The sequence below is a fragment of the Nonomuraea sp. B1E8 genome (genome assembly GCF_039871515.1).
Classification (GTDB): Bacteria; Actinomycetota; Actinomycetes; order Streptosporangiales; family Streptosporangiaceae; genus Nonomuraea.
Window position 1 is genome coordinate 1 of sequence record NZ_JBDPLS010000013.1, and the last position, 109,320, is coordinate 109,320.

Consider the following 109,320-nt stretch of genomic DNA (forward strand, 5'->3'; position numbering starts at 1 on the left):
CGGAGCCGTCCCATCGCGCACGTTCTGCGCTGGTCGGACTGGCGCCGCCGTCACCAGGCGACAGCCCGGCGCTGCCACTACCGGCGCAGATCGAAACCATGATCGCGAAGTGTCACTGGAGTACTAGTCCGGCAAACGTCTAACGAGCGGTACGTGGGGGTTGCGGGATGGACCTGAAACATCCAGACTCTGTCCCCCGGCCTCCCGGCCCCTTCACTGCACGCCTGAGATTCAGATGGCCAGATCGACGGCCTGAAGTTCGACAGGGGGTCGAAGGGGTCGGGCAGGCGGCGTAGGCCGCCGGAGACGTAGGCGCTGCCCGGACGCACTTCCCGGAGCAGCGGCCAGGAGCCGGACACGCGGCTCAGCGTAGGACCGGCCGCTCGTGAACCGCCCTGGGCGAAGGAGGCGGTCGATTTCATCCGGGCGTGCTGCCGAGGGTTTCCGGCGTGGGCTCGGTGTCCCGGTTCGTGGGCCGGGGGCGCAGGAGGAGGCCGGCGGTGAGGATGGCGGCCAGGTAGAAGGCGCCCGCGCCGAGCATGCCGGCGGTGTAGCCGCTGGTGAGCGCGTCGTGCAGAGGAGTGCCTGCCGGTTGGCTCGTGGTGGCGGTGACGGCGATGCCGGCCAGGACGGCCAGGCCGAGGGCGCCGCCGATCTGCTGGCTGGTGTTGACCAGCCCGGAGGCGATGCCTGAGTCGCGCGGTGCGACGCCCTGTACGCCGCCGATGGTGGCCGCGACGAAGCCGATGCCCAGGCCGATGCCGCCGGCGAGCTGGGCGGGCAGCAGCACGAGCAGGGGGTTCTGGTCCGGGGTCAGCAGGCTGAACCAGCCCATCGCCGCGGCGGCCACCGTCATCCCGGTCGCCAGGACGGTCCGGGTGGAGGTGCGCGCCTGCAGCCTGGGGCCGATGACGCCGGAACCGAACCCGATGCCGATGGCGAACGGCAGATAGGCCAGACCGGTGATCATGGGCGAGTACTGGTTGATCGTCTGCATGTACAGGGTGAGGAAGTAGAAGGTGGCCAACTGCCCGGCGCCCATGAGCAGCATGACCAGATTGGCGCCGAGCCTGCCGCGGTCGGCCAGCACGCCTGAGGGCAGCATCGGGCTGCGCGCGCTGCGCTGGATGAACAGGAACGCGGCGAGTAGCGCGACGGCTGCCGCGCCGAAGGCCAGAGTGAGCCCGTCGCCGACACCGTGGGAGCCGGCCCGGTTGATGGCGTAGACCAGCGAGCCGAGCGCGAGGGTCACGGTGCCCGCGCCGGGCAGGTCGAGGCCGCCGTGCTCCCGGGTGCCGGGCGCCAGGGCAAACGTGCCGGCCAGGACCACGAGCGCGATGGGGATGTTGACGAGCATGATCCATCGCCAGCCCAGGTACTCCGTCAGCGCGCCGCCCAGCAGCAGGCCGGCGACCGAGCCCAGGCCGCCCATGGCGCCGTAGACGCCGAGCGCCTTGTTGCGCCGGGGCCCGGCGGGGAAGGTATCGGCGAGCAGGGACAGCGCCGCCGGGGCGACGATCGCGGCGCCGACGCCCTGCAGGACGCGGGCGGCGATCAGCACGCTCCCGTTGCCGGCCAGGCCGCCCAGCAGGGACGCGGCGAGGAAGACCGTCAGGCCGACGCGGAACAGTCTTCGGCGGCCGAACAGGTCTCCGGCGCGGCCTCCGGCCAGCAACAGGCCGCCGAAGGCCAGGGCGTAGGCGGTGAGCACCCAGTCCAGGTCGGCCTCGGCGATGCCGAGCCCGGTTCCGATGACGGGCAGGCCCACGGTCACGATGGTGCCGTCCATCACCATCAGCAGTTGTGCGGCCGCGATCACCAGCAGCGCCAGGCGGGTGTTGCGGGTTTCGGAGAGAGAGGTCATGCCGGCTCCTCAGGAAGCGGTGGCGGCGCCGTGAACGGCGGCGGCGAGCCGGTCGTGCTCGGGGTAGGACCAGCCGAAGCCGAACCGGCGCCGCGTGTAGCCGAAGGCGATACCGGTGCGGGGATCGGCGAAGGACTCCGAGCCGGCCGACCCGTCGTGGCCGAACGCGTTGGCGCTGAGGAACGCATACCGCAGGCCCTTGGCCTGGAAGCCGAGCGCGTAGTTGCCCTGGTCGCCGCGGACCAGGTCGGCGCCGGTCGAGTGCAGCTGGGCGAACTCTCCGACGGTGTCCGGCTTGAGCAGCGGAGGCTGCCCGTCGATCCCCCAGACGGCCGCCGCGTACAGGCCGGCCAGGCCGCGCGCGCTGCCCACGCCGCCGGCTGATGCCTGGCCGTTGGCGCGGACGGCGCGGGTGTTGGCGAAGGCCGCCTGGTCCAGGGGCGGCGTGCTGTTGAGCCCGTACCCGATGCCGAGGATGCTGTGCGGACCGGGCACGTTCGACCAGAACGCGGCCTCCTGCTCCGGAGTGGCCGTCCACCACTGGATCGGCCGGAACCGCTCCTCTTCGGCCTCGGGCAGGCCCAGGTAGAGGTCCAGCCTGTACGGGGTCCGGATGCGCTCGTCGTAGACCTGCCGCAGCGACCGGCCGGTCACTCGCCGAATCAGCTCGTTCACCATGGCGAACGAGACGAACCCGCCGTAGCCGTAGGCCGAACCCGGCCGCCAGTACGGCCGCTGCCCGGCCAGGCGGCGCGCGATCACCTCGTCGTCGGCGAGCTCGGCCGCCGTCAGCCCGCCGTCGACGCCGATGACGCCCGAGCGGTGCGTCAGCACGTCCCGCAGCGTGATCCCGTCCTTGCCGGCCGCGGCGAACTCCGGCCAGTGCCGGGCCACCGGCTCGTCGAGATCGAGGACGCCCTCCTGCACCAGCAGCGCCGCCACCAGCGTCGAGGCACCCTTGGTGGCGGAGTACACCCCGGTCAGCGTGTCACCGCTCACCTCGTCCCCGGCCCACAGGTCCACCACCCGCCGGCCGTGCGCGTACACGGCCAGCTGCGACCCCGCCTGGCCGTCCTGCTCGGCCACCACCGCGGCGAACTCCTCGCGCACCTGCTCGAAGCCGTCCGCCACCGTTCCGTGGACATCCATCCTGCTCATCGTCGGCAACCCTTCGTGAGTGAGTGTTGGTCGCCGGCATGACGGATGGCCCGCAGGAAAGGTGACCGGGTGCGTTCGCGGTCACCTTTCACTGCTTGATGCGTCAGCTGTCTCGCGGGCCCGCATCGATGCAGGTCAGGCTAATCCGACCATGATTTCCCCGAGACTGCGGAGAGGCCGTCGCGTTGCGCGGAACTCAGGCGGTCGGGCCTCGGGGTGACGGCGTACGCGCCGCGCCCGCACCGCTCCACGGCGAGCGGGTCGGAGAGGGCCGGACGGCGGCTGATGGTGTCCAGGGCGTCGGCCGCCCGCTGGACGGGCCAGTCCAGTGCCGTGGCGAGGTCGTCCACGGTGAGCGGCCGGGCGGCGTGCACCAGTGCGGCCAGCACCGTCAACGCGTCGCGAACGACGGCGCCGGCGGGGCCGCTGTCGTTCATCCGCTCGCTGATCCAGGCGAAGAACTGCGCCATCTCCTTCAGCCGGGCCGCGACGGGCGAACCGGTGCCGAAGATCTCGATTCCGTGCCGTGCGGCCGCCGCGACCTCGGCGTGGGCTCCGGTGTCGGCTCTGAACGCGTGGCGCCAGACGTCGTCGTCGATGAAGTACCGCTCACGGCGGCCGGAATCCTGCGCGCGCTTGACCAGCTCCATCGCCTCGAGATAGCCGATGGCCTTCGACACCGACGCCGGGCTGACCTGTAGCCGGCGTACGAGCTCGGCGGACGTCAGGCTGCCGGGCCCGGAGGTGAGCAGGCAGACGAACACGCGAGCGGGCATCCGGGGAAGGCCGGTGCCGGCCAGCAGCGTCGCCAACCGCTCCACGAAACCGTGCACGGGCTCGGCCGGCGGCTGCGCGGCGTGAACCGTTCCGCGGCGGCGGGCGCGCTGCCCGGCGGCCTGCTGGGCGCGGTCGGCCAAGTAGCCGCCGGGCACGCTGTTACGCGCCACTTCGCGGCTGATCGTGGACGTCGGCCTGCCCAGCCGCCTGGCGATCTCGGCGTATCCCAGCCCTTCGGCCATCCAGATCCCGATCTGCCTGCGATCGTCGTGGGTCAGCCTGCCTCCGGGCATCGGCTCTCCCTCTCTTCAGGTCCGCGAGTGCGTTCACCAACAGTACATTGCAACGACGGTCGGTAAGGATTGCATTTACCGACACTTCTATTGCAACGATTCACGTGAAAGCCCATAAATTTGTTGACGAGTTTGGAAAGGCAACGTAGCTTTTCTCTGCTTCGAAAGACTCAGAGGTGACGAGGAACCCCTTATGGAGAAAACGTTGGACGTGACCCGCATTCGAGCTCGCGTCGCCGAGTTCCTGGCCGAATACCGGATCCCGAGCGCCGCGATCGGCATCCTCCACGGCGGGCAGACCACCGGCTTCGCAGTCGGCGTCAGGAGCGTCCTCACCCAGGACCCCGCGACGTCCGGCACCATCTACCAGTGCGGCTCCGTGTCCAAGACCTGGACCGCCCTCGCCTTCATGCAACTCGTCGACGAGGGGAAAGTCGCTCTGGACGAGCCGGTGCGGACCTACCTCCCCGATTTCCGGGTGGCCGACCCCGACGTCAGCGCCAGGGTCACACCCCGCCACCTCCTCAACCACACCCACGGCATCGAGGAGGACTACGGAGATCCTGGCGAGGGCGACGACGTGTACGAGCGCATGGTGCGCAACATCGCCGGCGCGCGCCAGGTCCACCCCTTGGGCCACACACACGGCTACAGCGCGGCCCTGGGCTACGCGATCCTCGCCCGCATCATGGAGGTGATCGACGGCGAGCGGTGGGACGACATCATGAAAAATCGCCTGTTCGACCCCTTGGGACTGATCTCGACGAGCAGCCGGCGCGAGCACGTGGACCAGGACCGGGCCGCGACCGGGCACCTGATCCGATCCCTCGAAGAGGGCGCCGTCCTTTCACCGCTCAGCCACCTGCCGCGCTCCTTCGGCCCCGGAGGCAACGTCAACACGACAGCCTCGGAACTGCTCACGATGGCGTACGTCCTCCTCCACGAAGGAAAGGCGCCGAACGGGACCACCATCGTCTCCCCCGGCATCATCCGCGAGATGACGCAGTCGCGGGTCCCCATACCTGATCCGTACACGTTCGGGCCGGAATGGGCACTCGGCCTCATCGTGTGCGACTGGCACGGGCAGACCGTCTACGCCCACGACGGCAGCGCGGTCGGCCAGAGTGCCCGGCTGCGGATCCTGCCGGAGTCGGACATCGCCGTCTCGATGCTGGCGAACGCCGGACCACGCGACAGCTTCTACCGGAAGGTGTTCAACGAGATCCTGGCCGACCTCGGCGCGGTCACGATCCCCGGCCTGCCGGAGCCCGACCCCACCCTGGCCCTCGATCTGTCCAGGTATGAAGGCTCCTACGAGCGCCCCGGCACCCGCTACAAGGTTGCGGCCGAGAATGGGAAGCTGCATCTCACATTCTCCCTGAACCCCACGGAGGCACGGCTCCTCGACCGGCCCGAACAGCTCGACTACGAGCTGCTGCAGATCAGCGAGACCCACTTCCTGATGCCTTCGGACGATCCGTTGGAGGACCCTCAGACCGTCGCGATCTACGACTTCGAGAATGGCGCCGCACGCTATCTGCACCTCAATTGCCGCGTGCATCCGCGGGTGCGTGAGGAGGTCGGCACGGTGCCCGTCATGGCTGTTTCCACGATCTCTGACAACAACGGTTTCTGGGATTCCTTGAAGCAGGCGTACGGCCGGCTCCCCCAGGGCGCCAGGTGGACGCTGGCGGTGGCGAGCACCGACGGGGCCAAGGCGGTCAACGTCATCATGCACAACTCGATCGACGACGTCAGGAACTTCCTCGATGGCCACGTCGGCGCCTTCGCCACGACCGACTACTTCGAGGCCGACGCGGCCAACGCGGTCGGCCTCCCGACGAAGTGACCGCTGGACCGCGCAGGCGCTAACCGAAAGGCGGGCCGGAAGCGGCAATCACGTGCTTGACCACCTGGACGTCCTTGAGCTCGAAGGACCCGGTGGGCCTGGGGGCGACCGCCCGCCAGGCATCCAGCGCCTCCTCGGACTCGAAATGCTCAAAGAGGTTCACCCGGCCTGGGTCGGCGACGTCGGCCGACATGGCCATGTCGATGCACCCGGGATAGGCGCGCGCCGCCTCGACGATCCCGCGATGCGCCTCGACGCAACGATCCCTGGCCTCCGGATCGACGAACACCTTTCCCGCCACGATCACCGTCATGATGACGCTCCTCCTGCCTTGCGTACCGTTCCGCCGTACCGACCGGCCGAGGGGGGAGAACTCATCGGTACTCGCCGCGTGTGGTGGCGCACATCACAGGGCCGCCCTGTCACAAGGATCGGGCGGCCGGTGCCTCATGTTCGTCAGGACGCCGCGCGGACGATCCGCGTGGCGTGACCACCGCATGAAGATCGGAAAGACATCATGAGCAAGGTCTGGTTCGTGACCGGTTCGTCCCGAGGCCTCGGCCGTAAGTTCGTCGAGGCCGCGCTGTCGCGCGGCGACAAGGTGGCCGCGGCTGCCCGCAACACCGCAAGCCTGGACGAGCTGGTCGCCGCCCACGGCGAGGCGGTGCTCCCGCTGGAGCTGGACGTGACCGACAAGGCCGCCGTCTTCGAGTCCGTGAAGCGGGCCGCCGAGCACTTCGGCCGCCTGGACGTCATCGTGAACAACGCCGGCTACGCCCAGATCGGCGCGGTCGAGGAGCTGACCGAGCAGGAGCTGCGCGACCAGCTGGAGACCAACCTGTTCGGCGCGGTGTGGGTGATCCAGGCCGCGCTGCCCTACCTGCGCGAGCAGGGCTCGGGGCACATCGTCCAGCTGTCCTCGGCCGCCGGGCTCCTCGCGATGCCGCTCGGCGCCGCCTACTGCGCCTCCAAGTGGGCTCTGGAAGCGCTGAACGAATCCCTCGCCCAGGAGGTCGCCGAGTTCGGCATCAAGGTGACCGTGGTCGAGCCCGGCGGCTTCGCCACCAGGTCGGGCAAGAACCCGGACCCGCTCGACAACGGCCACATGGCCGAGATCAACCCGATCTACGACGACCTTCGCCAGCGGCTCGCGGGCCTCACCGGCAAGCAGCCCTCCGGCGACCCTGCCGCCGCGGCACAGGCACTCCTCACGATCGTCGACTCCGACCAGCCGCCGCTGCGGGTGCTGTTCGGGCAGGGCTTCTACCCGATGGTCCAGCAGGCCTACGCCGACCGGCTCAAGACCTGGGCCGACTGGCAGGACCTCTCGGCGCAGGCTCACGGCACGCTGGATCGGTGACCCTCCGGCTGACGCCGTCAGCCCACCCGCTCACCGGCCCTGAGGCTCGGTCTCGCAGGCGGACTCACGGGCGGGACCTCAGTCCGTCCAGGGTGAGGTCGAGCAGGCGTTCGGCCCGGTCGCGTTGGTCGGGCTCGGCCGAGGTCAGGGCGATGCCCGCGAGGGCGGCTCCCAGGTCCGCCGGGCTGATGTCGGTGCGGATCGTCCCGGCGGCGGCGCAGGCGTCCATCAGTGTGGTGATGGCGGCCTGGATCATGTCGCGGCTGTGACCGTAGGGGTTTCCTCCCGTGGCGACGATGGCGCGCAGGGCGTCGGCCATGCCGAGTTTGGCGGTCACGTAGTCCAGGAAGAGGCGTGTCCAGGCACGCAGGGCCTCATCGGGTGGGTGTGCCGCGAGCAGGCCGGGCACGGCATCGCACAGGTTGGCCACCTCGTTGCGGTAGACCGCCTCGATCAGGGCGTCCCGGGTGGGGAAGTTGCGATAGAGCGTCGCGGTGCCCACGCCCGCCTGCTTGGCGATGCGCTCCAGGTGCGCGTCCAGTCCCTCCTCGGCGAAGACGCTCGCCGCAACCGTGATGATCTTCTCCCGGTTGCGGCGGGCGTCGGCTCGCAACGGGCGTGGTGCATCTGTGCTCATCGGCGAGGCTGCGCACCTCGCCGGGAAAGGGGCCCGGCTCGTGCTCGGCGCACGAAGGGCGGACCGGCTGCACGCGGTGGTGGACCAGATCGTCGCGCAGGGCGGCTCGGCCGTCGGAGCCGTCATCGACGTGACGCGCCGTGCGGACCTGAAGCTCCTCACGGACACGGCGGTCCATCAGTACGGCCGGCTCGACGTCCTGGTCTCCAACGCCGGCACGATGGCGGTGTCACCGTTTGACGAGTTGCGCCAGGACGACTGGGACACGATGGTCGCCACGCACGTCAACGGCCTGCTGAACGGCATCGGAGCGGCCCTGCCCGTCTTCCGGTGGCAACGCTGCGGCCAGTTCGTCAACGTCGCCTCCACCGCGGCCTACGTCGTGAAGTCCCCGCAGGGCGTCTACGCCGCCACCAAGACGGCGGTCAAGGTGCTGACCGAGGCGCTGCGGCAGGAGTCAGGGCCCGACCTGCGCGTCACCCTGGTCTCACCCGGGTTCACCGACACCGAGGGGGTGGGCAAGGGGGCAAGCCCGTCCGTGGCGGAGGCGATGACCCGGCAGCGCGACGAGATCGCCATCCCGCCCTCCGCCATCGCGTCCGCGATCGGGTTCGCGATCGAGCAGCCCGCCGGCGTCGACATCAGCGAGGTCGTCGTCAGGCCCACCGCACAAGCCTGACCACCGCAGCCAGAGGTCAGGCGCGGTCACGGCGCCCCGCCGACCCTCAGGATCAGCCCGCGTAGCGGGTGGCGATCGCGGCGGCGCGGTCGCGCAGGGAGGTGCGCAACCACTGCGGGGCCAGGGCTTCCGCGCCTGTGCTGAGCTGCCACAGCGCCCATTCGGCGTGTCGCCCGTCCTGGAAGGACACCTCCAGCCGCAGCCGGCCGTCCGCGTCGGCTTCCTCGCTGTGGACGGCCACCGCAGTGCCCACCAGCTCCTCCCGCCGCCCCGGGTCCACGCGGACCAGCACGGTGACCTGGTCGCCGCCGGTCCGGAACCGCGTGCTGCGTTCCTGCCAGGCCCGGTCGAGATCGACCCGGTCTGGTCGCTGTGCAGGTTCGGGGAGTGCCTCGGCGGCCAGGACCCGCGACAGCCGGTAGGTGCGGTCCGCGCCGGACCTCGTGGCCAGCAGGTAGCCCCGGTCGCGTACGGTGACCAGGCCGATCGGGTCCACCGTACGCCACTTCGGGGTCTGGTCCACCGCCGCGTAGCGGATGCGCAGCTTGTGTCCGGCGAGCACCGCGCGCCGGACCTCGGCCACTATGGCGTCAGGCACCTCCTCAGCGACCATCCGGCGCGAGAGGAGGTCGGTCTCCGGATCGATGAGCAATCGCTCCGCCGCGCCGGCCGCGGTGTTCCTGTAGCTCTCGGGCAGCGCGTCGACCACTTTGAGCATCGCCGAAGCGAGCGCCGAACCGAGGCCGAATGCCTGCGCGCCGCGCCGCGATCCGGCGATCAGCAGGGCAAGGGCCTCGTCGTGGTTCAGCCCGGCGAGCTCGGTACGGAAACCGGGCAACAACGCGAAACCACCGTGCCGGCCACGTTCGGCGTAGACCGGGACGCCGGCCGCGGACAGCGCATCGATGTCGCGCAGCACGGTGCGGGTGGACACCTCCAGCTCGCGGGCCAGCGCGGCCGCGGACAGCCGGCCGTGCCGCCGCAGCAGCAACACCAGCGAGACCAACCGGTCGGCGCGCATACGAAGAAGGTATCGAAATACACGACAAAGGATGTCGTGATTTGCCGGGAGGCTTGTCACCGCGGCCACCGAGGCCGGTGTACGTCCCTGCTTTCGATGAATCGAATGGAGCTGATGCGGCAATGGAGCGAACGGCGGTCAACCCGTGGGCATGGTCGGTGGAGCTGGGGTACAACCAGGGCGAGGTCGTCTCCGGGCACACCCGGACGCTCTACTGTGCCGGGCAGACCGCGATAAGCGGCGACGGCAAGCCCCAGCATGACGGTGACATGGCGGCGCAGTTGGCGCTGAGCCTCGACAACCTGGAGGCCGTTCTCGGCGAGGCCGGCATGTCCCTCGCGGACCTCGTCCGGCTCAACGTCTACACCACCGATGTCGATCTGCTCTTCCAGCACTACGGCGTGCTGGCGTCGCGGTTGGGCGCCGCCGGGGTGGCGCCGGCCACCACGATGCTGGGGGTGACACGGCTGGCGATCCCCACCCTGATGGTGGAGCTTGAGGGGACCGCCGTCGGGTGATGCGGCCTCGCCGTACGTCGAGCAGCAGGCGGGTGGCCTCCTACTCGACCCCGAATACGGCCAGGCCGCTTCGGAAGCCGACGACGATGTGCCCGGCTTCGTCCACGGCAACGGCTGTCACAGCGTCGGGGAGGCGAAGGCGGGGACCGATCTGCCGGCGGGTGGTGAGGTCCCAAACCTCGACCATAGGACCGCTGGCGGTGACGGCAACGGGATGGCCGTACACGGATGCCGCGGTGAGTACCTGCACGTTGACGGCAGGCAGTTCGCCGAGGTGGCGGCCGGTGGTCACCTCCCACAGTCTCACCGGCACGTCCTCCTCCCAGTTCCGGTTCTCGCTCATGGTGAGGGCAACCGGCTGGCCGCCGACCACGGTGGTGGCCAGCTGCCGCACGGGAGGGCCGTGGCGCCCAGGGGAAGGGGTGCTGGTCTGCCGGTTGGTGGCCAGTTCCCGGACGCGGATGGCGCCGTGGAAGGAACCGGCTACGGAGACGGGTGTGCCGTCGATCGCCGCGGTGTCGACGGCGCGGACCCAGCGGCGGTGGCTGACGCCGGGCGCGCCGATCTGCTCGCCGGTGGCGACGTTCCACACCCGCACGGTCTTGTCGGCGCCAGCGGTCACAACCAGGGGCTGCCCGGCTGCCGAAGCGGTGGCGACTGAGCAGACGGGGGCGGTGTGGCCGGTCAGCGGAGCGCCGAGTTGCTTGCCCGTGGCCAGGTCCCAGATCCGGACGGTGCGGTCGTCGCTGCCGGTGACGGCGACGGTGCGGTCGTCGGCGATGGTGGTGGCCAGCGCCCGCACCGGTCCGTTGTGCCCCATGAGCGGCTGCCCGAACGGCCGGCCCGAGGCCAGGTCCCACAGGCGGACGTTGTAGTCGTCGCTGCCGGCGACCACAACGGACTGTCCGTCGACCACGGCGGTGGTCATCGCCCGCACCGTCCGACGGTGGCCGACGGCGGACTCCGCGGCCTCCAGCCCGAACCGCAGGTCCCATATCCGCAGTGTGCCGTCGCTGCTGCCCGTGACGGCGACCGGCCGGCCGTCGAGCATGGTCATGTCGACCGACCACACGAAGTCGGTGTGCCCGGTGAAGACGTGAAGCTGCTTTCCGGTGGGGAAGTCCCAGAGCCGGACGGTACGGTCGGCGCCTGCGGTGAGCGCCACTGGCCGGCCGTCGAGCGTGGTGAAAGCGACACCGTCCACTCCCCGCTCGTGGCCTGTCCACGGTTCTCCAATCGGCTGGCGAGTGGCCAGGTCCCACACCCGCACCGTGCCGTCGTAGTGGCCTCCGGTGACGGCCACCGGGCGACCTTGCAGCGTGGTCGTGGCCAGTGTGGACACGGTGTCCTTGTGAGCGGTGATCGGTTCACCCAGCTGTTCACCGGTGGCCGGATCCGATACCCGGATCTCCCCGAGTGAGCCGCTCGACACCACCACCGCCCTGCCGTCGAGCTCGGCCGTGGCCACATCCTTCGCCATGTACTCGTGACCGGTGAACGGTTCAGCGAGTTGTTCGCCGGTGGCCAGGTCCCACACTCGCACCGCCCCGTCGAAGCCGCTGGTGACCGCCGCCGGCCGACCGTGGAGCGTGGTCGTCGTGACTCCCCGTACGATCGCCGCGTGCGCCGTGAACGGGCTGCCGATCTGCCGGCCGGTGGTGAGGTCCCACACCCGTGCCGACTTGTCGTTGCCGGCGGAGACGGCGACGGGCCGACCGTCGAGCATCGCGGTGGCAAGTCCGTACACGGCGTCCGTGTGCCCGGTGAGCGGGATGCCGATCTGCTGCTCGGTGGCGAGATCCCACAACCGTAACAAGCCGTCGCTGGAGGCGGAGACGGCAAGGGGCCGACCGTCGAGGACTGCGGTGGCAACCGCGAGTACGGAACTTTTCTTAGGTGGCAGTTGTCCAAGGGGCGGCATGGACGCTAACTCCCCGGTCGACCGCCAAGTCCATCGCAGGCCCCATCCCTTCGCGTCGCCGAACGGCGCTGACACCACGGACGTCTCACGCTCTGACATGGCGCACACGGTACAGCCCGGGTACGACACCGGCAGCAGACGGGACGCCGCAGGCTTTCAGCGGGTGCCACCGGCTTGATCACCGGTCGTTGAGATCGTGGTGGTGCACTTCGGTCGCGTTCCTCGGCGCCTACCGCGACCCGGGCGCGTTGACGCCGTGGGTGACGTTCGTGCCATGCTTCCTGTTCATCTTCCTCGGTGCCCCCTATCTTTCGTGCCGAAGTGGCCGATGCCGCGCATCCTCGGGATCTGCGCGCTGCTCGGCGTCGGCACGATGTTCCTGCCCCGGTAGCGGCCACCAGCGCCGCGCCGTCCACCCGCCGCCGGGTCTGGGACTTCTCCCGCGACGTCCGCGTCCCCGGGCGGTTGTGGTGCCACCTGCGCGACGAGGGCCTGGTGGACCGGTGGACGTGGCGCCGTAAGGCGGGCGGCGCGCCGGACAGGGCCGTTCACGCGCCCTACCTGGTGTCGGTCAGGTGCTTGAGGAGGGTCTCGCTGATGTCGCCGAGCTGGCGGATCTGTTCGGGCGACAGGAGGTCGATGAGGTGGGTGCGCACGCTCTCCACGTGGAGGGGGGCGGCGGTCTCGAGCGCGGCCTTTCCCTCGTCGGTGAGAATGGCGAGCCAGCCACGCCGGTCGCCCGCGCAGTGCTCCCGGCGTACCCACCCGGCCTGTTCCAGCTTGTTGATCGCGTGCGAGATGCGGCTGGGCTTGGAGTGGGTCCAGTGGGCCAGTTCGCTCATGCGCATGGTCCGGTCCGGGGCCTCCGACAGCAGGACCAGGAGCTCGTAGTAGGTGGGCGGCATGCCGGCCCCAGCCTGAAGGTCGCGTTCCAGCCGGTCGGTCAGCAGACGGCTGGCCCGGCCGAAGGCCCGCCAGGTGCGCTGTTCGTCGTCGGTGAGCCATCTCGTCATGACCACATCGTACGCAATAGTTGCGCACTGAAGTACTCAGATGTAGTGTCGCACTGAATTGTCCAGCACTGAATTATCTTAGATGGAGTGCGACGTGTACCCCAGCGAGCTCAGCGGCACCTACACCATCGACCCGGCGCACAGCCGTTTCGGCTTCGTGGCCCGCCACGCGATGGTCACCAAGGTGCGCGGCAGTTTCCCCGTCGTCGAGGCCACCGCCCACCTGGACGCCGCCGACCCTTCCGCCTCCACCGTCCGCGTGAAACTGGACGCGACCGGCGTGAACACCGGCAACCCGCAGCGTGACGGCCACCTGCGCACCGGCGACTTCCTCGACGCCGAGACCCACCCGCACATCACCTTCACCAGCACCGGCGTCAAGCACATCGACGACGCCCGCTTCGAGGTGACCGGCCAGTTGACCATCCGCGGCATCACCCGCGAGGTCACCATCCCGCTCGAGTTCGCCGGCACCGCCGTCGACGCCCAGGGCTTCACCCGGGCCGGCTTCGAGGGCAGCACCGTGATCAATCGCAAGGACTACGGCGTCAGCTTCAACGCCGTCCTGGAAAGCGGCGGCGTGATGATCTCCGAGAAGATCACGCTCGAGTTCGACCTGTCCGCCGTCAAGAACGCCTGAAAGCCCTCATCGTGCCTTTGCGAACGGCGTGCGCGTCGGACTCGCGCAAGTGCGGTTCCTGGTCGGCGAACTTCACGCCGAGTGGCACCAGTGCTACGGCGGCGCCGGGATCATGGTGTATTGGCACGTCGAGCGCAAGAACGTGTGCATCTACAGCCAGGTGCGATCCACCACGGACTCCGAGGTCGCCTCGATGATCGAGGGCTTGCTGCGCCATCTGGCCAGCGCGGAGATCGATCGCCAGTACACCGATACGCACGGAGCTTCGATCGTCGGCTTTGCGTTCTCGCACTTGCTGGACTTCAAGCCGTTGCCTCGGCTGAAGAAGGGGTCCCGGTAGCTATGGAGCAGAATCCAACGAAACCGCCTCTGGCCTGCAGCGACGTGGTGTTCCGCGCCGAGACAGAAGGACTTCGTCGTGGTTGTTGGTGCTGACGGCTGATCCGCGGGTCAGCGAGGTTAGAACCCCTTGCGGATGGTCGCATACTCGGCGCGGGCCTGTTCAACAGCGTCGGGGTAGCGCTGGGCCTTCTCGTGTTCTGCGAGGGCGCGGTAGATGCTGGCGAGGGAGGGGTTGTGACCCTTGCGTTTGCCGGTGGGGATGATCAGGTCCTTGCGGATCTTGTCGATGGGTTCGCCGGCCGCGCGGCGCCGTAGGACGGTGTGGATCATGTCGTCGGTGATGACGGTGGGACGGCCGCCGTGGTTGCCCTTGCGGGCTGCGGCGTCCAGTCCTTCCAGCGTCGCCTCGCGGATCGCTTCTCGCTCGGTCTCGGCCATGGCGGCGAAGAACGCGAATAGCATGCGGCCGGGTCCGGCAGGGTCGTAGATTCCGGCGAGGGGGCCGGCGAGCATTTCCAGGACCAGGCCGTGCGCGGTGAGGTGGTCGGCCAGGGCGGTGAGCTCGCTGGCGTCGCGGCCGAGCCGCTTCATCTCGTACACGGTGAGGATGACGCGGCAGTGCGGGGCATGGGCCTTGATCTGCCGGGCGGTGGCCAGGGCCTTCTCGAACGCGGGCCGGACCTTGAGGCGGGTGGAGATCTTCTCGCTGAAGATCTTGTCGCGGCCGATGCCGTGCGCGGTCAGGGCGTCCAGTTGGGACTGGAGTTCCTGGGTGAGGGAGGAGCAGCGGGCGTAGCCGATGCGGATGTCGGCTGCGGGCCGGTCGGGGTCGACGGGGGCGGGCGGCGGGGTGCCGGGCCGCCAGGGCTGGCCGGGCCTGCGGTCGGCGGGGGTTTGGATGCGCAGTCGCTTGGCCAGCCGGGGCACCTTGGTGAAGCGGCCGGTGTGGTAGGTGCCGGCGACGGCGCCGGACCGTGACCGGCAGGGCGATCCGGGTTCGACGTCGCATCGCGGACAGGGGTGACGCTCGACCTCATCGCCGTCACGGGAGACGTCGTCGGCGGTGTCGGAATCAGTGACGGATCCGGCTCTTTCGCAGGGGCTGGAGGACGTCGAACATGCCCCGAATCCTCTCACAAACATTCCTCAAAACAACCTTGGTTAAGGACTTGAGTAAGAACGAGTTATGAGAGGGATTCGAGGCTGTCTGCCGTCCCGCGAGGCGTGTTGGTGATCCTCTCTCGGAATCGCTCATTTGTGAGAGCTTTTTGCGTCAGCCGATCAACGTGCGCGCCTCCTCATGGTCTCGCAGTGGGCTACGAAGGCGCAGGCACCGGCGTCCATGTCCCGATCAAGCAACCCGCCGACGGCCGCGAACTGGACGTTGACACACGTACCAGAAATGCGCTTCTGCGTTGTCTTCGCTGTCTGGATGAACGCGGCTTCGCGCTTCTTGAACAACGCTGGCGCACCCTTCAGCACGTCCGACTCAGCCCCAGCCGTGTCGGCGACCTCGCCAAAGCAGCGCTCGTTCTCACCCACTTCGAGCACGGAATGATCACGTAAAGTCGCTGGGATTACCTCAGTGGGCCACTTCGGAACGTGCGGCTACAGCTGGGACGGGATTTCTTGTGGCGCAGGTCACAAGACCGGAGTGTCACGTTCTCCGGAGGCGCCCTGTCCCATAGCCGTCCCGAACGAACGAGCCCCACGGGGAGCGAGCGATGAACACCAGCACCGCCCATCAGATCGTCGTCCTCGGCGCCGGCTACACCGGCCTGATCGCCACAGCTCGGCTGGCCCGCTACACCCGCAGACTGAACACCCGCATCACCTTGGTGAACCCCTCGCCCCGCTTCACCGAGCGTCTGCGCATGCACCAGGTCGCCGCGGGCCAGGAACTGACCGACTTCCAGATCCCCGACCTGCTGAAGGGCACCGACGTGCGATTCCACCAGGCAGCCGCCACCGCCATCGATACCGCTGACCGGACCGTCGCCCTCAACGATGGTGTCCTCCTTCACTACGACACGCTGGTCTACGCCCTCGGCAGCGCCACCGACGCGAGCATCGTCCCCGGTGCGGCCGATCACGCATGGACCCTCGACGACCCCCGTCTGGCGCACCGCCTGTCGCAGCGGCTGCCCGGGATCGCCGCTGCGGGCGGCACGGTCACCGTCTGCGGTGGCGGACTCACCGGCATCGAGGCGGCCGCAGAGATCGCCGAGGCGCACCCGGCGCTGACCGTCAACCTGGTCTGTGCCACCGAACCCGGTTCCATGATGGGCGAGAAGGCCCGAGCCCACCTCAACCGCGTCCTGGACCGGCTGGGCGTGGTGCGCATGGTCGGGGTGAGGGTCACCAAAGTGCTGCCCGATGCGGTGCGGCTGGACACCGGTGAGCTCGTCTGCTCGGATCTGACCCTGTGGACCACCGGTGTGCGGGTGCCGCAGCTCGCTGCCCAGGCCGGAATCGCCACCGACGGGAAGGGGCTCATCATCACCGACCCCACCCTGCGCTCGGTTTCGCACCCTGAGATCCACGCCATCGGAGACGCCGCCCTGGTGCGGCAGGCCTGGGGGCAGCTCCACGGCACATGCCAGAGCGGGGTGGTCACCGCCGACTACACCGCCGGCGTCATCGCCCGGCTGCTGCGCGGGAAGCCAGTGAAGCCCCTGCGGTTCGGCTACTTCCACCAGCCGGTGAGCCTGGGCCGCAAGGACGCGGTCGTCCAGTTCACCAAAGCCGATGACACCCCGAGGCGGTGGTACCTCAAGGGCAAGACCGCGGTCATCTACAAGGAGCAGGTCAGCAGCACCCCGCCGGTGGCCGCCAAGATGTCCCGCCATGTGAAGATACCGGTGCAGCTGTCGAAGGGGGGCCGCGCCACCCGAAAGGCCGCATGATGTTCCAGGACTCGGGTCAGGAACCCACCAGATCCCCCGGCCCGCTGAAATCCCGAGCTTCCGACCACTAGGCATGGTTCCAACGAAGGATCGCGAAACCGGCCGGCCGGCCCCGGCGCCCGAGCCGCGCCAAACGGCGATCGACCCGTTCGTCGAACACCGCCGGTTGCTGTTCGGCACCGCCTATCACATGCTGGGCAGCGTCGCCGACGCCGAGGACATCCTCCAGGACGCCTGGTTGAAATGGCATGCGGTGGACCAGGATCTGGTCGAGCATCCCAAGGCCTACCTGGTGCGCACCGTCACCAACCTGGCCTTGAACCACCTCACCTCCGCCCGAGCCGTCCGCGAGACCTATGAGGGCCCATGGCTTCCCGAACCGCTGATCACCCCATCGAACGCCGTTGAGGAGACCGAAATGGCCGAGACAGTGTCGACGGCCATGCTGGTCGTCCTGGAGACCCTCAACCCCACCGAGCGGGTCGTCTTCGTGCTGCGCGAGGTCTTCGGCTATTCCTACGCCGAGATCGGCGGCTTCCTCGATCGCCCCGCGGCCACCGTGCGCCAGATCTCGCGCCGCGCCCGCTCCCACGTGCAGGCCCGCCGCCCCCGCTTCGACGCGGACGACGGGGCGCGCCAAGAGGTCACCGAGAAATTCATGGCCGCCTGCCACGGCGGTGACCTCAACGCACTCATGGAACTTCTCGCCCCGGAAGTGACGCTGTGGAACGACGGCGGCGGCATCGTCACCGCCGCCCGCCGTCCACTGCACGGCCCTGACCATGTGGCGCGCTGGATCCTGGGCGTCATGGCCAAACCGGTCTCCGCCGACATACGCCTCGAACCGGCCGTCGTCAACGGCGAGCTGAGCGTCGTCGGCATGATCGGCGACTACCTCGTCGGCGCACTCACCTACGACATTCACGATGGCCGCATCGAGAACATCCGCTTCCAGACCAAGCCCAACAAGCTGAACGGCATTCAAACGGTGGGCGGCACCGACGGCCCTACCCTCCACACCGAAGGGACACGGTGACGACCACAACGGCGAAGACCACCGCCCCCGCCGCCGGGGAGCTTGTAACCTCAGGAGGAATGCGAAGGACGAGGACGGGCGGCCGCCGGCAAGCTGACGGACGGCGGCGCCAGCGGCGTGGTCCGTACGCCGACGTCGAACAGGGCGGGCCTGCGGCCGACGTGTCGCCTCTATCGCGTTTGCGGTCTGGGGCTCATCCCGGCGAAGACCGCTTGGAGTACGCGGTCGATGTAGGCGTGGGTCAACGGCTGCTGTGTGATCAGCAGCCGGTAGTACAAGGGGCCGGAAAGGATCTCGAACGCCAGGTCCAGGTCGAAGTCGGGAGCGAGTTGACCCTGGTCCTTGGCGGCTTCGAGGCGAGCCAGGGTGTCGGTGGTCTGCGGCTCGATGAACCGCCGGTTGAGTGCGGCGGCGACCTCGGGATCGTGCTGTGCTTCGCCGATGAGGTCCTGGTACAGCGGGCCCCAGGGCGGCTGGCCCAGCAGGTCGGCGGCCCTGGTCATCACCTCGCGTAGATCGGCCATGATGTCGCCGGTGTCGGGGTGGTCCTGGCCTGCGGTGTTCAGGCTGAGGACCGCGTCGAGGAACAGCAGGCCCCGGGAGGGCCAGCGGCGGTAGACGGTGTGTTTGCCGACGCCGGCTCGGGACGCGACCGCCTCGATGCTGAGCTTGGCGTAGCCGGCCTCTCGGGCCAGGTCCAGCGTGGCTCCCCCGAACCTCTCGGAGGCATGATGACCTAAGAACAGACCTCGGTGTTGATCACCGGAGGAAACAAAGGACTCGGTCTTGAGACCGCCCGGCGGCTCGGGGAACAGGGCTGGACGACCTTTCTCGGCACGCGCGACGAAGGCCGAGGACGGGCGGCCGCCGGCAAGCTGACGGACGGCGGCGCGAACGTGATCCTGGTCCCGCTGGACGTGACCTCGGACGAGTCGGTGACCGACGCCGTACGGCTCGTCCGGGAGCACACCGACCGGCTGGACGTGCTGATCAACAATGTCGGCGTGCCTGGAAATCAATGAACCCTGAGGCGAGACATCGGCGTTCGGTGTCACAGACCGGCCGGCTGTTTTCGTCTCTCCAAGGACAGGGACCTACATCGATATGGGAAATGGTCATGCGGATAGTTCGTGACGGACGAGGCGGTCGGCGAGGCGGTGGCTCGAAGGCGAGAAGCAGCCCCCTGATCGTGATCGGTGTACTGCTGGGCGCGGCCAGCATGCTGGTCTTCGGTTTCTGGGCACTGCTCTCGCCCGTCAGCTTCCTCGACTACGTCAACTACCACCCCGTGAACGAGCACTTGGCGCACGACGCGGGCGCCTTCCAGATCGGGATCGGCGCCACTTTGATCTTCGCTCTGATCTGGTCGGACGCTCTCGTCGTGGCGCTGGCCGGATTCGCCGTCGCCAGCGGCCTGCACACCATGACGCACTTCATGGACCGGCATCTGGGCGGCCACGGCACCGACGTCCCGATCCTCGGTCTGTTCACCTTGATCGCTCTTGCCACCCTCTACCTGCGACTGCGAAAGATGGAATCAACATGAAAGTCCTGCTCGCCGGAGCCACTGGCGCGATCGGCCGCCCGCTGGCGAAAGCACTGCGTACGGCGGGGCACGAGGTCCTCGCCCTCACCCGGGACAGCGGCGCCCAAGTGCCCGGAGCCCGCCTGGTAGTCGCCGATGTACTCAACCGGGACGACCTGCTCCGCGCGGTGGAGGGCATCACCGCGGACGTGGTGATCCACCAGCTCACCGCGCTGAGCAAGGCCCCCGCCAAGTACGCGGACATGCGACTGACCAACACGCTGCGCACGACCGGTACGGCCCACCTGATCGACGCCGCGCGCGCTATAGGAGCCCGTCGGTTCCTCACCCAGTCCATGGTGCCCGGCTACGGATACGTCGATCACGGCACGCGCCCGCTCACCGAACAGGACCCGTTCGGCCAGCCGCGCGGCAGCAAGGCGGATCCGGTGGTAGCGGGCATGCGCTCGACCGAACAGCAGGTGTTCGATGCCGACGGCATCGAGGGCATCGCCCTGCGCTACGGCGCCTTCTACGGCCTGACAGGCTCGGAGGACTTCATCACCACGCTTCGCGCCGGCAAGCTCCCCGTGCCCACGGATGGCGGCACCACGATGTCATGGATCCACCTGGCCGACGCCGCCGCTGCCACGGTGGCGGCCATGGACAAGGGGGTGGCGGGCCAGGCCTACAACATCGTCGACGACGAGCCCGTCACCTGGGGACGCATGTTCGCCGAACATGCCAAGGCGGCCGGGACCAGGCCACCCCGGCGCCTGCCCGGGTGGGTGATACGGCTGGCCGCGCCGTACTTCGCGACCCTCGTGATCGACACGTCCATGCGCGTGTCGAATGCCAAGGCGAAGGTCGAGCTGGGGTGGGCGCCGACGATGCCCAGCTACCGCGAAGGCGTACACACCCCCCGCGGGTAGACGTGCCGACCCCGCCGGACGATCGGGGCAGGTCGTCGGCGAGACCGGCTTCCTGCCCGTTCGCCCTGCTTTCCCCCACTGGCGATATTCATACCACTCACCACTGACATCCAGATCCATGCCGTGAACGTCCTGGTCATCGGCTCAGGCGCAGCGGGACTGCGGGCGGCGATCGCCGCCCGCAGCCGGTTGCGAGGTGCTCATCGTGGGGAAACGTCCGAGGACGGACGCCCACACCGTGCTCGCCGCCGGAGGCATCAACTGCGGTTCCTGGTCGGCGAACTTCACGCCGAGTGGCACCAGTGCTACGGCGGCGCCGGGATCATGGTGTATTGGCACGTCGAGCGCAAGAACGTGTGCATCTACAGCCAGGTGCGATCCACCACGGACTCCGAGGTCGCCTCGATGATCGAGGGCTTGCTGCGCCATCTGGCCAGCGCGGAGATCGATCGCCAGTACACCGATACGCACGGAGCTTCGATCGTCGGCTTTGCGTTCTCGCACTTGCTGGACTTCAAGCCGTTGCCTCGGCTGAAGAACATCGGCTCGGCCCGCCTGTACCGGCCGGGCCTGACCGACGGAGAAGCCTGGCCGCAGTTGGAGAGCGTGTTGTCGGGCAAGACGATCGACTGGGAATTGATCGCCAACCAGTACGACCAGATGATCAAGTACGCGACGGCGCTGCGGCTGGGCACCGCCGAGGCCCATCAGATACTGCGCCGCTTCACCCGCGGCGGCCCCAAGCACCCCACCTATCGCGCCATCGAAGAACTCGGCCTGGTGATCCGCACCGTCTTCATCTGCGACTACCTCGCCGAGGAAGAGCTCCGGCGCGAAATCCACGAGGGCCTGAACGTGGTGGAGCACTGGAACTCGGCCAACAAGGACATCTTCTACGGCAAGATCGGCGATCTGACCGGCGACGACCGTGAGCATGTCGAGGTCTCCGCGCTCGCGTTGCACCTGGTCCAGGCGGCGATCGTCTATCTGAACACCAGGATGGTGCAGATCGTCCTCGCCGAGCCGAAGTGGCGAAAGAAGCTTACCGACGCCGACCGGCGCGCCCTGTCAGCACTCTTCTGGTCCCATCTGAACCTGTACGGCAAGTTCGAGCTCGACATGAGCAAACAGCTCGACCTCGGGCCGGCGCCGAGCGCTGAGGGTCAACAGTTAACTGGTCCGCTCTGAGCGACGAACGATCTCGGGGGTGGCTTGCGCCGGGCGCGGGCCACCCCCTTCCGCTTACGGCCCGTTCTGGCTGAACGCGACGATGACGTGGAGTACGCCGAGGCGACCGTCATGGTCCCGACCGAACGCCGCGGGTGCGTGACAGGTCGTGCCGGGGCATGACGAGCATCCGAACGAAAATTCCCGTTTGCAGCGCGGAGTTGAGCGGCTTGCCGTGACTTTCCGTTCGGATGTGTCTCGCCGAAGGGTTTTCGCAGGTCACGGCCTATGCGGCCAGGTGGCCTCGGCGGGCTGCGACGCGAGCGGCGTACACCCGGTGCGCCTTGCGCTCAGCCGGGCCGGCGCTGTCGGCGGCGGTAGCACTTTGCTCCAGCATGGCGCGGTGAAGTGCAACCGGGGCCACCATGCGGACCGAATAGCCGGGGCCGCGGCGGATGTTCCATCCTGAGACGAGGGCCAGGCGGACGACCTCGTCCCCGGCGATGCGCAGGAAATCACGTCAGGGAGTTGCGAAGCGCGCGGCGATCGTCCGGGCTGCTTCGTCGACCGCTCGCGACTGCTCTTCCTTGGTGATCGACCACGTACCATGCGTGAGGCGCGGCCAGAAGATCGCGGACGCGATCATGCCGAGGAACTGTGCGGATGCCAGATCCGGATCATCGATGTCGGCGCTTCCTGCGGAGTGTGCCTCCCGCAGATAGCGCCCCAGCGCCTGCAGCACAGGCAGCGTGCCGAAGTCGAAGGTCCGCTCGCGCAGTTCGGGGAAGTGGTGCGATTCGGCGATCACGGTTCGCATCAGGGCGACCATGCGAGGACGAGTCAACAGTTCCGAATACGCGCGACCTAGCACCACCAAGCCCGCGTAGAGGTCACCGGTCGGGATCTCGACCGGTTCCGGAGCCGGCGATCCGCCTGCCGCGAGCACCGTTGCCTCGAAGAGCTCGGCCTTGGTCGGGAACTGCTTGAAGAGCGTCGCCTTGGACACCCCCGCGCGCTCGGCGACACGTGCCAGTGGCGTGCGGTCGTACCCGAACTCCAGGAAGAGTTGCGCGGCGGCGCCGAGGATCGCCTCGCGATTGGTCGCGGCCACCGCACGGTGATACGAGGAGCGTCCACGTGTCATCCGTTCAGTATCTCATCGAGGCGAGTTCCTTGACTCACCATTACGAACACGATTAGGTTGATAGAGGCGAGTCGATCGACTCACCTCTCCGAGGTAGGAGCGGCTTATGGCTACCGTGATCGTCCACGCGACCATCACTCTTGACGGGTTCATGGCAAAGGAGGACGGCGGGGTCGACTGGATGTTCGGCCGACCCTCCGCTCCCGAGGATGACGCCGTCGTCGAAACAGTGATGAGCCGGATCGGCGCGGTGGTCGGCGGCGCGAACAAGACCCAGACCATCGAGGACGGCGAGATCCCGTATGGCGGCATGCTGAAGGTCCCGGTCTACCTGATGACCCACAGCGCACATGAGCCGATCGAGCGCGACGGCACCACGTACAACTTCGTCGTCGACGACATCAACGAGGCCGTCAGGCTGGCCACGCAAGCGGCCGGGGACGGCTGGGTCAGCCTGCTCGGAGGAACCATCTCACGACAGTGCCTGCGGCTCGGTCTCGTCGACGAGCTCCACCTGGACGTTGCGCCGGTCCTGCTCGGCGACGGCATCTCGCTGTTCGCAGGCCTTGGGCGGCACATCGAGCTTGAGCGGCTCGATACATCAGCCTTCGCGAGTGAGACTCATCTTCGCTACCGAGTCCTCCGTTAGCCAGAGTTGCAGGTCCTCCGAGCTATCGGGTCCGCCACGAGCCCTCGTCACTTGTCCAAGCCCCGCCCGCCCCGACCCTAAGCGGTTCCGGAACCCGCGTCCCGCGCTTGCCCAGACAGCCGGTGCACCCCGATGCGCGCCCGCGACCGGCTGGAGTGGCGCTTCCGCGCCCGCGACAACGACGACCAGCCCTCGGTCGCGTTGCGCACCGCCAGCGACCGGATGCGCGCGGCCGGCATCGTGCAGCGCGGCGCTGCGATCCTGGCCGCCCCCGCCCGGCCGTTCATCCTGCCCGCCGACGCCGGCCAGGCGGGTGACGTGGCGACGCCAAACGGTGTCAGTTCGTCTTCGACCGGCATTGTGTCGATGACGACACAACTGGAGGTTGGGCATACTGACGCCGTGAAGTATGTGTTGCTGTTCTGTGACGACGAGAGAATGTCGCCGTCCATGGAGGAGATTGCTGTGGACCCCGCGCATCGGGCGTATGCGGCGGAGTTGGATCGGCGGGGAGCCAGCGTCGGTGGTGCGCGGCTGCGTCCTGTGGCGCAGGCGACGACGGTTCGCGTCCGTGATGGCGAGACTCTCGTATCCGATGGCCCGTTTGCGGAGACGAAGGACTTCATCGGCGGTATCGACATCATCGAGTGCGCTGATCTGGATGACGCGATGGCGATCGCGGCGCGGCATCCCTACGCGAGCTGGGGGTGTGTCGAGGTGCGCCCGGTGTGGGAATGAGCGCGCCGGAGGAGATCCGTGTCGCGGTCGAGGCGGCGTACCGGGACGAGTGGGGTCAGGTCGTCGCCACGCTGATCGGGCTGACCGGGCACTGGGACCTGGCCGAGGACTGTGCGCAGGACGCGTTCGCCGCCGCTCTGGCGACGTGGGCTCGCGATGGAGTTCCGGCTCGTCCGGGTGCGTGGCTCACGACGGCGGCTCGTCGCCGGGCAATCGATCGGCTGCGGCGGGACAAGACCCGGGTGGCGAAGGTGCGTCAGATCGCCGCGCTGGAGCGGGATCCGGTCGAGCCGTCGGCGGAGGAGATTCCGGACGAGCGGTTGCGGTTGATCTTCACGTGCTGTCATCCCGCACTGCCGTTTCCCGCCCGCGTCGCCCTCACGCTGCGCACGTTGGCGGGGCTGAGCACGGGTGAGATCGCCAAGGCGTTCCTGACCACCGAGCCGACGATGGCGCAACGCCTGGTACGGGCCAAGCGCAAGATCGTCGAGGCCGGGATCCCGTACCGGGTTCCTCCGGCCGAGCTCCTGCCGCAGCGGTTGAGCGCTGTACTCGCGGTGCTGTACCTGATCTTCAACGAGGGCTACGACGAGGTGGGCGGGCGCAGGGCACTGGCAGCTGAGGGGATCCGCCTCGCCCGGGTGCTCGTTCACCTGATGCCTCAGGAGCCCGAGGCGCGCGGCCTGCTGGCGTTGATGTTGCTGCTGGAGGCCCGCCGCGGGAGTCGCACCGCCGATGGCGTGCTGGTCACGTTGGAGAACCAGGACCGATCCCAGTGGGATCGCGCGCTGATCGCCGAAGGTGTCGCGGCGCTCGACGAAGCGGTGGCCATGCGGCATTCCGGGCCGTATCAGGTGCAGGCCGCGATTGCCGCCTGTCACGCTATGGCGCGCGACGCCGCGGCTACCGATTGGCCGCAGATTGCCGCCCTCTACGCCGAGCTCATGCGGCTGGCGCCATCCCCCGTGGTCGAACTCAACCGCGCCGTGGCGATTGCGATGGCCGACGGCATCTCCGCCGGACTCGCCCTCGTCGAGGAGCTGGCCGGGTCCGGCAAGCTCGATGACTACTACCTGCTGCCGGCGACACGGGCCGACCTTCTCCGCCGGGACGGCCGCCTCGCCGAGGCCGCCGCGTCCTACGAAGAAGCTCTGAAACTGGCACCGACCGACGCCGAACGGCGCTATCTGACGGGTCGTCTTTCCGAGCTCTGACCAGCACGAAGGTCATCACCGCCGAATCTTTCTGAAGTTTTCCCGGTCGATGTCGATCCCGGGCCGCCTCCTTCGCCGGTGGGGCATACCCACCCGACAAAGAGAGGCCAGAACGATGTTGAACAGCGCACACCTGACCGCCACCATGACCGTCGACCGGACGCCGGATGAGGTCTTCGCCGCCATCACCAACGTACGCGGATGGTGGAACGAGAATCTGATCGGCGACACGGCCGTACTGCTCGACGAGTTCGTCTTCACCGACGACAGCGAACACGCCGGCGAGTTCGCGCACGGGAAAGAGGGGATCCGTTTCGCCCGGTTCCAGCTCACCGAGGTCGTGCCCGGCCAACGGATGGTCTGGCACGTCGTGGACTCCTACCTCACCTTCGTCGACGACCACGCCGAGTGGACCGGCACCAACGTCATCTTCGACATCACCACCGACGCGCAGGGCACGACCCTGCACTTCACTCACGAAGGGCTTACCGCGGGCGAATCGGAGTGCTTCGAAGCATGCTCGCGCGGATGGACCTTCTACATCACCACGAGCCTGCCGCAGCTGATCACCACCGGTGCCGGCCAGCCCATCCCGAGTTACCGCCACTGACCCCGGCCGCGCACGCCCGCGCCAACGACTCGTGCTGGGGCTGGCGTGCGCCGCCCAGGCGATGGTGGGTCTCGACATCGCCATCGTGAACGTTGCCGTGCCCTCGATCCAGCGAGACCTCGGCATCAGCCAGAGCAGCGTGCAGTGGATCGTCGTGGCCTACGGCCTCCTGCTCGGCGGCTTCCTCCTCGTCGGTGGCCGGATGACCGACCTGCTGGGACGACGCCGCATCCTGCTCGCCGGCCTCGGCTTGTTCACCGCCGCATCGCTGCTGGCCGGCATGGCCAGCACGGCGGTGTGCTGATCACTGCCCGCGGGCTCCAAGGGCTGGGCGGCGCGCTCATCGCACCGGCAGCCTTGTCGCTGCTGGCCGTCACCTTCCGCGAAGGGCACGAACGCAATCGGGCCCTGGGCCTCTTCGGAGCCGTTGGCGCAGCGGCCGGAACGGTCGGCGTTGTCGCCGGCGGTCTCATCGCTGCCGGCCCGGGCTGGCGGTGGGCGTTCTTCATCAACGTTCCCGCAGGCCTGCTCCTCATCGCACTCGCCATCACCTGCCTTGCGGCCGACGGGGCTCGTGGCCGGCCTGATGCTCATAGCGGCCGGAATGGTGTGGCTCACGCAGGTCCCCGCTGACGCCGACTACCTCACGGACCTGCTTCCGGCGTTCCTGCTCGCCGGACTCGGCCTGGGGCTCTGCGGCCCGTCGCTGCAGATCGGCGCGTTGTCCGGTGTCACCGCATCGGAATCAGGAATCGCATCGGGCTTGATCGAGACGATGCGCGAGATCGGCCCCGCGGCAGGCGTCGCCGCGGTGTCAACAGTCCTCGTGGCCGGATCCGGCCTGGCCGGCTTCCACGCCGCATTCGCCGCCATCGGCGTCCTTGCCGGTCTTGGGGCCATCATTGCGGCGATCGGATTCCGACGCGCTGGGTGACCCGCGTCATGCCGCCAAGAGATCACATCCGGCCAAATAGCGCCGGAGATCCCGGCCATTCACCGCCGGAACTTACAGGTCAGGTGCGGCGCGACGTTCATGGTGCCGGAGTGCACCCGGGAGCGGATGCCGGAGGCGGGTAGGTCTCGTCGTTGTAGAGGAGGTCGATGTGGTGGCCACGATCATCAATGTGCCGCCGGCGATCACCGTCCAGGCGTCGCGCATGGCTCGGCTGCTGGACGGGCCGGCGTGGCAGCAGGCGCGGCCGCGCGGGCATGGGCTGGGTGCCGGTCAGGCGGTGATTGACCGCCAAGGGGCATGGCGCTCGGTACGGTGGGCGTCGGCGCGGACGCCGATGGCGTACGTGGGGCGGTCACGGCCCGATAGAGGGCCGAGGTAGTGGTGGCCGGTCAGGTGGCACCAGGCGGGCAGATCGATGGGTGCGGCCGGGTCGGTGGCGATGAGGTGGACCACGCCCCCGGAGGGCAGGCCGGCAACCAGGCGGCTCAGCTCGATCAGCAGGTGGATGCAGCGGCGGTCACCGCCGTCCAGCACCACCGGCACGGCCGGATCGCCGGCACCGCCATCCTCAGGGCCGCCATCCTCAGGGGCGGCGTGCGCCCGCTCGTCATTCATGCGTTGCCTGTTTCTGTGATGCCGGGGAGGCCGGGCAGCGGGTGGGAGACGGTCAGGGCCGCGTTGATGAGTGCGGCAGCTGCGGTCTCGATGTCGGCGCTGGTGCTCCAGCGGCCCAGTGAGAGCCGGACCGCGCTCAAGGCTCTGCCGGTGTCCAGGCCCATGGCCGACAGCACGGGGGACGGGGCGTGGGTGCCGCTGTGGCAGGCCGAGCCGGTGGAGGCCGCCACGGCGGGCGCGGCGGCCAGGAGGTCGTGTCCGCGGGTGCCGTCGATGCTGATGTTCAGCGTGTTCGGCAGGCGCCGGCCGGCGGGGCCGTTGAGGTGGACGCGGCCCGGCAGCGCCGCGTCCAGGCGCAGGTGCAGGTCATCGCGCAGGTGCGCGATGCGGGCGGGCGCGCCGGTGGCGAGGTCGTGTGCGGCCAGGTCGGCGGCGGCGCCGAGGGCCACGGCCAGGGCGACGTTCTCGGTGCCGGCGCGCAGGCCGCGTTCTTGCCCGCCGCCGTAGACAACCGGCTCCAGCGACACGCCCTCGCGCACGTACAGCGCGCCGATGCCCTTGGGCGCGTACATCTTGTGCCCGACAAGGGTGAGCAGGTCCGCGCCCAGCTCGGTGACGTCCAGCGGGATCTTGCCCGCGGCCTGGGCGGCGTCGCAGTGCAGCAGCGCGCCCCGGGCGTGGGTGAGGGCGGCCAGCTCGGCGACCGGCTGCAGGGCGCCGGTCTCGTTGTTGGCGGCCATCACCGACACCAGCACGGTGTCGTCATCCAGCGCGGCGGCCAGCGCGGCCGGGCTCACCAGCCCGTCGCCGTCGACCGGCAGCACCGTGACGCGGGCGTCGTGCAGGCGCGCCAGCGCGTGGCAGGTGTCCAGCACGGCCGGGTGCTCGGTGGCCTGGGTGATCACGTGCGGGTGCGGGCGGCCGGCGGCGAGCAGCGCGCCGCGCACGGCGAGCAGGTTCGCCTCGGAGCCGGAGGCGGTGAACAACATCTGCGGCGCGTGTGCGCCGATCAGGGCGGCGACCTGGGCGCGGGCGTCGGCGAGCGCGCGGCGCGGTCGCTCGGCGTACGGGTGGCTGCTGGAGGGGTTGCCGAACCAGGTGGTCAGGTAGGGCAGCATCGCCTCGGTCACCCGGGGATCGACGGGTGTGGTGGCGTTGTGGTCGAGATAGACCGGCCCGCCGGCCAGCCCCGGATGCCGCACCGGGTATGGGGCGGGGTGGGCGGTCATGCGGATGCTCCGGTCTCGACGGGCAGGTCGGACAGCCGCCACTCCAGCATGCCGTCGCTGAGCCGGATCGCCCGCCGGCCGCGGTCGATCAGCAGCCGGACCGCGTCGTAGGCCAGCACGCAGTACTCGCCGCGGCAGTACACGACGGTCTCGACGTCGGCGGGCAGTTCGTCGATGCGGTCGGCCAGTTCGGCGACGGGGATGGACACGGCGCCGGGGATGTGGCCGGCCAGGTACTCCTCCACCGGCCGCACGTCCAGTGCCACCACCTCGCCCGCCCGTACCCGGGCGCACAACTCCTCCCGCGAGACCTCCACCGCGCCGTCGTTGCCGAGGTAAGCCTCGCGTGCTTGAGGAACGGCGGCCTGGTGAGCCTCGGCGACCTTGCGCAGCAGCGCGAACAGCTGGGCGACGTCGTCGCCGGCCAGCCGGTAGTAGATGCGCACGCCGTCGCGGCGGGTGGCGACGAACCCGGCCTGCTTGAGCGTCTGCAGGTGGGCCGAGGCGGTGGTCAGGTTCAGCCCGGCGGCCTTGGCCAGGGCTTCGACGGTGCGCTCTCCCTGGGCGAGCAGGTCGAGCAGTTCCAGGCGTTTTCCGCTGGCCAGGGCCTTGCCGCTGGCTGCGAACGCTTCATACAGAGAAGCCTTGGCCTGGGCTGGGGTTGCGTCACTCATCCAGTCCTCCATTAATCTATGGAATATCGTACCTATTGTGAGCGGTGCGCGCGACTCTCTCCGGCGCCGCCGGGCCCAGATCTTGGAGGACATCGTGGGATTCGCCGAGGATCACCTGATACCGCTGGTCGATGAAGGGCTGGGCAACAGCGCCTACCTGCTCGACCTGGGCGACGGCCGGGCGCTGGCCGTGGACGCCGCCCGTGACCTGCGCGCCCTGCATGCCGCCGCCCGCAGCCGCGGCCTGAGCGTCGCGTATGCGGCCGACACGCACCTGCACGCCGACTTCCTGTCCGGCGCCGTGCAACTCGCCCACGAAACGGGGGCGAGCGTGCTGGCCTCCGCAGCCGGGAAACGCGCCTTCGCGCACTGGGGCCTGGCCGACGGGGATGAGGTGGATCTGGGCGGGCTGCGGCTGCGCGCGCTGGCCACCCCCGGGCACACCGACGAGCACCTGTCGTTCCTGCTCCTGGACGACGGCCAGGAGATCGGCGTGTTCACCGGCGGATCGCTGATCGTCGGCTCGGCCGCCCGTACGGATCTGCTCGGCGCAGAGCGCACCGAGGAACTGGCCCGCGCCCAGTACCGCTCGCTGCATCGCCTGGCCGCGCTGCCGGACCACACGCCGGTGTGGCCCACGCACGGGGCGGGCTCGTTCTGCTCGGCACCACCCGGCGCCGAGCGCATCACCACCATCGGCGCGCAGAAGCGCACCAATGCGCTGCTGGCCGCGCCGGACGAGGACGCCTTCGTCCGGCGGCTGCTCACGAGCCTGGGTACCTATCCTGCCTACTTCGACCGGCTGAGCGAGCACAACCGGCGCGGCCCCGCCGTCCTGACCGGCACTCCCCCGCTGCCCGCCCTGGAGGCCCGGCAGGTACGGGCGCTGCTCGCCGCCGGCGGCCAGGTCGTCGACGTCCGCCCGGCGGCCGAGTTCGCGGCCGGGCACATCCCCGGCGCGCTGTCGATCCCGCTGCGCGAGCAGTTCGCCACCTGGCTCGGCTGGCTGCTGCCCGACACGGCGCCTTTGGTCTTCGTCGCCGGCGACGGCCAGAACCTGGAGGAGGTCGTCTGGCAGGCGCACAAGATCGGCTACGAGCGGCTGGCCGGGCACCTGGCCGGCGGCATGAGCGCCTGGCGGGAGCCGGGCGGAGCCGAGGCCGTCACGGCGTTCGTCACCGCCGATCGGGCGCCTGCCGGGCCGTACCTCGACGTGCGGCAAGAGGCCGAGTACGCGGGCGGGCACGTGCCCGGGGCGCTGCACATCGAGCTCGGCGAGCTCGCCGGGCACGCCGCCGACGCCCCGGCCGGTGCGGTGGTGGCCTGCGGGCACGGAGAGCGCGCGATGACCGCGGCCAGCGTGCTGGAACGCGCCGGCCACACCGGCGTGACCGTCCTTGAAGGCGGCCCGGCCGAGTACGCCGCCGCCCACGGCCTGCGGCTCGACACCGCCGACGGCGGTGCTCGGTGAGCACCGGCACCCTCCCCCCGGCGCGGCTGGGGCTGCGGGAGAACTGGCTGCAGTTCACCCTGCTCGTCATCGTCAACGTGTGCGTCGGCGGCCTGGTCGGGCTGGAGCGCACCACCGTCCCGCTGATCGGCACCGATGTCTTCGGCCTGACCAGCGACCTGGCCGTGTTCTCCTTCATCATCGCCTTCGGCCTCACCAAAGCGGCCACGAACCTCGCCGCCGGCGCGCTGGCCGCCCGCTTCACCCGCAAGCAACTCCTGGTCGCGGGCTGGCTGATCGGCACTCCGGTGCCGTTCATGCTGGCGTGGGGGCCGTCGTGGTGGTGGATCGTGGCCGCGAACCTGCTGCTCGGCCTCAACCAGGGCCTGTCCTGGTCGATGACCGTCAACATGAAGATCGACCTGGTCGGTCCGGCCCGCCGCGGCCTGGCCACCGGACTGAACGAAGCCGCCGGATACACCGCGGTCGGCGTCACTGCGCTGCTGACCGGCTACCTGGCCACCGCCTACGGGCTGCGGCCCGCCCCTGAGCTGATCGGTGTCGTCTTCGTCCTCGCCGGTCTGGCGTTGTCCTTGGTCGTGCGCGACACCGCCGCGCACGTCGCCCTGGAGCTCGCCCAGCATCCCAAGCCGCTGCCCGACGGAGAGAACACCGGGCTGGCGGCCACGTTCGCGCGCACCTCGTGGCGGGATAGCTCGTTGCGCGGCGCCAGCCAGGCCGGGCTGATCAACAACCTCAACGACGGCCTGACCTGGGGCGTGTTCCCGTTGCTGTTCACCGAGTACGGGCTCGGCCTGGCCGCCGTCGGCCTGATCAAAGGCCTGTATCCGATCCTGTGGGGCCTCGGCCAGATCCCCACCGGTCATCTGGCCGACCGCATCGGCCGCAAACCCCTCATCGTGTCCGGCATGCTGGTCCAGGCCGCCGGGTTCGTCCTCGTGCTGGCCCTGCCGCAGTGGCCGCTGCTGGCCGGCGTCTTGTCCGCCGTGGCGCTCGGCATCGGCACCGCGATGGTCTACCCGGCACTGATCGCCTCTGTCTCCGACCACGCCCACCCCGCCTGGCGCGCCAACGCTCTGGGCACCTACCGGTTCTGGCGCGACATCGGTTACGCCGCCGGCGCCCTGCTCGCCGGCCTGCTGGCCGACGCCTTCGGCCTGAACGCCACCGTCATCGCCGCCGCCGTCCTCACCGCGGCCTCCGGCCTGCTCGCCGCCCGATGGATCACCGACCCCTCTCGTTGACCCGGACGCCGCTCACTCATCGCCATCGCGCAGGGCTGTACCGGTGATGTGGAAGGAGACCGGGGTGCGCGCGGGCGGGAACAGGAAGCGGTCCAGGCGGTCGATGCGGAACCCGGCCCGCCGGAGTTCGGCCTCGGCGTCGCGGCCGAGGTGGCAGCCGCCGACCACGCGCGGCCAGATGGTGGCGTCCAGCACGTCCTGCACCCGGGCCAGACCAGACGTGTCGGCGCGTACGTGCTCCAGGAAACGTAGCTGCCCGCCGGGCTTGAGCACCCGCCGCGCCTCGGCCAGCGCCGCGCCGACGTCGGGCAGCGAGCACAGCACCATGCAGAACACCACCGCATCCGCGCTGTGATCGGCCGCGGGCAGGTGCTCGGCCACGCCGGGCACCACCTCCACGGGGACCGCCGTCCCGGCGGCGGCGGCCTGAGCCTGCGCGCGCAGGCGCGGCTCCGGCTCCACCGCAACCACGAGCGTCACCTCGGCCGGGTAGTACACGAAGTTGACGCCGTGCCCGGCGCCCACCTCGACCACCTCACCGGACAAGCCGGCCAGCAGCTCGCGGCGGCGTTCGGTCATGCCGCCCCGGTCCATGCCGGCGGCCATCGTGGGATAGATCCGGCCGAACAACGGCCGCCGCTTGCCCGTCTTGGCCGCGTTCACGCCGGTCACCAGGTCACCGGCAGAGCGGTCAGCCCGCCGGTCAGCGTTCGCTTGTCGAAGGCCAGGTCCTCCACCGCGCAGCCCAGCTCCAGAGTCGGGAAGCGGGCGGCGAGCTGGGAGAAGACGACCTGCAGCTCGATGCGGGCCAGCGGCGCGCCGACGCAGTAGCGGGCGCCGTGCCCGAAGGCCAGGTGCGGTACGGCGGGCCGGTCGACGTCGAACCGGTCGGGATCGGCGAACACGCCGGCGTCGTGGTTGGCGGCACCGGTGTCGAGCAGCACCAGGTCCCCGGCGCGGACGCGGACGCCGGCGATGTCCAGGTCTTCCCGGGCGTAGCGGGGGATGCCGCCGCCGCCCAGGCCCGGGGCGCGCAGGATCTCCTCCACGGCGGCGTCGATCCGGGACGGGTCGTTGACCAGGGCCTGCCACTGGCCGGGGCCGGCCAGCAGCCACAGCACACCCTTACCGATCGCGGTGACCGTGGTCTCGTGCCCGGCGAACAGCAGGAACATCCCCATCGCGGCAGCCTCGTCGTCGCTGACCCCGTCGGTGGCGGCCAGCCGGGAGATCACATCGCCGTCCGCATCACCCGCGGCCCGCTTGCCGGCCACCAGCTGCTGCCCGTAGGCGAACAGCGCGCCCAGGCCCTGGGCCGATCGGGTGCGGTCGGTGATGTCCGCGGCGTCCTGCGTCCAGGCGCGGAACTGGTCGCGGTCCTCGTACGGGACGCCGAGCAGCTCGCAGATGACAGCGATCGGCAGCGGCAGCGCCAGCGCGGCGTGCAGGTCGGCGGGCGGGCCGGCGGCGGCCAGCTCGTCGAGCAGCCGCGTGGTGATCTGCTCGATCCGGCCTCGCAGGGCGCGCATCCGCTTGGGCGAGAAGTGCGGCTGCAGCAGCGAGCGCATCCGCCGGTGGTCGGCCTGCTCGGTGTCGAAGCCGCCCTGAGGGCCGCCGAACAGCTCGGATTCGCCGGTACGGGAGGCGCGTTCAGGCTCGGGGTGGGCACGGCCGAGCCGGGCGTCGTCCAGCAGGGCGCGCACCTCCGCATACGCCGTCACCTGCCAGCCGGGATCGCCGACCGCGGTGCGAATGGCATGGATGGGGCCCGAGGCCTGCAACCGGCGCAGCAGCGGCGGCGGCTCCAGCGGGCCGGGCTGTTCGAACGGCAGCTGTACGGGATCGGACACAGCTCCTCCTCAAGTAGATGAAAATTTGTATACTTGGATGTATAATAAGCTACATGTATACTTTGACTTCTACAAGTGGAGGCCGGATGAGCACCGAAACAGGCCAGAGCCAGTACGAGGCCGGACCGGCTCAGCCGGTGCGCAGGCTGCGCCGCGCCGAGCGGCGTGAGCAGATCTTGGACGCGGCCACCCGCGCCTTCGCCCGCGCCGGATACACCGCCACCGGCCTGGACGACATCGCCGCCGAGGCCGAGCTGACCCGGGCGATGCTGTATCGGCACTTCGACTCCAAAGCCGACCTCTACCGGGCCGTGCTGGACCGCGCGTGCGCGCGGCTGGCCGAGGCCACCGGCGCCGACAACTTCGACGACGACGCCATCCCCGCCCTGCTGCGCGCCGCCGCGGCCGACCCCGACGGCTTCCGGCTGCTGTTCCGCCACGCCGCCCGCGAGCCCGACTTCCGCGACCTGATCGACACCATCACCGACGCCTCCCGCGAGGTCGGCCGCCGCAACCTGGCCCGCGTCATCCCGGAAGGGCCGTGGCTGGACTGGGCCGCCAACCTGATCCCCGCCTTCACCCTGGAGGCCGTCATCGCCTGGCTCGACGCGGGCCAGCCCGACCCCGACCAGGCCGCCAACCGCATCACGGCGGCCGTGCACGGCGTCATGGCCGCCGCCCACCCCACCATGTGAGGGAGACTGGTGCCCGGCTCCTCTGCCGAGGCGACGATCGCCGTGGTACCCGCTGGCGGCCACGCGGACTGATCGCCCCTGAGAAGAAGATCAGCTCCCGGTCGGAATCCCCCCGTCGTCGGCCAGGACTCGGTGGAGACCGGCCTCCGACGGATGCCGGCCCTCAGCTTGCGGGCGATCGTCGGTGGCTGACCTTTGATCCCGATGTCACGAGCCGGGCCGTACGAGGCCGCTCTCGTAGGCCAGGATGACCAGCTGGACCCGGTCGCGCACGTTCAGCTTGGCGATGGCCCTGGTGATGTGGGTCTTGGCAGTGAGCGGACTGATGACGAGGCGCTCGGCGATCTCGACGTTGGACAGGCCGAGCGCCACGAGCTTGACCGCCTCCAGTTCGCGGGAGGTGAGGGCGGCCAGACGCTGCCCCGCGCTGGGCGTGAGGTCCTGCCGGTGGGCGAACTGCTCGATGACGCGGCGGGTCACTCCCGGAGACAGGAGCGCGTCTCCGCCGGCGACAGCGGCGACCGCCCGGCGCAGTTCGGCGGGTTCGACCTCTTTGGTGAGAAAGCCGCTGGCTCCGGCGCGCAGGGCGGCGAAGACGTGTTCGTCGGTGTCGAACGTGGTGAGGATGATGACGCGACAACCCGGAGTGGCCGGGTCGGTGACGATGCGGCGCGTTGCGATGATCCCATCCGTGCCCGGCATGCGGATGTCCATGAGGATCACATCGGGGTGGGTGCTCGCGGCCAGCCGTACGGCTTCGTCGCCGTCATGGGCTTCGCCGACGACCGTGATGTCCCGTGACCGGACCAGCAGGCTGCGGAAGCCGGCCCGTACGAGTGCCTGGTCGTCGGCGAGGAGCACCTTGATCGTCATGCCGTCGAGCCTGCCACAGGGATGTCGGCCCGCACGGCGAAGCCGCCGGGGACCGGCCCCGCGGTGAGCACGCCCCCGAGTGCGCTCACCCGCTCTCTCATGCCCGCCAGGCCATGGCCTTCGGTGACCTCGGCGCCGGCCGGGACGCTGCGGCCGTCGTCGGTGATCTCGACGGTGACCGAGCGCGGCGCGTAGTTGATCGTCACCTCGGCCTTGCGCGCGTTCGCGTGCTTGAGCGTGTTGGCAAGCGACTCCTGTACGACGCGGTAAACGGCGATGGCGGGAATGGCGGGGACGGCCGCCGGGTCGCCGTGCTCATCGAGGATCACCTCAAGCCCGGCGGCGCGGGCTTCGGAGATGAGAGTGCCCAAGGAGGCCAGATCGGGCTGGGCCGCGGTGTCGCCGGGGCCGTCGCGCAAGACCGCGATGAGAGAGCGAAGGTCGGCCATCGCCCGGTTCCTGACGTCCTTCGCCAGGCGTAGCGCGGCGGCGGCCGCGGCCGGGTCCTCCTCCAGAGCGTCGGCGGCGACATTGAGCTGAACGCCCACGACGGCCAGCGTGTGGGCGATGACGTCGTGAACCTCGTGCGAGACGCGCAGCCGTTCCTCGGCGGCGCGGGCACGGCTGTCGGTTTCGCGCAGCCGTTCGCGCCAGCGCATCGCGGCGGCGTAGGTGAGGCCCGCGGCGATGAGGATCGCCAGGAGCAGTCCTTCCCCCACGACGTGAATCAGGTAACGGGTCAGGTTACGGTCCACGATCCAGCGGGCGTCGACCGCGGAGTAGGCCAGTTGGGCCAGGCCGATGGCGGCGACCCAGCGTACGCGCGGCGTGGTGGAGGCGGTGAAGTAGGCGACCGCGGCGGGCCAGATCCAACCGGCGGGAGGCCAGTGCCCGGTGAGGTGATAGGCGAAGATCCCGCCGATCGACAGCAGCAACACGGTCATCGGCCAGCGGCGTCTGACCAGCAGGAGCGCCCCGAGCAGCAGAGCGAGAGGGATCGTGCCCTCCCAGGGGTTGCGCACCCCGGTGGCGAGGGCTACGGCGACGAAGAACACCAGGGTGAGGACAGCGAGCGTGATGTCGGCGATCCAGGCGAGGTGCCGGACAGGAGCGGGTACGCGGCGCGGGGGCGGTTCGGCCATGTAGGAGGCCTTTTCTCGAGGGGTGACGGGCGCGATGCCGGGCAGCGTCGCCATGTTCGCCTTCCGTGGCCGGGTGGACCGGCGGACGCACTGCGGAAGTGCTGGATCTGTTGACCTGCCCGGATGGGAAGGTTCGATCAGACGTGGGTGACCAGGAGGGTCACGCCTGCCTCGCCGCCACAGTCGACGAAAACAGGACCGACGCCGTTACCGATCTTGGGGGCGAGGGTCGCCTTCGCGACGAATCCCTTCGGGTTGTCCTCAACGATGCGGATGTTCTGGAGCACTGGGTGCTTCCTGTCGAGCCCGGCGAGCACGGCCTTGAGCCCTTTGCCGCCGCCGCAGTGGCCGGTGATCGTCACCTCCTGGCCTCGCTTGGTGGTGGGGTTGGGGCTGACCCGAACCACCGCCCTGGCGCCCTTCGGCGGCTTCGGCGCGGCCGTCGCAGTGGCGGCCGCCTGGCTGGCCGTGCCGGCCTGGGCACCGGCCGGCGAGCCGGCCGCTCCCAGCAGACCGGCCGTCAGGCTCAGCGTGGCGATCGCAGTCATCATTCTCTTGCTCATGGCGATTTCTCCAGTTCTCATCCGGCTGTGTCGAGGAGAAACGCTAGACCGGGTCGTGGCGGGAGCGCGTCGTCCGTTGATCGTCACTTGACCGTGCACCGTTCGCCGTACGCACTGCACCGGAGGGAGTAGGCATCAGGCCTCAACCGGCCGCACGAGGCCGAGACCGTCAGGGCTTGAGGACGGGCAGCCCTACGTGATCGCCGCCAGGTCCACGACGTACATCTCGTTCCTGATCGGGTAGGTCATCAGCCGGTCGAGGCCGCCGTCGGGGATCGCCATGGTTCCTTGCGCATCCGACCGCGTGTCGTCCCTTCGGTAGTCACGTTCCAGACGGCCGAAGGGACGAAGATGTTGCATCGTTCGGCGAACGTTTTCCCGGGGCCTTGTGGGACAGCCCACGACTTCCAGGCTCACCCCGCCCGCGTCGTTCCAGGCGATCAAAGTGCCGCTGTCGTCGTGTTCCAGCACTTTGGTGGCGGCCTCGCTCTCCGCGATCACCAGATCGGTCAGCCGCGGTCGGTCAGGCCGGCACCGGCGCCGAAGGCTCCGCAACAGACCGTTTCGTTCGGTGAGCGCATTTCCGCAGGTGCACCGTACGAGGCGTGCTCGGAGGGGTTGGCGTACGTTCCGGTGCCGACGCACGCGGGTTGTTACCGTTCGGTCTGGTAGGCCTCGAGTCGATCGGCCAGCTCCCTGGGGTGGCTGAGGGCGATGGCGTGGCCGCCATCGATCTCGTCTGGGGCGATGCCGAGGCGTTGTTCGACGACACCGCGCATGAACTCCGCAGGGAAGAAGCGGTCGTCGCGGCAGAGCAGGACCTTCGTCGGCACCGCGGGCCACGCTTGAAGCGGCCATGGCTCCAGGAAAGGGGTGACGGACTGATGACGGGGCCGCTTGATCACCTCTGCCGCCAGGGCGGGCGGCACGTCGTGGAGAAAAAGGGCGATCTCGTCGTCGGGTGCCCGTCCGTCCCGTTTGTCCTGCTCGTGTCGGGCCTTTTCCCAGCCGGTGTTGGCCCACCACTGGCCAGGCGACTCACCCGGCAAGGGGATCATCGCTGTCAGCAGCACCAGTAGATCGACCGGGACCCGATCGCACACCAGAGGAGCGGAGAATCCGCCGAACGACTGGGCGACCACGACAAGGTCGGTGCGGTCCCCGATGGCGTCGATCACCACGTCGGCGTACTCGGACAGCCCGGCCGAGTCATCGTCGCAGGGCAGATCGGGCACCACCACGTCGTGGCCGCGCGCACGCAGTTCGGCGTTCAGCAGATGCCAGTACCAGGAGTCGGACGCGGCGCCGTGGATCAATACATAAGTGGTCATGATGAGCTGCCCTCCTGATAGTGATGACGGCTGGACCGACTTCCGGTCCCCCTGGTCACACCCGGCCCCGACGTTCGAAATCCCGCATGCTGGTGCCACCGGGCAGTCGTGTCTGGAAATCCAGAACACCGACCCAGGCCGGCCGCACGGCGATGCGGACCATCTTCGTGTCAGGGTGATCGACTTCCGCCAGCTGGGCGGCGGCCTGCTCCTCCCCGCCGTAGCGGCGCAGGGCCAGCGCGTACTCCGGGACGATCCCTGCGACATCGGTGACAGAGGCCCGCCCACGGATCAGCAGCGCCTCCGGCGGGGTGGAGGCGACGTCGATGGTGATGGCGACGTCGGGCCTGGCCCGCAGGGCGCGAACCTTGGCGCCCCCGAACGTCGAGAGCACCACCTCAGTCCCGGTCCAGTGAAACAACATCGGGAAGACGCGCGGCGTACCGTCCGCCGCGACATACGCCACTCGCGCCAGCTCCTTGGAGAACAACAGACGCTGCGCCACGTCACTGCCCAGCAGGCCGACATCACCTTGCGGCAGCGCCATCACATCGTCGCGATTCCCGGTTCCCATCAACAGCTCCTCACCGTCGTCGGCCGCGCGTATCGCGGCCGTCCGTTGTTGAGACGGTGAGGCGGCCGAAAAGGAATCACCGCCCTGGTCGACGATCGAGCACTGGGGTGTCCGGAAACTAGGGCAGTGTCAGCGGCAGATCGAACGCAGGGAACACGCGCGGCTGGAAGGCGGTGATCTCGGCGATCTTCCCGTCCTCGACCCGCAGCACGTTGAGCACCTGAGCCCGGTACTCCCGGTCTCCCGGCACCCGGACGTACCCCGCCGCCGCCGGCTGCCGGTTCGCCCGGGTCGGCACGCTCCGCCACTGTGCCCGGTACAGCGGCGAGTCGGGTCCGAGGGCGTGGGCGGCGAAGTCCGTGACCGCCTGGCGACCGGAGAACCAGAAGGGAAGCGGAGGCATCGTCATCCGCACGTCTTCGCTCAGCAACTGTGCGAGCGCAGCGGTGTCCGCCTGCTGGTGGGCGTCCATGAAGCGCTGCAGCAAGGCCCGCTCCTGCGCGGTGGCGGGCGTTGACGCCGCCCACTCCTCTCGACGCCGCGGGAGGTGGATCTTCAGGGTCGGCCGCGCCCGCTGCAGAGCGCTCTTCACCGAGGCGACACTCATCCCCAGCGCCGCGGAGGACTCCTTGGCCGACCAGCCGAGCACGTCTCGAAGGATCAGCACCGCACGTTGCCGGGGAGGCAGGTGCTGGATGGCGACCAGGAACGCCAGTTCGATGGTCTCCTTGCCGACCGCAGCGGCGTCCGGCTCCGTGTCGTCTGCTGCCATCGGCTCCAGCAGCCGATCCGGGTAGGGCTGGAGCCATCGGATCTCATCCGGCGGCGCCTCGCCCCTATCGCCTGCCCGTGCGGCCTCACGCGGGAGCGGATGGCGCGGATGCCGGTCGAGGAAGTCGAGACAGGCGTTCGTCGCGATCCGGTAGAGCCACGCGCGGAATGTGGAACGACCCTGGAAGCTCTCGCGTTTGCGCCACGCCCGCAGGAATGTTTCCTGTACCAGATCTTCGGACTCCTCGAACGAACCGACCATCCGGTAGCAATGCACCTGCAACTCTCGCCGATACTGCTCGACCAGCCCGCCGAAGGCCGACTCGTCAGCTTTCTGGGCGGTAGCGATGGTTACGGCTTCACCGGCCCGGCTGACTCCATCCCCTTCGGCTTCTCCGAGCTGCCGCTTCGGGCTGCGGCTGCTCATGCCGTCGCCCCGGCCCCTGCTGGCTGCGGCGACGGTATCGGAGAGGTAGCGGTGCAGGGATGTCTTGGGGATGCCGGTCTTGGCCGCGATCTGGCCGAGGGAGTCGCCCTGGGCCCTGAGCAACTGAGCATATTTGATCTTGTCGGCCGGGTGGGCTACAGGCCGGCCCACGTGTCGGCCGCCCGCTTCGGCGACGGCGCGGGCGTGGGCGGCGCGCTCGGCGGTGAAGGTCCGTTCCATCTCGGCGAACAACGCGAGCAGCTGGAAAGCGATACGGCCCATGCCCTCGTCGGCGGCGTTGATGGGGAGCGGGTCGGCCAGCGAACGCACACCGATGCCGCGCTCGGACAGCTCGTGCACGAGGTTCAGAACCTCACGGAGGTTACGGCCGATCCGGTCCAGAGCATGGACAACGACCGTGTCGCCAGCGCGCGCGTAGGCCAGGAGCCGATCGAGGCCGTCCCGGTCGGCGGTGGTTCCGGTCTTCTTGTCGACGAAGATCCGCTCGTCCGGGATGCCGGCGGCGGCCAGGGCGTGGAGCTGACGATCGAGGGACTGTTTGGTGGTGGAGACGCGGGCGTAGCCGAGATCAAGTCCCCCCTGGGGGTGATCATTACCAGTTCCCACTCCGAAATCGTACCGAAAGTCGGCCCCGTACATGCCTTCTGGAACAGTTGTCGTGGGACCGGCCTCGGGGAACATTGGTCGGCAGGGACACCCTGGCCGCGCCGTACGGTCACCCCTTGGTCGAGCGCGGCCCGCTCGGCGGGCTCCAGGCCGGACGCGCGGAGAAAGCCCGCGACCTTGCCCGGCATGTCGAGGGTGAGAAGACAATCGGGTCCTCGATCCCGGCCTCGTCCAGGGCGAGGTTCTGCCGGGAGGTCGACTGCTGGTCGGTCGAGACCCGCTTGTAGACCAGGTTCGCCACCGAGGGCCCCTTCCCTACGGAGGATCGGAGCCCATCTGTCATCAAACCCTGCCAGCAATCGCCATCGGATCTGATGGGATTCGCGCCGCCACCCCGTTCGGCCCCACGCCCTCGCGGCCGCCAGAGGCCGCCGACGGCGCCCGCTCTTCGCCCCGAGGCAGTGCCGTCCGTGAGAGTGAACAACGGCGGCCATGGCCAGGCCTCGGCTCTGCCAGTCGTTGCGAACCATGTACGGAAACTTGAGACCACGAACAGCCCATGGCAGGCTCATGCCGCATGATCGATGAATTCGCGAAAGACAACCTGCACGGGAGACTGCGGCGGGACCGCAAGGCGCTGCTCTGGAAACTCGACGGCTTGTCCGAATACGACGCCCGCCGACCTTTGACAGCGACCGGGACCAACCTCCTCGGCCTGGTCAAACACGTGGCCACCGTCGAGGCCAGGTACTTCGGCGAGGTCTTCGACCGCCCTTCCCCGGAACCGCTGCCACGGTGGCAGGACTCCAACGGCAGCGATCTGTGGGCGACCGAGGACGAGACCCGCGATCAGATCATCGGGTTCTACCGGCGCACGTGGGAACACTCGGACGCGACGATCAACGAGCTTCCCCTCGACGCCCCCGGCCACGTGCCGTGGTGGCCGGAGTCAACGCCGGCCTGGCACACGAACCTGTTCGCCATCATGGTTCATGTCCTCGGCGAGTCCACCCGGCATGCCGGGCACGCCGATATCCTGCGCGAGGGCCTCGACGGCCGGACCGGGTTGCGCGCCGAACACGAGAAGCAGATCGACGAAGAAGCCCGTGCAGCCTACTGCGCGAAGATCGAGCAGGCCGCCAGGACGGCCGCACCAATCACGGCTTAGTTAGACATACCAGGCAGCCTGACATCAGCTCCAACTACCGGCACTTGCGATTTCCGAGCACCCCGGCCACCTGATATGCCCGCGTCACCCGATGTGGGCGTTCAGTCCACGCCTTCGTCGTCCTCGTCCAGCTCGGGCGCGTCCGGGTCGCGCAGGGCGCCAGCCGCATAGAACCGTGTCCAAGCGCCGCACTGCAGGCCGCCTCGGTGACGTGCGACGCCGACGAGCTGACGCACAGCAGCGCCGCCCTGCCCGAGTTGGTCGAGGCCGCCGTCCGCGCCGGCGAGCCGTCGCGCACCGCCGCCGCGCTGGAACGGCTCAGCTCCTGTGCCCGTGCCAGCTGCACCCCGCTGGCGCTCGGGGTGGAGGCACGCTCACGCGCTGACCACCACCGGATCCGCCGCCGAGGACCTGTACCGCGAGGCGATCGACCATCTGTCCAGATGCCGGTACGCGACCTTTCTCGCCCGCGCCCACCCGCTCTACGGCGAGTGGCTGCGCCGTGAGGGCCGGCGCCAGGACGCCCGAGAACAACTCCGGAGGCAGGGTGGCGCTCGATGTCTCCGAGTCGCTCAGCGAGGGGTCATGAGTCCGTCACAGTGCCGCATCTCACACGATGCAAGTCTCGGCAGCAGGGCAGGCCCGCTCTTGCGTGAGAACGACCTCTCAGCGCCCAGGTCCTGATGCTTCCCTGACGTCGCCCGCGGCCAGATCCGAGACGCGGAAGGTGCGCCGGTACGCCGACGGGGCCACCCCCGTCTCCGCTGCCAGGTGCCGCCGCAGCGAGGTGGCGGTGGCGAAGCCGACCTCGTGGGCGACCCGTTCCACCGGCAGGTCGCTGGACTCCAACAGGTGCCGCGCCCGCCTCAGCCGCTGCTGGGTCAGCCAGCGGCCGGGGCTCATGCCGGTCTCTTGCCGGAAGCGTCGGGCGAAGGTACGGGTGCTCATCGCCGCGTGCGCGGCCAACTCCTCCAGCGACAGCGGCAGTTCCAGCCGCTGCAGCGCCCAGTCGCGGGTCGGTCCTGTGCCGGTTTCGCTCGCCGGCGGCAGCGGCCGCTCGATGTACTGCGCCTGCCCGCCGTCCCGGTACGGCGGCACGACGCAGCGGCGGGCGACCTGGTTGGCGACCTCGCTGCCGTGGTCCTGGCGCACCAGGTGCAGGCAGATGTCGACACCGCTCGCCGCTCCCGCGGAGGTCAGTACGTCACCGTGGTCGACGAAGAGCACGCCGGCATCCAGCTCGACCCGGGGGAACAGTTCCCGGAAGATGTCGGTGAGCTCCCAGTGGGTGGTGGCTCGGCGTCCGTCCAGGAGACCGGCGGCGGCCAGCAGGAAAGCGCCGGTGCAGATGGACACCAGGCGGGTGCCGGGGCGGACACGGGACAGGGCGGCCAGGGCCTGCGGGTCCGGGGCGGCGGCCGAGGCCGGCGAGATCCCGTACGGAGGGATGATCACGGTGTCCGCCCCGGCCAGCGCCTCGGGACCGTGCCCGGGGGTGACGGTCAGGTCCGCGTCGGTACGTACGGGCTGCCCGTCCACGCTCGCGGACAGCACCTCATAGCGGCCATCGGCGGATCCCAGGACCCGATGCGGGATGCCGAGTTCGAAGGGGTAGACGCCGTCGAGGGCAAGGACGACGACCTTGTGCGCGCCGGGCCGCGGGGCCGGGTCCAGTTCGGCCGCGCGATCAGCGAGGTCACGGGCCCGGGCGGACGCGGGAAGGGCGCGGGGAACGCGGTGGACGGCAGGGTCGATGGACATGGCAAGAATGTATCGGAGGCTGACCTTCTTGCCATCGCCCTGGGCCAGACCGTAGGACCAGGATCGAGGCATGACTCCGACGGACACCCCTGACAATCTCAGCTCCCCGGACCTCGCTGCCCCGCACAGCGCCCCTGTGATGCTCGCCCTGCACCAGACGGCCCTCGGCGGCCCTGAAGTTCTGCGGTTGACCGAGCTTCCGCGACCCGCGCCCGGCCTTGGGGAGATCCTCGTCGCCGTGCACGCGGCCGGACTCAACCCCACGGACTTCAAGCACCGCGCCCAGAGTGTTTTCCTGCCACCCCCGCCGCTGATCCTCGGCTGGGACGTCTCCGGCACCGTGGTGGAGACCGGCCTGGGCGTCACCCTCTTCCAGCCCGGTGACGAGGTGTTCGGCATGCTGCCCTACCCGTATGGGGCCGGCTCCCACGCCGAGTACGTGACCGGCCCCACCCGCGCCTTCGTCGCCAAGCCCACCGGGATCGACCACATCCAGGCGGCCGCTCTGCCGCTGGCCGCGCTCACCGCCTGGCAGGCCCTCGTCGAGACCGCGGGCCTGCGGGCCGGGCAGCGGGTGCTGATCCACGCCGCGGCCGGCGGTGTCGGTCACCTCGCCGTACAGATCGCCAAGGAACGCCGGGCTCATGTCACCGGGACGGCGAGCGCCCCCAAGCATGCGTTCCTGCGCGAGCTCGGCGCGGATGTCTGCATCGACCACCGCTCCGAGGACTTCACCGACACCGAGGAGCGCTACGACGTCGTCCTCGACGCCCTCGGCGGGGAGACCGCCACCCGTTCCGTGGGCGTGCTCCGCCCCGGCGGCGTCCTCATCTCCCTGGTGCCTGGCGCCGAGGACACCCGAGCCGCGGCCGGGAAGGCACAGGTCCGCGCCGTCACCCTGATCGTTGAGCACGACCAGGCCGGGATGCGTGCCATCGCCGACCTCGTCGACCGGGGCAGGCTCCGCGCCCACGTCTCCGCCACCTTCCCCCTCGCCGAAGGCGCCCGGGCCCACGTACTGGCGGAGACGGGCCGCACCACGGGCAAGCTGGTCATCACCGTGCGCTGAGGCAGAACGGCTCCGGCGCAGGCGGTGGACGTGTCCCGTGCCGAGCGTGCTCCGACAGTCCGCGCCCACGCCTCAAGACGGCAGGGTACTCGAACCTGACGCCCCTCCCGCGGCCGGGACTCCACCGGGCCGTCGGTGTGCAGCAGCCGCGTCGCACCTGCCGGGCGTCGAGTTCGACAGCCTCGAAGTCGGGGCCACCCCATGCCCTCTACAGGCGCAAATCCAACCGACCGTAAAGGTCCAGCTCAGCAGCGGTTTGGCGGCTCATCGCGGAGTTCTTAACGGCACCCCCGCTTCGCCGACCTGGGCGACCAGCGGTTCTGGCCATCGTAGGCGCCCGGCAGCAACGCTCCGGGCGACTACGGGCCGTTGGAGGCGATCGCCCGCAACAAGATCAACCGGCAGAAGATTCACACCCGGTGGTCGGACATGACCCGCGTCGCCGGGTCCCTGGTGACCAACCAGGTCCGCGCCTACGACCTGCTGCGCATGTTCGCCCGCAACGGGGCCGGCCCACCCCGCTCGGGCAGGCGTTCGCCGAGTACGGCCGCACCGACAAGACCCTGCACCTGCTGTCCATCTTGGACCCGATCGACGACACCTACCGCCTCTCCGACGGCGGTGGGGTGGACGAGGAGAGGGTGTAGACCGCAGGCTTGCGGCCACGGCGATCGTCCCCTTCCGCCGAAGCTTTCCGGCCTCGCTGTAGCTGGGGAAATATCCAATGGATTTGCCTGACTTGCACCGATACGGGCCTGTTCCGTTTGTTGATCACTTCCGCTACGGTTCGTACGGTCCTGACCGGCGTCGGTGTGGGGGTGGTCGATGTCGACCCGGATGTTCTCCGAAGACCAGCTGGAGCGGTTGCGGTCCTACCCTGATATCGGCCGCGACGCTCTGCTCCGGTACTTCACCCTGACCCCCGCCGACGTCGCCTTCATTGACCCCGGTCGCGGTCGGGGCCCGACCGACCGCCTCGGCCTTGCCGTCCAGCTCGCCACGTTGCCCTGGCTGGGGTTCGTACCGGATGAGGTGGGCTCGGCTCCGCCGGTGGCCGTGGCCCGGCTGGCCGAGCGACTGGGGTGGATTCGGCCGTTCTCGCCGAGTACGGTCAGCGGGAGCAGACACGCAGCGATCACCTGCGGTTGATGGCCGGCTATCTGAGCTGGAAGAGCGCTCCGGCCGGGAGCACGGCGATGAAGGAGCTGGAGCAGTTCCTGCTGGACCGGGCCATGGAACACGACTCGCCCACGTTGCTGTTCAACCTGGCCACCGAGAGTGATGGGCGCCGGGCCGGCGGTCAGGGCCGGGCGTCGGGGACCGATGTACCGGGCGTGAGCGGGCGCGCGGCGGCGGCGTAGGTGGCGAAGTCGGCCACCGGCGCCGCCGCGGCGGCGTAGGTGGCGGTGCCGCGCAGCCGGTCGGCTTCGGCGCGGGCGGCGGGCGAGAGCGGCCGGCGGGTCTTGTGCGGACACGGCCCGCCCCCGCCCAGCCGGGCGCGGGCGGCCAGCACCTTGGCCTCCAGCGCGGCGACATGCCCGGCCGCCTCGATCACCACACCGGCGTGATCGACGGCCCGCTCATGCGCGGCCAGCACCGTCCCGCCCGCCGTGACCACCTCCAGCACGCCGCTGCCCAGCCGGTGCCCCACCCCCATCACCTCACCCGCGTGCCCCGGCGGCACGGAGTAGAAGTTGCCGCGGAAACTCACCAGCGCCTGCGCCGAGACGACCCGCTCGACCTCCAGCACCGCCGGGAACGCCTGCGCCGGCAGCGGCCTCAGCGCCTCGCGGCGGGCCAGCTCTGCCACGCTCACCCGGCCGCCATCGATCTTCCGGATCCCGGCCGCAGCCCCCGCGCCCGCAACGCCCGGGTGAAAGTCGAATAGCCACCGGCATAGCCCAGGCCGACCAGCTCGACGAACAGCGTGGTGGCCCACATGTGCGGATCCCCCGTCTCGGCGTCCAGCCGCAGCCGGCAGTACTCGGCGTACGGCTCGAACGGATCAGTCCCCGCCGGGTGGCCCGGAGGTGAGACTCCTCCGGGCCACCCGGCGGGGGTCACCCTCGCGGCCTACGCCGTCGGCCCGTACCTCTTCTACGTCGGCCAGTTCGCTCTCGTCGTCCAACTCGCCGTCATGCGCCGGATCAAGGTGTGGACGCCCTTCCTGGTCCTGTGCGACCTCATCATGCCGAACATCGACAAGGACCTCATCCCGCTCGGCGACATCCTCCTGCTCGTCTCCTTCGCCTCCATCTCCCCCGGAGTCACCTCTCGTTCAGTTCCCTCGGCTGCTGAGCCCGTCCCGGCCCTGGTACGAGGAAGCGCACCGACCGGCAGGCCACCTGGCCCGCCAGTTTCGCGGTTGTTACGCCAGGTGGATTCGCATCAGACGTTTGCCACGGAGGTCGTAGTGGGAGCCTCCAGCTTGGCGATCACCGTGGCCAGGCAGGTGGCCCTGCCGCGGGGGGTGCGGGTCTTGGCCAGGCGCAGGATCACCGCGTACTGACCCGTCCTGCCCAGGCCGTCGTAGGCGGCTTGGGCTTGGGGATGCTGCTCCAGCGCCGCGACCAGATCGGGCGGGGCGGTGGCGGTGCGCTGGGAGGGGTAGGCGGCGCTCCACCGCCCGTCCGCCTGCGCGCAGGCGATCTCCGCGGCCCCCGGCGGGCGCATCCGCCCCTCGGCGATCAGCGCCTCTGCCTGCTCGACGTTCACCTGCGACCACGGGCTGCCGGTACGGCGCCGCGAGTACCGCTGCAGGTAGAACTTCTCATCGAGGGAACGGCGGTGGCTGTCGATCCAGCCATAACACAGGCAGGCGGCCAGCGCCTGCGGCTGTGTCACCGAGGTCGCGCCCGACCCCTTCTTGGCGATCTTCAGCCAGACGCCCGTCCCCGCGTCGTGGTGCTCAGCCAGCCAGGATTCCCACTGGGCGGCGTCGTCGAAGGTGACGACCGCCTCCTCCTGCGCGCTCATTGGGCCGACTCCACGACCTTCAGGTAGTGCGCGTTGTGCATGATGCCCAGGATGTTGCCAAAGGGATCGATCACCGAGGCGGTCACGAACCCGGGCCCGCGCTCGGTGAGCGGGTCGTACACCTTCGCGCCCATCGAGACGAGCCGCTCCAGCGCGGCCGCCACCTCGTCAACGTGCCAGTACACGATCGCGCCCGCCGGGCCGCTTGCCGCGCCCTTGGGGGCGTAGCGGCTGTCGATCAGGCCCAGCTCGTGCTGGAAGTCACCGACACGGAACTCGGCGTATCCGGGCCGCTCGAAGTAGGGGGTCATGCCCAGCAGTTCGGTGTACCAGCGGACAGCCTCCGCGTGGTCCTCGGCCCAGTAGCTGATGGTGGACATTCCGCGCAACATGTGTTTCTCCCGCGCCGTTCGGTTGATAGCTGAATAGTAGATCGTTAATAGGTCAGTGAATGTCCTAGCAGTGCGGCAGAGTGAAGATATGCGCGATCCATCTGGACGACTGCTGCAACTGCTGTCCCTGTTGCAGACTCCCAAGGAGTGGCCCGGCACCGAGCTGGCGGACCGGCTCGGCGTCACCACCCGCACCATCCGGCGCGACATCGACCGGCTGCGCGAGTTCGGCTATCCCGTACACGCCAGCCAGGGCAACATCGGCGGCTACCGCCTCACCGCCGGCAAGGCCTTGCCACCGCTGCTGCTGGACGACGAGGAGGCCATCGCCATCAGCATCGGGCTGCGCACCGCCGCCACCGCGGCCGTCACCGGGATGGAGGAGCCCTCGCTGCGCGCACTGGCCAAGCTGGAACAGGTTCTGCCGCAACGGCTGCGTCACCGGGTGGCCGCGCTCTCCCGCGCGAGCGTCATCCTGCCGCCCGCCCCGGGACCCACCACCGACGCCGAGGCCCTGGCCGCGCTCGCGGCCGCCTGCCCCATCCACGAGAGGGTACGTTTCGCCTACACCACGGCCAACGGCCGGACCAGCGACCGCCTGGTCGAGCCACACCGGCTGGTGGCCTCGGGACGGCTGTGGTACCTGGTCGCCTTCGACGCCGAGCGCTCTGCCTGGCGCTCGTTCCGCCTGGACCGCCTCACCGACGTACAGCGCACCGGCGTCTACACCTCCGCCCGAGAGCTACCCGGCGGCGTCGATGCCCTCACCTGGGTGACACAGGCGATCGCGGCGGGCTCCATCCGGGCCACGCTGCTCCTGCACGCGCCGATCGAGCGGGCCGCCGAGCAGGTCCCAGCCTGGCAGGGAGAGCTGGAAGCCGTCGACGAACACACCTGCCGGCTGCGCACCCACCCCGACACGCCCCACTATCTGGCCTACCGCCTGACCCTGCTGCCCATGGACTACACCCTGCTCGACCCGCCGCTCCTGGCCGAGCACCTGGCCTCGATCGCCGAGCGGGCGGCCAACGCCATTCGCGACTTCCCGCGCAAGACCAGTTGACCCAGACGTCGCTGAGACCGAGCAGCCAGGATGAGCGGGTCGAGCCGAGATACGAACAGAAGCGGCCAACAGTCGATCATGTTCGTGATCTCGGAAGCAGACGGGGCCAGTTCCGGAGCCCTGGAGTGCGGAAACTCGGAAGCACAGCCTGGAGACGACTTCCGAGATTGGGCCCATCTCGGAAGTGCCCCGGGCTTGGCGTCGCACGGCCGGGCTCGGACACCCTCGACGTTGTCGCAGGCCAGAGGGCTCAAGATCCACCCATGGCCGGAACTTCCCTTATCTCGGCTGGACCCGTCGACGACCCTCGCCACCCTGAACATCGAGGGCTACTGTTTCGCTGCCGGATCGAATCGGTGATGCTCGGTGCGATCACCGAGATCCTGATCGCCGCCGGGTTCGGCTTCACCTTCCAGCCCGAGACCGAGGTGCGCCCGGCGATGCTGCTCGTCCACTCTCGATCGGCGCCGGGCAACTACTGAGACCCGTCGAGGAGCCCGCCGCTACGGCCGGCTCGGGGGCGGTTCAGCGGTCACGGCCTCCCGAGCGCCGGGATGGGTCCAGGGCTGGCCGATGCCTCGGTACTCCTCGACCGGGATGGGCTGGACGCCCTCGCGCATGCGGCTGGTGTACAGGTGGTCGAGTCCGTGGGCGACCAGGCGGACCAGGTGGTTCGAGTCAGGGACGCCTACTACACCGAGCTCGCCGTACGGGCCGCGCCTCACCTTGATGGCAGCGCCCAGCGGCAGTGGCTGGGGCGGCTGGACGAGGAGGTGCTCAACCTCAGGGCGGTGTTGGACTCGACGGGGTCCCCGCGACTGGTCGAGGCGCTGACCTGGTTCTGGTACCTGCGAGGAAGACACCAGGAGGGGTATCGGCACACCAAGGGAACGGCTTGGGGTTCGGGGTTCGCGATGCTGGCGGGCGCCGTACATATCGACTCGACGGAGTTCCCGACGCCAGGTCACGCTGGTTCCTGGCGCACGCCTGCCTGCGCTTCGGGGACGTGAGCCGGCGACGGTTACCAGCGCAGTTCCTTCCGGCACTGGAGCGACGCCAGTGGTTCTTGCCCGGCGACAACATGAGCGTCAATCGTTCAAAATCGGCCCTCCCCGCCTGTCGGTGAAACACCGGGAGGGCCGTTTCGGTGTGGAGGTTCACACCGCGTGCTCACATGACGTGGGACAGAGGACGACGTCTAGCTAGCCCGCGCGCAGCTCGGCCGCCACCGCGCGTTCCCGCAACTGCGCCGCCTCCGCCCGCGCCGCGTCCAGTTCGGCCCGCACATCCTCCAGCCGCACCCGCTCCAGCCGCAGCTCTCCCCGCAGCCGATCGCGCTCCTTGACCGCCGCGTCAGCCCGCGACTTCTCACGCGAGGCCAGCTTGTGCTCCCGGGACAGCGCGGCCGCCGACTCCTCCTCGAGTGCCGCCGTCTTCGCGGTCAGCCGCTCCACCTCACCGGCGGCCTGCGCCGCCTCCTGGAGCGCGACCGCCCGGTCCCGCTCGGCCGCGGCTGCGGCCCGCTCCGCCTTGACGGCCCGCTCCACGGCCCGGTCGCGCTCCTGCGCCGCCGCCTCCTCCCGGGCCCTGGCGCCGACTGCCGCACGTTCGGCCTGCTCCCGAGCACGCACGGCCGCCGCCGTCTCTTCCCGCGCGCGGTTCCGCTCCATCCGTGCCTGGCCGGCGGCCTGCTCAGCGCGTACGGCCTGCGCCCCCGCCTCGGCGATCTGCCCTTCGGCCAGCTCCACCCGCTCCGCGAGCTCTCGAACGGCCTGGTCCCTGGCCTCTTCGGCCAGCTCCACCTGGTGGGCCGCCTCCTTGGCCTGCCGTTCGGCCAGCTCCGCGCGCCGCTGCGCCTCCTCGGCCGACTGCAGCGCCTGCCGCTCTGTGCTGGCCGCCTCCCGCAGGGCCGCCAGCGCCTGCTCGCGGGCCCGTTCGGCATCCGCCAGCGCGGTGTCGCGCTCGTGTTCCGCCTCCTCCAGCCGTGACCGCATCTCGGCCGTCTGCCTGCGAGCGTGCTCGGTGGCCTCACGCGCCAGTCGTACCTGCTCGAACGCCTGCTCCCGCTCCGTGCGCGCGATCGCCACCCGCGTGTGCGCCTCCGCCTGCACGGCGCTCAATTTCGCCTCGACCCCCGCAGGGCTCAGCTCGTCGGCCAGCGCCCGCGCCAGAGGCTCGATGGCCGAGGCCAGCCCGCTCTCCATGCGGTCGTACAACTGCTCGGCCCTGGCCAGCGCACCCTCGAGCCCCGGCGTGGCCCGCCGCAACTCCCGCTCGCGCTTGGCGGCGGCCTGGCAGTCCTTCTCCGGACAGTACGCCCGTGGCCGGCCTCTCCCCCGCCGCTGCTCGATCGCCGCCCCGCAGTGCTTACACGGCGTCACCAGGTTGGTCTCTTGTGTCACTGCAGCAGTCTAGCATTTTGTATTTTCTAGAAATTACAAATCAAAAATTCCTGTCCCTTGCGTTCGAACGCAGTGTCTCCAACTTGCGAGAAGGCAGAATTCCCGCAAGTTGACGTGCGTTCGAGTCGGGACGCGCACTCCGGGCCGGATATCCGCCCGCTCCCCGCGCTCGCCTTCCCCGCCACCGCCGGACCAATGCCGGCCGCCACCGCGGCGGTCGCCCCCGCCCGCGACCCATACCTGCTCTACCTAGGACGCCTCGGCAGCGCCGACTCCCGCCGCGCCATGCAGATTTGCCTGGACCACCTCACCCGCATGATCACCGGCGACCCGCTCGACGACGCCGCCATCACCGGCCAAGGCCAGCCCTGGCATCACCTGCGCTACGAGCACACCGCCTGGATCCGCGAGCAGATCGACCAGATGGACTGGTCCCCCGCCTACCGCAACAAACACCTGGCCGCGCTGCGCGGCGTGCTCAAGGAAGCCTGGAAACTCGGCCTGCTCAGCACCGACGACCACCAGCGGGCCGTCGCCCTGGCCCCGTTCGCCGGCCACCGCGAGCCGGCCGGCCAGCACGTTCCGGACACCGTCATCGGCGCCCTGATCGCCGCCTGCGACGCCGACCGCTCCCCCGCCGGCACACCCACCGGCGCCGGGCTGCGCGACGCGGCCATCATCGCCGTGCTGGACGCCTGCGGCCTGCGCCGCGCCGAACTCGTCGCCCTGCAGCACGCCGTGCGCTCGGGCCAGCGCGTGTTGATCCATGCCGCGGCCGGCGGGGTCGGCCATCTGGCCGTGCAACTCGCCAAGCACCTCGGCGCGTACGTGATCGGTACCGCTCGTAGGTCCAAGCACTCTTTCGTACGCAAGCTGGGCGCCGACGAGATGATCGACTACACCGAAGAGGACTTCGCCGAGACGGTCCGCGACGTTGACCTGGTCATCGATAGCATCGGCGGCGACTTCGGGGCGCGTTCCCTGCGGACGTTGCGGGACGGTGGCGCTCTTGCCCGGCTCAATCCGGAGCCTGACGAGGACTTCCTTCGCCAGGCCAGGGAGCGCGGCATCTGGGTGGGCTTCGTCCTCGTAGAACCGGACAACGCCGCGATGGCGACGATCGCCGAGCTGGTCGAGGCGGGAAAGCTGCGCGTCGAGGTCGGCACCGTCCTGCCGTTCGAGCAGGCGGCCAAGGCACATGAGCTCGGCGAGACCAACCGCACCATCGGTAAGATCGTGCTCACTGTCGCCGGATGACCGGATCCGCCTGCCTTGGTCAGATGTGCTCCAGGACGACCACGGGGATCTGCCTGCGGCTCCTGGCCTCGTAGGTATGGTAGACCGGCGCGAGCGCGGTCATCATGCGCCAGAGCCGCTCCCGTTCCGGCCCCTCAGTGGTACGCGCGCGGGCGGTGAAACGCTCGCCGAGGATCTGCACGCCGACCTCCGGGTTGGCCATGATGTTGAGATACCACGCGGGATGCGTCTGCGTGACGGCCGAGCCGGACGCGACCAGGATGTAGCGGCCGTCGTCCTCCCCGAAGAACAGCCCTGTGCGCAGCCACCGGCCCGACTTCCTGCCCTTGACGGTGAGGACGAGGTTGGTCATCCCTCCTTCCAGGTAACCGTCACGGCCGTCCGTGGCCAGGTAGCGGCGGACATGTTCGGCGACCGAGCGGTCGGGGCTGTCGGCGGCGTCGTCCCACATCACCGGTCTCCCGCCGTCATACCCTGGGCGAACCCCGTATCGGCCGCGAGCTCACGCCCTGATGCCGTGCTGCCGACGGCACTCCTCGACGTCATGGATCTGACCTTTCGGTACTCGTTCATGGGCCGCTGTCCCGCACATGGGCGGGGCAGCGGTGGAAGCGGGGGCTGCCTCAGTGCGCGCTGCTGAGGCCCTGGGCGAACCCTCCGTCGACGGGGAACTCGGCGTTGGTGGTGAAGGTCGCGTCGGCGGCCAGGAAGAGCGCGGCCGCCGCGACCTCCTCGACGGTGCCGTTGCGCTTGAGCGGAGTGGTCTCGCTGCCCTGCCGCTCGAACTCGCGGCGTTCCTCCTCGGTCAGCCCCGCGACACCCATGGTCGGGGTCTTGATGTAGCCGGGGGCCACGGCGTTGACGCGGATCCTGCGAGGCAGGAACTCGGCCGCGAGGACGTGGGAGATCGCCCGTACCGCCTCTTTGGAGCCGGAGTAGGCGCTCAGGCCGGGGAAGATCAGATCGTTGGCGACGGTGGTGAAGACGATCGCCCCGCCCTCGTTGATCAGCGGCGACAGGCTCTGCACCGTGAAGAAGGCGCCCTTGGCGTTCACGGCGAAGTGCCGGTCCCAGGAGTCCTCGGTGACCTCCTCGAGCGTCTGGACCTCGGCGATGCCGTGGTTGACGAACAGGTAGTCGATCCGGCCGAGCCTGTCCCGCACGGTGCCGGTGAGGGCTCGGATGTCGGCCATGCTCGCCGCGTCGGAGCGTACGACGTGCGCGGGGTGCGGCTTCAGCCCGGTACGTGCCTCCTCGATCTTCGTCTCATTGCGGCCCGTGAGGACGACCTCGGCCCCGCCGTCCAGAAGCGCTTCGACGATGGCCAGGCCCATTCCGTGGGTACCGCCCGTGACGACAGCCTTCTTACCTGCGAACTTGCTCATCGTTGACTCCTACAAGATGTGGTGCGCCGGCTCCCGGCCGGTGCACCACAGACAGTGCGGGCCTGGGCTCGCGGTTTTCTGTCGGTCTGCTTGCGGTGCGCTGACACGCCGGCGGACGACCGCGTGGCCGTACGGTGAATGCATGCGTTTCGGGGTGTTGGGTCCGCTGGCCGTCTGGTCGGCGGACGGTGAGGCCGTGGTGGTGCCGGAGACGAAGGTGCGCTCACTGCTCGCTGCTCTGCTGACGGCCCCGGGGCAGGTGGTCTCCGCCGATCGGCTCGTGGACGAAGTGTGGGGCGAGGCGCCGCCGGCGAACCCAACGGGTGCTCTGCAGACCCTGGTGTCGCGGCTGCGGCGGGTGCTCGGCCGTGCCGGGGGTCAGGGCCTGCTGGCGCACCGGGCCCTCGGCTACGTCCTCGACGTGGCGGACGACGCCGTGGACGCGGGCCGGTTCACCGCACTCACCACACGGGCCCGTACCGCCACGGACCCCCGCGAACGCGCCGAACTGCTCACCGCGGCGCTGGCGTTGTGGCGCGGCCCCGCCTTCGCCGACTTCGCCGACGAGGAGTTCGCGCGCCCGGCCGTCACTCGCTTGGAGGAGCAGCGCCTGCTGGCCCTGGAGGAACAGGCCGAAGCCCGTCTGGAGCTGGGCGAGCACGGTCTTCTCGCCGGGGAGCTCGGCGACCTGACCCGCCGCCACCCGCTCCGGGAGCGGCTGCGCGCGGCCCATATGCGAGCCCTGTACGGCGCGGGCCGGGCGAGCGAGGCCCTGGACGGCTACCAGGACCTACGCCGCCGCCTGAAGGACGAACTGGGCCTCGATCCGGGTACCGAACTGGCCGCCCTGCACCAGGAGATCCTGCGGCAGGACCCGACCCTGCGGGCCGTCCCGGCACCCATGTCCGGGCCGCGCCGCCATACCAACCTGCCTGTCCCGGCCACCGCCCTGGTCGGGCGGGAGGACTGTGTGCCAGAGGTTCGCGCCCTGGTCGCGGCGGGCCGCCTGGTGACGTTGACCGGGCCCGGCGGAGTCGGCAAGACGCGGCTGGCGGTAGAGGTGGCGTCCGCCCTGACCGGTTCGCACCCGGACGGTGTCTGGCTGGTGGAGTTGGCCGCCCATACCTTCTCCACCGAGTCCGGCGCCACCACGAGTGACGAACTGGCCGAGGTCGTGGCCGCGACGCTGGGGGTCCGGGACGACGCCGGCCGCTCCGGCCCGGTGCCGCGCACGCTGCTCGACCGATTGTCCGACGCGCTCCGCACCCAGCGCCTGCTGCTGGTCCTCGACAACTGCGAGCACGTCATCGAGGCCGCCGCCGGCCTGGCCCAGGCGCTGCCGCTCACCAAGAGCGCGCGGTCCGCGCCATGCTGGATGATGTCGTCGCATGGGGCGGCGCGCTGAAGGCGCTGCGCGACGGCACAGCGTCCGCCCGGCCTGATGCCCGTACATGATCCTGCTCATCGCGCGCGGGTGAGGGGGTGGTCGATCTCGTCACGCCGGAGGCGGGCGAGAGCGATGGCCAGTACGGCGACCGTCAGCGGGGCGACGGCTGCCACGAGAAAAACCCCAGGCGGCTGCCGCCGGGCCGATCAGCGCCATGGACAGGGGAGCCGCGCTGAGCGAGACGAAGAAGTCGAGGCTGGAGACCCGGCCGAGCATGGCGGGCGGGACGCGACGTTGCAGCAGTGTTCCCCAGATGACGCCCGCGCCGGACGTAAGGGCGCCGCACAGGAAGAGCGCGGCGATCACGGCCCCCAGTTGGTCGGCCGCCCCGAGGACGGCGAGCGGAAGACAGCCTCCACCCCAGGTCAGGAGCATCACGGACAGGTAGCGCCGGGGAAGGGTCAGCGCCGACATCGTGAGCGAGCCGATCACCCCGCTGTGACTTGGATCGTTTGACGTCGTGATTTTGGGATCGCTATTTGTCGTGGCCACTGTTCGCGATCTTGGTGCTCTGGATCGGGTACCTCGAGAACTACAAGGCCGCTGCCCGCTCAGCTGGTGGAGAGGGCAACGGCCTGTTCGGGAGTCGTGGGTGCTGGTGGGCTTCGGGTTCGGAGTCGTGTCGGGCTCACATCGTGCCTATGACGAGGTTCTTGCGGGCGGTTTCGACGACTTCTTTGGTGACGGTGGACATGTTGTTGATTTTCAGGACACGTTCGATCTGGCCGACAAGGCGGACGGTGAGGCGGAAATTGCCGCTGGTGATGCGGGTGATGGCGGCGAGAGCTTCGGTGGCGGCGTAGTCGTCGGCGGCGTCGCCGAGGTTGAGGTGGGGCCAGGATCTAGCCAGGACGAAGGCTTGTTCGTCGGCCGACATCGGCTTGTAGTGGTGGACGAAGCCGACGCGGGAGTAGAGCTGGGGGTAGCGGGCGAGCCGCTTTTCGATGCCGGGCATGCCGATGAGGATGAGCCCGATGCCGGTTCGGTCGTGGTGGTCGCGCAGTTGTTCCAGCGCGCCGACTTTCAGTCTGTCGGCTTCGTCCACGAGGAGAAGTTCGGCGTGGGTGCTGGTGTTGAGCCTGCCGTGCTCGTCGATGCCGCGGCCGGGGTTGAGCATGAGTTCGACGTTCCAGCCGAGCCGATCGCACAGGAAGGAGATCTCTTTGTCGAGGTTGTGCGGGGTGTTGTGGACCTTGGGGGTGTACATGACGGCACGGGCGGCCAGGATCTCCCCCGCCGAGGCCTCGCCGTCGGAGCCGACGGGGCGAGTGCCGTCGAGGTGGCCGGCGAGCTGGTCCCACTGGGAGTAGAAGCGGGCCGACTGGGTCTTGCCCACGCCCGGGGCGCCGAAGCAGAGGCCGACGTAGCGTTCACGCCGTACCGCGTCGGCGAATTCGATGAAGAGCCGGTGCTCCTTGGTGATCACGATGGGGACGGCGACGGGCCGGTGCCCGTTGCCGCCCACCGGCTGGCCGGGCGGAGAGCCAGGTCCGGGGGGTGCGGGCCGGTCGGTTACGTCGGGGCGGCCGTCAAGGCGGCTTGGGCTGTCGCGATCATCAGGGCGGGCCTCGGCGGTCGGGCCGCTCGCGGGATCGGGAGTGCCGTCGCTTGGGGTGTCGGAGGGCCCTGCTGGCTCGGGGGCTGGCTCGGGGGTGTCGTCTGCTTTCGCCACGGGGGGTGTCTATCCAGGGCTCGGATGGCTCACTCATTCCAGTAGCGTTTGAGTTGATCGCTGGGTGGGGCGGAGATCGGCGACTTCGGCGCGGCGGCTTCCGGAGTAGGCCTGCGCTTCATCTCGTACCCGGTCAGGAACGGGGTCTTCAGTGCCGTGTCGGGCACCCGCCTGCGGGTCGGGATACCCGAGAAGGGCTGGGGCTCGTCCGCTGCCGGATCCCTGCCCGCGAGGACGGCCCACAGCGCGACTTCATCGAGGATCGGACGGCCGCGCACGGCCGCCGGACCCCGCTTTGGGTCCGGCCTTCTTCCCGGCGAAGACCAGGCCGGTCTTCTTGGTCACCGACACGGTGACCGCCGCACCGAGCGCTTCGAGCCCCGACCGTGGCCGTCTCGAAGGACAGAGACTCGAACTCCCCCGCGAGCGCGATGCTCGTGCCGTTGACGCCCCTGGTCCTCACCACACCTCGATGTCCGTGCCGGTCGTAATGATCCGCAGGGCGCTCAGCGCGTGCCGGTGCGGATCCTGGAGCTGGGAGAGCAGCGACAGCACGGCGCTGACGTTGCCGTGCGCCGCCGCTTGAAGAGTCAGGTCGCCAAGCGCGCGGTCGCGCTGGGCACGCGGCACGTCCCGGAGGGCTGCGTGCGCCGTAGCCAGCTGGTCGCCGGTCTGCTCGTTCGGGGAAAGCAGGTCATCCACCGACCGATGGACGTCTCCCCAGAGCCGCAGCAGGTCCTCCTCGCCCAACGCGGCGATGATCTCGGCCGCATCGTGGGTGTCGAACCACCTCAGCCGGGACGGGAAGGCGCCACGACTGTTGATCAGCAGCTCTCTCACCAATTGCGTGCGCCCGGTGCGGAGCAGGTAGGCCAGCCACGGATTCACCTCGAACGGCGACGTCGGGACATCTTCCCCGGCGTCTAGCAGCGCGCGGGCCTCGTCGTCCCGACGCCGTTCGAGCAGGGTCCAGACGTGCCAGAGGCGTGCGGTCCAGCCCTCGTCCTCGCGGGCTCGCGCTTTCCACCGAACGGCCTCGACCCGGCGGCCGAGAAGTTCGCAGGCGGCCGCGACCACCGTCGCGAAGCCCGGTTCCTGCTCAGCATCGGCGAGGGCGGAGTCGTCGTAGTGGAAGATCGCGGCGGCCTCCGAGCGATGTCCGGCCGCGCCCAACGCGACGGCGAGCTTCGCGGCGTGGAACGGACGGCGGTCGCTCTCTGGGATCATCGCGGCCAGATCGCGGGCCGCAGCTGCTTCGCCGCGCCTCAGCCAGATCATCGCGGCCTGCTGGAGCGCCTCGTCGTAGCGCTCGGGATGGGCCGTGGCGGCGCGCATCGCGCGAATGAGGTCGTCGATCGTCGCGGTATTGGGCGGCGGCCATGTCCCCGGTGTGAGCGGCGGAGCGCCGCGTCCGCGGAAGGGCTCGAACGGTCCGCCAATGTGCTCGGCCGCGCTGGCGGCGTCGGGATGGACCTCCAGGTCACCCCAGTGGGCGGGCCAGGCGAAGCGCCGGTCGATCGTCCAGGCCAGCAGGCGCGACAGGTCGCCTTCCCGGCCGGGCGGGACGATCACGGTGCCGTCCTCGAACGCGGCGGCCCAGGTGTCGGCGTCCAGCGCGAGCGTCGCTTCGGGGAAGCGGTCCCTGCCATCCAGCTCGAACGGGCGAGGTACGACGGGTTCGTGGTGGAAGGCGAAGTCTCCGATGATCTCGCCGGTCTCGGCGCGGACGAAGCGCACCGCCTCCCCGCCCACCATCACGAGCACGTTGTCCGGAGTCCATTCGAGACCGAAGTAGGGGAGGTGCCCGCCGGTCTCGGGGTAGAGTCCGTCGATGACGCGCAGGCGTTCTGGCAGCCCGCCCAGCTCCCAGATCTCGACGCGGCCTTCGCCGTTGACGAGTGCTGCGCTGCGGCCGTCCGGAGACCAGGCCCAGGGAAGCGGGTCCCAGCCGCGCGGGTGGGCGCGGTGCACGCCGATGTCCAGGTCGTGGAGGCGTTCGCCGGTCGTCCCGTCGAGGACCGTCACCCGGTCGGACGTCACGACGGCGAGCCGGCCCTCCGGTCCCCAGCGCAGGAACTCGGCCTCGGCGTGGGCGGGACGTTCGGTCAGCGTCTGGCCGGTGCCGGCATCGGCGATGACCAGCTTTCCGTCATGCTGGTAGGCGAGCAGGCGATCGTCGAGGCTCCATTCGAGCGGATCGCCGTTATGGTCGGCTCCCGTCTCCAGGATCCAGACGACCTTCCGTTCGTCGGCGTTGAGGCAGACGATCCAACCGCCGCGCATCTCGCCGTAGATGCGGGAGCCGTCGCGCGACCAGAAGATACGGTGGAGCAGGAGTTCCGGTTCCTCGCCCCACTCGTCCTCGTAAGCGCCCGGCAGGGGGCCGGTGAACTCCAGCGGCTCGGGTCCCGTCTCCTCGCCGTCCGGCGGCCCGGACACCGGCCCCTGTTCCATCGAGACGATGACCTGCCACATGAAGTCCGACTCGCCGCCGTAGACGAGCGCGCGCATGCCATCAGGCGCGAGCGCCATCCCCAGCGGCCTGCCGCCGCCGAAGAAGTACGCGTCGGCGATCGGCTTGTTGCCGGCGCCGAACGGGTCCCACACGCCGGTCGCGTTGGTGTTGAACTCCAGCGCGATGCGCGTGCCGTCCGCCGACCATTGCAGGCTGCGCGTGTAGTCGGGGAAGCCGACGCCGCCCGCGATGCCGTCGATGGCGTTGACGCAGCGGCCGGTGGCGACCTCGAAGATCTGCAGGACGCCGCCGGCGTCGTAGTTTTCTCCGGTGCCGCTGCCGACGGCGAGATATCGGCCGCACGGGCTGAGCGCGTAGCCGTTCAATTCGCCGTGGTGCACGTCGGGATGGCGCAGCCAGGCGCCTGCCGCGCGGATGCGGGCGGTCGCGAAGCGGTGCGCCTCGGTGACGCCATGGACGCGCTCGAGTTCAGCGAGCGCGTCCCGCAGGGTCACGGTGTCGCGCGCGGGGTCGTAGCGGGACCAGTCGGTGGCCCGCAGGGCGGCGAGCGCCGCGGCGAGGCCGCCCGCCGGGTCCAGGGAATCGATCATGCTGGCCGACGATAACGGGGATCTCCGACATTCGCCCAAAAGGAGGGGGTGCTGGCAGAAACGCGTCATGATCCCCGCACACGTGGCTGGCCCAGGCGTCACCATCACGACCTCGTCGGGGTCGAACCCTTTGAGGCCCTTTGAGGCACTGCTGTGATCTTGTACGGAATCGAACGTTCGCAATACACGGAGATCGACATACTGTTCCCGCAGGTCGCAATTGTAACGCTTCCCGTGTACGCGCCTCTGTAACGCACAACCCCTTTCACGTTACACTCCGGCCATGAGAATCGGAGTAGCGCGCGTATCGACCCGGGACCAGCACCCCGAGGCCCAGCAAGACGCCCTCCGCGCGGCCGGCTGCGAGCAGGTCTTCACCGACAAGGCCAGCGGAAAGCTCGCCCGCCGGCCCGAGCTCAACAAGGCCCTCCTCGTCGCACGCGAGGGCGACCAGCTCGTGGTCACCAAACTCGATCGGCTCGGCCGCTCGCTGGAGAACCTCATCGAGCTGTCGAAGGAGCTCCAGACCCGCAGTGTCGGCCTGGTCGTCCTAGACCAGGGCATCGACACCTCCACCGCGGTGGGCCGGATGTTCTTCCAGATCCTCGGCGCGATCGCCGAGTTCGAACACGCCCTGATGTCGGAGCGGACCATGGACGGGCTGGAGGCCGCCCGCTCCCGCGGCCGCACCGGCGGACAGAAACCCAAACTCGGCCCCCGCCAAGTCGCTCTCGCCCGCGAGATGTACGACGAGACCGACGCTGGCGGCAAGCGCCGCTACACCGTCGCCCAGATCGCCGCAGAGTTCGGTGTCACCCGACCCACCATCTACCGCCACCTGGGCCGCAGCCAAGACCCTCGCCCAAGCTGACAGTTCCCTGAGGGCCCATCGCGCTTGGCGAGCGAGCACCCTTCACGCCGACCACGTCAAATAGCGATCCCAAAATCGCGCCATCAAGCGATCCAAGTCACACACCCCGCCGAGGCCGTAGCAGGCGAGGGCCAGCGCGTACGCCTGAGGCCCGTCCGCTCCCTGGTCGCGGATCGTGAACGGCAGCAGGACCTGGATCGGTCCGATGGTGACCAGGACGAGCGTGACGGCGAACGTCAGCGTGCCGACCAGCCACGGCGTCGTGAGCAGGTAGGCGAACCCGGCCCGCAGGTCGCTCACCGCCGACCGGACGGGGCTGCCCGGCCGCGCCGTACGGTCGCGCGCCTCGGGTTCGCGCATGGTAGCGGCGCACGTGGCGGCCAGGAGATGCACGCCGGCGATGCCGGCGAACGCCATGCTCGGCGCGAAGACGCTGATCAGTGCGCTGGCGGCGCCCGGCCCGGCCGCCTGCATCAGCGTCGGCCTCAGCATGCCTTCGATCCCATTGGCCGTGAGCAGATCTTCTTGTGGGACGACTGAGGGGACGAGCGCGGAGTAGGCGGGGTAGAAGAACCCGTCCGCGATCCCGAGCACCACGGCGACCACGATGAGCTGTGCGGGGGTGAGCAGGTCCATGGTGGCGGTGACGACCACCGAGCCGGCGGCCATCGCCTTGGCGGACTGGGCGAGCAGGATTATGCGCCGCCGGGACGCGCGGTCGGCGACGACGCCTCCCAGCAGGGCGGTCGCGACCAGTCCGACGCCGCCTGCGGTGGCGATCAGGGAGAGTTCGGACGGACCAGCGCCGATCGCGATCACCTGCCACACCACCGCGACCGTCCACATGCCGCTGCCGGCCAGGCTCAGACCAAGCGCGGTCGCCAGCAGCCGGTACTGGCCGTCCGAAATGGCCGGAGCGGCCGTGGGAGTCGGGCGTGCCTGGGTGCCGGATCGGTGTCACCGATATCGGATGTGCTGGGGGACATGCCGCCTCCTTTGTTGCGGAGCGTTTACTCCGAATCGTACGATAATTGCGGAGCGAATCACTCCGCAACCGTGTAGACTGCCGCCATGACGAGCTCGCATTCATGGCGCAGCGAGGAGGTCGCCCGGAACGACCGAGCGTTGCTGCGAGCAGCCCGAGAGGTGCTGGCGGTGGACGGCGTGCACGCGTCGGTGGCGTCGATCGCGGCCCGCGCCGGAGTCGGAGTCGGGTCGCTGTATCGGCGCTACCGCACGAAGCAGTAGCTGTTCCAGCGGCTGTGCCTGATCGCGCTGCGGGAATACCTCGACGCGGCGACGGAGGGCTTGGCCATGGACGATCCGTGGGAGGGCCTGATGCACTACGCGATGGCGTCAATCCGCTCGGGCCCCGGTTCGCTGGCGCCCGTGGCCGGCACCTTCGAGCCCACCGACGAGATGACCGACCTGGCCGAGCAGGGCGACCGCGCAGTGGCCCGACTCGTCGAGCGCGCACACCGGGCCAAAGTGCTCCGCGCCGGACTGACCCCGGTCGACCTCGAGCTGCTCATCGAGCAACTCTCCAAGTCCCCGCTTCAGGAACAGCTGCAACGGCAGGGGCGGACCGAACTGGACGACGCCGCCCGGAACGCAAGAGAACGCGTCATCGCCATCGCGCTCGATGGCCTCAGGGCCGTTCCCGCAGGGCCGGTGCCCGGTCAGCCGCCTGGATACGAGCTGTTCGCCATGAGATGGGCGCCTCCCGCAGGCGGCGCCCAGCAATCCGAGTGAAGGTCGACAGAAGGAGACACCCGTGAAAGCCGCCGCCTTGTCCTCGTTCGGCCCCCCAGAGGTGCTGCGCACCGTCGAGCTGGACGAGCCCGATGCTCAAGCAGGGCAGGTACGTGTCCAGGTCAAGGTGGCCGGGGTACAGCCCTTCGACTGCGGCGTGCGCGAGGGACGCTTCCCCCGCGCGCTCGTGGGCGACTTCCCGATCGTGCCGGGTAACGAGTTCGCCGGCACGATCGACCGGGTCGGTGCGGGCGTCACGGGATTTTCGGTCGGCGACGCCGTCCTCGGGTTCAGCACTCCCGGCGGCTACGCGGAATGGATCGCGGTACCGTACGACCAGATCGCGCCGAAGCCGACCGACATGCCGTGGAAGATTGCCGGCGGGTTCTCCGGGGCCGCACAGGGCGCCCGCAACGCCCTCAATCAGATGCGCGTGACCAACGGCGACGTCGTCCTGATCAACGGCGCGTCCGGCGGGCTGGGGACGATGGCGGTCCAGCTCGCGAAGGCGATGGGGGCGAGCACCGTGATCGGCACCGCCAGCCAGGCCAACCATGACTACCTGAGATCCCTTGGGGCGGTCCCGGTCGCCTACGGGCCCGGGCTCGTGGAACGGCTTCGCGCCATCGTCCCGAACGGCATCGACGCCGCTCTTGGTTCCGAGGTCGACGGGCTCCGCGCGGCACTCGAAGTCGCCCACGACCCCGAACGCGTGGTGACCATGGTCTTCTCCGACGAGATCGCCGCCCTCGGCATCCGCGACTGGACCGGTGTCCGCAGCGCCGAAGGTCTCACCGAGATGCTCTCCTACCACGAGAAGGGCCAGATCTCCGTGCACATCAGAGCGAAATACACCCTCGACGACGCAGCGGAGGCGCAGCGCGACGTCGGCAGCGGGCACAGCCGCGGCAAGGTCGTGATCAACATCAGCTGAGGAACTGCATCGATCACGGCCCACAGGAGCGCTGAGCTGGGCAGAAGGCCGGTCGTGAGTGACCGTGGGTCACCCCTCTAAATGGCCCGCTAATGGCCCGGCGATCAGCCCGTGACCTAGTGTTTCCCGCGCAACGCGCACCCCACCTGCCTGATCATCCCATCTGCCGTCGACCCGCCCGAAGGGGAAGCGGGTCAGGGCCACGGGTACCAGATGGAGCGCCCTACCGGTCGAACGATCTGGTACCCGTGGCCCTGGTCTGCTCGGCTTGTCCCGGGTCGATGGCGGGCGCGATGATCAGGCTTCCACCTCAGCCACCTACGGTCCTACGCCACACACGGTGATCATCCCGGAGCCGGAGCGCCCCCGCTGGAGGCACAGAGGGCATCACGCCTGATGCATCGAGCACGTCGCCAAGCAGGTCAAGGTGCACGAGTTCAAAACCGAGGGGCCCGCCTACCGGACCACGGTGCAGACCACGTTGCGCGCCTCCTACACCAACCACTACCGGCGCGACCTGATCGCGCTGACTTACGGGTTGGTCTCGGACGAGCGTCGGCGGGCGAGAGCGAGGCTTGTCAGCGTCGTGAACGCCATGACGCCGATGCCGACGAGCGCGGCGGTGGTGTAGGCGCTGTCGTCAGGGAAGAGGTGGCCAGGGCCGGTGCCCGCGGCGAGGGTCAGGCCGCCGATGGCGCTGCCCAGGGAGTACCCGACGCTGCGGACGACGTAGTTGAAGCTCATGGCGCTCGACGTCTCGCTCTTGGGGGTGACGGCCAGGATGACGCCGGGCATCGCGGCCGAGAAGCCGCCGACGCCGAAGCCGAGCACGCCCATCGCCGTGAACAGTTCGGCCAGGTCAGACCGGGCCGCCGCGAACAGGGCGAACCCGCCGCCGACCACGACGGCGCTGCCGGCCAGGAGCAGGGGGTCGGCGATCCGCGTCCGGACCCGCGGCGTGAGCTTGCCGGCGACGAACCCCAGCACCGAGAACGGGATGAGGACCAGCCCGGCGACGAAGGTCGTCAGCCCGAAGCCGTAGCCGGCGCCGTGCGGCGTCTGCGCGTACCGGGTGATGAGCGTGAGCAGGAGGTACATGCCGATCCCGCCGACGAACATGGCGAGGTTCGCCCCGGCGACCGCCGGGTGCCGCACCGCCCGCACATCGACCAGGGGCGTCGTGCTGCGCAGCTCGATGACGGCCCAGACGCAGAGCAGCACCACCGCGACGACGGCGAGGCCCGCCGCCACGGCGAGGTGCCGGCTCCATAGATTCCGTTCGCCGGCGAGGAACAGCACCAGGAGCAGCGCAGCGGCCAGGACGACCGCGCCTGCCACGTCCACGTGGGCGGAGCGGCCTTCGGGGGCTTCGGGCATGGAGCGCCACGCGGTCAGGAGGGCGGCGGCGGTGACGACCAGGCCGAGGCCGTAGGCGGCCCGTACCCCGCCCAGCTCGGCGAGCAGTGCGGCCAGCGGGTAGCCGACGCCGGCCCCGATGATCGAGACCACCGAGATCAGGGCGATCACGGCCGCGCTGCGCTTCTCGGGGAGGTGGTCCCGGGCCACGCCCATCATCAGCGCCGTCAGCCCGAGCCCGACGCCCTGGGCCGCCCTGCCGGCCAGCAGGCACGCGAACGGCAGCGGCAGCACGGTGAGCGCGCTGCCGGCGACGACGACCGCCAGCGTGGCGAGGATCGTGGCCCGCCGGTGCGGGCCGGCTCCGAGCCGGCCCAGGACCGGCGTGGCGACGGCGCCGCTGAGCAGCGCGACGGTCAGCGTCCACTGCGCGCTGCCGAGCGAGACGTGGAACGAGGTCGCCACGCTGGTGATGAGCGGCGTCCCGAGGCTGGCGACCGCCGCCACGACCAGAGCGATGAACAGCAGGGCGGGGACCAGCAGCCGCGCCTCGGAACGCGCCACCGGGAACGCCTTATCCGCGACCCCGCCGACCGGCTGCCCGGTCACTGCTTCGGCCCTTCGCGGTCCTGGCTTTCGAGCTCTGCCAGATGCTTCAGCGCCGGAAGGGCCGCCACCAGCGCCTCGACCTCGTCGCCGGTGAGCTTGCCGATCAACCGCTCGAACGCGTGGACGCCCGCCTGGCGCCGCGTCCGGACATAGGAGGCGCCGGCCTCGGTCAGGCACACCAGCGTGACCCGCTTGTCGGACGCGTCGCCCCGCCGCTCGACCAGGCCGGACTCCTCCATCACCCGGACCAGGGCGGTCATCGCGGGCTGGGTGACGCCCTCGACCGCGGCCAGATCGGTGATGCGCCGCGGGCCGGTCCGGTCCAGGGTGGCCAGGGTGGCGGCGGACGTCAGGCTCATGTCCCGGGGCAGGCGTCTCGCGGCCCTGGTGGCCAGGCCGTAGAGGGCAGCCCCGATGGCGGCGGACGCGCCTTGACGACTCATGCTCGAAGCATAGCATCTTTATATTCATAGTTTATGGAAATGCTTTGGCGAGTTCCGCCCTTCGGCGACACTCTCAGAGCACCGACCCCAGGCCTGGACTGGTCCAACCCGAACCTGGCGCAGCTGACGAACCCACGATCGGTCGCAGCCGCCGAGCGGGATCTCGTCGTCGCCCTGCACGACAAGATCGTTGATGCGGGCGACATTCGTCGCCCATACGCCCGCCGTCCGCTCTCGCGCCCGATGCGACGTCGACGGAATCGTCTTGTTCGACGGGGACGTACGCTGTTTGAGAAAAAGCAGCGCTCTTGGGCTTGCGGTGGGACAATGAGTGTGCTCCGCAGGGTGAGGGGGCGCTGGGCCGGCCTGGACACCGGCAGCGGTCCGGACCGGGCCAAGCTGGCCCGCTACAGAGACGGTCCAAGCCAACGAGCTGGACCTGGCAGGGCGTCCTTGGGCCGCTATCGCGGCAGGAAACTGACCGCAATTATCTCTAGCCTCGCGGCATGGAGATGACTAAGCAAGATCCCGAACCGCGGGGTGAGAACACCGTTAACGGATTCGTTGTCGTTGACGGAGCCGCGCCTTTCATCGACTTCCTCGTCGCTGTCTTTGATGCGAATGAGCGGGGGGAAGCCCGCACCCCTGACTTCTATGCCGGAGACGGAACGCTGATCCACGCCGAAGTCAAAATCGGCAACTCGTTGCTCATGGTCGCTGACCGTAAGGCCGGCTGGCTGTTCACCCCAGCCCTAACCCAGGTGTACGTCGCCGACCCCGAGGAGACGATGCGCAGAGCAGTCGAACGCGGTGCGACCGTCGTCACTCCGGTGTCTCCCTTCTACGGCGGGTACGGCATCGCCCGGTTCCTCGACCCTTGGCACAACCTGTGGTGGCTGTTCTTTCCGGCGGCGGAAACCAATCCGGCGGCCGGGGAAGAGCCGGGCTGGGAGGAATCCGCTGAACCCGGCACTGTATACACGACGCTGCTTGAGACGATGGTCACGCTGGCCGACCCCGGTGCTGGTGGCACCGGATAACCTGACCGGCAGGTAGGATCTTCTGCTGCGGGGCGGGCCGACCGAAGAAACTTCCCACGCACCGCCCAGCTGGCCAACGATAGACGGTGGTCCTAGTCTGTGACCTTTGTCGAGCCCAGGGGTGAGGCGAAGACGATCTGTCTCCTGCGGGTGTTGTAGCGGGTGATCCATCGGAAGACGGCCAGGCGGGCGGCGTGGGCGTCAGGCCAGTGCCGGGCGCCCCGCAGGGTCTCGCGCTTGAGAGTTGCGTTGAGCGCCTCGGCCGCGGCGTTGCCGGCGCTGCTGCCCACCGCGCCCATCGACTGCCTCACTCCTAGCCGGGTGCACAGGGCGGGAACTCGGCGGAGCTGTATTGCGTCCCATGATCGGAGTGAAAGATCGCCCGGCCAGGCTGCCGTGCGTCGCCGCGGCGGCCCGTAGCGCGTCGGTGACCAGCTCGGTGCGCATATGATCGGCGATCGACCAGCCCATCAGCCGGCGTGAGTGCAGGTCCAGCACGGTCGCCAGATACAGGAAGCGGCCGTCGGCCAGTGGCAGGTAGGTGGTGTCGCCGACATAGCGCCGACCGGGCGCGGGCGCGGTGAAGTCACGCCGGAGCAGGTCGGGCACCTTCTGATGCGACGGCTCGGCCACGGTGGTGCGCACCTTCCTGCGCAGCCGGACTCCGGTACCGAACAGGCGCATCACCCGCGCCACCCGCTTGCGGTTGATCCGCCGCCCCGCAGCTCGGCGGTGACGCGGGGGCTGCCATAGGCGCCGTCGAACTCACCGTGAATCCGCTTGATCTCCTCCGCCAGTGCGGCATCGGCCGCGGCACGCTCCGTCCGAGCCGGCGCCGCCTTCAGCCACCGGTAGAAGCCGGATCGAGACACCGCCAGCACCCGGCACAGCCGCTTCACCCCGAAGGCGTCCCGGTGGTCGGCAACGAACTGGGGTGGATCACCCGCTACACGCGATGTGGGAGGTCTTCCTGACCGCCGGCGGCCCTGGCGAGCAGGTGCTCGCCTGCTGGGTGGCCAAGGAACAACTGCACGCCGTCTTCCGGGCCACCTGCGCCAGCGGCATCCGCGACCGGCTGGTGTCCGCCCTCCGCCGACACCGGCAACAAACCGAATGCGCGGAACCGGCCGGGTGGTGTTGCATACAGACGTGACCGGCGGACCCCTCCCACTCCTCCAGGAAGCAGTCGACCGCACGCGGGCGCTGACGCAACGCCGGCCGCCCACCGGTCGAATCCGCGACCGCGTCCCGACGACCTCGGCAGTATCGCCACCGACGACGCCCGCCGCTTCGACCCCTTCCCGCTGCTGCGCGCCTTCCCGAGCAGGCCGACGCGCTCGCGTCCGCCCTCGCCGCGGCCGGCCACCGGCTCAGCGGCGACGGCTGCAGCACGGCACTGCCTCGGGGTGATCCAGACGTGAGCGCTCTCCTTGACCGGCCCCTGACGGCACGGGACGACGACGGCCTCGGGGTCCGCTATGTCCGGCCGCGCCGACCTGGTCACGACGCGTCAGACGCTCGGCCGGCCCAAGGGCCTACGCCGCACACATCAACTCCGGCAGGAGAGGCACCGAACACATGAAGGACACCGAGATCCCGCGGGCGGTGGCCGCGGCCGTCGACACGGCCGCCGAGTACGGTCTGGGCGCCGACGACGCCACTGTGTTGCACAACTCGAACCGGATCGCCGTCCGACTGCGGCCCAGCGGCCTGCTCGCCCGGGTCTCGCCCCTCGCGCACCGCCTCGACTTCGAGGTCGAGATCGCCCGGCGCCTCGCCGGGACCGGTAGCCCGGTGGCGGGTCTCGATCCGAGGGCCGAGCCCCGCGTCCATGTCCGCGACGGCTTCGCCGTCACCCTCTGGACCTACTACGAGTCCACCGCCGCACCTGAGAACCACCCGCCGTCCGCCTACGCCGATGCCCTGGCCCGGCTGCACGCCGGCCTGCGCCGCATCAACCTCGCCGCGCCGCACTTCACCGACCGCGTCGCCGACGCCCTCCGGGTGGTCGAGGACCCCGCCGTCAGCCCGGACCTCGGCGCCGCGGAACGCGCCCTGCTGACCGACACCCTCCACGGAATCAGCCGCGCGATCCTGGACCGCGGCACGCGGCAACAGCTCCTGCACGGCGAACCGCACCCCGGCAACCTGCTCGCCACCGCGGACGGACCGCTCTTCATCGACCTGGAGACCATCTGCCGCGGACCCGTCGAGTTCGACCTCGCGCATGCTCCGGAGGACGTCGCCGCGCACTACCCGGGCGCCGACTCCGGGCTGCTCGCCGACTGCCGGATCCTCAGCCTCGCCCTCGTGGTCTCCTGGCGTTGGGACCGCGACGACCAACTCCCCGACGGGCGCAGAAGGGGCCTGGAGTGGCTCGCCCAGCTGCAGGCCGCCCTCGACCGCCGGGAACACGCCGCCGGTGGCGGCCGCTGAGCGGCGCCCCCACCGCGCCCCCACCGACGCGGGCGAGATCGTCTCAATTGCCTACCGCCTGTGCCGCGCGCCCTGGGGGCATGGCTACGCCTCCGAGCCCGCCGAAGCCACCCTTGCCCTGGCCTTCATACACGTCGGCGCCCGCCGTGCCGTGGCCACCACCATGGCCGTCAACCACGCCTCCCGGAATGTTCTGGAGCGCGTGGGCTATGCGCACACCCGAACCGTCCACCTGGACTGGGCCGATCCACTGCCCGGGGCCGAGCAGGGAGAGGTCGTCTCATGAGGATCGTGCTGGTGCTGTGGTCGCTCATCGTCCAGACGGACGTCTGGCCGGGCTTGAAGAGCTTGGTGTCGATCCGCATCTGCCAGCCCTGGCTGTGTCCTCTGGCCGGGGTGGGCCGGCGGTAAAAGCCGCAGGCGTTGCAGCGCCACAAGCCGGCGCGGCACCTCGCCCGGCTCATCGACTCCTACCGCTGAGCCGGGCTGCCCCACCCGGCATCTTGAACACCTCGGTGAGAGCCGCGACGCTGTGCTCGCCGAGTCGAGGTCATCGATGGTCAGGTAGGCCAGGAACGGCGGGGCCGGAAGGCTCCTTGTGGGCGCAGCCCGCGGTCGAACGGCCGGAGACGCCGGCGAGCACCCGGCGGAGCTCCGCCAGCGAGTCGTCCAGCGCGGCACGCTGGTCCGTGGCGCGCGCGATGTCCAGGGCGCTTTCGCAGATCCCGCCGTACAGCAGCGAGGTGGCGGGATCCAGCGGCCGTTCGGAGATGCACCCGGCCTCGACCGCGATGGCCAGCCCGCGCCGCATCTGCTCCTTGCATCCCGCCTGGATGTCGCGCATGGCGGACCAGCCGAGCGCGCCCGGCGCCTCCAGCAGGGTGATCCGGCGGACGGCGGGTTCCAGGGACGCTTCCAGCAGGGCGCGGCAGCCCGCGAACATTCCGTCCCACGGATCTGGCTGGGCTTGGAACGCCTGCCGGACGGCCGCGGCAAGCTCCTTCTGGTCGGCGGCGTAGACCTCACGGAAGATGTGTTCCTTGTTGCTGAAGTGGTGATAAAAGGCGCCGCGCGTCACCTTCGCTCTGGCGCAGATCGCGTCCAGGGAGGTGGCGGTGAAACCTTCATCGATGAAGAGCTCGCGAGCCGCCGCGACCAGGGCGCCCGTGGTCGCCCTGGTGCGTTCCTGCTGGCTCCGGCGCGTGCTTGTGTTCGTTGTCACCCTTATCCTCCCGACCTGAACCGAGGATAGAGGCCCGACGCTCGGGTCGAAGCGACCGGACGCCATGTAGCGCTGCGTGACGACCGGCCTGCGGAATTCCTGTCTGCTGAGCAGAGAGCGGCCTACGCATCGTTCGCCGAGATGCCGTCACTGTCGGATCTGGAGAAGTCCTTCCTCCTGGACGACTTCGACCGGAACTTGATCGCCCAGTCGAGGGCCGATTCACACCGGTTAGGTATTGCCGTCTAGATCGGGACGGTCCGGTACAAGGGGTTGTTCCTGGAGGATCCGCTGGCGGTGCCCTGGCCGGTGGTGGACTACCTGGCCGAGCAACTGGGCATTGGTGACGCGTCGCAGGTCAAGAAGTACGCCGTTCGAGCCCAAACGGCCTACGACCACGCGTGGGTTATCCGGGACACCTACGGCTACCACACCTTCGACGATCGGGACAGCTGGACCGGGCGGCAGCTGACGCGTTCGTTCTGGACCTTTCTGCACGGCCGGGCGTGGCGGTGGTAGCCAAACAGGTGCGCCGCGTCGATCCGGACCTGCCGGGGGCGTTGTCTGGCCTGCTGGTGGTGCCAGAGGGATCGCGTGTCTCGGAGCTGGAGAAGCTGCGGCAGGCGCCCAAGCGCACGTCCGGCACGGAGATGGTGCGGGCGCTGCAGCGGGTGGACAACCTGGCCGGCTTCGGGCTGGGCCGGGTGGCGGTGTCGAAGGTGCCGGTGCGGCGGATGAAGACGCTGGCCAAGTACGGGGCGGGTAGCAAGGCGCCGCCCCTGGACCGGCTGGTCGAGCCGCGCCGGACGGCGACCCTGCTGGCGGTCACCCGAAGTCTGGAGGCCGAGGCGATCGATGATGCGCTGGATCTGTTCGCGCTGCTGATGGCCACCAGATTGATCAGCCCGGCCCGCCGCAAGTCCGCCGACGAACGCCTGCGGATGCTGCCCCCGGCTGGAGCGAGCCTCCAAGCTGGTGGCCAAGGCCGGCCGCGTGCTGGTCGACCAGCTCGATCTGGTCGACCAGGAGGGCGCAGACCTCGATGTGGCGGCGATGTGGGCCGCGCTGGTCGAGAAGTACAACACCGTGCGCCAGTTCCTGCGACTGCTGGGCGATTCCAAGGCACTGTCAGCGGCACCGGGCGGGCGGCGCGTGCTGGCCGCGGTACGCCGGTTGCCGGAGCTGTCGCGGCGGCAGGTGCGCAAGAAGCCGCTGCTGCCCAAGGAGATCGACGCCGCGCTGGTGACCGCGTCGTGGAAGCGGACGGTGTATGCCAACCCGGACCTGCCGCAGGGCGCGGTGGATCGTGACGCGTACGTGGTGTGCGTGCTGGAGCACCTGATGCGGGCCCTGACGGTCAGGGATGTGTTCGCCTCGCAGTCGCTGCGCTGGGCCGACCCGCGCGCGCATCTGCTGGCCGGGGGCGCAGTGGGAGGCGGTCGCCGAGGATGTGCTGGCCTCTTTGTCGCTCACCGATCCGGTGCAACAGCATCTAAACGACAAGGTCCTGGCTCTGGACGCGGCCTGGAAGCAGATGGCCGCCCGGCTGGAGGAGGCGGGCGAGGACGCGCTGGTCTCGGTGGTGATTCCGGCCGGGGCCGGGCGGGCCCGGCTGTCGGTGGAGAAACTCGGCGCGCTCGGCGAGAGCGAGTCCCTGGCGTGGCTGCGGGCCGCCTGCCAGGCCATGCTGCCCCGCATCGACCTGCCCGAGCTGCTGCTGGATGTGCACGCCTGGACCGGATTCCTGGACGCCTACGTGCACCTGGCCGACATCTCCACCCGCATGAACGACCTGCCCAGGACGTTGGTGGCGCTGCTGATCAGCGAGGCGTGCAACGTCGGATTGACGCCGGTGATCAAGGCTGGGGATGAGGCGCTGACCCGTGGCCGGCTCTCGCACGTGGACCAGAACTATGTGCGTGGCGAGACGCACGCCGCGGCCAACGCGATCCTGATCGAGCACCAGGGCAAGGTGCCGATCGTCGCGGCGTGGGGCGGCGGGCTGCTGGCCTCGGTGGACGGGCTGCGCTTCGTCGTTCCGGTCAAGACCATCAACGCCGGGCCTTCGCCCAAGTACTACGGCTACAAACGTGGTATCACCTGGCTCAACGCAGTCAATGATCAAGTGGTGGGGATCGGGCAGATGGTGGTGCCGGGCACGCCCCGCGATTCGCTCTACATCTTGGACTGCCTGATCAATCTGGACGCTGGGCCGAAGCCCGAGGTGGTCACGACGGACCAGGCCAGCGACATGGTGTTCGGGATCTTCTCCATGCTCGGCTACCGGTTCGCGCCCCGCTCCGCCGATCTGGGCGACCAGCGGTTCTGGCGCGCCGAGCTGCCCGACGGCAGCACCAGCGCGTACGGGGTGCTGGAGGCGATCGCCCGGAACAAGGTGATCACCAAGAAGGTGCTCACGCAGTGGCCGGACATACTGCGGGTCGCCGGGTCGCTGGTGACCAACCAGGTGCGCGCCTACGACCTGCTGCGCATGTTCGCCCGCCAGGGCCACCCGACCCCGCTGGGGCAGGCCTTCGCCGAGTACGGCCGCATCGACAAGACGATGCACCTGCTCAGCATGCTGGACCCGATCGATTCCAGGTACCGCCGCGCCCTGGCAAAGCAATTGTCGGTCCAGGAATCCCGGCACCGCCTGGCGCGCAAGATCTGCCACGGCAACGCCGGGAAGATCCGGCAGGCCTACCGGGAAGGCCAGGAAGATCAGTTAGCGGCGTTAGGGCTGGTGGTCAATGCCGTGGTGTTGTGGAATTCGACGTATCTGTCGGCGATCGTGGATCAGCTGCGTACCCAGGGCGTGCCGGTCAAGGACGAGGACGTGGCCCGGCTGTCCCCGCTGGGCCACGCCCACCTCAACTGCCTGGGCCGCTACGCGATCGCTTCCTCGGCCCCGGACAAGGGCCTGCGGCCGCTGCAAGCGGCGGCGCTGCCCCAGGACGCGTCTTCCGCCGTCGTGGACGAGGACGGCGTCTAAACCCCTGCCGTGATCTCGGTGCAAACGTGGGTGCCCGACTGGAATATCGGGTTCGTGCGAGCACCCCAAAGCGGACTATGTCGCCATCGGCGTTTGGTGGTGGGCCAGGAGGGCCCGTACGGCGGTGCGGATTGGCTGGCTTGGGGATTCGGGCACGCCGGTGGTGAGAGCGGTGAAGAGGATGCCCAGCACGCTCATCTCCAAGAGCATGGCGTCGTCCTGGCTGATGTCGATTCCGGCGGCGCGGCATTGGCGGATGATGAGATCGCTTCGGCCGTGCAGGGCGTCAGTCAGCGTGTGCCGCAGACGGGGGTTTCTGGTGCTCTCCAGGTGCAGCTCGAACAGGGCCAGCGGATCGTGCTGGTCGTCGGTCAGCATCGTGGTCAGGACGGCGACCAGCGCTTCCTCCAGATCGGCTGGCGAGATCGGCCGGACGGTGTAGGCGTCCACGCGTTCGCCGAGCCGGTGGGTGATCTGCTCGATGACGCCGTTGAGCAGCGCGTCGCGGGTGCGGAAGTAGCGCGAGGTGGTGCCGGCCGGTACGGCGGCGGCGGTGTCGACGGCTCTGTGGGTCAGCCCGCGTGACCCCTGCTCGGCCAGCACCGTGATGGCCGCGTCTGCTAGGTGGTCGCGGCGCTGTGGGTTAGGCGGCGGCACGGTTTCCTTCCCTGTCGGTGTGGTCGGCCGGGCCACACCATTTCACCAGAGCCGCTTCGGTACCGGTGTGATCTCCGGCCCAGGCCACGTAGCCGTCCGGGCGGATCAGCGTCGCTTCGGGCCTGGTGCTACCAAGGGGTCTGGCGTGCCGAACGCGATTACGCCAGGGGGTCGGCACGCCCCTGTCGGAGAGCAGGACGAAGGTGCCGGCGCGCAGCACCTCATACAGACGGCCGGCATCCGTCGGGCCGTCGGTGGCGCGGCGCCCGGCCAGCGGGTGGGCGTCCGGCTCGCCGGGCGGGTAGGCGAACTCCAGGCCGGACAGCCTGCCGAGGATGCGGCGGCGGCCGGGAGCGGTGTGGAGCAGGGTCGCCATGATGCGCCGGTTGATCCCCAGGCGCACTTGTGAACCGCTGAGCACCAGCCCGGTGAGGTGGTCGGTCATGGCCAGGACGGCGGAGCCGATGGGGTGCCGTTCGGCGTGGTAGGTGTCGAGCAGCCAGGCCGGGGCCCAGCCGTGCAGAGTGGCGGCGAGCTTCCAGCCCAGGTTGATGGCGTCCTGGATGCCGGTGTTCATGCCCTGGCCGCCGATGGGCGAGTTCACATGGGCGGCGTCCCCGACCAGGAAGACCCGCCCCGATCGGTAAGTGCGGGCCTGGCGGCGTTCGGCGGTGAAGCGGGAGAACCAGCGCGGCTCGCTCATGTCATAGTCGGTGCCGGCGATTTGGCAGAAGGCCTCGCGGATCTGGGCGAAGTCTGCGTTCTTCTGTTCTTTGCGCAGCCATGCGCCGACTCGGAACCAGCCGTCGCCGAACGGGAGGGTCACCACCACGCCCTGCGTGCCGACCTGGGTGATGGGCGGCGGCTCGGAGGTGGGAATGCGGACGTCGGCCAGCAGCATGGGCAGGCTGTAGGCCGCGCCGGCGAAGCCCACGTCGACCAGGTCGCGGACAGTGCTGTGGGCGCCGTCGGCGCCGATGACGTACCGGGCCTCCAGCTCGCCTCCGTCCTGAAGTCTCAGCTGGACGGATTCGGCGTCCTGGGTCAGGCCGACCACATTGGCGTTGCGGCGGGTTTGTACGCCGAGTTCGGCGGCGCGCTGCTGAAGGAGCTTCTCGGTGCCGTTCTGGGGTACGAGCAGCAGCATCGGGTACCGCGTGTCGAGCCGCCCGAAGTCGACCCTTGAGGCGTAGGCGGGATACACCGTCCTGAGCGGGTTGCCTCCCGCGACCAGTTCGTCGCCCATGCCTCGGGCGTCAAGCAGCTCTAGGGCTCGGGCGTGCAGACCAAAGGCCCGCGTGACGTTGGACTCGCTGCCGCGCTTGTCCACGATCGTGCATGGAACGCCCGCCAGTGCGAGCTCGCAGGCGGCCATAAGCCCGGTGGGACCGGCTCCCACGATGACGACGTCGTACATGCCACTTCTCCGTTCGCTACATCTGTATCGCTACATTTATAGCGCATGGATGGGTGCCAACGCCCGCCCTGTTCGCCAAGAGCCCTCCCGTCGCTCTCCGCGCTGTGCACTGATATTTTCTGGACGGAGGTTTCTGGACGGTGTCGCGCCTGGTCGCTAGGATGTCCGGAAAGTTCACGTTTCTGGACCCGCCGGGATGGTGGCAGATGACGGTCTGGGCGTACGCACGAGTCTCGACGCGTGACCAGAACCCGCAGCTCCAACTCGACGCCCTGGCGACCAGCGGCTACGACGAACTGGTCACGGAGAAGGAATCGGGCAAACGTGGTGTCGCACGACCGGCATGGGAGGCGCTCCTAACGCTGCCCAAGGCGGGCGACACCCTGAAGTTCTGGAAATCCGACCGCTGGGGCCGCTCAGCGGGACACGTGCTGACCACGGTCAACGAGCTCCGCGACCGCGGCATCACCGTGGTGTCACTGACGGAGAACTTCGATCTGGCCACCAAAGAGGGCCGTTTCATGTTCGCGGTCCTGGCCGCAGCCGCAGAATACGAGCTGGAGCTGCGCGCCGAGCGCCAGGCCGAGGGAATCGCCGCCGCCAAGCGCCGTGAAGCCACCGGCGCCATGCTGCCCGGTAAGAAGAAGACCGGACGGCCACGCGTCATCGGCCCCGCCGAATTGGCCACACTACGCCGCCTGGTCGACGACGGCGTCTCGGTCACCGAAGCCGCCCGCACTCTCAAGATCGGCCGTTCCACCGCCTACGTAGCACTCGCGCGCCGCTGATCAGCAGCTATGCCACCTGCGGCCCGTTCCTGTCGTCGCCAGAGAGAGGCGGCACCCCCAGTCAGAGGACGAGCGCTGCCTTTACTGCTGGTCCTGGGCTTGTACGAGAACGTTCCCGGCCTCCGTGCGGTAGTACAGCACGGATCGTCCGGCCCGGCGGCGGCGCACGAGGCGGGCGTTGAGGAGCACCTTCAGGTGGCGGCCGATCGACCCCAGACTCTGCCCGGTCAGCGCCACGAGCTGCGTGGTGCTCTTCGGGGTGGCGAGAAGGACGAGCACCGAGGCGCGGGCAGGGCCGAGCAGCCGGCCCAGTGCTTGGGGCACCAGTTCCTCATCCGGCTCGGCCAGCACACCCGAACAGGGGTAGATCACGGCGTAGGTGTGGGGCTCGTCCCAGGTGACCCACGCAGCGTGGCCGGGGGTGACGGGAACGAATCGCAGCCGCGCCCTTGGGCTGATGGCCCGTGGCGGACGGCTGTGGACGTTGATCTGCAGTCGGCCGTCTCCGAGCCAGCGCATTCCAGGGCGCAGATCCTGTAGTGCCGCGGCCCAGCCGCCCTGGCTGAGCTGAGCGGTGCGGGAGACTATGTCGGCCTCGATGACGCGGCGGCGGCGCGGCCAATCGGGCAGCACGGTCTGCGTCCATACCCACTCCAGCAGATCCGCGATACGTGCAGGGAGATCGGAGCGATCGAGCTCGGTGGGAAGTGAGCCATGCATGGATACGGCCACGTCCGCTCGTGCGATGTCGGAGGGCGTCCGGCGGATGATCTCCAGTTCCTCAGCGAAGGTGCGTTGCTCGTCGGTGGGCGCCGGAACGCAGAAGTCGGCGATCCACTGTCGTCCCAGGGCGGCCTGCACCAGCAGCGCGGTGATGGGATCGAGTCGCTCGCGGTAGGCCGCTAAGTGAGCGTTGAGCCAATCCTGGGCTGCGGGGTACGTGGCCGTTCCGGCCGCCAGGGCACACAGGCTCGCGGTGGCCTCGGCCAGCGGCGACACCACGAATCTGCTGCCTGCCAGCGTGTCGGCATTGAGCTGCCACCACCCCATGTTTCGCCTCCCGGCGAAACTCTAACGCCCCGGCGCGTGCGGCCCTCAGGCTCTCGGCATGCGGACCTATGGACAGCTTCTGCGCACCCCGGAGTTCACGCCCCTCTTCGCGGCGACATCTGCGCACGCGGCGGCCTCAACGGTGAGCGGACTAGCGTTGGGTGTACTTGTTTACGGGGCGACGCGGTCGCCGTTGCTGGCCGCGCTGAGCATGTTCGGCCCCTCCTTGACGCAGGTGATCGGAGCGGTGGCGCTGCTGTCGGCCGCCGACCGGCTGTCGCCGAGGTCCACACTGAGCGGCATCGCCGTGGTCTTCAGCCTGGGTACCGCGGTGCTGGCCGTTCCAGGACTGCCGATACCCGGGGTGTTCGCGGTCGTGCTGGGGCTCGGACTGGTCTCCTCGCTGAACGGCGGGGTGCGATGGGGGCTGCTCAACGAGATCCTGCCGCGGGAGGGGTATCTGCTCGGCAGGTCAACGATGAACATGACGGTAGGGGTCCTGCAGATCTGCGGGTTCGCGGCCGGGGGCGTGCTGGTGGCCGCGCTGTCGGCGCGCGGAGCCCTGCTCGTCGCCGCTGGGCTGTATCTGGCCGAGGCGGTCATCACCCGGTGTCGGCTCAGCTACAGGCCGCCGCGGGGCGCCGGGCGGCCGTCGGTCGCCGCGACATGGCGGACGAACGTGCAGTTGTGGTCGTCCGTGCCCCGTCGTTACGTGTATCTCGCGCTGTGGGTGCCCAACGGGTTGATCATCGGTTGCGAGTCGCTCTTCGTCCCCTACGCGCCGGAGCACGCAGGGTTGCTGTTCGCCGTCGCGGCAGCGGGGATGCTGGCGGGGGACATTCTGGTCGGACGGTTCATCCCCGCCTCATGGCGGGAGCGCCTCGGGGCTCCGCTACGCCTCCTGCTGGCCGTACCGTATCTGGTCTTCGCTCTTGAGCCGGGCATCACCGTGGCGGCGATAGCCGTAGCGGCGGCGTCGGTGGGGTATGCGGCGAGCCTGTTGCTGCAGGAACGCCTTATGGCACTGACGCCGGAGGAAGTGAGCGGACATGCCCTCGGGCTGCACTCCTCGGGCATGCTCACTATGCAGGGCGTCGGTGCCGCACTGGCGGGTACGCTTGCGGAGGTCGCATCAACGACCACCGCCATGGCGGTGATGGCGGCGTTGTCCGTAACAGTCACTCTGGCCCTCGCCCGTGGGTTACGGCCTTGACTGCCGGCCCGCCTCACTCAGGCGTCTTCGACGCCCTGACGGGCAACTCCCTCCGCGGCGCACGGTAGTGCCGGGTGCTGGCAATCATGTCCCGTGCGGCCCCTTTCTGCCGTATTCCGGTGGCACCCCTAGCAAGATCGTTCTCATCGATAACGGCTGTCCGCCGGTTCCTCAACCCCGGATCCGGGCACCAGGCGGACCGGGTCGCCCGGTTGCGCCGAGGCCGGCTCGTGAGGATCGGCCATACGGGTGTTGTGATAGAGGACACGACGATGCACGTCATCCAGGAGGATCTGCCGGCCACCAGGAGCGGTGGCGAGGCATTCGAGGAAGGGCATGCAGATGGTGCGTTCGGGCCGGACCACTACGAGGACCGAGCCGTCGTAGCCACCGACGCCTGCACACCCCGTGCGTCCAGACCGCCTACGCGTCCCGCGACGCCACCCGCGTACCGACCATCCGCGCCCTCACCTGCTCGGCGAACCGGGCGAAGACTTCACTATGCCATCGGGGAGGCGGACGAGTAGGCGCTGTTGCCCGACAGCGCCGTTGCGGGCATGGCCCGGACACTTCATCGGTTCGGGCCGAAGACAGGCGTGAACCATTTCGGCCTGGCGCGACAAGAGTACGTGTGACCGGCATACGCCAAGAAGGGGTCGGCATGCGTGACCCCATACGCGACGGCATCAAGGCTGACGATGCGACCCTCATCGAGAGGTCGCTGAACGAGCCGGAGACCTTCGCCGTTTTATTCGACCGGCATGCGCCGTACCTCCATAGCTACGTGGTCCGGCGACTGGGTCCCAGCCAGGCCGAGGACGTCGTGGCCGACACCTTTCTGACCGCCTTCCAGCGCCGGGGCGATTACGACAAGGCCCGCGCCAACGCTCGCCCATGGCTGTACGGCATCGCCTCCAACCTGATCGCCAAGCATCGGCGCACCGAGATGCGCCTCTACCACGCCTACATCCGCAGTGGGGTGCATCCGGCGGAGGTGTCCGGCGCACCGGTTGAGGACGGGGTCGGCACCCTGGCCGCCAACCGGCCTCTGGCACGGGCGTTGCTGAAACTCAACCGAGCCGATCGCGATGTGCTGCTGCTCGTCGCCTGGGCCGAACTGAGCTACCAGGAGGTCGCGGACGCACTTGCCATCCCTGTGGGAACCGTGCGCTCGCGACTCAACCGGGCCCGCGCCCGGGTTCGTCAGGCACTAGAACGAGGAGCCGAATGATGGACGAGCTCAAAACCATGTGGGTGACTCCCCCGGGCACTCCGGACGACCTCGCCGGAGCGCGGCGGCGGCTGCTGGAAGGAATGGACGGCCCGCCCGCGCGCCGGCGCGTCTTCGGGGGCGGCCGGGCGATCTTCACCGGTCCGCGGCTGCTGGTCGCGGCCGGCGTCGCGGTGGCCGTTGTCGCCGCACCGCTGGTGATCGGGGACGGTGAGCCCGCTTACGCGGTGGCGAAGAACCCCGACGGCACGCTGATCGTGACGATCAACGAGCTGCAGAATCCCGAAGGCTTGCAGGCCGCGCTGAACGCCCAGGGCATCAAGGCCGACGTCACCTACAGCCCACGGGACAAGAGGTGCGCGTCCGGCCGGTTCGTCGGCGCGGACTATATGTACGGCTCGCCTAACCCCAAGAACTTGACCGCGGAGCAACGTAAGGAGTTCTACCGGCCAGAGCACTGGCGGTCCAGGGACGTCACCCGCGCCATCTCCAAGGACACGTTCAGGATCTCCCCGAAGTTCATGAGGCCCGGAGAGACCCTGGTGCTGGAGTTCAGGCTCGGCAACGATCCGGGGGTCAGCTGGAGCCTGGGGGCCTGGCTGGCCAAAGCGGGCAGCCCCGTGCGGCCCTGCACGCTCGTGGATGAGGGAGGGCACGACAAGGAGCACACCGAGGAGATGGCGAGAGGCTGACAGTGAGGCTCCGGCGTGGCGACCATGGCCCCGCAGGAGTGCAGGCCCGCGCCGAACAACCGGTGTGCCAGCGTCTTCACTCACCGCAGTGGATCGGCGACGGCCTCCAACTCCAGGTGGCGGTTCATGTCGAGCTCGAAGCGCCCGTACAGGTTCAGATGGGTCCAGAACAAGGCCGACAGGCCCCGCCGGTCGGCCGGGCTCAGCCGCTTGCGCCAGGCCGCATCCCGCAGCACGATCTGGATCATCACCGTGTTCAGGTAGGCGATCAGATGCAGCGCCAGCGCGGAGACCTCGACGTGCTCCCGGTCGTCGCCGGTCAGGTCGCCGGCCTTGCCGTAGAACACTTGCTGGCGGAGTTGAAGTTCTCCACCACGTTCAGCCTCTCGCCGATCTCCCTCGTGAGCTCCTCATCCGCGAGGTAATCGCAGATGTAGATCGTTCTGATAACGCGGCGAGCTCCTCGATCGCCTGGTAGGTGGGGTGCTTGGGGCCGCCACGGGTGAAGCGGCGCAGCATCTGATGCGACTCGGCGGTACGCAACCGCAGCGCGGTCGCGTGCTTGACCATCTGGTCGTAGTGGCGGGCGATCAACTCCCAGTCGATGGTCTTGTTCGACAGCGCCGCCTCCTGACCTGCTGCAAAGTCGTCGAGGGGATTCGAGCTCCGCCCTACGACTCGGGCCCCGAATAACTGCCGGCCTCCGCTCAGCGCTTCCGCTCACCCAGGACGCAGAACTCGTTGCCCTCCGGGTCGAGGAGGGTCACCCAGTGCTGCTCGTCCTGTACGGTGTCGACGCGCCGGGCACCGAGGGAGAGCAGCCGGGCGACCTCGGCCTCCTGGTCGTCGGGGCGGAAATCGGGGTGGAGCCGGTTCTTCGACGTCTTGCCCTCGGCGACAGGCACGAAGAGCAGCCCTGGCATCCGGTCCGGCTCAGGCCGGATCTCGATGATCTCCTCAGATTCGTCGACCACAACCCAGCCGAGAGCCTCGGCCCACCAGCGCCCGAGAGCGACAGGGTCGGCGGAGTCGACGATGATCTGTTCCCATTCCAGTGCCATGGGCTTGAGCATAGACAGGACCGGCGGCCCGGCCCCGGAGGGGGTCGAGCCGAGATGCGAGCAGAAGCGGCCAACGGTCGATCATGTTCGTGATCTCGGAAGTGGACCGGGCGAGTTTCGGAGTCCTGGAGTGCGGAATCCCGGAAGTACGGCCTGGAATCCACATCCAAGATTGGCTCATCTCGGAAGCAGGGCTGGCCCCGAGTCGTACGGCGGAACTCGAACCCCCTCGACGAGGTTGCAGCAGGTCAGAGCGCTCAAAATCCACCCACGGCCGGAATTCCCGTCATCTCGGCTCGACCCGGGAAGCGCCCGAGGACCCTGGGTCTCATGGCCTGAGGCGTCACTGCTCAAAGCACCCGAGAGGAAGATCAACAGCTGGAGAATTCGCTACGCTCGCGCCCATGGCCCCCGGCTCCGGCCTTGGAACATCGGTACAGCGGTTATCGGTGAGAACGATCATGGTCCGGCTGTAGCCGCTGGGAGGGTGTTGACGCGGTTCTCGTACTCGCGGCGGGCCTTTCGCTGTGCCGGAACCGCAGGGGTGCCCTGGGCGCTGCCGTCGAGAGGCTGGCAGCGTTCGAGGAACTGGCGGTGGATCGCTGGCGCGGCGCTAACGCGCAGGGTGTAGCCCTGGCCGCGCCGTCGTGGATGCGCAGGGCGAGACGGTCTCGGTGGAGGACGTCGAGCACGTCGAGGATGTGCTGGGTGCCGCGTACGAGGCGGAACATCTCGGAGATGTGCACGGTGTCGCCGGGCCGCGCGTAGGTGAGCAGTTCGCCGAACTTCGGCCGCTGGAGGTTCCGGCCTGTTCCTCGAAGGTGACCGGGTCGGCGTTCGTTTGTCGACACTCGGGACAGTGATCACGAACCCACAAGTGGTAAAGCGTCGGGCGTCGGCCGACGGTCACCGAGGACCAGGCCGCGCTCGCCCAACGGCTCTACGGCGAGCGAGAGCAGACCGTCCAGCAGATCACCGACAATCGAGGCTGTCGCCATGTGGTAAACGCGCGACGCCGCGGTCAGGCTGCCTCATTTGGCGGTGTCTGTCAGACCTGGCCCCTACACTCCGGGCGCATGACTGCACCTATTCTCTCCAGCCAACTCCCAGCCGGGCGCCTCTGGGACCTCGACCTTGTCACCATCGACGGTCGTCTCCTCGTCGTCTGCGCCGTCGAGCCGCCAGCGTGGGTCTGGGAGCCGTCCAAGGACCGATGGACGCAGTACCGGCTGGACATGCCGTACCGTTCCGACGACTTCCGCGCGTTGGTCGGGCACCTCCCGACCAACAATGACAAGGACGCCGGGCTGTTCACTAGAGTCTGCGCCGCCGTCGTGGACGGTCGGATCGTGGTCGGTGGGGCCGAGTACCGGGAGTCCTTCGCGCAGTGGGATCTGGCCAGCGGAGCTGTCCGCGTGCATGCGCGTCTCAACCACGGCGGTACGGGGAAAGTAGCGACAGTGCGGCTGAACGGGCGACCGTTCTTCATCAGCTGTAGCGACCGTACATACATGTGGGATGCGGCACATACAGACACCAACGGTGCTACGGACGTCGAACCAGCCGTGCTCTATGGAGACCGGGACACCGTCACCGGGATCGCAGCTGGCACGCTGAACGGCCGCCCGGTCGTGATCTTCGGCTCCTGCGACGACAGTGTGGTGGTGTGGGGCGTCGACACCCAGAGCGTTGTCAGAGAGTTTCCCTGTCCCTTGCCCGTGGCGGACGTCGGTCTGGCGACGGTGGACGGCCGCCTCCGGATGGTGGCGGCTGGCGGGGACCGGGTGATCCTGGGGGACCCCGACACCGGGGCATGGGAGTGGGAAGGGCCGATCGATGAGGATTCGATCGAGTTTGACACAGAGTTCGACGAGGAGAACGAAGGGGAGAAGGAGAACTCTGTTTCCTGCATGGATGTCGGCGTCGTGGGCGGCCGTCCGGTCGCGGTGACCGGTTCGGAGGACGGTCGGGTGTGCGTGTGGTCGCTGGCGGAGCGCCGCCTCGTCCATGGGCCGTTCGACGAACACCACGGCAGGGAGGTTGTCGGCGTCCGCGTCGCTGATTGGGACGGTCGCACGGTGGCCATCACGGCAGGGGAGGACGGCCGGGTACTCGTGTGGAACCTCGAACGAAGCTGACGACGTGCCCGGTGAGGCCCGTCATGACAGGTCGTGCTGGTCATGGTCTCAGCCACTACCCGCCAAGATGATTTCCGCGCCTGGCGAGTTCACTCCGTGCCGGTCTCGTCGTCGTCCAGCTCCGGCGGGTCCGGGTCGCGCAGGGGCCGCAGCCCCTCGCGTGGGACGGATGCGGTGAAGCTGTAACGCCCCAGGACGTTGAGGTTGCGGTGCTTGAGCGGGGAGAGCCGCGCGATGCCCTCGTCCCGGATCTCGTGGCCCTCGGCGCCGAGCTGGTCGACGGCGGCGTCGATGTACCGCGTCGTCCAGAGCACCACGGCGTTCAGCACCACCCTGGAACGGCTCCGCGTCAACCGTCAGCTCGACGAAGCGCTGGCATGCGGTCCGGACCCGCTGCACCTGGCCGCGGTGTTCGGCCTCAACCCCAAGACCGCCATCCGCTACGCCGACTCCTGACGAGTGCGGCAGAAGAACAGGACCCCGCCGGTTCAGGCGAACCCAAGGGTCGAAACCATCCATGAAGCCTGAAGACCCTTGGGGTTCAGCGTGAGGAACCCTCGGTTCGGCTGAACTCTGGGATTTCCGGGCCCTCCGCTCGTGTCCGTGTCACCAGCCGCAAAGTAGCTGTGAGTAACCAGGGGCTCCCGGACGGCGTGGAAGTAACCCTTCTCCGCGCCGATCAACCGGCCGCCGTCAGCGCGGGAACCCCGGCCTTGATCACCGGAATGAGGCCGACGTTGCACGAGCGCGCCACCGTCCCCCTGGCGACAGCGACCCGAGTGGAGGGCCATAGAAGAACGTACGCGGCGCCGGCGTCCCGGACGAGCCGTGGCCGGTCGTCCTCACATGTCGAGCAAGGGGAGAACGCGGGCGGCGAACCGTTCCAGGGCCGCGTGATGGTCGTCGGCGGCCAGGCGGATGACGAGGTGCCGGGCCCCTGCCCCGACGTAGTGGTTCAGCCAGGCGGCGGCGTCCCCCGGAGGGCCGGCGAACATGGCCTGGATCTTCTCCACCTGTTCCAACGGGGCGTTGTAGTAACGCTCGATGCTCTTGCGCAGAAGCTTGCGCGCGTGCTGGGGATCGTCGTCAAGGCAGAGTGTCGCGTACAGGGCGGCGGTAACCGGACGGGACGCCAGCCGGTGGACGGCCGCCCGCTCGCGAGCGTAGTCGGCGACGTCAGGCGGATAGGGCAACCAGCCGTCGCCCAGGCGGGCCACCCGCCGCAGGGCGGATTCGCCGCTTCCCGCCAGCCAGATCGGCGGGCCGCCGGGACGGGCCGGAGCGGGCGCGAGAGTGACCCCGCTGAAGTCGAAGTGCCGGCCGGTGAACGACACGTCCTTGCCGCTCCACAACCGCCGCATCACCTCGATCGACTCCTCGAGACGGCTGAAGCGGGTCCGGAAGGGGACGCCGATCGTGTCGAACTGCGCCTGGGTGCCGGCGGTGGGGAAGCCGGCTCCCATCCCGACGATCAGCCGTCCGCCGGCGAGCCGGTCCAGCGTGGCGAGCTGGTGCGCCAACAGGATCGGATGCCGGAGTGCGGGCAGCATCGTCGCGGTGCCGATCGTGAGCCGCGGTGCGGCGACGGCGACGGCGGACAGCAGGAGCAGGGGATCGGCGCGGGGCCGGGTGAGAGGGCTGTCTCCGGTCCAGACGGAATCGAACCCGAGGACGTCGGCGTGGCGGGCATGCTCGATCAGCCGGGCCAGGTCGTCGTCACCGCCCGCGGCCCGGTCGCGGGTCGGCAACAGGTAACCGATCTTCACCTCGGCCACGTCGCACCTCTCTTCACGGGATCTCGTTCTCGGCATCGGGTCAGGAGCCGCTTGCGTCCCGCAGGAGGACGTCCGCCAGGGCGCGCGGTGCGGTGACCATGGCGTCGTGACCGGCGTCCAGGACCGTGGCCGCCCAGCCATGCTCGTCGGCGAGCCGGGCGAACGGCATGGGGCCACCGGGCGTGCAGAGCACCGCGCGGCACGGGATCGCGTCGACGGCCCCGGACAACCGGGCCGGCTCGGAGAACGTTCGCCGCGGATGGGGCGTCAGCTTGGATTCCAGCCATGCGACCTGGTCCGGTTCTGTCACGCCGACGGTGGCCGCGGGGGCGGGCGTGATGAGGCCGTCGACGGTGACCGATTCGATCCAGTCGCGGAAGAAGGCGGGGGCCAGGTCGTCCAGCGACTCCCCGTCCCGGCCCGCCCAGGCGTCGACCATGGTGATGCGGGAGACACGTTCCGGCATGCGGTCGGCGGCCTCGCGCACGACGAGACCGGCGTAGCTGTGCCCGACGAGCACGACGTCCCGGAGATCCTCGTACATCAGCAGGCCCAGGACGTCGTCCGCGTGCGTCCGCAGGCCGATCTCGGGCCCCGCCAGGTGGGCGCGCTCACCGAGGCCGGTCAGCGTCGGGGTGTGGACCTCGTGCCCGGCCGCCCGCAACCGCGCGGCCACGCCGCGCCAGCACCAGCCGCCGTGCCAAGCACCATGAACCAGCACGTACGTCGTCATCGCGCCGCCTCTTCCGCACGCTCGCGCCAGGCGGTGAACTTCGCCGCCGCGGCCTCGGTGGACAGTCCTAGCTGCTCGCACATCTGATGGAAGTCGAAGAAGAACCGCTCATGGGCGATCAGCCCGTCCCGCACGGTCCAGTGGCAGGCGAACGGCAGTGCGAAGGACCTGCCCGTGGGTTCGATCCCCACCAGGCTCTCCATCATGGTGGCCCGGACCGTCCCGGCGCCGACGGCCAGCTCACCGGCCTCGACGAGGTACTCCAACTCCACGCCGTAGTCGGGGAAGGTACGCAGGAACGCGGTGTTCTGCCGGGCGACCTCGTCCCAGCCGGTCGCGACGGCCCGGAAGGCGATCGTCTCGAAGACGACGTCCGGGTGACAGAACCGCATCGCCGCCGGGATGTCGGCACGGCTCTTCGCCCGTGCGTAGGCCCGTACGACCTCGGTCGGCGTGATGTGCTTCTCGGACATCCCCATGTCTCCTCGTCTCACGCGGGCTCACCGACGGCGAGCACGATCTTGCCGGTGGTGTGGCCGTCGGCGATGCGGTCGTGGGCCGCGGCCGCCTGCGCCAGCGGGAAGACCGCGTCGACATGCACTTTGAGCCGCCCGCCGGCGACGAGCTCGGCCAGCGCGCCGAGCCCCGCCCCGTCGGGGTCGACGAGGTAGTCCACGGCGCGCACGCCGAGCTCGCGGGCACGCTCGTGCAACCCCGGAGTCCAGGCCGCCTGGCCGCTGACCAGGACACCGCCCGGCCGCAGGCATTCCAGCGCCGCGAGCCCCGCCCGGCCGCCGAACATCTGGATGACGACGTCCACGTCCCGCACTGCGGCGGACACCTCGGCCGTGGTGTAGTCGATCACCTCGTCCGCGCCCAGCCCGCGGACGAAGGCGTGTTTGGCGGCGCTCGCGGTGCCGGTCACGTGTGCGCCGCGGGCCTTGGCGATCTGGACCGCCAGGTGCCCCACGCCTCCGGCCGCGCCCGCGACCAGGACCCGCTGTCCGGGCGCGATGGCGGCGACCTCGACGAGCATCTGCCACGCCGTCAGGCCGGCCAGCGGCAGCGCCGCGGCCTCGGTGAAGGCCAGGCCCTCCGGCATGCGGGCGAAATGACGGGCGGGGGCGGTGACGTACTCGGCGTAGCCGCCCGCCGCGCGGGGGAACCACGGCATTCCGAAAACCCTGTCGCCCGGATGGAACCGGGGCGTGCCGTAGCCGGTCTCCACCACCTCCCCGGCGACGTCCCAGCCGTTGATGAACGGCAGGTCGAGCACCCGGTTGTACGCCTGCCCGCGGCGTGTGTAGACGTCCACCGGGTTGACCCCGGCCGCCACGACCCTGACGAGCACCTCGCCGAAGACCGGCGCCGGTCTCGCCACCTCGACCAGCGCCATGGTCTCGGTGTCGCCCCACGCCGATTGTTGTATCGCCTGCATGAGCGTTCCTCCTGGAAATATCCCCAAAGAGGGTACATACATACTGCATGTATGTAAATGCCCACGCGGCCTGCCAAGGCGCATCGGCAGTCGGCTCGACACCCAGCCGGGACTACGAGGCGGCCGGATCCATTTCAGCGACACCACGATCACGCTGGACCGGGTAAGTCTTCACGGTGGCAAAGAGGCGGTGAGCACCCTGCCGCGGCGACCAGCGATCTGATCTATGCCCCGAGTCGAACCTTCAACCCATCTGAGCATGCCGAGTCGGGGGTACGCTGCCGATGGTCAAGCCGCGCGCCAACTTCGACCTGGTCGGTCCAGCGGATGTGCGCTCCGGTCGGCGGGGTGCCGATGGGTGGGCTCTGGGAACGTGGGGTGGTGCGGGTTGGGTTGCGGGGCGGATCCGGGTCTTCACCGATGAGGGGACACCGCTCGAGGTCGGAAGCCCTCGTGTGCGCATGGCGCTGTCCCTGCTCGCCCTGCAGCCGGGACAAGTGGTGCCCGCCGAGACGTTGATCGAGCCGCAGGATGACCTCCGAACACCCCTCGTGGTCCCGGCATGTCAGGAGACTCGCGGTCCGGCCTCGGTAACCCGCACCGCCTCGGCATATCCCGTCGGCTGCTTGCCTTTGAAGACGACCTCGCAGGTGTACGTGGTCTTCGCGTTCAACGGCACGAGCACGGCCTCTGGGATGTCGTTGCAGAGGGCATAGTCGATGCTGTCGCGGTAGTTGCCGTAGAGCAGGCGCGCGACGCCGTCGCGGGTGAGGATTCCCTGCGCGGGACCGCCTCATATTCCACCAGGTTGTCCGAGAGGACGGACTTCTCGCCGATGTTCACGTCCCACACCACCTCAAGCCCTTCGTAGGTGGTCTTGCACGTGACCCGTGTACCGTTCTTCGGCGCCACCTTCTTGGGGCACCGGGCGGTGACTTCGCCCGCGGCCTTGGCCATTGCAAGGGTCTTGCGGCGCAATTCGTACGCCAGATTCTCGCTCAACGTGGCGTCGTCGGCAGGAGACGGCTCCCCCTTCGGCATCGCGGGCGGTTCGGACAGCTTCTGCGGAAGCACGGTGGCAGCCGATGCCGGCCGGGCAGCGGCGTCGTCGGAGCCGGGGCCCTCGCCCGCGCACCCCGTGACCAGCAGGCCCACGAGGCCGAACATTGGGGCCACGGGTGCGTGTCAGCCCAGTGCTTTGCGCAGCAGCGCCGTCAACTGATCCTGTTCGTCGGGTGAGAGCCGTCCGACCGCCGTACGGGCGAAGGTGAAGGCCGTGGCGAACCGCTGGTTGATCTCGTCTCCTCGGGGAGTTCGCGCGACGAGTCGTGCGCGGCGGTCCCGGGGATTCGGCTCGCGGGTCACGAGGCCGAGCGCTTCGAGACGCACGACGATCTGGGTGATGTTGGAGGCATCGCAGCCGAGCTCCTCGGCCAGGGCGCCCATGCCGCGTTGCTCATCGAGTCGCCCGAGCACACATGCCTGCGCCGAGCTGAGCGACACCTCGGCCGCGGCCGCCTCGTAGGCGCGGTCATATATGTCCACCAGGTCGAACAAGACAGCCTCGGCCTTGGACGAGGTGGCCACGGGGCCGTTCGGCAGCGACATGGCCGCCAGCTTAGCGGAGTTATTTGATTCACTCAAATAGCTGTGGTCCAATGATGCTTGATTCACTCAAGTAACAAGGAGGGCCCATGGACAGCAGAGCCGAGCGCAGAACGGGCGGCGCGATCGTGGTGCCGCAGATGAACGCGGTCGTCCTTGACCGCTTCGGCGGAATCGACGAACTCTCAGCGCGCCGGATACCACTCCCGGAGGTCGGCGACGACGACGTCCTCATCCGGGTGGAGTACGCAGGGGTCGGGTCCTGGGACGCGGTCGAGCGCGAGGGGGACTACGACGGCGCTTTCGGCGTCGCGTCGACCTTCCCCTATGTCCTCGGCTGGGACGCGGCGGGCACGGTGGCCGCGGTCGGGCGCAACGTCACCCGGTTCGACGTGGGCGAGCGTGTCTACGCTGCGACGATGCCGGTGCCGCGTGGCGGCTTCTACGCCGAGTACGGCGTCGTTGAGGCGGAGTACGTCGCGCGCGTGCCCGACCGGCTGCCGACGGAGCAGGCCGGCGCGATGGCCTGGGATGCCCTGACCGCACTGAGCGGCCTCGATCTGCTCGGCCTGCGGCCGGACCAGACGCTCATGGTCTTCGGCGCCAGCGGGGGTATCGGCCACCTGGCCGTGCAGCTGGCGCGGCACAACGGCATCCGAGTACTGGCCGTGGCCTCGGGTGACGACGGTGTCGCCCTGGCCCGGCGGCTGGGCGCCGACGACGCCATCGACGGCCGCAAAGACGATGTGTTGGCTGCGGCGTTCGACTTCGCACCGGGCGGGCTCGATGCGGCTCTGGTCACCGTGGGAGGCGAGATCGCCGAACGATCCCTTCGCGCGATCAAAAACTCGGGACGGATCGCCTGGCCGAACGGTGTCCTGCCCGTGCTCGCGACGTCGCCGGGCGCGCCGGTGTCCTACTACGACGGGGATCGGAGCCGCACCACCACCGATCGGCTGAACGCGATCATCCAGGCGAGTTCCTTCGAGGTCCACGTCGCCCGAACCTTCCCGATGGAGCGAGTCGAGGACGCGCATCGCGCCCTGAACGATCACTATGTCGGGAAGCTGGCCCTCAAGGTCGGACAGGAAGCACGCTGTGAGCTTCCGTACCCGGTCCCAGCCGTCTGACCGGCCCCTGTCATCGCGGCGGGCCTGAGCGTCCACGCGCTGTTCGGTGGACGCGATCAGGTCGAACGCGAGATCAGCCCGGAACGGGTGGGTCGGATGGCTGGCCGCCCGGAGGCGACGGCTGCCAGGCGATCACTTCCTGGCGTTCGCCGGCCGCCAGCGGTCGCCACGTGGTCGATGCCCCGCAGGCCGGCGACGTCATCAAGGTGAGCGGTCTTGATGACCAGTGGCGCGACCACCTGCTGGGTGCCGTGCCCCCATGACACCCGTCTTGGGGGCGAGTGGCCCGCCACACTGGCGATGGCGGGCCTCGCGTCCACGGGTCAGGAGGCCGCGACGGCGCAGCCTGCCGCTTCCACGGCTGCGCGTACCTGCCCCTCCTCGACAGGACCGTCGGTGAGAATGCTCACCCGCCCCTCCCCTGGATCGATCTCCACCGCCAGCGTGCGCGACGCCTTCTCCAGCTGGTGCAGCGTCGAGAGTCGCTCCTTCTCCGCCTACGCTTCGCCGTGTTCAGCAGCCGGGTGGCCATGAGGACCTGGAACAGGTCCATGGCCTCGTGGGCGTTGAGGGGGCGATTGGACGACAGTACGTGACATCGGGGGCACAATCCCGGCGGTGTGATCACGGCGGGAGGTCGCGCCAGCGTTCGGCCGACGCCAGAGCGTCCAGGCTGATCCGCTCCAGGAACGCACCGCCCCTGGCCAGGCGGCGTCCCACGGGCGTGTCGAGCCCGAGCGTCTGCCCCGCCGCCTTCGTGATCTCCGCCGCCGCGAGCGTCTGCCGCGAGCTGATCACTGTCGAGTGGTACCAGGCGTCGTCGTCGACCACGTAGATGTCGCGCCGCCGCTGCGGATCACGCTCGCGCCTGATCAGGCCCTGCTGGGTCAGGTAGCCCACCGCCATGGAGATCGAGGCGGGACTGACTTTCAGCCCGCGCGACAGCTCGGCTGCGGTGAGCCTGCCGTCCTCGCTCAGCCACAGGCTGATGAGCACGCGCGCCATCATCTTCGGCAGGCCCATTCCGATCGCCATCTCGACGGCTCCTTCTTCCACCTCGAAAATCTTGCGGTCCCGGGGTTCGGCCTCGGGCGAACGGGCCGGGGTGCCGCGCCGCGCCCGCCGCGCTGCCGCCTGGTGTGCCCGCTCGGGGCGGTAGTCGCTGGGGCCGCCGTTGCGGCCGATCTCCCGGCTGATCGTCGAGGTCGGCCGGTCCAGTCGCCTGGCGATCTCGGCGTACGAACGCCCTTCGGCGAGGCCGGTCGCGATGCGCTGGCGGTCCTGCCGGGTCAACCTTCCTTCTGGCATGACGCCAGTATTGCGTTCGGCGTCACACAACGCAACGAATCATTGCGTTCGCTTGCAGCGTCAACGCATCAATATATTGGCTTCTACCTGCGATTATATCTATCGATTGATTGACAGAATTTCTGAATGCAACGTAGCTTTCAATCATGTCGAACACGTACTATCGCGATGAGCCGGTCACCCCTTCCCTCGACCGCGCACCCGGCTGTCCCTTCGATCCCGCCCCGTCGCTCACCGCCCTACGCGCAGAGCAGCCGATCGCCCGCCTGGCCGCGCCCGAGGGCGCCCCAGGCGTCTGGATGATCACTGGATACGACCTGGTCCGCCAGATCCTCGCCGACCCGCGCTTCAGCTCCCGCTACGAAACCCACTACCACCCCCTGGCGGGCGGGCACCTGCCGCCCGCCCCCGTCGGCGACCTGACCGGCATGGACGCACCCCAGCACACCCGCTTCCGCAAACTACTGGCGGGCAAGTTCACCGTCCGCAGGATGAGCCTGCTCACCGAGCGGGTCACCGAGATCACCCGTGAGCGGCTCGACGCGATGGAGCGGCAGGGGCCGCCCGCCGACCTCGTCGAGGTCTTCGCGCAGCCGGTTCCCGCGCTGATGATCTGTGAGCTGCTCGGGGTGCCGTACGAGGACCGCGACCGGTTCCAGAGCTCCACCCGGGCGCTGTCGGACGCCGGAACAGCTGAGCACCAGTACGCCGCCTTCGTCGAGCTCGGCACCTACCTGCGAGAACTCGCGCTCACCAAGCGGGCCAAGCCCACCGACGACCTGCTCAGCGACCTGGCCACCGGCGGCGACCTGACCGACGAGGAGCTCGGCGGCGTGGCCGCCTTCCTGCTCGGCGCCGGGCTCGACACCACCGCCAACATGCTCGCGCTCGGCACCTTCGCCCTGCTGCGCAACCCGGCCCAGCTCACCGCCCTGCGCGGCGACCCCGACCTGGCCGTCGGCGCCGTGGAGGAACTGCTGCGTTATCTGTCCGTCGCCGCCACCGGTATGCGCGGCGTGCTGGAGGACGTGGAGCTCGGCGGCAGGCAGCTCAAGGCGGGCGACACGGTCGTCATCGCGATCAACGCCGCCAACAGGGACCCGGCCAGGTTCGCAGGCCCCGACGTACTCGATCTGCGCCGCTCGGCCGCCGGGCATCTGGCCTTCGGCCACGGTGTCCATCAGTGCCTCGGTCAGCAGCTTGCCCGCATCGAGATGCGGGTCGCGTTTCCCGCGCTGCTTATCCGCTTCCCGACGCTGCGGCTCGCCGTACCGGCTGAAGAGCTGTCGCTGCGCACCGACCCCTCGCAGGTGTACGGCGTGAGCAGCCTGCCCGTCACCTGGGATCGGGGATGAACGCGATGCGAACCTTCGTCTCGGTGACGGGGCTGCGTAAGTCCTACGGCGCCCACCATGTCCTGGACGGCATCGACCTCACCATCCCGCAGGGCACCGTCTTCTCGCTGCTCGGCCCGAACGGCGCGGGCAAGACCACCACAGTGCAGATCCTGTCCACTCTGATCAAGGCCGACGCGGGCGAGATCTGGGTGGCCGGGTACGATCTGGCCAAGGAACCCGACAAGGTGCGTGCCGCGATCGGCGTCACCGGCCAGTTCTCCGCGGTCGACAGCTTCCTCACCGGCGAGGAGAACCTGCGGCTCATGGCCGACCTGCTCCACCTCGGCCGCGCCAAGGGTCGCAGGCGCGTCCGCGAACTGCTGGAGCGCTTCGACCTCACCGACGCCGCACGCAAGCCCGCGGTCACCTATTCGGGCGGCATGCGCCGCCGGCTCGACCTCGCCATGACCATGGTCGGCACGCCCAGGCTCATCTTCCTCGACGAACCGACCACGGGCCTGGACCCCCGCAGCCGCCGCACCATGTGGCAGATCGTCCGGGACCTGGTCTCACAGGACGGGGTGACGATCTTCCTGACCACGCAGTACCTGGAGGAGGCCGACGAACTCGCCGACCGCATCGCGCTGCTCAGCCAGGGCCGCCTGGTGGCCGAGGGGACGCCGGGCGAGCTCAAGCGGCTGGTCCCCGGCGGGCATCTGGTCGTGCGCTTCGCCGATCCCGACGGTTACTTCAGGGCGGCATCCCACGTGGAAGCCACCTCGCGCGACGACGAGTCCCTCACGGTGCAGCTTCCCGACACCGGGGTGCGAGCGCTGCGCAAACTCCTGGACTGGCTGGACGCGCAGGCCATCGACGTCGCTGAACTGTCGGTGCACACGCCCGACCTGGACGACGTCTTCCTCGCCCTGACCGAGGAGTCTGCCCGATGAGAGCGATCACCGACTCGGCGACGATGCTGCGCCGCCAGATCAGGCACCTCTGGCGTTACCCCACACTGATTCTCACCTGCGCGGGCGTCCCGGTGGTGCTCCTGCTGCTGTTCGTCTACGTCCTCGGCGGCATCATGGGCGCCGGGATCGGCGCCGACCGCGCCACCTACGCCGGTTACATCACACCCGGCATCATGATCATGACGATCGCGAGCGCCGCGCAGGTGACCGCGATCTCGGTGGCCGTGGACATGACCGAGGGCATCGTCGCCAGGTTCAAGACCATGGCCATCGCCCGCGTCTCCGTCCTGACCGGGCACGTGCTCGGCGCGCTCGTGCAGAACTTCATCGCGATCACAGCGGTGACGCTGACGGCCCTGCTGATCGGCTTCCGCCCCGCCGCCTCCGCGCTGGACTGGCTCGGGGTGGTCGGCGTGCTGGCGATGTTCACCTTCGCCATCACCTGGCTGTCGGCCGCGCTGGGCATGGTCACCAAGAACGTGGCCACGGCCAGCAACCTGCCGATGCCGCTGATGCTGCTGCCGTTCCTGGGCAGCGGCGTTGTCCCGCCGGCGTCGATGCCGGGCCCGCTGCGCTGGTTCGCCGAACACCAGCCGTTCACACCGGTCATCGAAACCCTGCGCGCGCTGCTGGCCGGGCAGCCCACGGGATCCAGCTTCGCGGCGGCGGCGCTGTGGAGCGCGGCCATCGCGCTGGGCGGATACCTGTGGGCACGCAGGCTCTACAACCGGTGAGGGCAGACGTGATCCAAACGCATTCTTCCAGCACTTGGCCTGCTGGTTCCCGCTCCGCTGGTCGGCGAGTATCTGCTTGGCGACATCGCCGTCAACGCCCTCCCGATCATCACCGGCCGGTGCGTGATCTGGCCGGCCGGGGCGCCGCCGCGGCGTTCGGCTACGGCCGGACCTGCCGCGGCTGACGTGGTGCCGGAAAGAGGGCGCGGAAGTTGCGGACCAGCGGGTTGGGATCACCTGTACGCCAGGTCACGTCCAGCGTGACGACCCGGGTCGGCGGTGAAAGCGGGCGGAATACCACGTCGCCGCGCCGCAGCCGGGCCACCGACTCGGGCACGATGGACACACCGATCCCCGCCGCCACCAGCCCCACGATGGTCTGCATCTGCACCGCCTCCTGCACGATCACCGGCTCAAACCCGGCCGCCAGGGCGACGGAGGTGATCCGGTCGTACAGAGCGGGTCCATACCGCCTCGGGAACATGACGAACGGCTCCCTGGCCAGGGCGGCGGCCGGGAGCGACCCACGCGTGGCAAGCGCGTGGTCGGCCGGGAGGGCGGCGAGGAGCAGTTCGCGGGCCACGGTGCGGGTGGTCAGAACCTCGGCGGCGGGGCCGGCGAGCGGAGCGTGCAGGAGGCCCACGTCGAGCAGCCCCTGCCGCAGTTCCTCGGCCTGATGCGCGGTGGCCAGCTCGCGCAGCTCGACCTGGACGCCCGGATAGCGGGCGCGGAAGCGGCGCAGCACTCTCGGCAGCGTGATGTTCGTGGCCGACCCGACGAACCCGATCACCAGCCGCCCCGCCTCTCCTCTGCCCACACGGCGGGCCGATTCGGCGGCAAGAGCGGCGTGGGCCAGGCTCGTGCGGGCCTCGGCGACGAAGGCCTCTCCCGCGGGGGTGAGGCGTACCTGCCTGGTCGTGCGCTCGAACAGGCGCACCCCTAGCTCCTCTTCCAGCCTGCCGATCTGCTGACTGAACGGCGGCTGCCGCACGCCCTCCCGGAGCGCCGCCCGGCCGAAGTTGAGCTCCTCGGCGAGCGCCACCGCGTAGCGCAACTGCTGCAGATTCATATGCCATCGATATTAATCGAGTCTTATATCGCTCTGGATGCCCCGTAATCGACACGGGCAGGGAGGGTGGCCTCATGATGAAGTCGACGATTGTCGGGCTTACTCTCCTTGGTGCGCTTCACCATGGCTGGGAGGACTTCAGGACGGAGCGGCCCCTGTATGTGTCAGGGACGGTGACGGAGGTCCGGTGGGGCAACCCGCACCCGGAGATCCGGCTGCGGGTGACGGCCCCCGTACGGCTGCCGTCCGGGTTGGCCGAGCGCTCCATTCCGGCCGAATTGGAGGAGCTCGGAGGACGGGACGTGCTGCGGCGCACCCAGGCGTACGACGGCCAGGACGACGAGGTGGTGCTGATCCTCGCCCCGATCGAACGGCTGGCGGCCTGGGGTATGCCGGACCGGGTGAACCAGGGCGAGCGGCTCGAGGCAGTGGGGTACACCCATCGCGAGCATGCGGAGGAGTTCCGGCCGGAGCTCCTGATCAGGCAGGACGGGCGGGCGATCAGGCAGCGCTCGGTGCCTTTGCCGGAAGGCCCTCCCCCGACGTCTCCCGGCTCCGAGACCGGACCCACGGCCGGCGACCACGGCAGCGACGACCTGGCGACCGGCTCCGACATCGGCAGCGGTGCCGGACCATCGCCCTGGCTCGTCGCAGGCGTCCTCGTGGCCGCCGGTACCGCGGTGGTGGTTGTGCGCATCAGGAGGAAAGGCGGCAAGGGGGTATGAGACCGCTCGCCCTTGGTGCGATGGACGTGCTCATGTGGCTGGAGGGAACCTGGGTGGCGGAGTTCGTAAGGGTGACCCCGTGGGTCTACTCCTCCTTGGAGATCGTGCACCTTCTGGGGCTGGCGCTGTTGGTCGGTCCTGCCGCGCTCTTCGACCTGCGGCTGCTCGGCGCGGGCCGGGACGCGATCTCGGTGCCGACGGCGGCACGGCGGCTGCTGCCGGTGGCCCGCGCCGGGCTCGCCGCCGCGGCTGTGTCCGGGACGGCGATGTTCACGTCGGGCGCCAAGGAGATCGCGAGCACCGGCGCCGCGCCGGTGAAACTGGTCCTGCTGGTGGTGGCCGGGTTGAACGTCGCGGTGTTCCACCTCGGCGTCTATCGCCGCGTGGGCTCGTGGGACGGCCACCGCCGCGCGCCGGCGGCGGCCAGGGCTGCGGGCGCCGTCTCACTCGTCACGTGGGCAGGGGTGGTCGCCTGCGGGCGGCTGATCGCCTACACCTGACCGGCCCGCGTTCGACCGGAACTCCCTCGGCGACGTCGAGATCCACGTCGCGGCGGGACCGGGCCGAGCGACACATCCGTCGGTCCGCGTGCGACTGGACGGTGGTGAAGCCGTCGGGTCATACGGTGGTTCCCGTCGAAGACCACACGTTGCAGCGAGGCGCCGCTCGGGACGGCTCCGGTCAGCGTGGCTCCGAGGTGGCGCATGGAGGTACGTACGGCCGGCGTTCCGAGACGCAAGTCAGTGGGGCGGGCGGATGGGTTCCGTGGGTGAGGCCTGCGGCGCTGTCCAACTGGCGAGGAGTCTGAGGCGGTCCTCCGAGGGGGTGCCCGGCTCGGCCGTGTAGATGACCAGGTCGTGGACGGCCCGCTGAGGCAGGGGCAGGTTCAGCGAGCGGAAGGTCATCTCCAGACGGCCGACTTCGGGATGGTCCAGCCGCTTGACGCCTTCGTGACGGATTCGGACGTCGTGACTGGCCCACATGGTACGGAAGTCAGGGCTGAGCGTGGACAGCTCCCCGACGAGCTCACGCAGGGCCCGGTCGTGAGGTGCACGTCCGGCTTCGGCGCGGAGCACTGCGACCGTGGCCCTGGCGCCTTCCTCCCAGTCGACGAAGAAGCCGGAGGAGCCGGGGTCGAGGAAGAAGTAACGGGGGAAATTGGCGCAGCCCCGGTCGCCGGTGGTACCGCTGTCGAACATCGGTGAGTACAGCGCCCTGCACAGCGGGTTGCTCGCGACGATGTCCAGACGGCCGTTGCGTACGAAGGCGGGGGCCATGGTCATGGAGTCCACCATCCATTGGACGGAAGACGGGATCTTGACGTCCTTGCGGCGGTGCGACCTGCGGACGGCGGGGCGAGCCGCTCTGGCCAGATCGAGCAGGTAGGTGCGCTCGTCCTCATTGAGGAGCAATGCCTGCGCGACCGCTTCCAGCACGCTCTCGGAGACGCCGCTGATGTGGCCCTTCTCCAGCCGCGTGTACCACTCGGTGCTCACGCCGGCGAGGGCCGCGACCTCCTCGCGCCGTAGTCCAGGAACCCGTCGGCGTCGGCTGGTGGGCAGTCCGACCCGCTCCGGGGCGAGCTTGGCGCGTCGGCTGGTGAGGAAGTCGCGGATGTCCGAGCGGTTGTCGGTGGAATCACCGGTGTGGTTTTCGGACGGAGGTTCCATTCGTCCACAGTACCCATGGTCCGGCCGATAGAGAGGTTGTGCTTATACCCCCATAAACGCGACCTGGCCTGCCTTCGACGGCGCCGGTTCCATGGGGTCGGCGGACTTGAACGGCACTCCTTCATCGCGGGCCGCCGTCCGCCGATTCCCGTCCACAGCCCAGGAGCATGACCATGGCCAGCAAGACCGTACTGATCACCGGCGCGACCAGCGGTATCGGCGCCCACACCGCGCGGTTGCTCCTCGACCGCGGCCACCGTGTGGCGGTCACCGGCCGCGACGAGAGCAAACTGAAGACTTTCCTCGACGAGGCCGGCCACCCCGACCGGCTGCTGGGGCTGGTCGCGGACGCGGCGGACTGGCAGGCCACCGAGTCGGTCGTGACCCGCACCGTGGAGCATTTCGGTGCCCTCGACGCGGCGGTGGCGAACGCCGGATTCATGTCCGGCGACTCCATCGGGGCCGGCGACCCGACGTCGTGGGCGCCGATGGTTCTCACCAACGTCCTCGGCCCCGCCCTGCTGGCCCATGCCGCCCTGCCCCACCTTGAGGCCGCCGGCGGACGGCTGGTGCTCATCGGCAGCGTCGCCGGGCTGAAGAACTCTCCCGCCAATCTCTACTCAGCCACCAAGTGGGCTACCACCGGACTCGCCGAGAACCTGCGCCTGCACGCCACGACCCGCGGCATCGGTGTCACTCTTGTCAACCCCGGCATGATCGACACCCCGTTCTGGCAAGGCGCCGGCGTGCCCCCCTTCGCCCTGCCTCCCCAGCCCATCGCCGAGGCCATCTGCTTCGCCCTCGACCAGGCGGCAGGCGTCGACCTCAACACCCTGACCGTCCGGCCCATGGGCCAGCCCGCCTGACCAGGCTCGGTTGTCACACCACGCCGCTCACCCTCTCGGAGCTTCCCTTCACCGGTCTGGCCCGCTGAGTATTGTGGGTGTTCAGCAACCTTCCGAAGTGTCACCGAACAGCAGATGGCGCGTGCCAGGCAAGACGCGTCGTACGCTGCGCAGCTTATCCACGAGATTCCAGAGGGCGATGAGGCCCCGCTCGACTCGACGCTGAGCGTCCAGCGCCGCACCTTCTATATCGAGAAGTTCTCATTGGACCTGTGGGAGAGCTTGGTCGAGGAATCACCGGTGAATGTGTTCCTGGGAGAGGACTATCTCGACCTGAGCTGGGACGACGAGGATGACGACGCCTTTGAAGACGACGACGAAGATGAGGAGGAGGATTGTGACCAGGCCATGGAGCTCGATCCGGGACTCATTATCGAGCTGGCCGGCTGGCTGCGGAGCATTCGGTTCGAAGAGGTGTACGACGAATTGCCCGAGATCGGCGAACAGCCCTGCTACCAGGCGATGGACCGGCTCCACGAAGTGACCGACGACCTGGAGAGGCAGGTGTTCGACGAGGTCGCCACACTGCTGAACGTCGACGTGGACGTCCGGTGGCCCGCCAGGCTTTCAGCCACAGTCCGGTCGTGACCAGCCAGGGCAGGGCCAGCAGGGCCGCCCAGGCGATCGCTTGCCAGAACCGTACCGGGGCGGAGCCGGAGAGCTCGACCGCCGCCCATTGGAGCAGTCCCGTCAGTACGGGCAGCACGAAGAAGCCCAGCCACGCCGCCACGACGAGCCAGCCGCCCACGCATACCCAGCGGAACCAGCGCCCGGCCCGCAGATCGCGCGGGTCGGCGGTCCTCAGCTCCGACGCCTCTTCCTCACGCAGCCGGCCGAAGGCCTGCCTCAGGAGGAGCGTCTTGACCCGCCACAGGTCCTTGCACCCAAGCCAGGTGATCAGCACCGCGTACAGGTCGGTACGCAGGAATACCATGCACTGAAAGGCCATCTGGAAGATCAGTGTGTACGCCACCGCGGCCAACACCGGATGCTCGGCGGCCATTCGCCAGCCGAGCACCACCGCCAGCATCACCGAGTCCGCGGCGAGGCCCGCCTGCCACCGGATGAAGAGCCGGGAGGTCACCGGCAGACGCCAGCGGTCCATGCGCACCTGCTCGACCGAGTCGAACAGCACGTGATCGCGCCGCGACGTCGGCGAGTGCGACAGGCGTCTCCCCCGCCTCCGCGCCGCGCAGGTGTCCCCCGGGAGGGCGCCCGTTCGTCGCCTGGACATGAGCGACAACTTCTCCGGCCTTCCGCGCGGGCGGCACAGCCGTGTCGACGCCGGCCCCCAGACCGAGAGCCGAGGGTGAATCGTGCAGGCGGTCCTGGCCGCCTCGTCTGCCCCATCAGGCCTGGCGAAGCTCACCGGCCGAAGGGACGGGCTGATCGTCCTGACATACGGCGTCGGCGCTCCGGGCCTTGTGACAGTGCGGGCATGTGACGTGTGTCATCGATCCCGGGTGTCACACCGCGGTGGGTGCCGGCGCCTTGTGCATAGAGCAGGAATCGCGGGTGAGCGGGCGAGGAGCCAGATATGGACGAGCGCTGACCGGCATCGCAGCCGAAAACCCCACTCAGCCTGCGATGAACACCAACGACGAGCCGGCTGACCAGACATCGCGTCTGGGTTCATCCCGCAGCAGCCGCGAACCAAATCAGCCAGATATTCCACCCGGAGGTCCTTCATGACGAAGAGCGTTACCGGCGAACTCACCGACGTGAAGCTGCCGGTCGAGCGGGGCTGTCCGTTCGCCCCGCCCACCGCCTACGAATGGCTGCGCGAGCAGGCGCCGATCAGCAAGGTCCGCCTGACCAGCGGCGGCGAGGCGTGGTGGGTGTCCCGGCAGGAGGAGGCCCGTGCCGTCCTCGCCGACCCCCGCTTCTCCTCCGACCGGCGCACCGACGGCTATCCGGTCTTCAACGTCGATCCGGCGACCCTGCAGGTGCAGCGCAGCCAGCCGCCGGTGATGCTCGGCATGGACGGCGCGGAACACGCCGCGGCCCGCCGCCCGGTCGTCGGCGAGTTCACCGTGCGGCGGCTGGCCGCGCTGCGCCCGCGCATCCAGGACATCGTCGACCACTTCATCGACGACATGCTCGCCGCCGACCAGCACCCGGTCGACCTGGTGCAGGCGCTGTCCCTGCCGGTGCCCTCCCTGGTGATCTGCGAACTGCTCGGCGTCCCCTACACCGACCACGACTTCTTCCAGACCCGCACCAGCATGATGGTGAGTCTGACCTCGCTCGAAGACCGCCAGCGGGCCTTCGCCGAACTGCGCGCCTACTTCGACGACCTGGTCACCCGCAAGGAGTCGGAACCCGGCGACGACCTGCTCGGCCGGCAGATCGCCCGGCAACGCCAGGAAGGCGCCCTCGACCACACGGCCCTGGTGAGCCAGGCCTTCCTGCTGCTGACCGCCGGACACGAGACCACCGCGAACATGATCTCCCTCGGCGTGCTCGGGCTGCTCACCCACCCGGACCAACTGGCCCTGATCAAGGCCGACCCGGGCAGGACGCCCGCGGCCGTGGAGGAACTGCTGCGCTACTTCACCATCACCGACACGGTCACCGCCCGGGTGGCCACGGAAGACGTGGAGATCGGCGGGGTGAGCATCAAGGCCGGCGAGGGCGTCATCGTCTCGGCCCTGTCGGCCAACTGGGACCCGGCGGCGTTCACCAACCCGGCCAAACTGGATATCGAGCGCGGAGCCCGCCACCTCGCCTTCGGCTTCGGCCCGCACCAGTGCCTCGGCCAGAACCTCGCCAGGATGGAGCTGCAGATCGTCTTCGACACCTTGTTCCGCCGCATCCCCGCCCTGCGGCTCGCCGCACCGACGGAGGACGTTCCGTTCAAGAACGACGCCGTCGTCTACGGCGCCCACGAACTCCCGGTCACCTGGTGAGCAGGACATGATGCGCGTCAGCCTTTGAGTCGGCTCCGGCCAATGCGTCCTGACCGAGCCCGGCCGCGTCTGGATGCACATCACGATCACTGGTCCGTGAGTCCGGCCGAGTACCGACACGAATCCCGGACGCCGGCAGCTTCAACGGCGGCCGACCAGCCAGAACCCGTCTCGGAGGGAGGTGTGGGCGATGCGACGCGACCCGGTCTGGACCTGATGAGGTGATCCCGCGGTGGGGTGGTGGTGTCTGCAGGCAGGCGGGCCACCACCCCACCGCGGGGAGCCTGCGCCCGCCCGCGCGGGTTACCGGAGCATGGCAGGACCTGCCGCAGTGCGGGTTCGTCGAGGGCGGCGAGGACAGTCGAGGAGGACCGGACGGAATCGATGTACGCCAAAGTGCTCGCGATCGGCGAGTTTCGCGGTTTATGGCTGGGCGGGTTGCTGGCGCGAGCGGGCAGCCAGCTGGCGCGCGTCGCGCTGGCCGTCCTCGCCTACGAGCGCAGCGGCTCGGCCGCCGTCACCACGCTCGTCTACGCGATGACGTTCGTGCCCGCGCTGGTCGGAGGGCCCGCGCTGGGCTGGCTGGCCGACCGCTACCCGCGGCGCGAGGTCACGATCGCCTGCGATGTGACCAGGACCGTCCTCATCGGATGCGTCGCGCTGCCCGGCCTCCCGCTGCCCGCGTTGTGCGCCCTGGTCTTCGCCTCCCAACTGCTCGACTCGCCGAGCAGGGCGGCACGCATCTCGCTGACGCCCGACGTGCTGCCCCGCGAGCTCTACCAGACCGGAGTGGCGGTCCACCAGCTCAGCGACCAGGTCGTGACGCTGCTCGGCTTCGCCGGCGGCGGCATCGTGGTGGCGCTGGTCGGCGCGGAGACGGCCATCCTCGTCAACGCGGCCACGTTCGCCGCCGCCGCGTCACTCACCCTCGCCACCGTACGCCGGCGCCCGCCGGCCGCGGGAAAGCAGCCGATCTCCCTGCTCGGCGGGCTACGGCTGGTGGCCGGGCATCGCGCGTTGCGCAGCCTGCTCGGCCTGGCCATGTTGTCGGGCTTCCACGTCATCCCCGAGGCGATCGCGGTGCCGTACGCCGCCTCGTTCGGCCTGGGCACCACGGAAGCAGGGTTCCTCATGGCCGCCCTGCCCGTGGGCAACGTCATCGGCGTGTTCGTGCTGTCCAGATTCTTCACCGAATCGCGGCGGATGGCGCTGATGGCCCCCATGGCGGTGCTGGCCAGCGTGCCGCTGGCGGCCAGCGCGGCGGACCCCGGCTACGTGCCCTTGCTGCTCCTGTGGACGGTGTGCGGGATGCTCACCGGCTACCACGTGGCCGCCAACGCGGAGTACGTGAGGATCGCGCCGCCGGAGAGCAGGGGACAGGCGGTCGGCCTGGCCTCCTCCGGCATGGTCGCCGCCCAGGGGCTGGGCATCCTGCTCGGCGGATTCCTCGTCGAAGCGGCCGGACCGGAGTACGGTCTGGCGATCGCCGGCGCCGCCGGGCTGGCCGCGGGGGTGCCGGCACTGCTGGCCTGGAACAGGGCCGTCAGGGCTGCCACCTAGACCAACGGGGGATCCCCGGGTGAAGTCCTGGCGAGCCGCCGGCGGCTGACATCGACCGTCCAAGACGATCCCCGACAGGGTCGAGCCACATACGAGCCCTAGCCGGGGAACTCGGCCTTGTCGACGATCAGGCGGCGGGCTTCCCGCAGTTGCTTCGGCATGTCGGCCCCGACGGCGCCGACCACCCGGCCGTCGCGGCCGTACAGCGCCACGAATTTGCGCTCGGAAAGATCGCCGTGCCGCACCGCGAGCTCGCAGGATTCGTCGAAGTGGCCCCAGGCCTGCACTTTCAGGTCGTACTGGTCGGTCCAGAAGTACGGGACGCTTTCGAAGGGACGTCGGTCCGCCGGTGCCGCCAGCAGATTGGTCGCGGCGGCACGCGCGTGCTCGGCGGCGCTGGTGCGGTGTTCCACCCGCATCCGGGTGCTGAACAGCGGGTTGAACCAGCTCGCCACGTCCCCGGCCGCGTACACATCGGGCTTTACCGCGCAGTACTCGTCGCAGTCGAGGCGCCCGTCGCTCAGCAACCCGCTGCCGGCCAGCCAGCCGGTGTTGGGAACCGCGCCGATGCCGGCGACCACCACATCGGCGGGTATCCGCTCACCGGTGTCCAGCACCACGCCGGTCACCGCGCCCTGCTCGGAGGTCAACGAGGAGACGCCGGTGCCGCAACGCAGGTCCACACCCCTGTCGACATGCAGTGCGGCCAGCAGCTGCGAAACGGACCCGCCGAGCACCCGCACCATCGGCGCGGCGGCAGGATCGACCATGGTGACCGACAGGCCGATCTCGCGGGCCACCGCGGCGGCCTCGGCGCCGATGAACCCGGCACCGATGACCACCATGCGCGATTCCGGCCGCATCCGCCGTCGGAGTGCCAGCGCGTCGTCCAGAGTGCGCAGATAGTGGACGCCGGCCAGGTCGCCGCCGGGCAGCCGCCGTGGGGCCGCGCCGGTGGCGATGATCAGGCCGTCGTAGTCGACCGGCTCGCCTTCGGCCAGCGCGATTTCCCGCCGGTGCGGATCCAGGCCGGTCGCGGTGGTGCCCAACCGCAGGTTCAGGTCCAGCTCTGTCAGCTGTTCGGCGCTGCGCAGCCGCAGCCGTTCCGGTTCCCACTGGCCGGACAGCAGCTGCTTGGACAGTGGCGGCCGGTCATAGGGCAGATGGGATTCGCTGCCCAGCAGCGTGATCCGGCCGGTGAAGCCGCGTTGTCGCAGGGCGTCCGCGGCGCTGATGCCCGCCGCGGACGCGCCCACGATGACGATCTTGTCCACTAGGGTGATCCCTCGATCGAGATCGCCCGTCCTGGACACACCATGGCTGCCTCCCGGACGGATTCGTGGTGCTCCGCATCAGCGTACGGATGCAACAGAACCGCGATCCCGTCCTCCTCTCGCTGATCGAAGAGCTCAGGGGCGGTGAGCACGCATTGGCCGGCACCGCAGCATTTTTCCTCGTCCAATGTGATCTTCATAACGGCCTCCCTGTCGGTTACCAGGTCACCGGCAGCCGGTGGATGCCGTAGACGAGCGCGTCGCTCTTGAACGGCAGGCGCTCTACCGGGTCCGCCAGTGCCAGGTCCGGGATCCGTGCGAACAACGTGTTCAGCACGATCTCCAGCTCCAGTCGGGCCAGGTTCTGTCCGAGGCACTGGTGGATCCCGAAACCGAAGGCCAGGTGGTGCCGTGCACCGCGGTCGACGTCGATCTGATCCGGCCGCGCGAACACGTCCGGGTCGTGGCTGGCGGCCGCGGCCGCCACGATGACGCCGTCGCCGGCGCGGAAGGTGATGCCGCCGAGTTCGAAATCCTCGACGACCACCCGGGAAGTGGCGTTGTCGACGATGGAGTGGAACCGCAGCAGCTCTTCGACCAGCTGCGGGGTCCGCTCGGGCCGCTCCCGCAACCCGGCCAGCAGTTTCGGATCGTCCAGGAGCGAGGCCACGCTCAGCGAGATCATGTTGGCGGTGGTCTCGTGACCGCCGACCAGCAGCAGCAGCCCGACTCCGGTCATGGTCTCGCGGTCGTAGGCGTCGATGTCGCGGTACTTGTCGATCAGCCGGCTCAGCAGGTCCTCGCCCGGCTCGGCCTCCTTGCCCGCGATCAGGTCGTTGATGTACTGGCGCAACCACAGTGCGGTGTCACGTCGCTGTTCGCCTGTCGAGTTGCGACTGAGAATGATCTTGGTTCTGCTCTGGAATTGGCCGCGGTCAACGTAGGGCACTCCCAGCAGCTCGCAGATCACCAGCGACGGCACCGGCAGCGACAAGGCTTCCACCAGGTCGGCCGGCCGCGGTCCGGCGAGCATCTCGTCGATGGATCGGTCGGTGATCCGCTGGATCTCCGGCCGCATCTGCTTGACCCGCTTGACGGTGAACTCATTGGTGATCATGCGCCGGTGCTGGGAATGCTCCGGCGGGTCCATGGCGACGATCGTGCCCTTCAGCGGCACCGAAGCCACCCCGGGAACCAGCTGCGGAAAACCGGGGTTCGCGCGGTTCGAGCTGATCTTGTCACTGGACAGGAACTCCCGCGCGAAGGCGTGCCCGGTGATCAGCCACGCTTGCTTGCCGTCCTGCAGGGTCACCCGCGAAATCGGTGCCTCCTGTCTGACTTGCGCGTACTGCGGCGGCGGACCGAACGGGCAGGAGCGGGGCATCGGGAATGCCGGAGGAGTCTGAGTGGCGGAACTTGTCATGATGTCACCTCTCGAAATAAGAAACCCTGGGTTCCTTACGTCGAGGCTAAGCTCAGCGATGAGGGAACGCAAGGTTTCTTAAGGAGTTGTGATGCCGAACACACCGAGGACGGACCCACCGGCAGGTGAGGCCATGTCACGCCGCCGGGGAGCCGAGCTCGAAGACGCCATTCTGGACGCGGCTCGCGAGGAGCTGGCTGAACTGGGTTACGCGAAGTCCACAATGAGGGGTATCGCAAACCGGGCCGGCACCAGCAAGGCCGTGTTGTACCGCCGTTGGAGCAGCCTGCCCGAGCTGTTGCTGGACACGCTGAGAAACCAGTTCGACAACGTGCCGGTCCCCGATACCGGCGATCTGCGCGACGATGTGTTGGAGCTGTTGCGTCATGCGCAAACGAACCTCAGCAACACCCGCCGCGACACGGTCTCCGGACTGATCGCGGACACGGTTCACGACCCGCGACTGGCACAGCGCCTGCGGAACCTCATCGCTGACTCGACCCTGTCGGGTGCCATGTCCACGGTGCTGGAGCGTGCGGCCGAGCGTGGTCAGATCCCGCCCGGCCCCTGGCCGCGACGAGTGATAACCCTGCCGATCAGCCTGCTGCGGGACGACTTCGTGGTCTTCGGAATCTGGCCTTCCGATGCCGACCTGGCCGCGGTCACCGACGAGGTCTTCCTTCCTCTGCTGGGTTACGCGTCCGGCGCGGTTCGGAACCGCGATCGTCCGTCGAGCGAGCATCAAGGGTGATACACGTCACTGATTGACCTTGTCAGTGGGCGAGCAGATCGATGGCCTCCCCGCCGGACAGCGTCGGCCACAGCACGACGTCGCCGGGCGCGTACGCCGGCCGCCGATACAGCTCGACCGCGTCCCGCCCGGCCGCGTCTCGTCAGCCGGTGATCACTCTCTCCTCGGGGAGTTCGTAGCGGCGGGTGCGCTGTTTCAGCGCGAGCGCCGAGCCCAGCGTCAAAGGCCCGATGCGGCCGACGAACATCAGCAGGCTGAGCAGCACGTGCCCGGCCAGCGGGGTGCTCGCGGTGATCCCGGTGGACAACCCGTTGGTCGCGAACGCCGAGATCACCTCGAACAACACCCGGTCGAGGCCGTAGGAGGTGATCGTGAGCATCAGCAAGGTCGAGACCATGACCAGGAAGACGCCCAGCAGGCTGATGGACAGCGCCTGACGCTGCGTGGCGGCGGGCAGCCTCCGGTGGCCGATGTTGACCTGGGTCTCGCCGCGCAGCTCGGCCCAGACCATGAACAGCAGGAAACCGAACGTGGTGACCTTGATGCCGCCCGCCGTGCCCGCGCTGCCACCCCCGATGAACATCAGCACGTCGGTGACCAGCCACGACGACGGGTTCATCTGACCGATGTCGAGGGTGTTGAACCCGCCGGAACGCGGCATGACCGCGGCGAAGAAGGCCGACAACAACTTGGCGGAGTCGTCCAGCGGGCCCATCGTGCCGGGGTTGCGCCACTCGGCCCCCAGGAACGCCACCATACCCGCCCCGATCAGCAGCACGCTGAGCCCGACGGTGACCCGGGTCAGCAGCGACCAGCGGCTGGGGCGCCGCCAGTGGCGCAGCAGGTCGAAGACGACCGGATAGCCCAGCCCGCCGACGATGACGGCCACCGCGACGGTCAGGCAGATCCACGGATCGGCCACGAACCGCATCAGATTGTCCGGCCACAGCGCGAAACCGGCGTTGTTGAACGCCGACACCGCGTGGAAGACCCCCAGGTAGGCCGCCCGGCCCGCCGGCTCGTCGTACCCGACGATGAAGCGGACGGTGAGCACGACGGCCACGACCGCCTCGCACACCAGGCTGAACAACACCACCTTGCGCAGTACCTGACCCAGGTCGGCGGCCACCACGGACTTCGTCTCCAACTGCGCGGACAACCGGGCCCGCAACCCCACCCTGCCGGAGACGATGACCACGATCAGCGTGGCGAGCGTCATGATGCCCAGCCCACCGACCTGGATGAGCAGCGCGATGACCACCTCACCGAACACCGACCAGTGCGTGGGCGTGTCGACCACGATCAGACCCGTCACGCAGACCGCGGAGGTGGCGGTGAACAACGCGGTCAGCCAGTGTGAGGAATCACCGTCGACGGTGGCCGCCGGAGTGGCCAGCAGCAACGTGCCG

General features: G+C 69.4%; 117 protein-coding genes and 6 pseudogenes (1 of these 123 only partly in view). 60 read left to right on the top strand and 63 right to left on the bottom strand.

The annotated features are described in order from the left end of the window. Window positions 1–418: 418 nt before the first annotated feature. The 4 genes and pseudogenes from ABGA98_RS34635 to ABGA98_RS34650 all read right to left on the bottom strand — a co-directional run. Entirely contained in the window at window positions 419–1,864 is a 1,446-nt protein-coding gene (locus ABGA98_RS34635; RefSeq protein WP_347622649.1) for an MFS transporter, read from the bottom strand. A 9-nt stretch (window positions 1,865–1,873) separates the two neighbouring features. Continuing rightward, entirely contained in the window at window positions 1,874–3,022 is a 1,149-nt protein-coding gene (locus ABGA98_RS34640; RefSeq protein WP_347622650.1) for a serine hydrolase domain-containing protein, read from the bottom strand. Between the two features lie 140 nt (window positions 3,023–3,162). Then, window positions 3,163–3,798 (bottom strand): MarR family transcriptional regulator, encoded by a 636-nt coding sequence (locus ABGA98_RS34645; protein ID WP_347622876.1) that lies wholly within the window; start codon window positions 3,796–3,798, stop codon window positions 3,163–3,165. Between the two features lie 120 nt (window positions 3,799–3,918). Further along, window positions 3,919–4,092: pseudogene (locus ABGA98_RS34650) on the bottom strand (helix-turn-helix domain-containing protein); the annotation flags it as partial. A gap of 193 nt (window positions 4,093–4,285) precedes the next feature. Between ABGA98_RS34650 and ABGA98_RS34655 the strand changes: the two are divergent. Continuing rightward, window positions 4,286–5,941 carry a serine hydrolase gene (locus ABGA98_RS34655; protein WP_347622651.1) on the top strand — a complete coding sequence of 552 codons (1,656 nt, stop codon included), beginning with the start codon at window positions 4,286–4,288 and terminating at the stop codon, window positions 5,939–5,941. Between the two features lie 19 nt (window positions 5,942–5,960). Here ABGA98_RS34655 and ABGA98_RS34660 read toward each other — a convergent pair whose 3' ends face one another. Continuing rightward, window positions 5,961–6,254, bottom strand: a complete 294-nt coding sequence (locus ABGA98_RS34660; protein WP_347622652.1) for an antibiotic biosynthesis monooxygenase family protein — start codon at window positions 6,252–6,254, stop codon at window positions 5,961–5,963. A 204-nt stretch (window positions 6,255–6,458) separates the two neighbouring features. Between ABGA98_RS34660 and ABGA98_RS34665 the strand changes: the two genes are divergently transcribed. Next, window positions 6,459–7,301, top strand: a complete 843-nt coding sequence (locus ABGA98_RS34665) for an SDR family NAD(P)-dependent oxidoreductase (protein ID WP_347622653.1) — start codon at window positions 6,459–6,461, stop codon at window positions 7,299–7,301. Between the two features lie 64 nt (window positions 7,302–7,365). Here ABGA98_RS34665 and ABGA98_RS34670 read toward each other — a convergent pair whose 3' ends face one another. Then, window positions 7,366–7,938 (bottom strand): TetR/AcrR family transcriptional regulator, encoded by a 573-nt coding sequence (locus ABGA98_RS34670; RefSeq protein ID WP_347622654.1) that lies wholly within the window; start codon window positions 7,936–7,938, stop codon window positions 7,366–7,368. On the opposite strand from ABGA98_RS34670, the gene ABGA98_RS34675 reads away from it, so the two are divergent. Continuing rightward, on the top strand, window positions 7,877–8,617 hold the full coding sequence (locus ABGA98_RS34675) for an SDR family oxidoreductase (protein ID WP_347622877.1): 741 nt from the start codon (window positions 7,877–7,879) through the stop codon (window positions 8,615–8,617). The two genes, ABGA98_RS34670 and ABGA98_RS34675, sit on opposite strands and share 62 nt — an antisense overlap. A gap of 52 nt (window positions 8,618–8,669) precedes the next feature. Here ABGA98_RS34675 and ABGA98_RS34680 read toward each other — a convergent pair whose 3' ends face one another. Next, window positions 8,670–9,638: a WYL domain-containing protein gene (locus ABGA98_RS34680; protein WP_347622655.1), complete on the bottom strand. Its 969-nt coding sequence runs from the start codon at window positions 9,636–9,638 to the stop codon at window positions 8,670–8,672. 122 nt (window positions 9,639–9,760) lie between these two features. Between ABGA98_RS34680 and ABGA98_RS34685 the strand changes: the two genes are divergently transcribed. Further along, window positions 9,761–10,156: a RidA family protein gene (locus ABGA98_RS34685; protein WP_347622656.1), complete on the top strand. Its 396-nt coding sequence runs from the start codon at window positions 9,761–9,763 to the stop codon at window positions 10,154–10,156. 40 nt (window positions 10,157–10,196) lie between these two features. Here the strand turns inward: ABGA98_RS34685 and ABGA98_RS34690 are convergent, their stop codons facing one another. Both ABGA98_RS34690 and ABGA98_RS34695 read right to left on the bottom strand, forming a co-directional pair. Beyond that, entirely contained in the window at window positions 10,197–11,963 is a 1,767-nt protein-coding gene (locus ABGA98_RS34690; protein WP_347622657.1) for a WD40 repeat domain-containing protein, read from the bottom strand. 671 nt (window positions 11,964–12,634) lie between these two features. Next, window positions 12,635–13,090 carry a MarR family transcriptional regulator gene (locus tag ABGA98_RS34695; RefSeq protein WP_347622658.1) on the bottom strand — a complete coding sequence of 152 codons (456 nt, stop codon included), beginning with the start codon at window positions 13,088–13,090 and terminating at the stop codon, window positions 12,635–12,637. Window positions 13,091–13,184: 94 nt separating this feature from the next. Here ABGA98_RS34695 and ABGA98_RS34700 point away from each other — a divergent pair, with 94 nt between their 5' ends. Together ABGA98_RS34700 and ABGA98_RS34705 are read left to right on the top strand one after the other, a co-directional pair. Beyond that, a complete protein-coding gene (locus ABGA98_RS34700) occupies window positions 13,185–13,730 on the top strand; it encodes a YceI family protein (protein ID WP_347622659.1) in 546 nt (181 codons plus the stop codon). 49 nt (window positions 13,731–13,779) lie between these two features. Further along, on the top strand, window positions 13,780–14,070 hold the full coding sequence (locus ABGA98_RS34705; RefSeq protein WP_347622660.1) for a Tn3 family transposase: 291 nt from the start codon (window positions 13,780–13,782) through the stop codon (window positions 14,068–14,070). Between the two features lie 119 nt (window positions 14,071–14,189). Here the strand turns inward: ABGA98_RS34705 and ABGA98_RS34710 are convergent, their stop codons facing one another. Beyond that, a complete protein-coding gene (locus ABGA98_RS34710; RefSeq protein WP_347622661.1) occupies window positions 14,190–15,209 on the bottom strand; it encodes a recombinase family protein in 1,020 nt (339 codons plus the stop codon). Window positions 15,210–15,383: 174 nt separating this feature from the next. Here ABGA98_RS34710 and ABGA98_RS34715 point away from each other — a divergent pair, with 174 nt between their 5' ends. From ABGA98_RS34715 to sigJ, 3 genes are all read left to right on the top strand, one after another. Continuing rightward, window positions 15,384–15,638 (top strand): transposase family protein, encoded by a 255-nt coding sequence (locus ABGA98_RS34715; protein WP_347622662.1) that lies wholly within the window; start codon window positions 15,384–15,386, stop codon window positions 15,636–15,638. A 158-nt stretch (window positions 15,639–15,796) separates the two neighbouring features. Further along, entirely contained in the window at window positions 15,797–16,978 is a 1,182-nt protein-coding gene (locus ABGA98_RS34720; protein WP_347622663.1) for an FAD-dependent oxidoreductase, read from the top strand. Window positions 16,979–17,051: 73 nt separating this feature from the next. Next, window positions 17,052–18,014, top strand: a complete 963-nt coding sequence (gene sigJ, locus ABGA98_RS34725) for an RNA polymerase sigma factor SigJ (RefSeq protein WP_347622664.1) — start codon at window positions 17,052–17,054, stop codon at window positions 18,012–18,014. 170 nt (window positions 18,015–18,184) lie between these two features. Here the strand turns inward: sigJ and ABGA98_RS34730 are convergent, their stop codons facing one another. Further along, the gene (locus ABGA98_RS34730) at window positions 18,185–18,829 is read right to left on the bottom strand and encodes a TetR/AcrR family transcriptional regulator (RefSeq protein WP_347622878.1); all 645 of its coding nucleotides are present in this window, start codon (window positions 18,827–18,829) and stop codon (window positions 18,185–18,187) included. Between ABGA98_RS34730 and ABGA98_RS34735 the strand changes: the two genes are divergently transcribed. The 4 genes from ABGA98_RS34735 to ABGA98_RS34750 all read left to right on the top strand — a co-directional run bounded on the left by ABGA98_RS34735 (window position 18,767) and on the right by ABGA98_RS34750 (window position 21,659). After that, a complete protein-coding gene (locus ABGA98_RS34735) occupies window positions 18,767–19,036 on the top strand; it encodes an SDR family NAD(P)-dependent oxidoreductase (protein ID WP_347622879.1) in 270 nt (89 codons plus the stop codon). The two genes, ABGA98_RS34730 and ABGA98_RS34735, sit on opposite strands and share 63 nt — an antisense overlap. 167 nt (window positions 19,037–19,203) lie before the next feature. Then, window positions 19,204–19,560: a hypothetical protein gene (locus ABGA98_RS34740; protein ID WP_347622665.1), complete on the top strand. Its 357-nt coding sequence runs from the start codon at window positions 19,204–19,206 to the stop codon at window positions 19,558–19,560. Beyond that, window positions 19,557–20,471, top strand: a complete 915-nt coding sequence (locus ABGA98_RS34745) for an NAD(P)-dependent oxidoreductase (protein WP_347622666.1) — start codon at window positions 19,557–19,559, stop codon at window positions 20,469–20,471. Before ABGA98_RS34740 ends, ABGA98_RS34745 begins: the two co-directional genes overlap by 4 nt. A 123-nt stretch (window positions 20,472–20,594) precedes the next feature. Then, the gene (locus ABGA98_RS34750; RefSeq protein ID WP_347622667.1) at window positions 20,595–21,659 is read left to right on the top strand and encodes a Tn3 family transposase; all 1,065 of its coding nucleotides are present in this window, start codon (window positions 20,595–20,597) and stop codon (window positions 21,657–21,659) included. A gap of 499 nt (window positions 21,660–22,158) precedes the next feature. On the opposite strand, the gene ABGA98_RS34755 is transcribed toward ABGA98_RS34750, so the two are convergent. Further along, window positions 22,159–22,749, bottom strand: coding sequence for a TetR/AcrR family transcriptional regulator (locus tag ABGA98_RS34755; RefSeq protein WP_283135936.1), 591 nt, complete (start codon window positions 22,747–22,749; stop codon window positions 22,159–22,161). 139 nt (window positions 22,750–22,888) lie between these two features. Between ABGA98_RS34755 and ABGA98_RS34760 the strand changes: the two genes are divergently transcribed. The 6 genes from ABGA98_RS34760 to ABGA98_RS34785 all read left to right on the top strand — a co-directional run bounded on the left by ABGA98_RS34760 (window position 22,889) and on the right by ABGA98_RS34785 (window position 26,927). Beyond that, window positions 22,889–23,431 carry a dihydrofolate reductase family protein gene (locus tag ABGA98_RS34760; protein WP_347622668.1) on the top strand — a complete coding sequence of 181 codons (543 nt, stop codon included), beginning with the start codon at window positions 22,889–22,891 and terminating at the stop codon, window positions 23,429–23,431. Between the two features lie 132 nt (window positions 23,432–23,563). Next, complete coding sequence (locus tag ABGA98_RS34765; RefSeq protein WP_347622669.1) at window positions 23,564–24,169, top strand: YciI family protein; 606 nt, start codon at window positions 23,564–23,566, stop codon at window positions 24,167–24,169. Beyond that, window positions 24,166–25,383: a sigma-70 family RNA polymerase sigma factor gene (locus ABGA98_RS34770; RefSeq protein ID WP_347622670.1), complete on the top strand. Its 1,218-nt coding sequence runs from the start codon at window positions 24,166–24,168 to the stop codon at window positions 25,381–25,383. Before ABGA98_RS34765 ends, ABGA98_RS34770 begins: the two co-directional genes overlap by 4 nt. Before the next feature lie 115 nt (window positions 25,384–25,498). After that, a complete protein-coding gene (locus ABGA98_RS34775) occupies window positions 25,499–25,993 on the top strand; it encodes an SRPBCC domain-containing protein (protein WP_347622671.1) in 495 nt (164 codons plus the stop codon). A 31-nt stretch (window positions 25,994–26,024) separates the two neighbouring features. After that, window positions 26,025–26,297 (top strand): MFS transporter, encoded by a 273-nt coding sequence (locus tag ABGA98_RS34780; RefSeq protein WP_347622672.1) that lies wholly within the window; start codon window positions 26,025–26,027, stop codon window positions 26,295–26,297. A gap of 270 nt (window positions 26,298–26,567) precedes the next feature. Further along, window positions 26,568–26,927 (top strand): hypothetical protein, encoded by a 360-nt coding sequence (locus tag ABGA98_RS34785; RefSeq protein WP_347622673.1) that lies wholly within the window; start codon window positions 26,568–26,570, stop codon window positions 26,925–26,927. A gap of 291 nt (window positions 26,928–27,218) precedes the next feature. Here the strand turns inward: ABGA98_RS34785 and ABGA98_RS34790 are convergent, their stop codons facing one another. From ABGA98_RS34790 to ABGA98_RS34800, 3 genes are read right to left on the bottom strand one after another with little or no spacing between them, the layout of a single operon-like run. Further along, the gene (locus ABGA98_RS34790) at window positions 27,219–27,563 is read right to left on the bottom strand and encodes a sulfurtransferase TusA family protein (RefSeq protein WP_347622674.1); all 345 of its coding nucleotides are present in this window, start codon (window positions 27,561–27,563) and stop codon (window positions 27,219–27,221) included. Further along, window positions 27,560–28,792, bottom strand: coding sequence for a cysteine desulfurase family protein (locus tag ABGA98_RS34795; protein WP_347622675.1), 1,233 nt, complete (start codon window positions 28,790–28,792; stop codon window positions 27,560–27,562). Before ABGA98_RS34795 ends, ABGA98_RS34790 begins: the two co-directional genes overlap by 4 nt. Then, entirely contained in the window at window positions 28,789–29,466 is a 678-nt protein-coding gene (locus ABGA98_RS34800; RefSeq protein ID WP_347622676.1) for a metalloregulator ArsR/SmtB family transcription factor, read from the bottom strand. Before ABGA98_RS34800 ends, ABGA98_RS34795 begins: the two co-directional genes overlap by 4 nt. Window positions 29,467–29,503: 37 nt before the next feature. Here ABGA98_RS34800 and ABGA98_RS34805 point away from each other — a divergent pair, with 37 nt between their 5' ends. After that, window positions 29,504–30,937 (top strand): MBL fold metallo-hydrolase, encoded by a 1,434-nt coding sequence (locus tag ABGA98_RS34805; protein WP_347622677.1) that lies wholly within the window; start codon window positions 29,504–29,506, stop codon window positions 30,935–30,937. After that, window positions 30,934–32,181, top strand: a complete 1,248-nt coding sequence (locus ABGA98_RS34810; RefSeq protein ID WP_347622678.1) for an MFS transporter — start codon at window positions 30,934–30,936, stop codon at window positions 32,179–32,181. The genes ABGA98_RS34805 and ABGA98_RS34810 overlap by 4 nt, the downstream gene beginning before the upstream one ends. Before the next feature lie 12 nt (window positions 32,182–32,193). Here ABGA98_RS34810 and ABGA98_RS34815 read toward each other — a convergent pair whose 3' ends face one another. Both ABGA98_RS34815 and ABGA98_RS34820 read right to left on the bottom strand, forming a co-directional pair. Beyond that, entirely contained in the window at window positions 32,194–32,853 is a 660-nt protein-coding gene (locus ABGA98_RS34815; protein WP_347622679.1) for a class I SAM-dependent methyltransferase, read from the bottom strand. Next, on the bottom strand, window positions 32,850–34,031 hold the full coding sequence (locus ABGA98_RS34820) for a cytochrome P450 (RefSeq protein ID WP_347622680.1): 1,182 nt from the start codon (window positions 34,029–34,031) through the stop codon (window positions 32,850–32,852). Before ABGA98_RS34820 ends, ABGA98_RS34815 begins: the two co-directional genes overlap by 4 nt. An 86-nt stretch (window positions 34,032–34,117) precedes the next feature. On the opposite strand from ABGA98_RS34820, the gene ABGA98_RS34825 reads away from it, so the two are divergent. Beyond that, window positions 34,118–34,726 carry a helix-turn-helix domain-containing protein gene (locus ABGA98_RS34825; RefSeq protein ID WP_347622681.1) on the top strand — a complete coding sequence of 203 codons (609 nt, stop codon included), beginning with the start codon at window positions 34,118–34,120 and terminating at the stop codon, window positions 34,724–34,726. A 207-nt stretch (window positions 34,727–34,933) separates the two neighbouring features. Here the strand turns inward: ABGA98_RS34825 and ABGA98_RS34830 are convergent, their stop codons facing one another. The 7 genes from ABGA98_RS34830 to ABGA98_RS34860 all read right to left on the bottom strand — a co-directional run bounded on the left by ABGA98_RS34830 (window position 34,934) and on the right by ABGA98_RS34860 (window position 41,335). Beyond that, window positions 34,934–35,599, bottom strand: coding sequence for a response regulator transcription factor (locus tag ABGA98_RS34830; protein ID WP_347622682.1), 666 nt, complete (start codon window positions 35,597–35,599; stop codon window positions 34,934–34,936). Further along, on the bottom strand, window positions 35,596–36,795 hold the full coding sequence (locus ABGA98_RS34835; RefSeq protein WP_347622683.1) for a histidine kinase: 1,200 nt from the start codon (window positions 36,793–36,795) through the stop codon (window positions 35,596–35,598). The genes ABGA98_RS34830 and ABGA98_RS34835 overlap by 4 nt, the downstream gene beginning before the upstream one ends. An 83-nt stretch (window positions 36,796–36,878) precedes the next feature. After that, window positions 36,879–37,304 (bottom strand): hypothetical protein, encoded by a 426-nt coding sequence (locus ABGA98_RS34840; protein ID WP_347622684.1) that lies wholly within the window; start codon window positions 37,302–37,304, stop codon window positions 36,879–36,881. 653 nt (window positions 37,305–37,957) lie between these two features. Further along, window positions 37,958–38,635 (bottom strand): alpha/beta hydrolase, encoded by a 678-nt coding sequence (locus ABGA98_RS34845; protein ID WP_347622685.1) that lies wholly within the window; start codon window positions 38,633–38,635, stop codon window positions 37,958–37,960. A 55-nt stretch (window positions 38,636–38,690) separates the two neighbouring features. Then, window positions 38,691–39,209: a pyridoxamine 5'-phosphate oxidase family protein gene (locus tag ABGA98_RS34850; RefSeq protein ID WP_347622686.1), complete on the bottom strand. Its 519-nt coding sequence runs from the start codon at window positions 39,207–39,209 to the stop codon at window positions 38,691–38,693. Between the two features lie 118 nt (window positions 39,210–39,327). Further along, window positions 39,328–41,034, bottom strand: a complete 1,707-nt coding sequence (locus ABGA98_RS34855; RefSeq protein WP_347622687.1) for an RNA polymerase subunit sigma-70 — start codon at window positions 41,032–41,034, stop codon at window positions 39,328–39,330. 109 nt (window positions 41,035–41,143) lie between these two features. Then, entirely contained in the window at window positions 41,144–41,335 is a 192-nt protein-coding gene (locus tag ABGA98_RS34860) for a hypothetical protein (protein WP_347622688.1), read from the bottom strand. A gap of 276 nt (window positions 41,336–41,611) precedes the next feature. Here ABGA98_RS34860 and ABGA98_RS34865 point away from each other — a divergent pair, with 276 nt between their 5' ends. Further along, the gene (locus tag ABGA98_RS34865; RefSeq protein ID WP_347622689.1) at window positions 41,612–42,202 is read left to right on the top strand and encodes a DinB family protein; all 591 of its coding nucleotides are present in this window, start codon (window positions 41,612–41,614) and stop codon (window positions 42,200–42,202) included. A 666-nt stretch (window positions 42,203–42,868) separates the two neighbouring features. Here the strand turns inward: ABGA98_RS34865 and ABGA98_RS34870 are convergent. Beyond that, window positions 42,869–43,963, bottom strand: coding sequence for a helix-turn-helix domain-containing protein (locus ABGA98_RS34870; RefSeq protein ID WP_347622690.1), 1,095 nt, complete (start codon window positions 43,961–43,963; stop codon window positions 42,869–42,871). A gap of 139 nt (window positions 43,964–44,102) precedes the next feature. Between ABGA98_RS34870 and ABGA98_RS34875 the strand changes: the two genes are divergently transcribed. The 3 genes and pseudogenes from ABGA98_RS34875 to ABGA98_RS34885 all read left to right on the top strand — a co-directional run bounded on the left by ABGA98_RS34875 (window position 44,103) and on the right by ABGA98_RS34885 (window position 46,393). After that, window positions 44,103–45,032, top strand: a complete 930-nt coding sequence (locus tag ABGA98_RS34875) for an NADP-dependent oxidoreductase (RefSeq protein WP_347622880.1) — start codon at window positions 44,103–44,105, stop codon at window positions 45,030–45,032. Between the two features lie 288 nt (window positions 45,033–45,320). Next, a pseudogene (locus tag ABGA98_RS34880) lies at window positions 45,321–45,646 on the top strand (Tn3 family transposase); the annotation flags it as partial. Window positions 45,647–45,869: 223 nt separating this feature from the next. Continuing rightward, window positions 45,870–46,393, top strand: a pseudogene (locus ABGA98_RS34885) (DUF4158 domain-containing protein). On the opposite strand, the gene ABGA98_RS34890 reads toward ABGA98_RS34885, so the two are convergent. The 4 genes from ABGA98_RS34890 to ABGA98_RS34905 all read right to left on the bottom strand — a co-directional run bounded on the left by ABGA98_RS34890 (window position 46,333) and on the right by ABGA98_RS34905 (window position 48,388). Then, entirely contained in the window at window positions 46,333–46,848 is a 516-nt protein-coding gene (locus ABGA98_RS34890) for a hypothetical protein (protein WP_347622691.1), read from the bottom strand. The pseudogene ABGA98_RS34885 and the gene ABGA98_RS34890 overlap by 61 nt on opposite strands. Beyond that, complete coding sequence (locus ABGA98_RS34895) at window positions 46,845–47,096, bottom strand: hypothetical protein (RefSeq protein WP_347622692.1); 252 nt, start codon at window positions 47,094–47,096, stop codon at window positions 46,845–46,847. The genes ABGA98_RS34890 and ABGA98_RS34895 overlap by 4 nt, the downstream gene beginning before the upstream one ends. Window positions 47,097–47,420: 324 nt before the next feature. Next, window positions 47,421–48,008, bottom strand: coding sequence for a YdeI/OmpD-associated family protein (locus ABGA98_RS34900; RefSeq protein ID WP_347622693.1), 588 nt, complete (start codon window positions 48,006–48,008; stop codon window positions 47,421–47,423). Continuing rightward, the gene (locus ABGA98_RS34905; RefSeq protein WP_347622694.1) at window positions 48,005–48,388 is read right to left on the bottom strand and encodes a VOC family protein; all 384 of its coding nucleotides are present in this window, start codon (window positions 48,386–48,388) and stop codon (window positions 48,005–48,007) included. Before ABGA98_RS34905 ends, ABGA98_RS34900 begins: the two co-directional genes overlap by 4 nt. A gap of 100 nt (window positions 48,389–48,488) precedes the next feature. Between ABGA98_RS34905 and ABGA98_RS34910 the strand changes: the two genes are divergently transcribed. From ABGA98_RS34910 to ABGA98_RS34920, 3 genes are all read left to right on the top strand, one after another. Further along, entirely contained in the window at window positions 48,489–49,463 is a 975-nt protein-coding gene (locus tag ABGA98_RS34910) for a WYL domain-containing protein (RefSeq protein WP_347622695.1), read from the top strand. Window positions 49,464–49,822: 359 nt separating this feature from the next. Further along, the gene (locus ABGA98_RS34915) at window positions 49,823–49,945 is read left to right on the top strand and encodes a hypothetical protein (RefSeq protein WP_347622696.1); all 123 of its coding nucleotides are present in this window, start codon (window positions 49,823–49,825) and stop codon (window positions 49,943–49,945) included. Between the two features lie 153 nt (window positions 49,946–50,098). Next, complete coding sequence (locus ABGA98_RS34920; RefSeq protein WP_347622697.1) at window positions 50,099–50,473, top strand: hypothetical protein; 375 nt, start codon at window positions 50,099–50,101, stop codon at window positions 50,471–50,473. A gap of 192 nt (window positions 50,474–50,665) precedes the next feature. Here ABGA98_RS34920 and ABGA98_RS34925 read toward each other — a convergent pair whose 3' ends face one another. Next, window positions 50,666–51,865, bottom strand: a complete 1,200-nt coding sequence (locus tag ABGA98_RS34925) for a hypothetical protein (protein WP_347622698.1) — start codon at window positions 51,863–51,865, stop codon at window positions 50,666–50,668. Between the two features lie 114 nt (window positions 51,866–51,979). Between ABGA98_RS34925 and ABGA98_RS34930 the strand changes: the two genes are divergently transcribed. Beyond that, window positions 51,980–53,122: a zinc-binding dehydrogenase gene (locus ABGA98_RS34930; protein WP_347622699.1), complete on the top strand. Its 1,143-nt coding sequence runs from the start codon at window positions 51,980–51,982 to the stop codon at window positions 53,120–53,122. Between the two features lie 19 nt (window positions 53,123–53,141). On the opposite strand, the gene ABGA98_RS34935 is transcribed toward ABGA98_RS34930, so the two are convergent. Beyond that, on the bottom strand, window positions 53,142–53,573 hold the full coding sequence (locus tag ABGA98_RS34935) for a nitroreductase family deazaflavin-dependent oxidoreductase (RefSeq protein ID WP_347622700.1): 432 nt from the start codon (window positions 53,571–53,573) through the stop codon (window positions 53,142–53,144). A 172-nt stretch (window positions 53,574–53,745) separates the two neighbouring features. Next, window positions 53,746–54,507 carry an SDR family oxidoreductase gene (locus tag ABGA98_RS34940; RefSeq protein ID WP_347622701.1) on the bottom strand — a complete coding sequence of 254 codons (762 nt, stop codon included), beginning with the start codon at window positions 54,505–54,507 and terminating at the stop codon, window positions 53,746–53,748. Window positions 54,508–54,649: 142 nt separating this feature from the next. On the opposite strand from ABGA98_RS34940, the gene ABGA98_RS34945 reads away from it, so the two are divergent. After that, a complete protein-coding gene (locus ABGA98_RS34945) occupies window positions 54,650–55,912 on the top strand; it encodes a BTAD domain-containing putative transcriptional regulator (RefSeq protein WP_347622702.1) in 1,263 nt (420 codons plus the stop codon). Window positions 55,913–56,002: 90 nt separating this feature from the next. Here the strand turns inward: ABGA98_RS34945 and ABGA98_RS34950 are convergent, their stop codons facing one another. From ABGA98_RS34950 to ABGA98_RS34965, 4 genes are all read right to left on the bottom strand, one after another. Continuing rightward, a complete protein-coding gene (locus ABGA98_RS34950) occupies window positions 56,003–56,386 on the bottom strand; it encodes a hypothetical protein (RefSeq protein WP_347622703.1) in 384 nt (127 codons plus the stop codon). A 196-nt stretch (window positions 56,387–56,582) separates the two neighbouring features. Next, on the bottom strand, window positions 56,583–57,626 hold the full coding sequence (locus ABGA98_RS34955) for an AAA family ATPase (protein ID WP_347622704.1): 1,044 nt from the start codon (window positions 57,624–57,626) through the stop codon (window positions 56,583–56,585). 29 nt (window positions 57,627–57,655) lie between these two features. Then, window positions 57,656–57,904 (bottom strand): hypothetical protein, encoded by a 249-nt coding sequence (locus tag ABGA98_RS34960; RefSeq protein WP_347622705.1) that lies wholly within the window; start codon window positions 57,902–57,904, stop codon window positions 57,656–57,658. A gap of 181 nt (window positions 57,905–58,085) precedes the next feature. Then, on the bottom strand, window positions 58,086–60,692 hold the full coding sequence (locus ABGA98_RS34965) for a WD40 repeat domain-containing protein (protein ID WP_347622706.1): 2,607 nt from the start codon (window positions 60,690–60,692) through the stop codon (window positions 58,086–58,088). A gap of 283 nt (window positions 60,693–60,975) precedes the next feature. On the opposite strand from ABGA98_RS34965, the gene ABGA98_RS34970 reads away from it, so the two are divergent. After that, complete coding sequence (locus ABGA98_RS34970) at window positions 60,976–61,563, top strand: recombinase family protein (RefSeq protein WP_347622707.1); 588 nt, start codon at window positions 60,976–60,978, stop codon at window positions 61,561–61,563. A 42-nt stretch (window positions 61,564–61,605) separates the two neighbouring features. On the opposite strand, the gene ABGA98_RS34975 is transcribed toward ABGA98_RS34970, so the two are convergent. After that, complete coding sequence (locus tag ABGA98_RS34975) at window positions 61,606–62,472, bottom strand: MFS transporter (protein WP_347622881.1); 867 nt, start codon at window positions 62,470–62,472, stop codon at window positions 61,606–61,608. A gap of 162 nt (window positions 62,473–62,634) precedes the next feature. Here ABGA98_RS34975 and ABGA98_RS34980 point away from each other — a divergent pair, with 162 nt between their 5' ends. From ABGA98_RS34980 to ABGA98_RS34990, 3 genes are all read left to right on the top strand, one after another. Next, entirely contained in the window at window positions 62,635–62,811 is a 177-nt protein-coding gene (locus tag ABGA98_RS34980; protein ID WP_347622708.1) for a helix-turn-helix domain-containing protein, read from the top strand. 66 nt (window positions 62,812–62,877) lie between these two features. After that, a complete protein-coding gene (locus ABGA98_RS34985; RefSeq protein WP_347622709.1) occupies window positions 62,878–63,315 on the top strand; it encodes a hypothetical protein in 438 nt (145 codons plus the stop codon). A gap of 22 nt (window positions 63,316–63,337) precedes the next feature. Then, the gene (locus ABGA98_RS34990) at window positions 63,338–64,249 is read left to right on the top strand and encodes an NADP-dependent oxidoreductase (RefSeq protein WP_347622710.1); all 912 of its coding nucleotides are present in this window, start codon (window positions 63,338–63,340) and stop codon (window positions 64,247–64,249) included. A gap of 531 nt (window positions 64,250–64,780) precedes the next feature. Here the strand turns inward: ABGA98_RS34990 and ABGA98_RS34995 are convergent. Both ABGA98_RS34995 and ABGA98_RS35000 read right to left on the bottom strand, forming a co-directional pair. After that, window positions 64,781–66,214, bottom strand: a complete 1,434-nt coding sequence (locus ABGA98_RS34995) for an MFS transporter (protein WP_347622711.1) — start codon at window positions 66,212–66,214, stop codon at window positions 64,781–64,783. After that, window positions 66,211–66,657 (bottom strand): MarR family transcriptional regulator, encoded by a 447-nt coding sequence (locus ABGA98_RS35000; protein WP_347622712.1) that lies wholly within the window; start codon window positions 66,655–66,657, stop codon window positions 66,211–66,213. The genes ABGA98_RS34995 and ABGA98_RS35000 overlap by 4 nt, the downstream gene beginning before the upstream one ends. A 506-nt stretch (window positions 66,658–67,163) precedes the next feature. Between ABGA98_RS35000 and ABGA98_RS35005 the strand changes: the two genes are divergently transcribed. Next, entirely contained in the window at window positions 67,164–67,697 is a 534-nt protein-coding gene (locus ABGA98_RS35005) for a VOC family protein (protein WP_347622713.1), read from the top strand. A 140-nt stretch (window positions 67,698–67,837) separates the two neighbouring features. Here ABGA98_RS35005 and ABGA98_RS35010 read toward each other — a convergent pair. Then, window positions 67,838–68,629 (bottom strand): annotated as a pseudogene (locus ABGA98_RS35010) (IS3 family transposase); the annotation flags it as partial. Between the two features lie 2 nt (window positions 68,630–68,631). Here ABGA98_RS35010 and ABGA98_RS35015 point away from each other — a divergent pair. The 4 genes from ABGA98_RS35015 to ABGA98_RS35030 all read left to right on the top strand — a co-directional run bounded on the left by ABGA98_RS35015 (window position 68,632) and on the right by ABGA98_RS35030 (window position 70,544). Beyond that, window positions 68,632–68,850 carry a hypothetical protein gene (locus ABGA98_RS35015; RefSeq protein ID WP_347622888.1) on the top strand — a complete coding sequence of 73 codons (219 nt, stop codon included), beginning with the start codon at window positions 68,632–68,634 and terminating at the stop codon, window positions 68,848–68,850. Between the two features lie 425 nt (window positions 68,851–69,275). Then, complete coding sequence (locus ABGA98_RS35020; RefSeq protein WP_347622714.1) at window positions 69,276–70,133, top strand: aminoglycoside phosphotransferase family protein; 858 nt, start codon at window positions 69,276–69,278, stop codon at window positions 70,131–70,133. Next, on the top strand, window positions 70,120–70,419 hold the full coding sequence (locus ABGA98_RS35025) for a GNAT family N-acetyltransferase (protein ID WP_347622715.1): 300 nt from the start codon (window positions 70,120–70,122) through the stop codon (window positions 70,417–70,419). Before ABGA98_RS35020 ends, ABGA98_RS35025 begins: the two co-directional genes overlap by 14 nt. Then, window positions 70,416–70,544, top strand: coding sequence for a hypothetical protein (locus tag ABGA98_RS35030; RefSeq protein ID WP_347622716.1), 129 nt, complete (start codon window positions 70,416–70,418; stop codon window positions 70,542–70,544). Before ABGA98_RS35025 ends, ABGA98_RS35030 begins: the two co-directional genes overlap by 4 nt. A 139-nt stretch (window positions 70,545–70,683) precedes the next feature. Here ABGA98_RS35030 and ABGA98_RS35035 read toward each other — a convergent pair whose 3' ends face one another. After that, window positions 70,684–71,355, bottom strand: a complete 672-nt coding sequence (locus ABGA98_RS35035; protein ID WP_347622717.1) for a TetR/AcrR family transcriptional regulator — start codon at window positions 71,353–71,355, stop codon at window positions 70,684–70,686. Window positions 71,356–71,496: 141 nt separating this feature from the next. Here ABGA98_RS35035 and ABGA98_RS35040 point away from each other — a divergent pair. Further along, window positions 71,497–74,347, top strand: a pseudogene (locus ABGA98_RS35040) (Tn3 family transposase). Between the two features lie 75 nt (window positions 74,348–74,422). On the opposite strand, the gene ABGA98_RS35045 reads toward ABGA98_RS35040, so the two are convergent. Continuing rightward, complete coding sequence (locus ABGA98_RS35045) at window positions 74,423–75,004, bottom strand: TetR family transcriptional regulator (protein ID WP_347622718.1); 582 nt, start codon at window positions 75,002–75,004, stop codon at window positions 74,423–74,425. Then, a complete protein-coding gene (locus ABGA98_RS35050; protein ID WP_347622719.1) occupies window positions 74,991–76,421 on the bottom strand; it encodes an FAD-dependent monooxygenase in 1,431 nt (476 codons plus the stop codon). The genes ABGA98_RS35045 and ABGA98_RS35050 overlap by 14 nt, the downstream gene beginning before the upstream one ends. Before the next feature lie 161 nt (window positions 76,422–76,582). Between ABGA98_RS35050 and ABGA98_RS35055 the strand changes: the two genes are divergently transcribed. Next, window positions 76,583–77,209: a recombinase family protein gene (locus tag ABGA98_RS35055; RefSeq protein ID WP_347622720.1), complete on the top strand. Its 627-nt coding sequence runs from the start codon at window positions 76,583–76,585 to the stop codon at window positions 77,207–77,209. An 81-nt stretch (window positions 77,210–77,290) separates the two neighbouring features. Here the strand turns inward: ABGA98_RS35055 and ABGA98_RS35060 are convergent, their stop codons facing one another. Then, window positions 77,291–78,259, bottom strand: coding sequence for a DUF5937 family protein (locus tag ABGA98_RS35060; protein WP_347622721.1), 969 nt, complete (start codon window positions 78,257–78,259; stop codon window positions 77,291–77,293). A 157-nt stretch (window positions 78,260–78,416) separates the two neighbouring features. Here ABGA98_RS35060 and ABGA98_RS35065 point away from each other — a divergent pair, with 157 nt between their 5' ends. Continuing rightward, window positions 78,417–79,472, top strand: coding sequence for an MFS transporter (locus ABGA98_RS35065; protein WP_347622722.1), 1,056 nt, complete (start codon window positions 78,417–78,419; stop codon window positions 79,470–79,472). A 143-nt stretch (window positions 79,473–79,615) separates the two neighbouring features. Here the strand turns inward: ABGA98_RS35065 and ABGA98_RS35070 are convergent, their stop codons facing one another. Beyond that, window positions 79,616–79,810 carry a hypothetical protein gene (locus ABGA98_RS35070; RefSeq protein ID WP_347622723.1) on the bottom strand — a complete coding sequence of 65 codons (195 nt, stop codon included), beginning with the start codon at window positions 79,808–79,810 and terminating at the stop codon, window positions 79,616–79,618. Between the two features lie 323 nt (window positions 79,811–80,133). On the opposite strand from ABGA98_RS35070, the gene ABGA98_RS35075 reads away from it, so the two are divergent. Further along, window positions 80,134–80,703, top strand: a complete 570-nt coding sequence (locus ABGA98_RS35075; protein ID WP_347622724.1) for an RNA polymerase sigma factor — start codon at window positions 80,134–80,136, stop codon at window positions 80,701–80,703. After that, window positions 80,703–81,395, top strand: coding sequence for a hypothetical protein (locus ABGA98_RS35080; RefSeq protein WP_347622725.1), 693 nt, complete (start codon window positions 80,703–80,705; stop codon window positions 81,393–81,395). Before ABGA98_RS35075 ends, ABGA98_RS35080 begins: the two co-directional genes overlap by 1 nt. 80 nt (window positions 81,396–81,475) lie before the next feature. Here the strand turns inward: ABGA98_RS35080 and ABGA98_RS35085 are convergent, their stop codons facing one another. From ABGA98_RS35085 to ABGA98_RS35095, 3 genes are all read right to left on the bottom strand, one after another. Next, window positions 81,476–81,742 (bottom strand): Tn3 family transposase, encoded by a 267-nt coding sequence (locus tag ABGA98_RS35085; protein ID WP_347622726.1) that lies wholly within the window; start codon window positions 81,740–81,742, stop codon window positions 81,476–81,478. Between the two features lie 31 nt (window positions 81,743–81,773). Beyond that, the gene (locus ABGA98_RS35090) at window positions 81,774–81,965 is read right to left on the bottom strand and encodes a Tn3 family transposase (protein ID WP_347622882.1); all 192 of its coding nucleotides are present in this window, start codon (window positions 81,963–81,965) and stop codon (window positions 81,774–81,776) included. 137 nt (window positions 81,966–82,102) lie between these two features. Further along, the gene (locus ABGA98_RS35095; protein WP_347622727.1) at window positions 82,103–82,456 is read right to left on the bottom strand and encodes a VOC family protein; all 354 of its coding nucleotides are present in this window, start codon (window positions 82,454–82,456) and stop codon (window positions 82,103–82,105) included. A gap of 647 nt (window positions 82,457–83,103) precedes the next feature. Between ABGA98_RS35095 and ABGA98_RS35100 the strand changes: the two genes are divergently transcribed. Together ABGA98_RS35100 and ABGA98_RS35105 are read left to right on the top strand one after the other, a co-directional pair. Then, window positions 83,104–83,319, top strand: coding sequence for a hypothetical protein (locus ABGA98_RS35100; protein WP_347622728.1), 216 nt, complete (start codon window positions 83,104–83,106; stop codon window positions 83,317–83,319). Between the two features lie 213 nt (window positions 83,320–83,532). Further along, on the top strand, window positions 83,533–84,594 hold the full coding sequence (locus ABGA98_RS35105) for a WD40 repeat domain-containing protein (protein ID WP_347622729.1): 1,062 nt from the start codon (window positions 83,533–83,535) through the stop codon (window positions 84,592–84,594). A gap of 89 nt (window positions 84,595–84,683) precedes the next feature. On the opposite strand, the gene ABGA98_RS35110 is transcribed toward ABGA98_RS35105, so the two are convergent. After that, window positions 84,684–84,908, bottom strand: a complete 225-nt coding sequence (locus ABGA98_RS35110; protein ID WP_347622730.1) for a Tn3 family transposase — start codon at window positions 84,906–84,908, stop codon at window positions 84,684–84,686. On the opposite strand from ABGA98_RS35110, the gene ABGA98_RS35115 reads away from it, so the two are divergent. Next, window positions 84,886–85,050 (top strand): hypothetical protein, encoded by a 165-nt coding sequence (locus tag ABGA98_RS35115; RefSeq protein ID WP_347622731.1) that lies wholly within the window; start codon window positions 84,886–84,888, stop codon window positions 85,048–85,050. The two genes, ABGA98_RS35110 and ABGA98_RS35115, sit on opposite strands and share 23 nt — an antisense overlap. Window positions 85,051–85,436: 386 nt before the next feature. On the opposite strand, the gene ABGA98_RS35120 is transcribed toward ABGA98_RS35115, so the two are convergent. From ABGA98_RS35120 to ABGA98_RS35145, 6 genes are all read right to left on the bottom strand, one after another. Next, entirely contained in the window at window positions 85,437–86,369 is a 933-nt protein-coding gene (locus tag ABGA98_RS35120; protein WP_347622732.1) for an LLM class flavin-dependent oxidoreductase, read from the bottom strand. A 40-nt stretch (window positions 86,370–86,409) separates the two neighbouring features. Further along, window positions 86,410–87,102, bottom strand: coding sequence for an alpha/beta hydrolase family protein (locus tag ABGA98_RS35125; protein WP_347622733.1), 693 nt, complete (start codon window positions 87,100–87,102; stop codon window positions 86,410–86,412). Next, complete coding sequence (locus ABGA98_RS35130; protein WP_347622734.1) at window positions 87,099–87,575, bottom strand: ester cyclase; 477 nt, start codon at window positions 87,573–87,575, stop codon at window positions 87,099–87,101. The genes ABGA98_RS35125 and ABGA98_RS35130 overlap by 4 nt, the downstream gene beginning before the upstream one ends. Before the next feature lie 17 nt (window positions 87,576–87,592). Beyond that, the gene (locus tag ABGA98_RS35135; protein ID WP_347622735.1) at window positions 87,593–88,540 is read right to left on the bottom strand and encodes an NADP-dependent oxidoreductase; all 948 of its coding nucleotides are present in this window, start codon (window positions 88,538–88,540) and stop codon (window positions 87,593–87,595) included. Between the two features lie 669 nt (window positions 88,541–89,209). After that, a complete protein-coding gene (locus tag ABGA98_RS35140) occupies window positions 89,210–89,695 on the bottom strand; it encodes a hypothetical protein (protein WP_347622736.1) in 486 nt (161 codons plus the stop codon). 30 nt (window positions 89,696–89,725) lie between these two features. Further along, complete coding sequence (locus tag ABGA98_RS35145) at window positions 89,726–90,148, bottom strand: MarR family transcriptional regulator (RefSeq protein WP_347622737.1); 423 nt, start codon at window positions 90,146–90,148, stop codon at window positions 89,726–89,728. Between the two features lie 137 nt (window positions 90,149–90,285). Here ABGA98_RS35145 and ABGA98_RS35150 point away from each other — a divergent pair, with 137 nt between their 5' ends. After that, window positions 90,286–91,275, top strand: coding sequence for an NADP-dependent oxidoreductase (locus tag ABGA98_RS35150; protein ID WP_347622738.1), 990 nt, complete (start codon window positions 90,286–90,288; stop codon window positions 91,273–91,275). 624 nt (window positions 91,276–91,899) lie between these two features. Here ABGA98_RS35150 and ABGA98_RS35155 read toward each other — a convergent pair. Further along, window positions 91,900–92,583: a helix-turn-helix domain-containing protein gene (locus tag ABGA98_RS35155; protein WP_347622739.1), complete on the bottom strand. Its 684-nt coding sequence runs from the start codon at window positions 92,581–92,583 to the stop codon at window positions 91,900–91,902. A 146-nt stretch (window positions 92,584–92,729) separates the two neighbouring features. Between ABGA98_RS35155 and ABGA98_RS35160 the strand changes: the two genes are divergently transcribed. Genes ABGA98_RS35160 through ABGA98_RS35170 form a run of 3 tightly spaced genes read left to right on the top strand, consistent with a single transcriptional unit; the run spans window position 92,730 to window position 95,625 of the window. Continuing rightward, entirely contained in the window at window positions 92,730–93,938 is a 1,209-nt protein-coding gene (locus ABGA98_RS35160) for a cytochrome P450 (RefSeq protein ID WP_347622740.1), read from the top strand. Beyond that, the gene (locus ABGA98_RS35165) at window positions 93,935–94,870 is read left to right on the top strand and encodes an ATP-binding cassette domain-containing protein (RefSeq protein WP_347622741.1); all 936 of its coding nucleotides are present in this window, start codon (window positions 93,935–93,937) and stop codon (window positions 94,868–94,870) included. Before ABGA98_RS35160 ends, ABGA98_RS35165 begins: the two co-directional genes overlap by 4 nt. Continuing rightward, window positions 94,867–95,625, top strand: a complete 759-nt coding sequence (locus ABGA98_RS35170) for an ABC transporter permease (protein ID WP_347622742.1) — start codon at window positions 94,867–94,869, stop codon at window positions 95,623–95,625. Before ABGA98_RS35165 ends, ABGA98_RS35170 begins: the two co-directional genes overlap by 4 nt. Before the next feature lie 160 nt (window positions 95,626–95,785). Here ABGA98_RS35170 and ABGA98_RS35175 read toward each other — a convergent pair whose 3' ends face one another. Continuing rightward, entirely contained in the window at window positions 95,786–96,694 is a 909-nt protein-coding gene (locus tag ABGA98_RS35175) for a LysR family transcriptional regulator (RefSeq protein WP_347622743.1), read from the bottom strand. 173 nt (window positions 96,695–96,867) lie between these two features. On the opposite strand from ABGA98_RS35175, the gene ABGA98_RS35180 reads away from it, so the two are divergent. Then, on the top strand, window positions 96,868–97,419 hold the full coding sequence (locus tag ABGA98_RS35180) for a hypothetical protein (protein ID WP_347622744.1): 552 nt from the start codon (window positions 96,868–96,870) through the stop codon (window positions 97,417–97,419). Continuing rightward, window positions 97,416–97,919, top strand: a complete 504-nt coding sequence (locus ABGA98_RS35185) for a hypothetical protein (RefSeq protein WP_347622745.1) — start codon at window positions 97,416–97,418, stop codon at window positions 97,917–97,919. The genes ABGA98_RS35180 and ABGA98_RS35185 overlap by 4 nt, the downstream gene beginning before the upstream one ends. A 240-nt stretch (window positions 97,920–98,159) precedes the next feature. On the opposite strand, the gene ABGA98_RS35190 is transcribed toward ABGA98_RS35185, so the two are convergent. After that, a complete protein-coding gene (locus tag ABGA98_RS35190; RefSeq protein WP_347622746.1) occupies window positions 98,160–99,089 on the bottom strand; it encodes a helix-turn-helix transcriptional regulator in 930 nt (309 codons plus the stop codon). Between the two features lie 173 nt (window positions 99,090–99,262). Here ABGA98_RS35190 and ABGA98_RS35195 point away from each other — a divergent pair, with 173 nt between their 5' ends. The 5 genes from ABGA98_RS35195 (at window position 99,263) to ABGA98_RS35215 (ending at window position 104,463) form a co-directional block, all read left to right on the top strand. Then, the gene (locus ABGA98_RS35195) at window positions 99,263–99,955 is read left to right on the top strand and encodes an SDR family oxidoreductase (RefSeq protein ID WP_347622747.1); all 693 of its coding nucleotides are present in this window, start codon (window positions 99,263–99,265) and stop codon (window positions 99,953–99,955) included. 114 nt (window positions 99,956–100,069) lie between these two features. Then, window positions 100,070–100,582, top strand: coding sequence for a hypothetical protein (locus tag ABGA98_RS35200; protein ID WP_347622748.1), 513 nt, complete (start codon window positions 100,070–100,072; stop codon window positions 100,580–100,582). A gap of 374 nt (window positions 100,583–100,956) precedes the next feature. Continuing rightward, window positions 100,957–101,133, top strand: a complete 177-nt coding sequence (locus tag ABGA98_RS35205) for a hypothetical protein (protein ID WP_347622749.1) — start codon at window positions 100,957–100,959, stop codon at window positions 101,131–101,133. Window positions 101,134–101,682: 549 nt separating this feature from the next. Continuing rightward, a complete protein-coding gene (locus tag ABGA98_RS35210; protein WP_347622750.1) occupies window positions 101,683–102,903 on the top strand; it encodes a cytochrome P450 in 1,221 nt (406 codons plus the stop codon). A 384-nt stretch (window positions 102,904–103,287) separates the two neighbouring features. Then, window positions 103,288–104,463 (top strand): MFS transporter, encoded by a 1,176-nt coding sequence (locus ABGA98_RS35215; RefSeq protein WP_347622751.1) that lies wholly within the window; start codon window positions 103,288–103,290, stop codon window positions 104,461–104,463. A 98-nt stretch (window positions 104,464–104,561) separates the two neighbouring features. Here the strand turns inward: ABGA98_RS35215 and ABGA98_RS35220 are convergent, their stop codons facing one another. From ABGA98_RS35220 to ABGA98_RS35230, 3 genes are read right to left on the bottom strand one after another with little or no spacing between them, the layout of a single operon-like run. Further along, window positions 104,562–105,737 (bottom strand): FAD-dependent oxidoreductase, encoded by a 1,176-nt coding sequence (locus tag ABGA98_RS35220; protein WP_347622752.1) that lies wholly within the window; start codon window positions 105,735–105,737, stop codon window positions 104,562–104,564. After that, window positions 105,737–105,937 carry a ferredoxin gene (locus ABGA98_RS35225; RefSeq protein ID WP_347622753.1) on the bottom strand — a complete coding sequence of 67 codons (201 nt, stop codon included), beginning with the start codon at window positions 105,935–105,937 and terminating at the stop codon, window positions 105,737–105,739. Before ABGA98_RS35225 ends, ABGA98_RS35220 begins: the two co-directional genes overlap by 1 nt. Window positions 105,938–105,954: 17 nt before the next feature. Then, window positions 105,955–107,121 carry a cytochrome P450 gene (locus ABGA98_RS35230; RefSeq protein WP_347622754.1) on the bottom strand — a complete coding sequence of 389 codons (1,167 nt, stop codon included), beginning with the start codon at window positions 107,119–107,121 and terminating at the stop codon, window positions 105,955–105,957. 172 nt (window positions 107,122–107,293) lie between these two features. Here ABGA98_RS35230 and ABGA98_RS35235 point away from each other — a divergent pair, with 172 nt between their 5' ends. Beyond that, window positions 107,294–107,911, top strand: a complete 618-nt coding sequence (locus ABGA98_RS35235) for a TetR/AcrR family transcriptional regulator (protein ID WP_347622755.1) — start codon at window positions 107,294–107,296, stop codon at window positions 107,909–107,911. 31 nt (window positions 107,912–107,942) lie between these two features. On the opposite strand, the pseudogene ABGA98_RS35240 reads toward ABGA98_RS35235, so the two are convergent. Then, window positions 107,943–108,038 (bottom strand): annotated as a pseudogene (locus ABGA98_RS35240) (ABC transporter ATP-binding protein); the annotation flags it as partial. A 15-nt stretch (window positions 108,039–108,053) separates the two neighbouring features. Further along, window positions 108,054–109,320, bottom strand: partial view of a potassium transporter TrkG gene (locus ABGA98_RS35245; protein WP_347622756.1) — the 3' portion only. The gene runs 35 nt beyond the window's last position; the window shows 1,267 of its 1,302 coding nt (coding positions 36–1,302); its start codon lies beyond the right edge, outside the window; its stop codon occupies window positions 108,054–108,056.

What these genes read in the sequence shown, in the direction of transcription:
- ABGA98_RS34635 (WP_347622649.1), bottom strand. Translation starts at nt 1,864, where the DNA reads ATGACCTCTCTCTCCGAAACCCGCAACACCCGCCTGGCGCTGCTGGTG.
- ABGA98_RS34640 (WP_347622650.1), bottom strand. Translation starts at nt 3,022, where the DNA reads ATGAGCAGGATGGATGTCCACGGAACGGTGGCGGACGGCTTCGAGCAG.
- ABGA98_RS34645 (WP_347622876.1), bottom strand. Translation starts at nt 3,798, where the DNA reads ATGCCCGCTCGCGTGTTCGTCTGCCTGCTCACCTCCGGGCCCGGCAGC.
- ABGA98_RS34655 (WP_347622651.1), top strand. Translation starts at nt 4,286, where the DNA reads ATGGAGAAAACGTTGGACGTGACCCGCATTCGAGCTCGCGTCGCCGAG.
- ABGA98_RS34660 (WP_347622652.1), bottom strand. Translation starts at nt 6,254, where the DNA reads ATGACGGTGATCGTGGCGGGAAAGGTGTTCGTCGATCCGGAGGCCAGG.
- ABGA98_RS34665 (WP_347622653.1), top strand. Translation starts at nt 6,459, where the DNA reads ATGAGCAAGGTCTGGTTCGTGACCGGTTCGTCCCGAGGCCTCGGCCGT.
- ABGA98_RS34675 (WP_347622877.1), top strand. Translation starts at nt 7,877, where the DNA reads ATGATCTTCTCCCGGTTGCGGCGGGCGTCGGCTCGCAACGGGCGTGGT.
- ABGA98_RS34670 (WP_347622654.1), bottom strand. Translation starts at nt 7,938, where the DNA reads ATGAGCACAGATGCACCACGCCCGTTGCGAGCCGACGCCCGCCGCAAC.
- ABGA98_RS34680 (WP_347622655.1), bottom strand. Translation starts at nt 9,638, where the DNA reads ATGCGCGCCGACCGGTTGGTCTCGCTGGTGTTGCTGCTGCGGCGGCAC.
- ABGA98_RS34685 (WP_347622656.1), top strand. Translation starts at nt 9,761, where the DNA reads ATGGAGCGAACGGCGGTCAACCCGTGGGCATGGTCGGTGGAGCTGGGG.
- ABGA98_RS34695 (WP_347622658.1), bottom strand. Translation starts at nt 13,090, where the DNA reads ATGACGAGATGGCTCACCGACGACGAACAGCGCACCTGGCGGGCCTTC.
- ABGA98_RS34720 (WP_347622663.1), top strand. Translation starts at nt 15,797, where the DNA reads ATGAACACCAGCACCGCCCATCAGATCGTCGTCCTCGGCGCCGGCTAC.
- sigJ (WP_347622664.1), top strand. Translation starts at nt 17,052, where the DNA reads ATGGTTCCAACGAAGGATCGCGAAACCGGCCGGCCGGCCCCGGCGCCC.
- ABGA98_RS34745 (WP_347622666.1), top strand. Translation starts at nt 19,557, where the DNA reads ATGAAAGTCCTGCTCGCCGGAGCCACTGGCGCGATCGGCCGCCCGCTG.
- ABGA98_RS34760 (WP_347622668.1), top strand. Translation starts at nt 22,889, where the DNA reads ATGGCTACCGTGATCGTCCACGCGACCATCACTCTTGACGGGTTCATG.
- ABGA98_RS34765 (WP_347622669.1), top strand. Translation starts at nt 23,564, where the DNA reads ATGCGCGCCCGCGACCGGCTGGAGTGGCGCTTCCGCGCCCGCGACAAC.
- ABGA98_RS34770 (WP_347622670.1), top strand. Translation starts at nt 24,166, where the DNA reads ATGAGCGCGCCGGAGGAGATCCGTGTCGCGGTCGAGGCGGCGTACCGG.
- ABGA98_RS34775 (WP_347622671.1), top strand. Translation starts at nt 25,499, where the DNA reads ATGTTGAACAGCGCACACCTGACCGCCACCATGACCGTCGACCGGACG.
- ABGA98_RS34790 (WP_347622674.1), bottom strand. Translation starts at nt 27,563, where the DNA reads ATGAATGACGAGCGGGCGCACGCCGCCCCTGAGGATGGCGGCCCTGAG.
- ABGA98_RS34795 (WP_347622675.1), bottom strand. Translation starts at nt 28,792, where the DNA reads ATGACCGCCCACCCCGCCCCATACCCGGTGCGGCATCCGGGGCTGGCC.
- ABGA98_RS34800 (WP_347622676.1), bottom strand. Translation starts at nt 29,466, where the DNA reads ATGAGTGACGCAACCCCAGCCCAGGCCAAGGCTTCTCTGTATGAAGCG.
- ABGA98_RS34825 (WP_347622681.1), top strand. Translation starts at nt 34,118, where the DNA reads ATGAGCACCGAAACAGGCCAGAGCCAGTACGAGGCCGGACCGGCTCAG.
- ABGA98_RS34830 (WP_347622682.1), bottom strand. Translation starts at nt 35,599, where the DNA reads ATGACGATCAAGGTGCTCCTCGCCGACGACCAGGCACTCGTACGGGCC.
- ABGA98_RS34835 (WP_347622683.1), bottom strand. Translation starts at nt 36,795, where the DNA reads ATGGCGACGCTGCCCGGCATCGCGCCCGTCACCCCTCGAGAAAAGGCC.
- ABGA98_RS34840 (WP_347622684.1), bottom strand. Translation starts at nt 37,304, where the DNA reads ATGAGCAAGAGAATGATGACTGCGATCGCCACGCTGAGCCTGACGGCC.
- ABGA98_RS34845 (WP_347622685.1), bottom strand. Translation starts at nt 38,635, where the DNA reads ATGACCACTTATGTATTGATCCACGGCGCCGCGTCCGACTCCTGGTAC.
- ABGA98_RS34850 (WP_347622686.1), bottom strand. Translation starts at nt 39,209, where the DNA reads ATGGGAACCGGGAATCGCGACGATGTGATGGCGCTGCCGCAAGGTGAT.
- ABGA98_RS34865 (WP_347622689.1), top strand. Translation starts at nt 41,612, where the DNA reads ATGATCGATGAATTCGCGAAAGACAACCTGCACGGGAGACTGCGGCGG.
- ABGA98_RS34870 (WP_347622690.1), bottom strand. Translation starts at nt 43,963, where the DNA reads ATGTCCATCGACCCTGCCGTCCACCGCGTTCCCCGCGCCCTTCCCGCG.
- ABGA98_RS34875 (WP_347622880.1), top strand. Translation starts at nt 44,103, where the DNA reads ATGCTCGCCCTGCACCAGACGGCCCTCGGCGGCCCTGAAGTTCTGCGG.
- ABGA98_RS34900 (WP_347622693.1), bottom strand. Translation starts at nt 48,008, where the DNA reads ATGAGCGCGCAGGAGGAGGCGGTCGTCACCTTCGACGACGCCGCCCAG.
- ABGA98_RS34905 (WP_347622694.1), bottom strand. Translation starts at nt 48,388, where the DNA reads ATGTCCACCATCAGCTACTGGGCCGAGGACCACGCGGAGGCTGTCCGC.
- ABGA98_RS34910 (WP_347622695.1), top strand. Translation starts at nt 48,489, where the DNA reads ATGCGCGATCCATCTGGACGACTGCTGCAACTGCTGTCCCTGTTGCAG.
- ABGA98_RS34915 (WP_347622696.1), top strand. Translation starts at nt 49,823, where the DNA reads ATGCTCGGTGCGATCACCGAGATCCTGATCGCCGCCGGGTTCGGCTTC.
- ABGA98_RS34935 (WP_347622700.1), bottom strand. Translation starts at nt 53,573, where the DNA reads ATGTGGGACGACGCCGCCGACAGCCCCGACCGCTCGGTCGCCGAACAT.
- ABGA98_RS34940 (WP_347622701.1), bottom strand. Translation starts at nt 54,507, where the DNA reads ATGAGCAAGTTCGCAGGTAAGAAGGCTGTCGTCACGGGCGGTACCCAC.
- ABGA98_RS34945 (WP_347622702.1), top strand. Translation starts at nt 54,650, where the DNA reads ATGCGTTTCGGGGTGTTGGGTCCGCTGGCCGTCTGGTCGGCGGACGGT.
- ABGA98_RS34965 (WP_347622706.1), bottom strand. Translation starts at nt 60,692, where the DNA reads ATGATCGATTCCCTGGACCCGGCGGGCGGCCTCGCCGCGGCGCTCGCC.
- ABGA98_RS34970 (WP_347622707.1), top strand. Translation starts at nt 60,976, where the DNA reads ATGAGAATCGGAGTAGCGCGCGTATCGACCCGGGACCAGCACCCCGAG.
- ABGA98_RS34980 (WP_347622708.1), top strand. Translation starts at nt 62,635, where the DNA reads ATGACGAGCTCGCATTCATGGCGCAGCGAGGAGGTCGCCCGGAACGAC.
- ABGA98_RS34985 (WP_347622709.1), top strand. Translation starts at nt 62,878, where the DNA reads ATGGACGATCCGTGGGAGGGCCTGATGCACTACGCGATGGCGTCAATC.
- ABGA98_RS35000 (WP_347622712.1), bottom strand. Translation starts at nt 66,657, where the DNA reads ATGAGTCGTCAAGGCGCGTCCGCCGCCATCGGGGCTGCCCTCTACGGC.
- ABGA98_RS35005 (WP_347622713.1), top strand. Translation starts at nt 67,164, where the DNA reads ATGGAGATGACTAAGCAAGATCCCGAACCGCGGGGTGAGAACACCGTT.
- ABGA98_RS35020 (WP_347622714.1), top strand. Translation starts at nt 69,276, where the DNA reads ATGAAGGACACCGAGATCCCGCGGGCGGTGGCCGCGGCCGTCGACACG.
- ABGA98_RS35030 (WP_347622716.1), top strand. Translation starts at nt 70,416, where the DNA reads ATGAGGATCGTGCTGGTGCTGTGGTCGCTCATCGTCCAGACGGACGTC.
- ABGA98_RS35050 (WP_347622719.1), bottom strand. Translation starts at nt 76,421, where the DNA reads ATGTACGACGTCGTCATCGTGGGAGCCGGTCCCACCGGGCTTATGGCC.
- ABGA98_RS35055 (WP_347622720.1), top strand. Translation starts at nt 76,583, where the DNA reads ATGTCCGGAAAGTTCACGTTTCTGGACCCGCCGGGATGGTGGCAGATG.
- ABGA98_RS35060 (WP_347622721.1), bottom strand. Translation starts at nt 78,259, where the DNA reads ATGGGGTGGTGGCAGCTCAATGCCGACACGCTGGCAGGCAGCAGATTC.
- ABGA98_RS35070 (WP_347622723.1), bottom strand. Translation starts at nt 79,810, where the DNA reads ATGCCCTTCCTCGAATGCCTCGCCACCGCTCCTGGTGGCCGGCAGATC.
- ABGA98_RS35075 (WP_347622724.1), top strand. Translation starts at nt 80,134, where the DNA reads ATGCGTGACCCCATACGCGACGGCATCAAGGCTGACGATGCGACCCTC.
- ABGA98_RS35080 (WP_347622725.1), top strand. Translation starts at nt 80,703, where the DNA reads ATGGACGAGCTCAAAACCATGTGGGTGACTCCCCCGGGCACTCCGGAC.
- ABGA98_RS35090 (WP_347622882.1), bottom strand. Translation starts at nt 81,965, where the DNA reads ATGGTCAAGCACGCGACCGCGCTGCGGTTGCGTACCGCCGAGTCGCAT.
- ABGA98_RS35095 (WP_347622727.1), bottom strand. Translation starts at nt 82,456, where the DNA reads ATGGCACTGGAATGGGAACAGATCATCGTCGACTCCGCCGACCCTGTC.
- ABGA98_RS35105 (WP_347622729.1), top strand. Translation starts at nt 83,533, where the DNA reads ATGACTGCACCTATTCTCTCCAGCCAACTCCCAGCCGGGCGCCTCTGG.
- ABGA98_RS35115 (WP_347622731.1), top strand. Translation starts at nt 84,886, where the DNA reads ATGTACCGCGTCGTCCAGAGCACCACGGCGTTCAGCACCACCCTGGAA.
- ABGA98_RS35125 (WP_347622733.1), bottom strand. Translation starts at nt 87,102, where the DNA reads ATGACGACGTACGTGCTGGTTCATGGTGCTTGGCACGGCGGCTGGTGC.
- ABGA98_RS35130 (WP_347622734.1), bottom strand. Translation starts at nt 87,575, where the DNA reads ATGTCCGAGAAGCACATCACGCCGACCGAGGTCGTACGGGCCTACGCA.
- ABGA98_RS35135 (WP_347622735.1), bottom strand. Translation starts at nt 88,540, where the DNA reads ATGCAGGCGATACAACAATCGGCGTGGGGCGACACCGAGACCATGGCG.
- ABGA98_RS35145 (WP_347622737.1), bottom strand. Translation starts at nt 90,148, where the DNA reads ATGTCGCTGCCGAACGGCCCCGTGGCCACCTCGTCCAAGGCCGAGGCT.
- ABGA98_RS35150 (WP_347622738.1), top strand. Translation starts at nt 90,286, where the DNA reads ATGAACGCGGTCGTCCTTGACCGCTTCGGCGGAATCGACGAACTCTCA.
- ABGA98_RS35155 (WP_347622739.1), bottom strand. Translation starts at nt 92,583, where the DNA reads ATGCCAGAAGGAAGGTTGACCCGGCAGGACCGCCAGCGCATCGCGACC.
- ABGA98_RS35160 (WP_347622740.1), top strand. Translation starts at nt 92,730, where the DNA reads ATGTCGAACACGTACTATCGCGATGAGCCGGTCACCCCTTCCCTCGAC.
- ABGA98_RS35165 (WP_347622741.1), top strand. Translation starts at nt 93,935, where the DNA reads ATGAACGCGATGCGAACCTTCGTCTCGGTGACGGGGCTGCGTAAGTCC.
- ABGA98_RS35170 (WP_347622742.1), top strand. Translation starts at nt 94,867, where the DNA reads ATGAGAGCGATCACCGACTCGGCGACGATGCTGCGCCGCCAGATCAGG.
- ABGA98_RS35175 (WP_347622743.1), bottom strand. Translation starts at nt 96,694, where the DNA reads ATGAATCTGCAGCAGTTGCGCTACGCGGTGGCGCTCGCCGAGGAGCTC.
- ABGA98_RS35185 (WP_347622745.1), top strand. Translation starts at nt 97,416, where the DNA reads ATGAGACCGCTCGCCCTTGGTGCGATGGACGTGCTCATGTGGCTGGAG.
- ABGA98_RS35190 (WP_347622746.1), bottom strand. Translation starts at nt 99,089, where the DNA reads ATGGAACCTCCGTCCGAAAACCACACCGGTGATTCCACCGACAACCGC.
- ABGA98_RS35195 (WP_347622747.1), top strand. Translation starts at nt 99,263, where the DNA reads ATGGCCAGCAAGACCGTACTGATCACCGGCGCGACCAGCGGTATCGGC.
- ABGA98_RS35200 (WP_347622748.1), top strand. Translation starts at nt 100,070, where the DNA reads ATGGCGCGTGCCAGGCAAGACGCGTCGTACGCTGCGCAGCTTATCCAC.
- ABGA98_RS35210 (WP_347622750.1), top strand. Translation starts at nt 101,683, where the DNA reads ATGACGAAGAGCGTTACCGGCGAACTCACCGACGTGAAGCTGCCGGTC.
- ABGA98_RS35215 (WP_347622751.1), top strand. Translation starts at nt 103,288, where the DNA reads ATGTACGCCAAAGTGCTCGCGATCGGCGAGTTTCGCGGTTTATGGCTG.
- ABGA98_RS35225 (WP_347622753.1), bottom strand. Translation starts at nt 105,937, where the DNA reads ATGAAGATCACATTGGACGAGGAAAAATGCTGCGGTGCCGGCCAATGC.
- ABGA98_RS35230 (WP_347622754.1), bottom strand. Translation starts at nt 107,121, where the DNA reads ATGCCCCGCTCCTGCCCGTTCGGTCCGCCGCCGCAGTACGCGCAAGTC.
- ABGA98_RS35235 (WP_347622755.1), top strand. Translation starts at nt 107,294, where the DNA reads ATGTCACGCCGCCGGGGAGCCGAGCTCGAAGACGCCATTCTGGACGCG.